At 62.8% G+C, this 111,815-nt stretch carries 107 protein-coding genes, 1 other RNA gene, 2 pseudogenes and 1 riboswitch (1 of these 111 running past the window's edge); of the genes and pseudogenes, 50 read left to right on the top strand and 60 right to left on the bottom strand.

Annotated features, from left to right (window positions below):
• The 3 genes in view from ACCO56_RS17805 to ACCO56_RS17795 are tightly spaced (at most 13 nt apart) and all read left to right on the top strand, a layout consistent with a single transcriptional unit that may run on beyond the window.
• Positions 1-1,045: the 3' portion of a CpaF family protein gene (locus ACCO56_RS17805; RefSeq protein ID WP_433642138.1), read on the top strand. The gene continues 425 nt to the left of window position 1, outside the view; the window shows 1,045 of its 1,470 coding nt (coding positions 426-1,470); its start codon lies beyond the left edge, outside the window; its stop codon occupies positions 1,043-1,045.
• A gap of 8 nt (positions 1,046-1,053) precedes the next feature.
• Positions 1,054-2,067 carry a type II secretion system F family protein gene (locus ACCO56_RS17800; RefSeq protein WP_433642137.1) on the top strand — a complete coding sequence of 338 codons (1,014 nt, stop codon included), beginning with the start codon at positions 1,054-1,056 and terminating at the stop codon, positions 2,065-2,067.
• A gap of 13 nt (positions 2,068-2,080) precedes the next feature.
• Positions 2,081-3,070: a type II secretion system F family protein gene (locus ACCO56_RS17795; protein ID WP_433642136.1), complete on the top strand. Its 990-nt coding sequence runs from the start codon at positions 2,081-2,083 to the stop codon at positions 3,068-3,070.
• 45 nt (positions 3,071-3,115) lie between these two features.
• On the opposite strand, the gene ACCO56_RS17790 is transcribed toward ACCO56_RS17795, so the two are convergent.
• From ACCO56_RS17790 to ACCO56_RS17780, 3 genes are all read right to left on the bottom strand, one after another.
• On the bottom strand, positions 3,116-3,553 hold the full coding sequence (locus ACCO56_RS17790) for a TA system VapC family ribonuclease toxin (RefSeq protein WP_433642135.1): 438 nt from the start codon (positions 3,551-3,553) through the stop codon (positions 3,116-3,118).
• The gene (locus ACCO56_RS17785; protein ID WP_433642134.1) at positions 3,550-3,777 is read right to left on the bottom strand and encodes a CopG family transcriptional regulator; all 228 of its coding nucleotides are present in this window, start codon (positions 3,775-3,777) and stop codon (positions 3,550-3,552) included. Before ACCO56_RS17785 ends, ACCO56_RS17790 begins: the two co-directional genes overlap by 4 nt.
• Before the next feature lie 95 nt (positions 3,778-3,872).
• Entirely contained in the window at positions 3,873-4,688 is an 816-nt protein-coding gene (locus ACCO56_RS17780) for a tetratricopeptide repeat protein (RefSeq protein ID WP_433642133.1), read from the bottom strand.
• A gap of 184 nt (positions 4,689-4,872) precedes the next feature.
• On the opposite strand from ACCO56_RS17780, the gene ACCO56_RS17775 reads away from it, so the two are divergent.
• The 4 genes from ACCO56_RS17775 (at position 4,873) to ACCO56_RS17760 (ending at position 7,785) form a co-directional block, all read left to right on the top strand.
• On the top strand, positions 4,873-5,052 hold the full coding sequence (locus tag ACCO56_RS17775) for a hypothetical protein (protein WP_433642132.1): 180 nt from the start codon (positions 4,873-4,875) through the stop codon (positions 5,050-5,052).
• Positions 5,053-5,119: 67 nt separating this feature from the next.
• On the top strand, positions 5,120-6,496 hold the full coding sequence (locus tag ACCO56_RS17770; RefSeq protein WP_433642131.1) for a leucyl aminopeptidase family protein: 1,377 nt from the start codon (positions 5,120-5,122) through the stop codon (positions 6,494-6,496).
• An 81-nt stretch (positions 6,497-6,577) separates the two neighbouring features.
• The gene (locus tag ACCO56_RS17765; RefSeq protein WP_433642130.1) at positions 6,578-6,928 is read left to right on the top strand and encodes a MarR family transcriptional regulator; all 351 of its coding nucleotides are present in this window, start codon (positions 6,578-6,580) and stop codon (positions 6,926-6,928) included.
• Positions 6,925-7,785, top strand: coding sequence for an NlpC/P60 family protein (locus ACCO56_RS17760; protein WP_433642129.1), 861 nt, complete (start codon positions 6,925-6,927; stop codon positions 7,783-7,785). The genes ACCO56_RS17765 and ACCO56_RS17760 overlap by 4 nt, the downstream gene beginning before the upstream one ends.
• Positions 7,786-7,808: 23 nt before the next feature.
• Here the strand turns inward: ACCO56_RS17760 and lepA are convergent, their stop codons facing one another.
• Complete coding sequence (lepA, locus tag ACCO56_RS17755; protein WP_433642128.1) at positions 7,809-9,614, bottom strand: translation elongation factor 4; 1,806 nt, start codon at positions 9,612-9,614, stop codon at positions 7,809-7,811.
• Positions 9,615-10,224: 610 nt separating this feature from the next.
• Here lepA and ACCO56_RS17750 point away from each other — a divergent pair.
• The 3 genes from ACCO56_RS17750 (at position 10,225) to ACCO56_RS17740 (ending at position 12,947) form a co-directional block, all read left to right on the top strand.
• Positions 10,225-10,560 carry a hypothetical protein gene (locus tag ACCO56_RS17750; protein ID WP_433642127.1) on the top strand — a complete coding sequence of 112 codons (336 nt, stop codon included), beginning with the start codon at positions 10,225-10,227 and terminating at the stop codon, positions 10,558-10,560.
• A 210-nt stretch (positions 10,561-10,770) separates the two neighbouring features.
• Positions 10,771-11,052: a helix-turn-helix domain-containing protein gene (locus tag ACCO56_RS17745; protein WP_433642392.1), complete on the top strand. Its 282-nt coding sequence runs from the start codon at positions 10,771-10,773 to the stop codon at positions 11,050-11,052.
• Positions 11,053-11,225: 173 nt separating this feature from the next.
• Positions 11,226-12,947 (top strand): SulP family inorganic anion transporter, encoded by a 1,722-nt coding sequence (locus ACCO56_RS17740; protein WP_433642126.1) that lies wholly within the window; start codon positions 11,226-11,228, stop codon positions 12,945-12,947.
• Between the two features lie 92 nt (positions 12,948-13,039).
• Here ACCO56_RS17740 and ACCO56_RS17735 read toward each other — a convergent pair whose 3' ends face one another.
• The 5 genes from ACCO56_RS17735 to ACCO56_RS17715 all read right to left on the bottom strand — a co-directional run bounded on the left by ACCO56_RS17735 (position 13,040) and on the right by ACCO56_RS17715 (position 18,743).
• Positions 13,040-14,089 (bottom strand): ABC transporter ATP-binding protein, encoded by a 1,050-nt coding sequence (locus ACCO56_RS17735; protein WP_433642125.1) that lies wholly within the window; start codon positions 14,087-14,089, stop codon positions 13,040-13,042.
• Positions 14,086-15,138 carry an ABC transporter ATP-binding protein gene (locus ACCO56_RS17730; RefSeq protein WP_433642124.1) on the bottom strand — a complete coding sequence of 351 codons (1,053 nt, stop codon included), beginning with the start codon at positions 15,136-15,138 and terminating at the stop codon, positions 14,086-14,088. The genes ACCO56_RS17735 and ACCO56_RS17730 overlap by 4 nt, the downstream gene beginning before the upstream one ends.
• Positions 15,135-16,079 carry an ABC transporter permease gene (locus ACCO56_RS17725; protein WP_433642123.1) on the bottom strand — a complete coding sequence of 315 codons (945 nt, stop codon included), beginning with the start codon at positions 16,077-16,079 and terminating at the stop codon, positions 15,135-15,137. Before ACCO56_RS17725 ends, ACCO56_RS17730 begins: the two co-directional genes overlap by 4 nt.
• Positions 16,076-17,056, bottom strand: coding sequence for an ABC transporter permease (locus ACCO56_RS17720; protein ID WP_433642122.1), 981 nt, complete (start codon positions 17,054-17,056; stop codon positions 16,076-16,078). The genes ACCO56_RS17725 and ACCO56_RS17720 overlap by 4 nt, the downstream gene beginning before the upstream one ends.
• A 61-nt stretch (positions 17,057-17,117) precedes the next feature.
• The gene (locus ACCO56_RS17715; RefSeq protein WP_433642121.1) at positions 17,118-18,743 is read right to left on the bottom strand and encodes an ABC transporter substrate-binding protein; all 1,626 of its coding nucleotides are present in this window, start codon (positions 18,741-18,743) and stop codon (positions 17,118-17,120) included.
• 517 nt (positions 18,744-19,260) lie between these two features.
• On the opposite strand from ACCO56_RS17715, the gene ACCO56_RS17710 reads away from it, so the two are divergent.
• The gene (locus tag ACCO56_RS17710) at positions 19,261-21,246 is read left to right on the top strand and encodes a PhoX family protein (protein ID WP_433642120.1); all 1,986 of its coding nucleotides are present in this window, start codon (positions 19,261-19,263) and stop codon (positions 21,244-21,246) included.
• Between the two features lie 153 nt (positions 21,247-21,399).
• Here ACCO56_RS17710 and ACCO56_RS17705 read toward each other — a convergent pair whose 3' ends face one another.
• The 4 genes from ACCO56_RS17705 to ACCO56_RS17690 form a co-directional block, all read right to left on the bottom strand.
• Positions 21,400-22,056: a MarC family NAAT transporter gene (locus ACCO56_RS17705; RefSeq protein WP_433642119.1), complete on the bottom strand. Its 657-nt coding sequence runs from the start codon at positions 22,054-22,056 to the stop codon at positions 21,400-21,402.
• Positions 22,057-22,068: 12 nt separating this feature from the next.
• On the bottom strand, positions 22,069-22,269 hold the full coding sequence (locus tag ACCO56_RS17700; protein ID WP_433642118.1) for a hypothetical protein: 201 nt from the start codon (positions 22,267-22,269) through the stop codon (positions 22,069-22,071).
• A gap of 139 nt (positions 22,270-22,408) precedes the next feature.
• A complete protein-coding gene (locus ACCO56_RS17695) occupies positions 22,409-23,335 on the bottom strand; it encodes a CHAD domain-containing protein (RefSeq protein WP_433642117.1) in 927 nt (308 codons plus the stop codon).
• On the bottom strand, positions 23,332-23,802 hold the full coding sequence (locus ACCO56_RS17690; protein WP_433642391.1) for a CYTH domain-containing protein: 471 nt from the start codon (positions 23,800-23,802) through the stop codon (positions 23,332-23,334). The genes ACCO56_RS17695 and ACCO56_RS17690 overlap by 4 nt, the downstream gene beginning before the upstream one ends.
• Before the next feature lie 102 nt (positions 23,803-23,904).
• On the opposite strand from ACCO56_RS17690, the gene ACCO56_RS17685 reads away from it, so the two are divergent.
• The 5 genes from ACCO56_RS17685 to ACCO56_RS17665 are packed head-to-tail and all read left to right on the top strand — an operon-like array spanning position 23,905 to position 28,417.
• On the top strand, positions 23,905-24,564 hold the full coding sequence (locus tag ACCO56_RS17685) for a CerR family C-terminal domain-containing protein (RefSeq protein ID WP_433642116.1): 660 nt from the start codon (positions 23,905-23,907) through the stop codon (positions 24,562-24,564).
• Entirely contained in the window at positions 24,561-25,526 is a 966-nt protein-coding gene (locus tag ACCO56_RS17680; protein ID WP_433642115.1) for an HlyD family secretion protein, read from the top strand. The genes ACCO56_RS17685 and ACCO56_RS17680 overlap by 4 nt, the downstream gene beginning before the upstream one ends.
• A complete protein-coding gene (locus ACCO56_RS17675; RefSeq protein WP_433642114.1) occupies positions 25,523-26,440 on the top strand; it encodes an ABC transporter ATP-binding protein in 918 nt (305 codons plus the stop codon). The genes ACCO56_RS17680 and ACCO56_RS17675 overlap by 4 nt, the downstream gene beginning before the upstream one ends.
• Entirely contained in the window at positions 26,437-27,573 is a 1,137-nt protein-coding gene (locus tag ACCO56_RS17670; RefSeq protein ID WP_433642113.1) for an ABC transporter permease, read from the top strand. Before ACCO56_RS17675 ends, ACCO56_RS17670 begins: the two co-directional genes overlap by 4 nt.
• Positions 27,574-27,616: 43 nt before the next feature.
• Positions 27,617-28,417 (top strand): DUF2066 domain-containing protein, encoded by an 801-nt coding sequence (locus ACCO56_RS17665; RefSeq protein WP_433642112.1) that lies wholly within the window; start codon positions 27,617-27,619, stop codon positions 28,415-28,417.
• A 7-nt stretch (positions 28,418-28,424) separates the two neighbouring features.
• On the opposite strand, the gene ligD is transcribed toward ACCO56_RS17665, so the two are convergent.
• Positions 28,425-30,929 carry a DNA ligase D gene (gene ligD, locus ACCO56_RS17660; protein WP_433642111.1) on the bottom strand — a complete coding sequence of 835 codons (2,505 nt, stop codon included), beginning with the start codon at positions 30,927-30,929 and terminating at the stop codon, positions 28,425-28,427.
• A gap of 160 nt (positions 30,930-31,089) precedes the next feature.
• Between ligD and mbfA the strand changes: the two genes are divergently transcribed.
• Together mbfA and ACCO56_RS17650 are read left to right on the top strand one after the other, a co-directional pair.
• The gene (gene mbfA / locus ACCO56_RS17655; protein ID WP_433642110.1) at positions 31,090-32,073 is read left to right on the top strand and encodes an iron exporter MbfA; all 984 of its coding nucleotides are present in this window, start codon (positions 31,090-31,092) and stop codon (positions 32,071-32,073) included.
• A gap of 200 nt (positions 32,074-32,273) precedes the next feature.
• Positions 32,274-32,418, top strand: a riboswitch (FMN riboswitch).
• Between the two features lie 76 nt (positions 32,419-32,494).
• Positions 32,495-32,929, top strand: a complete 435-nt coding sequence (locus ACCO56_RS17650) for a 6,7-dimethyl-8-ribityllumazine synthase (RefSeq protein ID WP_433642109.1) — start codon at positions 32,495-32,497, stop codon at positions 32,927-32,929.
• Between the two features lie 146 nt (positions 32,930-33,075).
• Here the strand turns inward: ACCO56_RS17650 and ACCO56_RS17645 are convergent, their stop codons facing one another.
• From ACCO56_RS17645 to ACCO56_RS17635, 3 genes are read right to left on the bottom strand one after another with little or no spacing between them, the layout of a single operon-like run.
• Entirely contained in the window at positions 33,076-33,420 is a 345-nt protein-coding gene (locus tag ACCO56_RS17645; RefSeq protein ID WP_433642108.1) for an antibiotic biosynthesis monooxygenase family protein, read from the bottom strand.
• Positions 33,417-33,749: an NIPSNAP family protein gene (locus ACCO56_RS17640; RefSeq protein ID WP_433642107.1), complete on the bottom strand. Its 333-nt coding sequence runs from the start codon at positions 33,747-33,749 to the stop codon at positions 33,417-33,419. Before ACCO56_RS17640 ends, ACCO56_RS17645 begins: the two co-directional genes overlap by 4 nt.
• Positions 33,750-33,799: 50 nt before the next feature.
• On the bottom strand, positions 33,800-34,039 hold the full coding sequence (locus ACCO56_RS17635; RefSeq protein ID WP_433642106.1) for a DUF1127 domain-containing protein: 240 nt from the start codon (positions 34,037-34,039) through the stop codon (positions 33,800-33,802).
• 67 nt (positions 34,040-34,106) lie between these two features.
• Between ACCO56_RS17635 and ACCO56_RS17630 the strand changes: the two genes are divergently transcribed.
• Positions 34,107-34,787, top strand: coding sequence for an ArsR/SmtB family transcription factor (locus ACCO56_RS17630; RefSeq protein WP_433642390.1), 681 nt, complete (start codon positions 34,107-34,109; stop codon positions 34,785-34,787).
• 118 nt (positions 34,788-34,905) lie between these two features.
• Here ACCO56_RS17630 and ACCO56_RS17625 read toward each other — a convergent pair whose 3' ends face one another.
• Positions 34,906-35,412 (bottom strand): ferritin-like domain-containing protein, encoded by a 507-nt coding sequence (locus ACCO56_RS17625; protein ID WP_433642105.1) that lies wholly within the window; start codon positions 35,410-35,412, stop codon positions 34,906-34,908.
• A 329-nt stretch (positions 35,413-35,741) separates the two neighbouring features.
• Between ACCO56_RS17625 and ACCO56_RS17620 the strand changes: the two genes are divergently transcribed.
• Entirely contained in the window at positions 35,742-35,897 is a 156-nt protein-coding gene (locus tag ACCO56_RS17620; protein ID WP_433642104.1) for a hypothetical protein, read from the top strand.
• Here the strand turns inward: ACCO56_RS17620 and ACCO56_RS17615 are convergent.
• The 3 genes from ACCO56_RS17615 to ACCO56_RS17605 all read right to left on the bottom strand — a co-directional run bounded on the left by ACCO56_RS17615 (position 35,891) and on the right by ACCO56_RS17605 (position 39,678).
• On the bottom strand, positions 35,891-36,265 hold the full coding sequence (locus tag ACCO56_RS17615; RefSeq protein ID WP_433642103.1) for a DUF1850 domain-containing protein: 375 nt from the start codon (positions 36,263-36,265) through the stop codon (positions 35,891-35,893). The genes ACCO56_RS17620 and ACCO56_RS17615 overlap by 7 nt on opposite strands.
• A 208-nt stretch (positions 36,266-36,473) precedes the next feature.
• Positions 36,474-38,567 (bottom strand): TRAP transporter permease, encoded by a 2,094-nt coding sequence (locus ACCO56_RS17610; protein WP_433642102.1) that lies wholly within the window; start codon positions 38,565-38,567, stop codon positions 36,474-36,476.
• Between the two features lie 151 nt (positions 38,568-38,718).
• Positions 38,719-39,678: a TAXI family TRAP transporter solute-binding subunit gene (locus tag ACCO56_RS17605; RefSeq protein WP_433642101.1), complete on the bottom strand. Its 960-nt coding sequence runs from the start codon at positions 39,676-39,678 to the stop codon at positions 38,719-38,721.
• Between the two features lie 354 nt (positions 39,679-40,032).
• On the opposite strand from ACCO56_RS17605, the gene ACCO56_RS17600 reads away from it, so the two are divergent.
• Genes ACCO56_RS17600 through ACCO56_RS17585 form a run of 4 tightly spaced genes read left to right on the top strand, consistent with a single transcriptional unit; the run spans position 40,033 to position 43,973 of the window.
• Complete coding sequence (locus tag ACCO56_RS17600) at positions 40,033-41,541, top strand: lipopolysaccharide biosynthesis protein (RefSeq protein WP_433642100.1); 1,509 nt, start codon at positions 40,033-40,035, stop codon at positions 41,539-41,541.
• 14 nt (positions 41,542-41,555) lie between these two features.
• The gene (locus ACCO56_RS17595; RefSeq protein ID WP_433642099.1) at positions 41,556-42,317 is read left to right on the top strand and encodes an FkbM family methyltransferase; all 762 of its coding nucleotides are present in this window, start codon (positions 41,556-41,558) and stop codon (positions 42,315-42,317) included.
• 13 nt (positions 42,318-42,330) lie between these two features.
• Entirely contained in the window at positions 42,331-43,407 is a 1,077-nt protein-coding gene (locus ACCO56_RS17590; protein ID WP_433642098.1) for a glycosyltransferase family 2 protein, read from the top strand.
• A 5-nt stretch (positions 43,408-43,412) separates the two neighbouring features.
• Positions 43,413-43,973: an acyltransferase gene (locus tag ACCO56_RS17585; protein ID WP_433642097.1), complete on the top strand. Its 561-nt coding sequence runs from the start codon at positions 43,413-43,415 to the stop codon at positions 43,971-43,973.
• A gap of 221 nt (positions 43,974-44,194) precedes the next feature.
• Here the strand turns inward: ACCO56_RS17585 and ACCO56_RS17580 are convergent, their stop codons facing one another.
• The 5 genes from ACCO56_RS17580 to ACCO56_RS17560 all read right to left on the bottom strand — a co-directional run bounded on the left by ACCO56_RS17580 (position 44,195) and on the right by ACCO56_RS17560 (position 51,953).
• Positions 44,195-45,841 carry an ABC transporter substrate-binding protein gene (locus ACCO56_RS17580; RefSeq protein ID WP_433642096.1) on the bottom strand — a complete coding sequence of 549 codons (1,647 nt, stop codon included), beginning with the start codon at positions 45,839-45,841 and terminating at the stop codon, positions 44,195-44,197.
• Between the two features lie 64 nt (positions 45,842-45,905).
• Entirely contained in the window at positions 45,906-47,954 is a 2,049-nt protein-coding gene (locus ACCO56_RS17575) for an FAD-dependent oxidoreductase (RefSeq protein WP_433642095.1), read from the bottom strand.
• Positions 47,955-48,021: 67 nt separating this feature from the next.
• Positions 48,022-49,575 carry a trimethylamine methyltransferase family protein gene (locus tag ACCO56_RS17570; protein WP_433642094.1) on the bottom strand — a complete coding sequence of 518 codons (1,554 nt, stop codon included), beginning with the start codon at positions 49,573-49,575 and terminating at the stop codon, positions 48,022-48,024.
• A 90-nt stretch (positions 49,576-49,665) separates the two neighbouring features.
• A complete protein-coding gene (locus ACCO56_RS17565; RefSeq protein ID WP_433642093.1) occupies positions 49,666-50,610 on the bottom strand; it encodes a LysR substrate-binding domain-containing protein in 945 nt (314 codons plus the stop codon).
• Between the two features lie 650 nt (positions 50,611-51,260).
• Entirely contained in the window at positions 51,261-51,953 is a 693-nt protein-coding gene (locus ACCO56_RS17560; protein WP_433642092.1) for a GntR family transcriptional regulator, read from the bottom strand.
• A gap of 221 nt (positions 51,954-52,174) precedes the next feature.
• On the opposite strand from ACCO56_RS17560, the gene ACCO56_RS17555 reads away from it, so the two are divergent.
• From ACCO56_RS17555 to tcuA, 9 genes are all read left to right on the top strand, one after another.
• Complete coding sequence (locus ACCO56_RS17555) at positions 52,175-53,230, top strand: ABC transporter ATP-binding protein (RefSeq protein ID WP_433642091.1); 1,056 nt, start codon at positions 52,175-52,177, stop codon at positions 53,228-53,230.
• Positions 53,231-53,237: 7 nt separating this feature from the next.
• Entirely contained in the window at positions 53,238-54,827 is a 1,590-nt protein-coding gene (locus tag ACCO56_RS17550) for a class I adenylate-forming enzyme family protein (protein ID WP_433642090.1), read from the top strand.
• Positions 54,828-54,857: 30 nt separating this feature from the next.
• On the top strand, positions 54,858-55,937 hold the full coding sequence (locus tag ACCO56_RS17545) for an ABC transporter substrate-binding protein (protein WP_433642089.1): 1,080 nt from the start codon (positions 54,858-54,860) through the stop codon (positions 55,935-55,937).
• Between the two features lie 21 nt (positions 55,938-55,958).
• Positions 55,959-57,668 (top strand): ABC transporter permease, encoded by a 1,710-nt coding sequence (locus ACCO56_RS17540; protein WP_433642088.1) that lies wholly within the window; start codon positions 55,959-55,961, stop codon positions 57,666-57,668.
• Between the two features lie 4 nt (positions 57,669-57,672).
• On the top strand, positions 57,673-58,818 hold the full coding sequence (locus ACCO56_RS17535) for a thiolase family protein (protein WP_433642087.1): 1,146 nt from the start codon (positions 57,673-57,675) through the stop codon (positions 58,816-58,818).
• The gene (locus ACCO56_RS17530; RefSeq protein ID WP_433642086.1) at positions 58,818-59,243 is read left to right on the top strand and encodes a Zn-ribbon domain-containing OB-fold protein; all 426 of its coding nucleotides are present in this window, start codon (positions 58,818-58,820) and stop codon (positions 59,241-59,243) included. The genes ACCO56_RS17535 and ACCO56_RS17530 overlap by 1 nt, the downstream gene beginning before the upstream one ends.
• Entirely contained in the window at positions 59,243-60,178 is a 936-nt protein-coding gene (locus ACCO56_RS17525) for an SMP-30/gluconolactonase/LRE family protein (RefSeq protein ID WP_433642085.1), read from the top strand. Before ACCO56_RS17530 ends, ACCO56_RS17525 begins: the two co-directional genes overlap by 1 nt.
• 10 nt (positions 60,179-60,188) lie before the next feature.
• Entirely contained in the window at positions 60,189-60,656 is a 468-nt protein-coding gene (locus ACCO56_RS17520) for a PaaI family thioesterase (RefSeq protein WP_433642084.1), read from the top strand.
• Positions 60,657-60,742: 86 nt separating this feature from the next.
• A complete protein-coding gene (gene tcuA, locus ACCO56_RS17515) occupies positions 60,743-62,239 on the top strand; it encodes an FAD-dependent tricarballylate dehydrogenase TcuA (RefSeq protein WP_433642083.1) in 1,497 nt (498 codons plus the stop codon).
• 113 nt (positions 62,240-62,352) lie between these two features.
• On the opposite strand, the gene ACCO56_RS17510 is transcribed toward tcuA, so the two are convergent.
• Positions 62,353-62,676 carry a hypothetical protein gene (locus tag ACCO56_RS17510; protein WP_433642082.1) on the bottom strand — a complete coding sequence of 108 codons (324 nt, stop codon included), beginning with the start codon at positions 62,674-62,676 and terminating at the stop codon, positions 62,353-62,355.
• A gap of 217 nt (positions 62,677-62,893) precedes the next feature.
• Between ACCO56_RS17510 and ACCO56_RS17505 the strand changes: the two are divergent.
• Positions 62,894-63,142 (top strand): annotated as a pseudogene (locus ACCO56_RS17505) (M20/M25/M40 family metallo-hydrolase); the annotation flags it as partial.
• Positions 63,143-63,270: 128 nt separating this feature from the next.
• Here ACCO56_RS17505 and cysK read toward each other — a convergent pair.
• The 7 genes from cysK to ACCO56_RS17470 all read right to left on the bottom strand — a co-directional run bounded on the left by cysK (position 63,271) and on the right by ACCO56_RS17470 (position 68,739).
• Positions 63,271-64,245, bottom strand: coding sequence for a cysteine synthase A (gene cysK, locus ACCO56_RS17500; RefSeq protein WP_433642081.1), 975 nt, complete (start codon positions 64,243-64,245; stop codon positions 63,271-63,273).
• 51 nt (positions 64,246-64,296) lie between these two features.
• Complete coding sequence (locus ACCO56_RS17495; protein WP_433642080.1) at positions 64,297-64,911, bottom strand: LysE family translocator; 615 nt, start codon at positions 64,909-64,911, stop codon at positions 64,297-64,299.
• 275 nt (positions 64,912-65,186) lie between these two features.
• The gene (locus ACCO56_RS17490; protein WP_433642079.1) at positions 65,187-66,185 is read right to left on the bottom strand and encodes a proline racemase family protein; all 999 of its coding nucleotides are present in this window, start codon (positions 66,183-66,185) and stop codon (positions 65,187-65,189) included.
• Between the two features lie 2 nt (positions 66,186-66,187).
• A complete protein-coding gene (locus ACCO56_RS17485; RefSeq protein WP_433642078.1) occupies positions 66,188-67,009 on the bottom strand; it encodes an isocitrate lyase/PEP mutase family protein in 822 nt (273 codons plus the stop codon).
• Positions 67,010-67,089: 80 nt separating this feature from the next.
• Positions 67,090-67,746: an HAD family hydrolase gene (locus ACCO56_RS17480; RefSeq protein ID WP_433642077.1), complete on the bottom strand. Its 657-nt coding sequence runs from the start codon at positions 67,744-67,746 to the stop codon at positions 67,090-67,092.
• Entirely contained in the window at positions 67,743-68,213 is a 471-nt protein-coding gene (dut, locus tag ACCO56_RS17475) for a dUTP diphosphatase (RefSeq protein ID WP_433642076.1), read from the bottom strand. The genes ACCO56_RS17480 and dut overlap by 4 nt, the downstream gene beginning before the upstream one ends.
• A gap of 55 nt (positions 68,214-68,268) precedes the next feature.
• A complete protein-coding gene (locus ACCO56_RS17470; protein ID WP_433642075.1) occupies positions 68,269-68,739 on the bottom strand; it encodes an Lrp/AsnC family transcriptional regulator in 471 nt (156 codons plus the stop codon).
• 113 nt (positions 68,740-68,852) lie between these two features.
• Between ACCO56_RS17470 and ACCO56_RS17465 the strand changes: the two genes are divergently transcribed.
• Both ACCO56_RS17465 and ACCO56_RS17460 read left to right on the top strand, forming a co-directional pair.
• Positions 68,853-69,092, top strand: coding sequence for a DUF6356 family protein (locus ACCO56_RS17465; protein WP_433642074.1), 240 nt, complete (start codon positions 68,853-68,855; stop codon positions 69,090-69,092).
• Positions 69,093-69,250: 158 nt separating this feature from the next.
• A complete protein-coding gene (locus tag ACCO56_RS17460; protein ID WP_433642072.1) occupies positions 69,251-70,840 on the top strand; it encodes a peptide chain release factor 3 in 1,590 nt (529 codons plus the stop codon).
• A 202-nt stretch (positions 70,841-71,042) separates the two neighbouring features.
• Here the strand turns inward: ACCO56_RS17460 and ACCO56_RS17455 are convergent, their stop codons facing one another.
• The 7 genes from ACCO56_RS17455 to ACCO56_RS17425 form a co-directional block, all read right to left on the bottom strand.
• A complete protein-coding gene (locus ACCO56_RS17455) occupies positions 71,043-71,993 on the bottom strand; it encodes a 2-hydroxyacid dehydrogenase (protein ID WP_433642071.1) in 951 nt (316 codons plus the stop codon).
• A 20-nt stretch (positions 71,994-72,013) separates the two neighbouring features.
• Positions 72,014-73,651: an ABC transporter ATP-binding protein gene (locus tag ACCO56_RS17450; protein WP_433642070.1), complete on the bottom strand. Its 1,638-nt coding sequence runs from the start codon at positions 73,649-73,651 to the stop codon at positions 72,014-72,016.
• Positions 73,648-74,799, bottom strand: a complete 1,152-nt coding sequence (locus ACCO56_RS17445) for an ABC transporter permease (RefSeq protein ID WP_433642069.1) — start codon at positions 74,797-74,799, stop codon at positions 73,648-73,650. Before ACCO56_RS17445 ends, ACCO56_RS17450 begins: the two co-directional genes overlap by 4 nt.
• Complete coding sequence (locus ACCO56_RS17440) at positions 74,799-75,905, bottom strand: microcin C ABC transporter permease YejB (RefSeq protein ID WP_433642068.1); 1,107 nt, start codon at positions 75,903-75,905, stop codon at positions 74,799-74,801. Before ACCO56_RS17440 ends, ACCO56_RS17445 begins: the two co-directional genes overlap by 1 nt.
• Positions 75,906-75,959: 54 nt before the next feature.
• Positions 75,960-77,837 (bottom strand): extracellular solute-binding protein, encoded by a 1,878-nt coding sequence (locus ACCO56_RS17435; protein ID WP_433642067.1) that lies wholly within the window; start codon positions 77,835-77,837, stop codon positions 75,960-75,962.
• 354 nt (positions 77,838-78,191) lie between these two features.
• The gene (locus ACCO56_RS17430; RefSeq protein WP_433642066.1) at positions 78,192-80,072 is read right to left on the bottom strand and encodes an extracellular solute-binding protein; all 1,881 of its coding nucleotides are present in this window, start codon (positions 80,070-80,072) and stop codon (positions 78,192-78,194) included.
• 158 nt (positions 80,073-80,230) lie between these two features.
• Complete coding sequence (locus tag ACCO56_RS17425) at positions 80,231-80,917, bottom strand: c-type cytochrome (protein ID WP_433642065.1); 687 nt, start codon at positions 80,915-80,917, stop codon at positions 80,231-80,233.
• Between the two features lie 184 nt (positions 80,918-81,101).
• Between ACCO56_RS17425 and ACCO56_RS17420 the strand changes: the two genes are divergently transcribed.
• Together ACCO56_RS17420 and ACCO56_RS17415 are read left to right on the top strand one after the other, a co-directional pair.
• Positions 81,102-81,839, top strand: coding sequence for a 3-deoxy-manno-octulosonate cytidylyltransferase (locus ACCO56_RS17420; RefSeq protein ID WP_433642064.1), 738 nt, complete (start codon positions 81,102-81,104; stop codon positions 81,837-81,839).
• A 2-nt stretch (positions 81,840-81,841) separates the two neighbouring features.
• The gene (locus ACCO56_RS17415; protein ID WP_433642063.1) at positions 81,842-82,708 is read left to right on the top strand and encodes a prephenate dehydratase; all 867 of its coding nucleotides are present in this window, start codon (positions 81,842-81,844) and stop codon (positions 82,706-82,708) included.
• A gap of 18 nt (positions 82,709-82,726) precedes the next feature.
• Here ACCO56_RS17415 and nudC read toward each other — a convergent pair whose 3' ends face one another.
• Positions 82,727-83,668, bottom strand: coding sequence for an NAD(+) diphosphatase (gene nudC, locus ACCO56_RS17410; protein ID WP_433642062.1), 942 nt, complete (start codon positions 83,666-83,668; stop codon positions 82,727-82,729).
• A 19-nt stretch (positions 83,669-83,687) separates the two neighbouring features.
• On the bottom strand, positions 83,688-84,107 hold the full coding sequence (locus ACCO56_RS17405; RefSeq protein ID WP_433642061.1) for an HIT domain-containing protein: 420 nt from the start codon (positions 84,105-84,107) through the stop codon (positions 83,688-83,690).
• A 265-nt stretch (positions 84,108-84,372) separates the two neighbouring features.
• On the opposite strand from ACCO56_RS17405, the gene ffs reads away from it, so the two are divergent.
• From ffs to ACCO56_RS17375, 6 genes and pseudogenes are all read left to right on the top strand, one after another.
• Positions 84,373-84,469: signal recognition particle sRNA small type (gene ffs, locus ACCO56_RS17400), an RNA gene on the top strand.
• Between the two features lie 116 nt (positions 84,470-84,585).
• Entirely contained in the window at positions 84,586-86,400 is a 1,815-nt protein-coding gene (locus tag ACCO56_RS17395; protein ID WP_433642060.1) for a DNA polymerase III subunit gamma/tau, read from the top strand.
• Positions 86,401-86,460: 60 nt separating this feature from the next.
• Positions 86,461-86,784, top strand: coding sequence for a YbaB/EbfC family nucleoid-associated protein (locus ACCO56_RS17390; RefSeq protein ID WP_433642059.1), 324 nt, complete (start codon positions 86,461-86,463; stop codon positions 86,782-86,784).
• Positions 86,785-86,889: 105 nt separating this feature from the next.
• Positions 86,890-87,391, top strand: a pseudogene (locus ACCO56_RS17385) (cell wall hydrolase); the annotation flags it as partial.
• Between the two features lie 308 nt (positions 87,392-87,699).
• Positions 87,700-88,305 carry a recombination mediator RecR gene (recR, locus tag ACCO56_RS17380; RefSeq protein WP_433642058.1) on the top strand — a complete coding sequence of 202 codons (606 nt, stop codon included), beginning with the start codon at positions 87,700-87,702 and terminating at the stop codon, positions 88,303-88,305.
• Positions 88,306-88,426: 121 nt separating this feature from the next.
• A complete protein-coding gene (locus tag ACCO56_RS17375; protein WP_433642389.1) occupies positions 88,427-89,626 on the top strand; it encodes a lytic murein transglycosylase in 1,200 nt (399 codons plus the stop codon).
• On the opposite strand, the gene ACCO56_RS17370 is transcribed toward ACCO56_RS17375, so the two are convergent.
• The 3 genes from ACCO56_RS17370 to ACCO56_RS17360 form a co-directional block, all read right to left on the bottom strand.
• Positions 89,619-90,617: an LLM class flavin-dependent oxidoreductase gene (locus ACCO56_RS17370; protein ID WP_433642057.1), complete on the bottom strand. Its 999-nt coding sequence runs from the start codon at positions 90,615-90,617 to the stop codon at positions 89,619-89,621. The two genes, ACCO56_RS17375 and ACCO56_RS17370, sit on opposite strands and share 8 nt — an antisense overlap.
• Positions 90,614-91,441, bottom strand: a complete 828-nt coding sequence (locus tag ACCO56_RS17365) for an arylamine N-acetyltransferase family protein (protein ID WP_433642056.1) — start codon at positions 91,439-91,441, stop codon at positions 90,614-90,616. Before ACCO56_RS17365 ends, ACCO56_RS17370 begins: the two co-directional genes overlap by 4 nt.
• Positions 91,442-91,512: 71 nt before the next feature.
• The gene (locus ACCO56_RS17360) at positions 91,513-92,583 is read right to left on the bottom strand and encodes an LLM class flavin-dependent oxidoreductase (RefSeq protein WP_433642055.1); all 1,071 of its coding nucleotides are present in this window, start codon (positions 92,581-92,583) and stop codon (positions 91,513-91,515) included.
• A 216-nt stretch (positions 92,584-92,799) separates the two neighbouring features.
• Here ACCO56_RS17360 and ACCO56_RS17355 point away from each other — a divergent pair, with 216 nt between their 5' ends.
• On the top strand, positions 92,800-93,225 hold the full coding sequence (locus ACCO56_RS17355) for a DUF6481 family protein (RefSeq protein ID WP_433642054.1): 426 nt from the start codon (positions 92,800-92,802) through the stop codon (positions 93,223-93,225).
• Positions 93,226-93,286: 61 nt separating this feature from the next.
• On the opposite strand, the gene sugE is transcribed toward ACCO56_RS17355, so the two are convergent.
• Together sugE and ACCO56_RS17345 are read right to left on the bottom strand one after the other, a co-directional pair.
• Complete coding sequence (gene sugE / locus ACCO56_RS17350; protein ID WP_433642053.1) at positions 93,287-93,601, bottom strand: quaternary ammonium compound efflux SMR transporter SugE; 315 nt, start codon at positions 93,599-93,601, stop codon at positions 93,287-93,289.
• 154 nt (positions 93,602-93,755) lie between these two features.
• A complete protein-coding gene (locus ACCO56_RS17345) occupies positions 93,756-93,881 on the bottom strand; it encodes a hypothetical protein (protein ID WP_433642052.1) in 126 nt (41 codons plus the stop codon).
• Positions 93,882-93,999: 118 nt separating this feature from the next.
• On the opposite strand from ACCO56_RS17345, the gene ACCO56_RS17340 reads away from it, so the two are divergent.
• Positions 94,000-94,962, top strand: coding sequence for a cation diffusion facilitator family transporter (locus ACCO56_RS17340; RefSeq protein WP_433642051.1), 963 nt, complete (start codon positions 94,000-94,002; stop codon positions 94,960-94,962).
• Positions 94,963-94,973: 11 nt separating this feature from the next.
• Here the strand turns inward: ACCO56_RS17340 and ACCO56_RS17335 are convergent, their stop codons facing one another.
• Positions 94,974-96,224: a DNA recombination protein RmuC gene (locus ACCO56_RS17335; protein ID WP_433642050.1), complete on the bottom strand. Its 1,251-nt coding sequence runs from the start codon at positions 96,222-96,224 to the stop codon at positions 94,974-94,976.
• A gap of 103 nt (positions 96,225-96,327) precedes the next feature.
• Here ACCO56_RS17335 and def point away from each other — a divergent pair, with 103 nt between their 5' ends.
• Positions 96,328-96,858: a peptide deformylase gene (def, locus tag ACCO56_RS17330; RefSeq protein ID WP_433642049.1), complete on the top strand. Its 531-nt coding sequence runs from the start codon at positions 96,328-96,330 to the stop codon at positions 96,856-96,858.
• A gap of 319 nt (positions 96,859-97,177) precedes the next feature.
• Here the strand turns inward: def and ACCO56_RS17325 are convergent, their stop codons facing one another.
• The 9 genes from ACCO56_RS17325 to ACCO56_RS17285 form a co-directional block, all read right to left on the bottom strand.
• Positions 97,178-98,359 carry an acetyl-CoA C-acyltransferase family protein gene (locus tag ACCO56_RS17325; protein WP_433642048.1) on the bottom strand — a complete coding sequence of 394 codons (1,182 nt, stop codon included), beginning with the start codon at positions 98,357-98,359 and terminating at the stop codon, positions 97,178-97,180.
• A 29-nt stretch (positions 98,360-98,388) separates the two neighbouring features.
• Complete coding sequence (locus ACCO56_RS17320; protein WP_433642047.1) at positions 98,389-99,024, bottom strand: transglutaminase domain-containing protein; 636 nt, start codon at positions 99,022-99,024, stop codon at positions 98,389-98,391.
• A gap of 154 nt (positions 99,025-99,178) precedes the next feature.
• The gene (locus ACCO56_RS17315; protein ID WP_433642045.1) at positions 99,179-99,949 is read right to left on the bottom strand and encodes an enoyl-CoA hydratase-related protein; all 771 of its coding nucleotides are present in this window, start codon (positions 99,947-99,949) and stop codon (positions 99,179-99,181) included.
• Positions 99,946-100,548: a 2-hydroxychromene-2-carboxylate isomerase gene (locus ACCO56_RS17310; protein ID WP_433642044.1), complete on the bottom strand. Its 603-nt coding sequence runs from the start codon at positions 100,546-100,548 to the stop codon at positions 99,946-99,948. Before ACCO56_RS17310 ends, ACCO56_RS17315 begins: the two co-directional genes overlap by 4 nt.
• Positions 100,549-100,550: 2 nt before the next feature.
• Complete coding sequence (locus ACCO56_RS17305) at positions 100,551-102,158, bottom strand: acyl-CoA carboxylase subunit beta (RefSeq protein WP_433642043.1); 1,608 nt, start codon at positions 102,156-102,158, stop codon at positions 100,551-100,553.
• A 4-nt stretch (positions 102,159-102,162) separates the two neighbouring features.
• Positions 102,163-102,666, bottom strand: a complete 504-nt coding sequence (locus tag ACCO56_RS17300; RefSeq protein WP_433642042.1) for a biotin/lipoyl-containing protein — start codon at positions 102,664-102,666, stop codon at positions 102,163-102,165.
• A gap of 2 nt (positions 102,667-102,668) precedes the next feature.
• Positions 102,669-104,153 carry an acetyl-CoA carboxylase biotin carboxylase subunit gene (locus tag ACCO56_RS17295; RefSeq protein WP_433642041.1) on the bottom strand — a complete coding sequence of 495 codons (1,485 nt, stop codon included), beginning with the start codon at positions 104,151-104,153 and terminating at the stop codon, positions 102,669-102,671.
• Entirely contained in the window at positions 104,150-105,967 is a 1,818-nt protein-coding gene (locus tag ACCO56_RS17290) for an acyclic terpene utilization AtuA family protein (RefSeq protein WP_433642040.1), read from the bottom strand. The genes ACCO56_RS17295 and ACCO56_RS17290 overlap by 4 nt, the downstream gene beginning before the upstream one ends.
• Positions 105,968-105,972: 5 nt before the next feature.
• Entirely contained in the window at positions 105,973-106,755 is a 783-nt protein-coding gene (locus ACCO56_RS17285; protein ID WP_433642039.1) for an enoyl-CoA hydratase-related protein, read from the bottom strand.
• Between the two features lie 224 nt (positions 106,756-106,979).
• On the opposite strand from ACCO56_RS17285, the gene ACCO56_RS17280 reads away from it, so the two are divergent.
• Positions 106,980-108,188: an acyl-CoA dehydrogenase family protein gene (locus ACCO56_RS17280; protein WP_433642038.1), complete on the top strand. Its 1,209-nt coding sequence runs from the start codon at positions 106,980-106,982 to the stop codon at positions 108,186-108,188.
• Positions 108,185-109,066 (top strand): SDR family oxidoreductase, encoded by an 882-nt coding sequence (locus ACCO56_RS17275; protein ID WP_433642037.1) that lies wholly within the window; start codon positions 108,185-108,187, stop codon positions 109,064-109,066. Before ACCO56_RS17280 ends, ACCO56_RS17275 begins: the two co-directional genes overlap by 4 nt.
• A gap of 220 nt (positions 109,067-109,286) precedes the next feature.
• On the opposite strand, the gene ACCO56_RS17270 is transcribed toward ACCO56_RS17275, so the two are convergent.
• Both ACCO56_RS17270 and ACCO56_RS17265 read right to left on the bottom strand, forming a co-directional pair.
• A complete protein-coding gene (locus ACCO56_RS17270; protein ID WP_433642036.1) occupies positions 109,287-109,808 on the bottom strand; it encodes a VOC family protein in 522 nt (173 codons plus the stop codon).
• On the bottom strand, positions 109,805-110,461 hold the full coding sequence (locus ACCO56_RS17265) for a TetR/AcrR family transcriptional regulator (protein ID WP_433642035.1): 657 nt from the start codon (positions 110,459-110,461) through the stop codon (positions 109,805-109,807). The genes ACCO56_RS17270 and ACCO56_RS17265 overlap by 4 nt, the downstream gene beginning before the upstream one ends.
• Positions 110,462-110,713: 252 nt before the next feature.
• On the opposite strand from ACCO56_RS17265, the gene ACCO56_RS17260 reads away from it, so the two are divergent.
• Positions 110,714-111,811: a hypothetical protein gene (locus tag ACCO56_RS17260; protein ID WP_433642033.1), complete on the top strand. Its 1,098-nt coding sequence runs from the start codon at positions 110,714-110,716 to the stop codon at positions 111,809-111,811.
• Positions 111,812-111,815 lie beyond the last annotated feature (4 nt).

Below are 111,815 nucleotides of genomic sequence, written 5' to 3'. Positions count from 1 at the left end.
CGACATCGCCGATATCATGGTCAACGGTGCCAAGCAGGTCTATATCGAGGTCAACGGCAAGGTCGAGCAGACCAGCATCCGTTTTCGCGACAACCACCAGCTGCTGAACATCTGTCAGCGCATTGTGAGCCAGGTCGGCCGCCGTGTGGACGAATCCTCGCCCATCTGCGACGCGCGCCTTCCGGATGGCTCGCGCGTCAACGTCATCGCGCCGCCGCTCGCTATCGACGGAGCCGCGCTCACCATCCGCAAGTTCAAGAAGGACAAGCTTACCCTCGACCAGCTCGTCAGGTTCGGCGCCATCTCTCCGGAAGGCGCCGAGGTGCTGAAGATCATTGGCCGCGTGCGCTGCAACGTGGTCATTTCCGGCGGCACGGGCTCGGGCAAGACCACGCTCCTCAACTGCCTCACCAACTATGTCGACCGCGACGAGCGCGTGATCACCTGCGAGGATTCGGCGGAGCTTCAATTGCAGCAGCCGCACGTCGTGCGGCTGGAGACCCGCCCGCCCAATCTCGAAGGCGAAGGCGAGATCACGATGCGCGACCTCGTCAAGAACTGCCTTCGCATGCGCCCCGAGCGGATCATCGTCGGCGAGGTGCGCGGCCCCGAGGTTTTCGACCTCTTGCAGGCGATGAACACTGGTCATGACGGTTCCATGGGAACGATCCATGCGAACTCGCCGCGCGAATGCCTCAACCGTATCGAATCGATGATCGCAATGGGTGGCTTCTCGTTGCCGCCCAAGACAGTCCGCGAGATCATTGTCGGCTCGGTCGACGTGATCGTGCAGGCGGCACGCCTTCGCGACGGTTCACGCCGGATCACGCACATCACCGAGGTCATCGGGATGGAAGGCGACGTCATCATCACCCAGGATCTGGTTTGCTACGACATCAAGGGCGAGGACCACAACGGCCGGATTGTCGGCCGCCATGTCTCGACCGGCGTCGGGCGCCCCGGTTTCTGGGATCGGGCGCGCTACTACGGCGAGGAACAGCGCCTCGCTGCCGCGCTCGAGGCGATGGAAAAACAGAGCGGCTGAGAAGGATCATGTTCGGCATCGACGGCGCAACACTGGGCTTTGCAGCGCTGGCCGCACTGGCAGCGGGCGCGGTCGCCTATGCCTTCCTGTTCAACAGGATGGCCGCCGAAAAGAAAGTCGAAAAGCGGCTCGAAACGGTGAGGCGCGCCGAAACCGACCGCGCCGGCATCAAGGCTTCGCGGGACCGGCTTGCCGAAGCGGCCAAGCGGCGCAAGTCCGTCCAGGACACGTTGAAGGACCTTGAGGAAAAACAGAAGCTGAGGGACCGCAGCAGCAAGAAGGCGCCGCTGAAGGTCCAGCTCAGGCAGGCCGGCCTGCAGGTGAGTCTCGAGCGCTTCTATGTCTACTCCGTCGGCTGCGGGATGGCCGTTGCCCTTCTCGTGTTCCTTGCCGGGGCGCCTCTCATTGCCGTGCCGGGAGCGCTGGCGGCCGGTGGCCTCGGCCTGCCGCGCTGGTTCGTCGCCTTCAAACGGTCTCGACGGGTCACGGCCTTTCTGGAGGAATTTCCCAATGCGCTCGACATCATCGTGCGCGCTGTTCGCTCCGGCCTGCCGTTGAACGACGGCATCCGGCTGATTGCGAGCGAATCGCCAGAGCCGGTCCGCAGCGAGTTCCGGCGTATCGTCGAGGCCCAGCAACTCGGCCTGTCCATTCCCGACGCCACGATGCGCATGAGCGAAACCATGCCTTGCCCGGAGGCCGGCTTCTTCGGCATCGTCATCCAGATCCAGCAACAGGCAGGCGGCAACCTGTCGGAAGCGCTGGGCAATCTGTCGCGCGTGCTGCGCGACCGTAAGAAGATGAAGGCCAAGGTCCAGGCCCTCTCGATGGAAGCCAAGGCTTCTGCGGCGATCATCGGATCCTTGCCGATCATCGTGGCCGTGCTCGTCTATCTTTCCAGCCCGAGCTACATCATGCCGCTATTCACGACGAGCACCGGTCATCTGATCCTTGGCGTCTCGGCTGTCTGGATGACGATCGGGATCTTCGTGATGCGCGGCATGATGAACTTCGAAGTCTGAGCGGGGTGGAATCGTGTCCAATACCGTCGTCAAGACAGTCACCGACCCTTCCTTCCTGGTCGCCATGCTGGTGGCGGTCGCCGTCTTCGCCACGCTCTTGACCCTGCTCCCCGCATTCGGCGGCAATTCGATCAAGTCCCGGATGAAGGCAGTTGCGATCGAGCGCGAGGAACTGCGCGCCAAGCAGCGGGTTCGCCTCGCCAATGAAGGAGAACGCCGGCGCAGGGGGTTGCGCGAGGAGCACTCCGTCGGCATGCGCAACATCGTCGAACGCCTCGACCTCAGGCGCGCGCTGGCCGACGAAAAAACACTGGCGTCGCTGCGGATGGCCGGCTTTCGCGGCCAGAATCCGCTCACTCGATTCCTGTTCCTCCGCCTCGTTCTTCCCTTCGTCACCTTCGGACTCGGCCTCGCCTACGTCTTCGGCCTCGGCGGCCTTCCCGAACAGCCTTTCTTCATCAGGCTGTTCGTCTGCATCCTGTCCGCCTATGCCGGATTCTATGCGCCGGTCCTCTATGTCTCGAACCGGGCGGCACAGCGTAAGGCTTCCATCCAGAAGGCCTGGCCGGACGCGCTCGACCTGATGTTGATCTGCGTGGAATCGGGCATGTCGGTCGAGGCAGCCTTTCGCCGGGTGGCCGAGGAGATCGGCGCGCAATCGGTCGACCTCGCCGAGGAGCTGGTGCTGACCAACGCGGAATTGTCGTTCCTGCAGGAGCGCAAGCAAGCCTACGACAATCTGGCGAGCAGAACCGGGCTCGAATCGGTGAAGTCGGTGGCACAGGCCCTGGTTCAGGCCGAGCGCTACGGCACGCCAGTCGGACAGGCGCTGCGCGTGCTGGCCAATGAAAGCCGCGAGATGCGCATGAATGCCGCCGAGAAGAAGGCTGCCGCTCTTCCGCCGAAACTGACCGTGCCGATGATCCTGTTCTTCCTGCCGGTCCTCTTCGCCATCATTCTGGGGCCGGCCGGCATCCAGATCAGCGGACAGGGTATTTTCTAAGCGAGCCGTCCTGTTGAAGTGCGATTCCCAGATTGGGACCAGAGGCTATTTGCCGATGATCACGTGCAGAGTGGATTTCCCGCCTTTTACCGCTTCCGTCGACAATCTCCGGTCGAAAGTCGCCAGCCGGCCGCCACGTGCCTTGGCGAGCGCAAGTAGGTAGGTATCCGTGACCTGAGCGGAGGTTAGAACCTTCGCGGGATCAACGTTGTCCGCATCGACAAGGCTGACATCGTCCGACCAGAAATTGTGGCTGGGAAGATTACGCAATTTGCCGACCATCTCTGCCACGACAGACGGCGAGCCCGGAGAGTTGGGATATCTTGGGCTGCCAACGATTCGGATGACGCCATTTTCGGTTATGGGACAGGTGGCCCATGACCGGCGCCCAGTCGAAGCGAACCAATCATGCGCGTCGTCGTGCGCGACGTGACCAGGGTCGATCAGAGCAATCAGAACGTTGACGTCCAGCAGGAAGGTCAAGGGAGTTCATCGCGTAAGGCGTTGACGATTTCCAGCGTGACCGGGGGTGCGTCCGGCCGCGGCGACAGCAGGGGAATTCCATTGCGCTCGCCGCCACCCACCGGACGCCGGAGGGAACGCCGCGCCAGATCGGAAATAACCTCGCCGACGCTACGGCGCTGTTGCGCAGCCATTGCCTTGGCTGCGACCAGAACGTCATCATCAATCGCGAGTGTCGTTCTCATGGCCCCTTTCCCTCCGCGCATCAATCATCACGCATCATGTATGGCGCGACGAGTTGCATATCAAGAGAATGGCTTCCGAGCATTCGCGGCTCGAGCTAGGTCGAGCCGGCACCCTTCTTCTCGTCCTTCTTCAATTGGCTCCAGGAATTCTGCTGGGCGAGCATCGAGCGAAGATAGGCGATGTTGGCCTGGGCCTGTTCCGGGGAAAGCTCCTGCCGGGCGATCTGTTCCGCCTCGTCGAAGCGGCCCTGCAGCCCGACCACCAAGGCAAGGTTCTGTCTCACCCTGCTGTCGGCGCCGGCTTGCTCCGTGGCCGAGCGCAGGTAGGTCTCGGCGGTCCTGAGGTCGCCTTCCAGCACATAGGACATGCCGAGATTGGAAAGCACGGAAGGCTCGTTCGGCTTCAGATCGAGGGCGCGGCGATAGAGCGCCCGGGCCTCCTTGGCTTGGCCGAGCTGATCGAGGATCGCGCCTTCCGCCGAAGCGAGCTTCCAGTCTGGGTATTCCGGTGTCTGGGCCCTGCGAACGGCATCGAGCGCCTGCTCGAATTGGCCGGCGCCGGCCAGCGCCTTGCCGTATGCAGCCAGGACGTCACGATCGCTGGGATAGCCGATCGCCAGCTTGCGCATGACGGCGAGAGCCTGTTCGGACTTGCCGTTCATCTGAAGCACGGCGGCGTAGCGCATCGCCGTCGTCTTGTCCTTGGGATTGGCGGCGAAGGCTTTACCGAGCGAGGCGGCGGCGCCATGCAGCTCGCCGGCCGACATCTGCTCCAGGGGCTTTCCTGAAGGGCGGGCGATCGATCCGGTAGTCATGCTCCGGTCGGCACAACCAGCAGCGCTCAAAGCAAGAACGACCGTCAACGTCGCCGCGAAACACCTCGCAGAAGACGCAATCCGCCGATGGACCATCCGCGCTCCCCTTCCTGCGGCCTCGGCCGCGTCGCCCCTGTCGGATCAATATTCCGTTAACCCTAACGAGGCGTTAACGGTGCAACCTGCGTTCGAACCGGCGCGCATGCGCCATTGCCTTTCGAAGCCGGGCAGGGCAGATGTTGTCCTCCAAACCGCCGCCCATTGCGCGGCTGCTGGAGAAATGATGATGAGAATTCTGCTTGCCGCCGTGTTGCTCGTCCTCGCCGGTTGCGGCGGGTCGCCCATGTCGGTGGAATCGCGCGACCCTGACTGGCAGTCGCCGACATCCGCACTCGAGAAGGCGCAGTCCGAGGCCCTCCGGCAGCAGCGTCGTGGGGGAGAACCCGGCGGCGGGTTCTAGGTCCGGTTGTCGAGCCTCTGTCGGACGGGTTAGCGCCCTCGCGATCGAAAAATCAAAGGATGAATTGATGCCGCTTGAACTGGTCGAGAAGAAATCGCGCGCGAGCCTGCCGGTCCATCTCGTTGCCAAGAATGCCCTTGGCGACGCGGGATTGGAGCCTGCTGCAGCGGCCTGGGCCAAGGCCAACGGCTTCACGGGGGAAGCCGGCAAGGTCCTGATCCTGCCCGGCGAAAGCGGCAAGCTGGGTGGGGCGCTGCTTGGCACCGGCAATGGCGAGGATGCTTTCGGGGCGCTGACGGTGGGAACGCTGGCCCGAACGCTGCCGGAGGGCGATTGGCACTTCGCGGCCAAGCCCGCCACGCCGGAGATCGCAGCATTGGGACTCCTGCTTGGCGGCTACAGCTTCACGCACTACGGCAAGAAGCCGGGCAAGGCCATCCGCTTCGCCCTGCCGGCCGGCACCGACCTGGAGCGCGTGCGCTGGATCGCCGATGGTGTGTTCCTGGCGCGTGATCTCGTGAACACGCCGAGCAACGACATGGGGCCGGAGGCGCTGGAGAATGCGGTTCGCGCGCTTGCCAAGCCGCACGAGGCTTCGGTCAGCGTCATCAAGGGTGACGCGCTGCTCGCGAAGAATTTTCCGATGATCCATGCGGTTGGCCGCGCCTCGGATCAGGCGCCGCGCCTCATCGACTTGAACTGGGGCCCAGAATCCGCTCCGAAGGTGACGCTTGTCGGCAAGGGCGTCTGCTTCGATACGGGCGGCCTGGACATCAAACCCGCCAGCGGCATGCTGCTCATGAAAAAGGATATGGGCGGGGCTGCCAATGTGCTCGGGCTTGCCTCGATGATCATGTCCGCCGGGCTCAAGGTAAGACTCCGCGTCCTCATCCCCGCGGTCGAGAACGCCATCTCCGGCAATGCCTTCCGGCCGGGCGACATCCTGCGGAGCCGCAAGGGACTGACGGTCGAGATCGGCAACACCGATGCGGAAGGGCGCCTGATCCTCGCCGACGCGCTGGCGCTGGCCGACGAGGAGGAACCGCAACTGCTGATCGACATGGCCACGCTGACGGGTGCCGCCCGTGTGGCGCTCGGACCGGATCTGCCGCCCTTCTACACACCGGATGACGGGCTTGCCGGCGAGATTTCACGGGCCGCCGAGGCGGCCGCCGATCCGCTCTGGCGCATGCCGTTGTGGAAACCTTACGACTCCAAGCTTTCCTCGAAAATCGCGGACCTGAACAACGTCACCACTGACGGCTTCGCGGGATCGGTCACTGCGGCACTGTTCCTCAAGCGCTTTGTCGAGAAGACCGGCAGCTGGGCGCATTTCGACATTTTTGGCTGGAGTCCGAGCGACCGCCCGCATTGCCCAGCCGGAGCCGAAGCCCAGGGCATTCGTGCCCTGGAACGGGTCCTGACCGCACGCTTCGGGCGTTGAGGACGCTAAAGGCTTGCATCGGTCGCCAAATCGGGATTGGGTGAAACGGAACCGAAACAATTTTCCGAGGATGCTTGCATCATGGTGGTTGTTTTGCGTCCCACTCAGGCCTTGCGGCTATGGCAGCAGGTGAGCCTTTCGCAAGTGCGCGCGGGCACGGCGGACCTTACCATGCGGCAATGGGCGATCCTGCTGACGATCTATCTCGATCCCCCGCCCCATACCGTGCGCGGATTGGCGGCGCGGCTCGGGGTCACCAAGCCGGTGATCACCCGCGCCCTTGACACGATGGGAGCGTTGAGGCTGGTGTCGCGACACCGTGACGAGCACGACAGGCGCAACGTTCTGGTGAGAAGGACAGTCGACGGTGCCTTGTTCGTCGAGCGTTTCGGGGATGACATCATTGCACGCGCCGGAGAACTTCCCCTGTGAGCATTCTCGATAAGCGGCTTCATGCTTTCCGCGCAGATCTCGCCGACACAAGGCTTGAGGAACAGGTCGAATCGGAACGTTTCGTCGTCGGGAGGCCGGCACGCATCGCCGTGCCCGTGGCCGACATGCGCGGGGAGCCCCGGCCCGATGCCGGCCTCAGCACGCAGCTTCTCCTTGGCGAGGATGTGATCGTTTTCGAGGAACGGGAAGGCTGGGCCTGGATACAGTCCGAGCGCGATTCCTATGTCGGTTATGTCGCCGCGACCGCCTTGAAGGCTCGCGACGGTCCCCCCACGCATATGGTCTGCGTTCCCAGGACCTTTCTGTACCCGGGACCCGACATGAAGCTGCCGCGGAGCGGCGAGCTGTCGATGGGCACCGATCTGGTGGTGGTCGGCATGGCCGAGAATCGAGGCACTTCCTACGCGCTGCTGCAGTCCGGCGAAGCCGTCATTGCGTGCCATCTCATGCCGGCGAGCGACCATGCCGCCGATTACGTGGCGGTCGCCGAGACGCTGATCGATACCCCTTATCTATGGGGCGGCGTTTCGGCCTTCGGCCTCGATTGCTCCGGCCTGGTGCAATTGGCGATGCGCATGGCGGGCAGGCCGGCGCCGCGCGATTCCGACATGCAGGCATCCGGACTTGGCGAAGCCTTCCAGCCGGAGCCGGGCTATTCCAACCTGCAGCGGGGCGATCTCGTCTTCTGGAAGGGCCACGTCGCGATCATGACGGACGCCGACAACATGATCCATGCCAATGGCCACACGATGCTGGTGTCGCGCGAGCCGCTGCGGGAGGCGATCGACCGCATCGGCTATCTCTACGGCGGGCCGACCCTTTTCAGGCGGCCGTAAGGAGCGGCAACGAGAGAGCTCTCTCAATCCCCCATCTTGAGCGCCTGGATGAACGCCTCCTGCGGGATGTCCACCTTTCCGAACGAGCGCATCCGCTTCTTGCCTTCCTTCTGTTTCTCCAGAAGCTTGCGCTTGCGGGTGACGTCGCCGCCGTAGCACTTGGCCGTGACGTCCTTGCGCAGTGCCGAGATCGTCTCGCGCGCGATGATCCGGCCGCCGATCGCCGCCTGGATCGGGATCTTGAACATGTGCTGGGGGATCAGCTCCTTGAGCTTCTCGCACATGACACGACCCCGCTTTTCCGCGGCCGAGCGGTGCACCAGCATGGAGAGCGCGTCGACGGGCTCCTCGTTGACCAGGATCGACATCTTCACGAGATCGCCCTCGCGATAATCGGTGAGGTGATAGTCGAAGGAGGCGTAGCCCTTGGAGATGGATTTCAGCCGGTCGTAGAAATCGAACACGACTTCGTTGAGTGGCAGGTCGTAGACCAGCATGGCGCGCTTGCCGACATAGGAAAGGTCGATCTGGATGCCGCGCCGGTCCTGGCAGAGCTTCAGGATGCCGCCGAGATAGTCGTCGGGGGTCAGGATCGTGGCGCGGATCCACGGCTCCTCGATATGATCGATCCTCACCACGTCGGGCATGTCGGCCGGGTTGTGCAGTTCCTTGGTGGTGCCGTCGGTCAGGACGAGACGGTAAACCACGCTCGGTGCGGTCGCGATGAGGTCGAGATTGAATTCGCGTTCCAGACGCTCCTGGATGATCTCCAGGTGCAGCAGGCCGAGAAAGCCGCAGCGGAAGCCGAAGCCGAGCGCGGCCGAGGTCTCCATCTCGAAGGAGAAGCTGGCATCGTTGAGGCGCAGCTTGCCCATGGCGGCGCGCAGGTCCTCGAAATCGGCCGCGTCGACAGGAAAGAGGCCGCAGAACACCACGGGTTGCGCCGGCTTGAAGCCTGGCAATGGCTTTTCGGTCGGCCGCCGATCCTCGGTGATGGTGTCGCCGACGCGGGTATCGGCCACTTCCTTGATCGAGGCGGTGATGAACCCGAACTCGCCCGGACCAATCTCGTCGGTGTTGATCATCTTGGGCGTGAAGTAGCCGGTGCGCTCGACCGGATACTTGGCGCCGGTGCCCAGCATGCGAATGGTCTGTCCCTTCTTGAGCACGCCGTCGATCACGCGCACCAGCACGATGACGCCGAGATAGGCGTCGTACCAGCTGTCGACCAGCATGGCCTTCAGCGGCGCCGACCGGTCGCCCTCGCGGGGCGGCGGCAATTGCTGGACGATCGCCTCGAGCACGTCCTCGATGCCGAGGCCGGTCTTGGCCGAGATCAGCACGGCCTGGCTGGCGTCGATGCCGATCACTTCCTCGACCTGCTCGCGTACGCGGTCGGGCTCGGCGGCCGGCAGGTCGACCTTGTTCAGCACCACCACGATCTCGTGATCGTTGTCGATCGCCTGGTAGACATTGGCGAGGGTCTGGGCCTCCACGCCCTGCGAGGCGTCGACGACGAGCAGCGAGCCTTCGCAGGCCGCGAGCGAGCGTGAGACCTCATAGGCGAAGTCGACATGGCCCGGCGTGTCGATGAGGTTGAGGACATAGTCCTCGCCATTTTTGGCGCGATAGCGCAGGCGCACGGTCTGCGCCTTGATCGTGATGCCGCGTTCGCGCTCGATATCCATGTTGTCGAGCACCTGTTCCTTCATCTCGCGGGCATCGAGCCCGCCCGTCATCTGGATCAGGCGGTCGGCGAGGGTGGATTTGCCATGGTCGATGTGGGCGACGATGGAGAAGTTGCGGATATGGGAGATCGGCGTGCTCATGGAGCGAGCGCTATAAAGCATTCGCAGGAAAAGTGGAAACCGGTTTTCCGTCCGCGAATGCACGAAGACAAAGATTCATTCGCAGGAAAAGTGGAAACCGGTTTTCCGTCCGCGAATGCGCGAAGACAAAGATTCATTCGCAGGAAAAGTGGAAAGTGATGGCGCCAAAGCGCCCAGCGAGGAGGTGGTCGGCGAATAGCGATCCAGGAGCGATAGCGGATGCTTGGATTTCGCTAAGAATCCTCAAAGGGAAGAAACGGCGCGCCTGTGTTGCAACTGGCGTGGGAAGTGCCTGCGCAGATTGAAGAATCATCGTTTCCAGGCATCGAAGCCTATTTGGGAGTAGACTTGGAGGCGGGTCGGCGTCATAGCATTGGGGCTGTAGCTGGCCCCAACCGGCGATATTGCCGGCGGAAGTATCCAGAGGTGCTTCCGCCGGCCTTTTTGTCCGGCGCGGAAAAGATGGCACTGCGCCGGACACAATGCTGGTCTTTCCAGACGCGTAAGGCTGGCCCACCGTCGCGGCGGATCGGGATATTGACGCCGGGGCGGCTTCTCCCCGAGAACTTCTCCTGGGCACGTTGGATGGCCCTCGTTTCGGGAGAACCTCTTGACCATTTCCGGTTTGTTCCAGCTCGGCGTCACGACCGTGGTTTTCCTGCTGGCCGCGACGGTGGCGAAATCGTGGGCATTGCAGCCCACCTTCGGTAAGCTGATCCTGACTCTTGCGCTTTACTCTGCCGGCAATTTGATCATGCTCCGCCTCGTGCGTGAATTCGGCATGGCTTCTGCCTTCAGCCTGTCGGCGGTGATCCAATTGGTCGCGGTCAACGCCATTGCGCTTTTCTATTTCGGCGAACGATTGAGCATGGTCCAGTCGAGCGGCATCGTGCTCGCCATCTTCGCTGTCGGCCTGATCACTCTCGGTCCCAACCTGGGGAAGTAATCCTCCGTCCCTCCGCGATGCCGCGTCACCCGACAAGATCGGAGCGCTCGGCGGAATGGTCTCGGAAAGCAGGATGGCTTGCGCAGCTTGGGAGCGGCAGGAAATCGTGCTTTCCCCGCGGTCGGGCCAGCGCCCATCAGGATTGACGCTTGAAACATCATAATAAGGGGTGTAAGCATCTATCTTGTGGTTTGAAGTAGGAGTTTTTCTATAATCACCTCCGCTCAGATGCGCGCCGCGCGGGCCTTGGCCGGCATCGACCAGAAAACGCTGGCGGAGCGGGCGGGCGTCTCTTTGCCCACGATCCAGCGCATGGAGGCGAGTGACGGGGTGGTGCGCGGCGTGGTCGATACGCTGATGAAGGTCGTTCAGGCGCTCGAAGCATCGGGCGTCGAACTCATTGGCGATAATCAGGCAAGCGGCGGTGGCGGGCGCGGCGTGCGTCTGAAGGAACCGGCTCCGCAGCGCGATCGAACCGGTCAAGGCCCCTGACCCAAGGATGGAGCATTTAGCAGCCAGGTGGAACACTTGGCGTTCACAAATGCGGCCGAAACAAAGACATAGGCGTTACCGGCTCGATAGACCGGCGGCGCTCTGACTAGCAGTTGCGACGGCGACGCCGCTTCTACGACGATCCCGCCGCCTTGACCGAGGGTAGGCAACAGGTGAGCACCGATACCGAGCGCGCGGCCGCCCAGCCGACATTTGCCCAGCTCTTCACTCCGAAGCTGGTGACGGTCCTGCGCGAGGGCTATGGCCTGAGCGAATTCCAGCGGGACCTTTTTGCCGGGCTGACGGTCGCGGTGGTCGCGCTGCCGCTTTCCATGGCAATCGCCATTGCCTCCGGTGTTTCGCCCGACCGTGGCTTGTTCACGGCCATTATCGGCGGCTTCATCGTGTCCGCGCTGGGCGGCAGCAGGTTCCAGATCGGCGGTCCGGCCGGCGCCTTCATCGTTCTGGTGGCCGCAACCGTCGACCGGCATGGCGTTGATGGGCTGCTGCTGGCCACGATGATCGCTGGAGTCGTGCTCATCACGATCGGCTATCTGCGCCTCGGTACCTATATCAAGTTCATTCCTTATCCCGTAACGGTCGGCTTCACCGCCGGGATCGGCGTCATCATCTTCTCAAGCCAGCTCAAGGATCTGTTCGGGCTGACGCTGCAGGGCAAGGAACCCGGCGAGTTCGTGCCGAAGCTGCTTGCGCTCGCCGAGGCGGCATCAAGCGTCAATCCGGCGGCCACCGGCATCGCCTTGCTCACTGTGCTGACGATCCTGGGGCTGAAGCGCTGGCGGCCGGGCTTGCCTGGAATGCTGCTTGCCGTAGCTGCCGCGGCAGTGGTGACCGCCGCCATGAACTTGCCGGTGGAGACGATCGGCACGCGCTTCGGCGGCATTCCCAGCGGTCTGCCTGCCCCCGGGCTTCCGCCCTTCAGCCTTGCCAAGGTGCAGGCCGTGCTTCCCGATGCCGTCGCCTTCGCGCTGCTCGGCGCCATCGAGTCGCTGTTGTCGGCGGTGGTGGCCGATGGAATGTCGGGAAGGCGCCATCGTTCGAATTGCGAGCTCGTCGCTCAGGGCGTCGCCAACATCGGATCGGCGCTGTTCGGCGGCATTTGCGTCACCGGCACGATCGCCCGCACCGCGACCAACATTCGCGCCGGCGCCCATGGCCCGGTCTCCGGCATGCTGCACTCGATCTTCCTGCTCGGCTTCATGCTCGTTGCGGCGCCGCTGGCGAGCTACATACCGCTCGCGGCGCTGGCCGGGGTACTCGCCGTGGTGGCCTGGAACATGGTGGAGAAGAATGCATTCGCCGCGCTCATCCGTTCGTCCCGGGGCGATGCTGCCGTGCTTCTCGCTACCTTCGCGCTGGTGGTCTTCCGCGACCTTACGGAAGGCATCGTGGTGGGCTTCCTGCTGGGCTCCGTCCTGTTCATCGACCGAATGGCGAAATCGATCGAGGTCTCGACCCACACCACGCTGGTTGTCGACGACAAGGCCGATGCCAGCAATGGCGGCCGTGCCGCCTATGATCCAGATATCGCGGCGGATCCCGACACGGTGATCTATCGGATCAGCGGCGCCTTTTTCTTCGGCGCCGCCGCGGCAGTCGGCACCGTGCTCGACCGCATAGCGGACCATCGCCGCAATTTCATCCTCGATTGCTCCGCCGTGCCGTTTCTCGACTCCACGGCCGCCAATGTCATCGAGGGCGCGGCACATAAGGCACGCAGGGCAGGGGTTCAGATGTTCATCACCGGCGCGTCGCCCGAACTCAGGCGCATGCTCATGACGCACGGAGTGCGCCCGCCGCTGGTTCGCTACAAGGCAACGATCGAAAGCGCGCTGCTGCAGTTGAAAGGGAAAAGTGCAGCCGCGACCGTCTAAAGCGTGTCACTGGCAATCGGATTCGGATGACACGCTTTTTGCCGCATTCTCGCGACGCCGACCGAATCCGGTCGGCTGCGGAATGCTCTAAGTTACTGGAGCATGGCCCCCGCATCGGGCCCATAGAGATGGCAGCGGACCATCGCGCCATCGACGTGGTAGGCAGGTGGCGTCTCCCTCTTGCAGAGCGCCGTGGCGTGCGGGCAGCGCGGATGGAAATGGCAACCTGAAGGCGGATTGATCGGATTGGGAATTTCGCCGGCGATCGGCTCTCTTTCGATCGTCTCCATGCTGATATCGGGCACGGCATCGAGCAGCATGCGCGTGTAGGGATGCTTGGGCTCGGCAAACAAGGTGCCGGCCGGGGCCTCCTCGACGAGCCGGCCGAGATAGAGCACGCCGACCCGGTTCGCCATATGCCTGACGACGGCCAGGTTGTGGCTAATGAAAAGATAGGTCAGCCCGAGACGCTGCTGCAGGTCGCGCAGCAGATTCAGCACCTGTGCCTGGACCGAGACGTCGAGCGCGGATGTCGGCTCGTCGCAGACGATGAAGTCTGGCTCCGATGCCAGCGCTCGGGCAATCGCGATGCGCTGTCGCTGTCCGCCCGAGAATTCGTGCGGGAACTTCCGGGCATCGTGGGGGTCGAGACCGACGAGCGACAGCAACTCGCCGACGCGTTGCTCACGCTCGCGCGCCCCGGATTTGAGACCGAAAGCCTTGATAGGCTCGGCGACGATCGAGCCGACCCGCCAGCGAGGGTTGAGGCTGGCATAGGGGTCCTGGAAAATCATCTGGATCTTTCGGCGGATGTCACGCTGCCGGGCAGGCCCGCGCTCGGCCCATATGTCGGCGTCGCCGATGCGCACGCTGCCGGAACTCGGCGGCAGCAAGCCGACCGTCATCCGCGCGATGGTCGACTTGCCGGAGCCGGATTCTCCCACAAGCGCATAGGTCTCGCCGCGAGCGATCGACAGTCCGACGCTGTCCACCGCCGTCAGATGCACCTTGCCGCTGCCGTCGAGCAGGCGATTGAGCCATCGCCTGGAAAGGTCGAACACGCGGCCGAGCCCTTCGATCTCGACGAGCGGCGAACCCGTGTCGCGTTGGCGCTTGGTCGTCGTTTCGAGAACCGCGCTCACCGGGTAACCTCCGCCGCATGTTCGCGGGCCTTGATGCCGGCGGCAAGCGCCGCCTCGACGGTCGCCGCCGGTGCGCCCGGTCCGGATGAATCGAGCAGGAAGCAGGAGGCCCTGCTGGTGCCCGTGTCATACATCCCTGGCCGCTCGGTCGGGCAACGATCGAAGCGGAACGAGCAGCGCGGATTGAAGGCACAGCCGGCCGGAACGGCGGCGAGGCGTGGCATGGCGCCGGGAATCTGTTCGAGACGGTCGTCGGGATTGCCGACGATCGTGGGAATAGCCGCCATCAGCCCGTGCGTATAGGGGTGCTGCGGCTGTCGGATTACGTTCCTGACACCGCCGATCTCCGCGAGCCGGCCGGCATAAAGCACGCAGACCCTGTCGGCCGTCTCCGCGATCACCCCCATGTCGTGAGTGATCAGCATGACGGAGGTTCCGCGTTCTTTGCAGAGCCGCTTCAGGAGCGCGATGATCTGCGCCTGGACGGAGACGTCGAGCGCGGTAGTGGGTTCGTCGGCGATCACCAGTTCGGGATCGGCGGCGAGCGCGAGCGCGATCACGACGCGCTGGCGCATGCCGCCCGAGAATTGGTGGGGATAGGACGAGAGCCGCGTCCTGGCCGCCGGGATGCCGACCTCGACGAGCAGGCGTTCCGCCTTTTCCGCAGCGGCCTTGGGCGAGAGCCTCTGATGGGTGAGGATGGTCTCGATCAGTTGCTCGCCGATCCGGTAGAGCGGATTGAGGCTCGTGAGCGGATCCTGGAAGATCATGCCCACGCGCTTCCCGCGAATGTGGCGCATCGCCGACCGAGGGAGATTGTCGATTCGTTCGCCGCCCAGCCGGATCTCGCCTCCGGCGACGCGGGCCGGAGGATCGAGCAGCCCGATGATCGCCTGGCCGGTGATCGACTTGCCGGCGCCGGATTCGCCCACCATACCGAGCACCTCGCCGGGAGCGATATCGAAGGAAAGGTCGTCGATCGCCACCAGCACCCCATGGCGCGTGGGGATCTCGACGCGAAGGTTCCTGACGGAAAGGGTCGGGGTCATCTGAGCTTCGGGTTGAGGGCGTCGCGCAGCCAGTCGCCGAGAAGATTGACGGCAAGCGCGAGGATGGCGAGCGTGATGCCCGGGAAGATGGTGATCCACCATTCGCCGGAAAACAGGAAGTCGTTGCCGATGCGGATCAGCGTGCCGAGCGAAGGCTGTGTGGGCGGAACTCCGACGCCGAGGAACGAAAGCGTGGCCTCCGTGATGATGGCGAGGGCGAGATTGATCGTGGCGATGACCAGCACGGGGCCCAGCACGTTGGGAAGGATATGGCGGAACAGGATGGTGATCGGCCTGAGCCCGATCAACCGGGCGGCAAGCACATATTCCTTGTTGGCCTCGACGAGCACCGAGCCGCGCACGGTGCGGGCGTACTGCACCCAGAAGCTGAGGCCGATCGACAGGACGAGCACGCCGAAGACGATGTTTCCGTAGGCTTGCGGCCCCGCGAGCGCTCGCGCGACGCCGTCGATCAGCAGCGCCGTCAGGATCGCCGGGAAAGTCAGTTGCACGTCGGCGATGCGCATGATGATCGTGTCGGTCAGCCCGCCGGCATATCCGGCGATGAGGCCGAGGCTGACCCCCAGAATCATTGCGAAGATCACGCTGGCGAAGCCGACCGCGAGGGAGATGCGCATACCGTAGAGGATGGTCGAGAGAACGTCGCGACCCTGGTCGTCCGTGCCGAGCAGGAAACCGGGCTGGCCGTCGGCGGACCAGGCCGGCGGGTAGAAACTGTCCATCACCGACAATGAGGCGGGGTCGAACGGATTCTGGGGTGCGATCAGCGGCGCGAAGATCGCGGCGAGCACGAGCAGCAGGCTGACCAGGGCCGAAGCGACGACCAGGGGAGAGCGTCGGAAGGAGTAGAACATGTCGCTGTCGAGGACACGTCGGAAGGCTCCCGATTGCCGTTCGGGACGCATGATCGTCTCGCTCATGCCTTCGCCCCTCCGATGCGGATGCGCGGGTCGACCATGACATAGAGCAGGTCGACGACGAAATTGATCAGGGTGAAGAGAAAGGCGATCAGCAGCAGATACGCCGCCATGATCGGTATGTCGACATTCTGCACCGCCTGCAGGAAGAGCAGCCCCATTCCCGGCCACTGGAACACGGTTTCGGTGATGATCGAAAACGCGATGATCGAGCCGAGTTGCAGACCGGTGATCGTGATCACGGGCACGAGCGTGTTCTTCAGCGCGTGCCCGAAATTGATGGCCCGGCTGGAGAGACCGCGCGCGCGGGCGAACTTGATGTAGTCCGTGCGCAACACTTCCAGCATCTCGCTGCGCACCAGGCGCATGATGAGCGTCATCTGGAAGAGGCCGAGCGTGACGGCGGGCAGGATGAGCGAGACGAGGCCGGAGCGCGTGAGCAGGCCAGTGGTCCAGAAACCGCCGAGCGAGACGGTCTCCCCGCGCCCGAACGAAGGCAGCCAGCCGAGATTGACCGAGAAGACCAGGATGAACAGGATGCCGACGAGGAACGTCGGAAGCGACACACCGACAAGGCTGATTGCCATGAAAGCCCGCGACAGCATGCTGTTCGGGTAGAGGCCGGTATAGACGCCCATGGGCAACCCGACCAGCAGAGCGAATGCGGCAGAAACCAGGGAGAGCTCCAGCGTTGCCGGAAGGCGCGAAGCGATCAATCCCGCCACCGGCTGCTTGATCTGATAGGAGATGCCGAAATCGAAACGGGCGGCACTGCCGACGAAGCGCGCGAATTGGACAAGCACGGGATCGTTCAGGCCGAGTTGCTCGCGCAGCTCGGCACGTTGCTCGGGCGTGGTGTCGACGCCGACCAGCTGATTGACGGGGTCTCCGACGAAACGGAACAGCAGGAAAGAGATCAACGCGACGACCAGCATCACGCCGATCATCTGCATCAGGCGCCGTACGGCGAATGCAAGCATGCCAGCCCCTCGCGGCTTGTCCTGCCCGGGCCTCCAAGCCCGGGCAGGGAGTTCGCTAGGCTCAGTTCAGCCTTGCCCAATAGAACAGAACCTGATCGTCGGCGCGCTGCGTGATGTCGAGGTTCTTGCGCTTGCCCCAGGCCAGCGACGGCTGGTGAAGGGGGATATGCGAGGTCTCGTCGATCAGGATCTGATAAGCCTGATGGATCAGGTCGTTGCGCTTGGCGAGATCGGTCTCGACCAGGATCTGGGCGGCCAGCTCGTCGACCTTCTTGTTGCAATAGCCTCCGAGGTTGAAGGGGCCTCCCTTGCCCTTCTCGTCACGGCAGGTCGCGAGGCTGGTGAGTACGTTCCAGGAATCCAGCGAGCTGGGTGTCCAACCGAGCAGGAAGAAATCGGTGTCGTAGCCGCCCGGCGCGAGCACCTTGGCGAAGTACTGCGCCTTCGGCACCGCGTTTAGATTGACCTTCACCCCGATCTTCGCGAGCATCGAGACGACCGCCTGGCAGATGGCCTCGTCATTGACATAGCGGTCGTTCGGGCAATCCATGCCGATCGTGAAGCCGTCGGGATAGCCGGCGTCGGTCAGGAGCTTCTTCGCGGCCTCGGCGTCGTATGGCGCGCGCTTGAAGTCGCCCGACCTTTCATAGAGCTGTTCCGCTATGAGCAGGGCCGAAGGCGTGGACATGCCGCGCATGACACGCTTCTTGATCGCCTCGATATCGATCGCCTGGAAGAACGCCTTGCGGACGTTGGGGTCCCGGAACGGATTCTTGCCCTTGACGTCCGAGGTCGGCAACTCGTCGCGGATCTGGTTGAAGCCGAGATGCATGACGCGCAACTCCGGCCCAACGAGGGCGTCCGTGTTGGGATCGGATTTGACGCGCTCGACGTCCTGGACGGGAACCGGCTCGATCAGGTCCACATCCCCTGAAAGCAGCGCGGCGACACGGGTGCCGTCAGCGGCGATCGGCGTAAAGACGACGCCGGCGAGATTATGTTCCGGCTTGTCCCACCAGCCCTCGTTCACCTTGAAAATTGTCTTCACGCCGGGCTCATGGCTTTCGATGGTGAAGGGGCCGGTTCCGTTGGACCTGTAGGCCGAAGGCGAGGGGTTGGCGTCCTTAGCCGAGACCGGCTTGAGCGCACCCTCCTTCTCCGCCCATTCCTTGTCCATGATGTAGAACGTGTCCCACTCGGCAAAGAGGATGGGATTGGGCGTCTTGAGCTTCACGTCGACCGTGTGGTCGTCGACCTTGATCCATTCCGAATCGGCAGGAATGCGGGTCTTGAGGTCGGATCCGTCGGCGCGGATGCGGTCGGCCGAGAAGAGCACGTCGTCGGCGGTGAAGGCGTTGCCGTTGGCGAACTTCACATCCTTGCGCAGATGGAAGCGCCAGTGCAAGGGGTCGAGCATCTCCCAGCGCTCGGCGAGGCCGGGAATGATCTTGAGGTCCTTGTCGCGCTTCGTCAGACCTTCATAGACGTTGCCGAGCATACCGAGCGTGAAGGTCTCGTTGAGAGTATAGGGATCGAGCGCGTTCAGCGTGCCCTGGAAGGCGAAACGCAGCGTCTTTCCCTCCTGCGCGGATGCCGTCGCGGTTGCGGCTCCCATGAGCGTTGCGACGGCGATGGCGACATGCCCTGCTCGTCGGGTCGCCTGATAAGCGGCCGATCGTAAGTTCATTCCCAGGTCCTCCCACCTTTGAGTTGAATATTAACAGGTTGCATAATTCGCGCCTGCAGGGAACCAGGAATTCCTCCCTGCATCAGCCCGTACGAACCGGTGGCGCGCTACTGGAATCTGTTGCAACCCTCCTTCTGCCGAAAGCGCCGGAACCGTTCCCCTTTTTGCGTCCCGCCGTGAGCTATTCTACATTGCGCCAGTCGCGCCAGGATTGAAATAGACTTGTTGAAGTTTAAAGCATCTGTTTGTGCGGCAAATCCTGAACTTTCAGGAAATAGCGTTTCGGATCATAGGGTTGGCCTTTGCCAGGCAAGGCGTGGAAAACTGCAATCGGAAGCACAATGCTCAGGCCGGCGGGCAGCCGGTACGCCCGGTAGCCAGCTAAGGCAGGCCGGAAGGCGCGCGCCATCGAAAGAACGTCATCAAACTGTTATTCTGGCTGGCTATGCCCGCTTCGAACGCCATCAGGCGCGTCCACCCAGGCACTTCCGTCTAGATGTTCGAAGGTCGAGGCACAATGAACCAGCATCCGAACGAATTCCGCACCAGCCTCCTGGAGGAAAATGACGGGCCGGGTCATAACCCCTCGTCCAATCCGACCATGGGCGAGATCATCGCGACTCGCTTCTCGCGGCGCGCGCTGCTGAAGGGTTCTCTTGCGGTTTCCGCTATCGCTGCCACCGTGTCGCCGATTGCGCTCATCACTGCCGACAACGCCCGGGCGGGAGCGGCGGCTTCCGCTTTCGATTTCAACGAGGTCGAGGCCGGCATCGACGAAAATCACCACGTCGCCGAAGGTTATGATGCCGACGTGCTTCTGCGCTGGGGCGACCCGCTGTTTCCGGACTCGCCGGAATTCGACCCGAAGAACCAGACCGCCGAAGCCCAGGCCAGGCAGTTCGGCTATAACAACGACTATGTCGGCTTCATTCCGATCGACGGTTCACCGAGCCACGGCCTTCTGGTCGTCAACCATGAATACACCAATGAGCACCTGATGTTTCCCGGCATCGTCACCGTGACCGAGGGCAAGATCACGATCGCCGACGCCGATCGCAAGCGCGTCGATATCGAAATGGCGGCGCATGGCGGCACCATCGTGGAGATCAGGAAGGCAGACGGCAAGTGGCAGGTGGTCCGAGACGGCAAGCTCAATCGCCGCATAACCGCCGCCACCGAGATGGAGCTGTCCGGGCCGGTCGCCGGACATGATCGCGTCAAGACCAATGCCGATCCTGCCGGGACCAAGGTCATCGGCACGATCAATAACTGTGCCGGCGGCGTTACGCCCTGGGGCACCTACATCATGGCCGAGGAGAACTTCCACGGCTACTTCATGGGCGACTTGCCGGAAGGCCATGCCGAGGCCGCCAATTACAAGCGTCTCGGCATTCCAGAAGGCGTCTATGCCTGGGGCAAGTTCTACGATCGCTACGACCTTTCCAAGGAGCCCAACGAACCCAACCGTTTCGGTTGGATCGTCGAGGTCGACGTGAGCGATCCGAATTCGGTGCCGAAGAAGCGCACGGCGCTCGGCCGGTTCAAGCATGAGGGCGCGGAATCGATCGTGGCCAAGGATGGCCGTGTCGTCTTCTACCTCGGTGACGACGAGCGTTTCGACTACGTCTACAAATTCGTGACCGCCGGGGCCTTCAACCCATCCGATCGCGCCGCCAATCTGGACCTGCTCGACGAAGGAACGCTCTACGTCGCCAGATTCTCGGACGACGGCAGCATCGGGTGGTTGCCGCTCGTCCAGGGCGAAGGGCCGCTGACCGCCGAGAACGGTTTTGCCAGCCAGGCCGACGTGCTGATCGAGACCCGCCGCGCCGCCGACCTCGTCGGCGCGACCAAGATGGACCGGCCGGAGGACGTCCAACCCAATGCCGTCAACGGCAAGGTCTATGTGATGCTGACCAACAACACCAAGCGCGCGGACGACCAGGTCGACGCCGCCAACCCGCGCGCGAAGAACGCCTTCGGCCATATCATCGAAATCGCCGAAGACGGCGGCGACTTCGCCGCGACCAAGGGCAAATGGGAAGTGCTGCTGAAATGCGGCGATCCCTCCGTTGCCGAGGTCGGGGCGACCTTCTCGACGGGCACGTCGCCGAATGGCTGGTTCGGTATGCCGGACAATTGCGCGGTGGATTCGGCCGGCCGGTTGTGGGTCTCGACCGACGGCAACAGCCCAAAGGCCACCGGCCGTACCGACGGTCTCTGGGCGGTCGATACTGAAGGCGAGGCGCGCGCCACATCGAAACTGTTCTACCGTGTGCCGGTGGGGGCGGAACTCTGCGGTCCGCTTTTCACGCCGGATGACGAGACCGCCTTTGTTGCCGTCCAGCATCCCGGCGACGGCGGCGAGGACTGGGAGAAGTTCGGTCGGCCGTCCTACTACGAGGATCTCTCCACCCGCTGGCCCGACTTCAAGGACGACATGCCGGTGCGGCCGGCAGTGGTCGCCATCACCAAGAAGGGCGGCGGCAAGATCGCGCTCTAAGCAGGTCCAGAAGCGCCCGCACCTTTACGACAACCTGCGACAAGGGAAAGAGCTAGGCAGGCTATGCGTAAGCGATACCCACGCAGGCCTGTTTGGCGAATTTTGCAGCCAAACGGAGATCACCTGGCGTTGGTCCATGTGAAATCGTTACAACTACATCTGTGAAAAATCGACGTAAAAATCCCTTATGCCGGAAGCCAGAAATTGTACGGCCACACAGGTAAGCAGGAAGCCCATGATTTTGGTCACGGCTTGCATTCCATGATCACCAAGGGCCTTCTCGATCCATGGCGCGGCGGAAAGCGCTAAATATGCAAATCCTACCGTAATCGCGATACCCACGATCACGACCATATGCCCTGCAATAAGATGGCTGGGCGGGATTTCAGAACCAAAGCTCATAGTAACCGCTATAGATCCTGGGCCGGCAAGACTTGGTATAGCTAATGGTGAAAACGAATAGTCAAGGTTGGCTTTCTTGATTTCCGAGGGTTCGGCATCAACTGCGGATGAAGTATCGTCGCCGGAAAAGATCATCCGGAGTGCCAAAATCATGATGATAATGCCACCAGCAATACGGATGCCGGGCAGCGATATACCAAAAAGCGAAATGATCCCATTCCCGAGGAGAAGAAAGGCCGTGAGTATGGAGAATGCATAAATGCAAGCCTTCCTGGCTTGAAGCCGGCGGGTATCCTGGCTCATGTGCTTGGTAAGAGCCATAAACAGCGGAATAGTTGTCAGCGGGTTCATGATCGGAAGGAGACCGACCACGACAATGGCTACATTCTTCAAAATTTCTGCTATCATCTTTGTATCTGTTTAAGGCTTCATTTTAACATCGGCCGTCGCGTCAAATAGGACTCCCGCAACAGCATCGCCTGCGGTGGGATCGGTGGCCCCCGTCGGCGGATAGAGCGCCGCAAACTCCTGCTCCAGAGCCATCAGTGTCTCGTCCACCATCTCGTGGACAGCCGGCACGACATGCTCGCGCCCGCCAGTTCGGTGGTCGTCGCCGCGCATATGGCGCCTCCCTATTTCTTCCGAGCCACTGAAACACGCTCAGAGCTTGGAGGCGAGCGGCTTCTGTCGCAGCCCGCCCACAGCGCGTCGCCTGAAAGGATTCACGCGACGCGCTGTCGGTTCTTTCGGGAGACATGTTTCAGTGGATTTGCGGCGTTTCGCCGGCATCGTCGCGGTAGCGTTCGGCGAGCCTGCGGCCGACCTTGGCCGGCCGCAGGGCAAAGAGCCGCTCGGCTTCCCGGAGGCAGTGCTTGCGCAGCTTTTTCTCGCTGCGCTTCAGCAACCGCTGAAGAAGCCTGATGTCGCCGTTCACGCCGAGGCTTTCGTCCTGCCGGTCGATCAATTCCCGCAGGACGAAGAGGTCGTTGAGCTCGCCAAGAAGATCGCCGAGTTCGCCGACCTGCTTGCGCCGTGATCTTACGGGCTTCGGCCAGAACGACGCGAGCACCGCGAGATGCGCCGAATGGTCCTTGACCGCCTTGCGCAGCTCGTGGAAGTCGTCCTCGCGTCCATGCTCGCGTGCCAGGTCCAGCGATCGCAACGCCCGCCGGATGGCCGCTGCGGCGCCGTCGGCTAGGATGTCGGCGGCGGCCTGCATGTCTTCGGGCAATACGCAGCCCTCGACCGCGCGCCGCCCCTCGGCAATGGCCTGAATGGCCTCGCCGACGAGGCCGTCCAGGCCAGTCCTGTCCTCGGCAATCCTGTCGTGGCGCCGGACGAGCGCCGCCCTGATCGAGGCCAACCGGCCGTCCGAAGCCTCTTTGGGATAGGCCTTGGCAAGACGATCGACTGTCTCCACCAGTGCGGCTGCTTCGCGTGCGCCGGCAAGATTGCGGGCAATATCGCGCAGGCGGACATTTTCGGCGCGCCAGAAAGGCTCGTCGGCCGAACGCACCAGCCGGAACAGCGCCCGCAGTTTCTTCAGCCTTTTGCGGGCTTGATGGAAGCCGCTTTCTGGCTTGATACGCGCCGTCTCGAGGTCGGCTGTGGCCTCGGCGATCTCATCGCCGACGATCCGCCGGACTTCGGCGGCGAGCGTGGCGTGCGGGTCGATCCGGTCCCTCATGCTGCCGTCGGCAAGCCATGGAGGGCAAGCGAAGCGTTGTAGTAGGCGGCGTCATCCGTGACCTCCTGGCCGAGCCAAGGCGGAAGCTCGCCGACCGGCACTTCGTCCGGTGTTTCCAGTTCAGCCAATATCAGCCCCGCGAGACCGCCGGCAAAGACGTCCACCTCGTAGAGCCGGCCTCCGTAGCGCACATGATGGCGCGTCTTCTCGATGACGTGCCCGAGCGCGAAACGCAACATCTCCTCGGCCTCCTCCAGGGGGACCGCATATTCGTATTCGTCGCGTTCCCGGCCATGGCTTCCGAATTTCAGCGTCAATGTCGCGGTGCCGTCGTCGCGGATACGGATCCGCACACTCCGTCCTGCCATGCCGGCAAGATAGAATTGGCGAATGCCGACCGCGGCCATGACGTGCTTCCGCCAGGCATCGTCCTTCACCAGGAACTTCCGTTCGACTTCCTTGGCCACGAAGCGGAATAAAGCGCGCATCCTGGAAACAAGCAACAGTCTTGACTTTAATCAATCGATTGATTAATTATGCTGCCGTGCAAGAGCCTCGGAGGCAGACCAATGGATCCGGTTCCCGCAACTTCGTCGGAGCAGACGCGCAAGGCGCTTCTCGGCGCGGCATTGCGATTGTTCGGCGAAAAGGGATTCGATGGAACCTCCACCCGAGACATCGCGGCAGCGGCGAACGCGAATATCGGCTCGATCGCCTATCATTTCGGGGGCAAGGAAGGGCTGCGCGCCGCATGCGCCGCCTTTATCGTCGAGACCATTCAGACGGTCGCAGCCCAAGCGCTTGCCGCGGAGGGCGGCGCGGGAAGCGAGGCCGGCGCCGCAGATCGATTGGAGACGGCGGTCCGGCGCATGGTTGGTTTCATCATAGCCCGGCCCGAGGCGGGGGCTATCGTCCAGTTCATCCTGCGCGAACTCGCCCATCCGACGGCCGCGCTCGACACGATCTACAATGGTGTCTTCGAGCCCACTCACCGGCGATTGTGCGAATTCTGGGCGGAGGCGACCGGCGAGGATGCCGAGAGCGAGCGCACCAAGATCATCGTCTTCACCATGATCGGACAGGTGATCTATTTCCGCATCGGCCGCGAGGCCGTGATGCGCCGCATGGGCTGGTCCGAGATCGGACCCAGGGAAGCCGACGCGGTTGCCTCGGTCGCGGTGGACAATCTCGCTGCCGTCCTTGCTGCCCATAAGGGGGCCCAGTCATGAGCTTCCTCTGCTGGATCCCCTTCGCGGCTTTCCTGTTCTCGGCTTGCGGTCCCGGCGCGCCGCTGGCGGTAGGCTATGTGGAAGGCGACTTCGTTCTGCTCGCGCCCATAGATATCGCACAGGTTCGCACGGTGAGCGTTAGGCGCGGCGAACGGGTGGAGGCCGGCGCCCCGATTGCGACCCTCGAAATGACCGACGCCACTATCGCCGTGGCGCAGGCCGAGGCGGCGCTGGCGCAGGCTCGTGCGCAACTCGCCGATCTCAAGGTCGGCAAACGGCCGGAAGAGATTGCGGTCCTCGAGGCGACCTACCGGTCTGCGGTGGCGCAGGCGGAGGAGGCCAATCGCGACCTGGACAGGATGACGGATCTGCTCAAGAGGGCGATCGCGTCGCAGTCGCAATTCGACGAGGCCCAGACGCGGGCAAGGGTAGCCGAGGCGGCAATCGGAGAAGCCAAGGCAAATCTGGCCGTAGCCGAGTTGCCGGCGCGCGAAGAAGCGATCAAAGCGGCCGAAAGCCAGGTCAAACAGTCAAGCGCGGCGCTGGAGACTGCGCGCTGGCAGCTTGCCCAGAGGGAGATCGTCGCGCCTGCGGCCGGCCGCATCAACGACGTGATCCGCAACCCCGGCGACATGGCCGGTCCGACGGCACCCGTTGTTTCGATGCTGCCGGATGGCGCGGTCAAGCTGCGCGTCTTCATTCCGGAAGCCCAGTTCTCGCGTGTGTCGGTGGGGACCTTGCTGAGCGTAAGATGTGACGGCTGTCCATCGGGAATGACCGCGCGAGTGAGCTATGTCTCCTCCGATCCGGAATTCACGCCGCCGGTGATCTACTCGCTCGAGACGCGGCAAAAGCTGGTTTATCTCGTCGAGGCGCGGCCGGAAGGCGATGCCCGAAGCCTGCAGCCGGGCCAGATCGTCGATGTCGACCTGGCGGATACGAGACAGGACGGCGCGACATGAACGCCATCGACGTCCATGGCCTCGTCAAGCGCTTCGGCGACAAGACCGTCGTGGATCATGTGTCGATGACCGTCTCGGAGGGGGAGATCGTAGGCTTCCTCGGTCCCAACGGCTCGGGAAAGACGACGACGATCCGCATCATGTGCGGCCTGCTGACGCCGGACGAGGGCCACGGAAAGGTGCTCGGCTACGATCTGAGAACCGAGCCGCTCAGGATCAAGCGGGAAGTCGGCTACATGACCCAGAGGTTCTCCTTCTACGAGGACCTCACGATCGCCGAGAACCTGGAGTTCGTCGCCCGGCTCTACCAGCTCAGGCCGGTGGCGGAGCATGTCGGCCGCACGCTCGACGATCTCGGGCTGACCTCGCGGCGCAACCAGCTCGCCGGCACGCTTTCCGGCGGCTGGAAGCAGCGGCTGGCGCTAGCGGCCTGCATCATGCACCAGCCGAAACTGCTCCTGCTCGACGAACCGACGGCGGGCGTCGACCCCAAGGCGCGGCGGGAGTTCTGGGATGAGATCCATCGCCTGGCGGCCGGCGGGCTCACCGTTCTGGTCTCCACCCACTACATGGACGAGGCGGAGCGCTGTCATCGCATCAGCTATATCTCGTACGGCAAGATGCTCGCGACCGGCACGGTCGAGGAAGTGGTGCGTAATTCCGGGCTCGTCACATTCGTGGTCGCCGGCCCGCGGCTGGAAGAGGTTCAGGCCGCGCTGCAGGGCAAGCCCGGGGTCGAGCAGGTGGCGCCCTTCGGCGCGACCCTCCATGTCGTGGGAGCGGATCGCAGTGCGCTCGAGGCGGCGCTCGAGCCCTTTGCCAGGCGCCGGGGCACCACCGTCCAGCCTGGCGAAACCAGCCTGGAAGATGTCTTCATCCAATTCATGGGCAACTCCCGGGACAATATGGCATGAGCACGATCTTCTCCTTCGCCCGGCTCGGCGCGTTGCTGATGAAGGAGTTCATCCAGATGCGGCGCGACCGCATTACCTTCGCGATGATGCTCGGCGTGCCGCTCATGCAGCTCGTCCTGTTCGGCTATGCGATCAATAACGATCCGAAGAGCCTGCCGGCGGCTTTGGTCGCGACCAGCAACGACCGCTTCACCCGGGCCATGGTGTCCGCGCTCCAGACGACGGGTTACTACCGGTTCGACCATGTGGTTGGAAGCGCTGCCGAGGCCGAACTGCTGATCGCGCGGGGCGACGTCGCTTTCGTTGTCACCATACCGGCCGATTTCGACCGCCGTGTCGAGCGGCAGGATCATCCGCAGATACTGATCGAGGCCGACGCAACCGACCCCGCCGTCGCCAGCGGTGCGATCTCGACGCTGGGCACCGTCGCCGCCCAGGCGCTGCTCCGCGAGCAGGGGATGGAGGCGGTCACGGCGCAGGACACGGCGAATGCGCTCGAGGTCGTGGTTCATCGCCGGTATAATCCGGAAGCGATCTCGCAATACAACATCGTGCCGGGCCTGCTCGGGGTTATCCTGCAGATGACGATGGTGATGATGACTTCGATGGCGCTGACCCGGGAAACCGAGCGAGGCACGATGGAAAATCTGCTCGCCATGCCGGCGAGCCCGGTCGAGATCATGCTCGGCAAGATCCTTCCCTATCTCGTTGTGGGCGCCGTGCAGGTGGGCGTGGTCCTGGTCGCCTCGAAGCTCTTATTCGGCGTGCCTTTCATCGGGTCGTTGCCCTTGCTGCTGACAACCGTGCTGATCTTCGTCCTGTCGCTGGTGCTGCTCGGCTATACGATCTCGACCTTTGCGCGCACGCAGATGCAGGCGATGCAGCTCACTTTCTTCTTCTTCCTGCCGTCGATCATGCTGTCCGGCTTCATGTTCCCCTATCGCGGCATGCCCGACTGGGCGCAGACGCTCGGCGAGGTGTTCCCGCTCACGCATTTCCTGCGCATCATCCGTGGCGTCATGCTGAAAGGCGCCGATTTCGCGGCCGTCGCGCCCCAGGTCTGGGCGCTCCTCATCTTCATCGCCCTGTTCGCCGCGATGGCGTTGGCCCGGTTCCGGCGGACGCTGGATTGACGCTTTCCATTCCCTTGATAATTTTGGACTTGGGGAACGGAACATGCCTCGTCGCGTGAAGCTCTTGTGTCTGGCGTTGGCGCTGGTTCTGCCCGGCGGGCCCTTGCTCGCGTCCGACAGCTCTGCCCTCTACGGCGCGACGACGGTGACCAGCGGCACCGGCGAGAAGAACAGGGCACGCGCCCTGGCGCTTTGCCTGGTCGATGTGCTTGTCAAAGTATCGGGTGATCCGACCCTTGCCGACGATCCCCGCATCGCGGAGATGGCCGGCAAGGCGACCACGCTTGTGGCCGCCTACGACTACCGCGACCTCCTCAACGACCGGCCGCCGAACCATGAGCAAGGCACCTATGATCGCCCGCAATATCTCACGGCGAAATTCGAGCCCGCCGCGATCGACGCAGCATTGGCAGCGCTCGGTCGGAAACCCTGGCTCTCGCGGCCGCGCGTGGCTGCCTTCATCTCCGTGGAGACGATGAAGGGGGAGACCTTCGCCCTCGATGGGGAAGGCAAGGGCATGGAGGCGGATATGCGCGGCTCCGTGATGGCCGCTGCCGACCGCACCGGCATTCCCCTGGTCCTGCCGGTCGAGATGGACTTCGCCGGGGTTCCGCAAAACGGCGTCGCGTTGAAGGAGGCTGCGACGGCGAATGGCGGCGATGTCGGCCTGAGCGGAACGATGATCTGGCGCGCGGAAGCTCTCGGCTGGATCGCGGACTGGACCCTCGTCTCCTCCGGCAAGGAGTATCGCTGGCAGGAGAAGGGCGTCGGTTTCGACGATGCCTTCCGCAACGCCATGCGCGCGACCGCGCGAATCCTTTCGAACCACGGCCAGCCGGAGTGACAGGGCTTCAACGCCGCTCCAACGTCCTGCCGCGCTCGAAGAAATCCTTCCAGGGATCGGCTGCTTTCAGCCGAGCTGACGTTTCTACGCCATCGATCGTAAAGGCGGCCGGGCCGACCCCATCGGCGACCATCTTCCATGTGATTGGCAGGGATACCGTGGCGCCCTTCTTCGCCCGTGACGAGTAGGGCGCGACGGTCGTCGAGCCGCGGCCGTTGCGCAGATAGTCGATGAAGATGCGGCCCTTGCGGGCCTTCTTCGAAAGCGTTGCCGTGTATCTGTCGGGCGCCGCTTCAGCCATCGCACGGGCGAAATCATGGGCGAAACCTTTCACCGCCGCCCAATCGGCCTTGGGTTTCAGAGGCACCATGGCATGGAAGCCTTTGCCGCCCGATGTCTTGACGAAATTCGGCAGGCCGAGGTCGTCCAGCTTCTCCTTGACTTCGAGGGCGGCGCGACGGACGTCATCGACATCCAGCCCCTCGTCGGGATCGAGATCGAAAACGATCTGGTCCGGGTGCTCGATCTTGTCGATGGTTGCGCCCCAGATATGGATCTCGACCACCCCGAGCTGGACGAGGCCCGCCAATCCGTCGAAGTCCCGGATGAACAGCAGCTCTTCTCCATCTTCCGGGTCCTTCATCGTGCCGATGGCATCGTGCATGCCGGCCGAGGCATGCTTCTGGAAGAAGCGTTGCTTTCCTACGCCGTCCGGCGCACGCACCAACGCAAGCGGACGGTTGACGACATACCTCTCCATGCGGGGCCAGACCATGGTGTAGTAGGCAAGCAGGTCTTGCTTGCTCACCCCTTCCTCCGGCCAGAGCTTCTTGTCGGGATTGGAGAGCGCCACCTTGGTTACGGCGCGGGCTCGCCGGCCGCCCGTCTTGCCGCGCGACGGCGGGCTGTCTTCGCCGGCCTTGGTCTCGCTGTCGGGCCTCTCCATCACCACCTCCGACGCGGGCTTGTCTTCCCTTAGCCCCTGGAACGAGGCGTGCCGGATATTACCGCCGCGCGTCCACGAACGGAACTCGATTTCGGCGACGAGCTCCGGCTTCACCCAGACCACCCGGCGCTCACGTCCGGCGGCTCCTTCATAGGCCGACTTGTCAGTGCGCAAGGTGTCGAGTTTCTTCTTGAGCCCCTTGGCGTTGCGTTGGGAAAAACCCGTTCCGACGTGGCCGGCAGGCTTCAAGCGGTCGTTCTCGCGATAGCCGACGACGAGCGAGCGCAGATCGCGGCCCGATTTGTCGGAAGGCACGTAGCCCGTGACGATGAATTCCTGCCTGAGGGTACATTTCGACTTGATCCAGTCGAAGCCGCGGCCGCTGCGGTAGCGGGCATCCGCGCGTTTTGACACGACGCCTTCCAGGCCCATGCGGCAGGCGTGCTCGAGCACGACCTTTCCCGGCTCGTCGAAATGCTCGCTGTAGCGCACCGGACCGAGTTCCTCGCCGGACAGGAGGTCGCGCAGCTTCTCCTTGCGATGAAGCAGGGGCTCCCCGGTCATATCCTCTCCATCGAGATGGAGCAGGTCGAATACGTAATAGATCATCCGGCTGGTGCGCCGTTCGGACAGATCAAGTTGTAGCGCCGAGAAGGACGAGCCGCCCTTCTCGTCGGGAACCACGATCTCGCCGTCGATAAGCGCCGTTTCACAGTCGAGCTCGGCGAGAGCCTTCGAAATGTCCGGGCCGAAGCGGTCCGTCCAGTCGAGACCGGTGCGGGTCTTGAGCGTGACCTTGCCGTCCTCGATCCTCGCCTGCATGCGGTAGCCGTCGAACTTCACCTCGTGTAGCCAATGGTCTCCGACCGGCGGCGCGCTTTCCAGACGGGCGAGGCAGGGTGAAACGAAATCCGGCAAGCCTTCCCCGCGGGATTTCGTCTTGGCGGCCGTCTGTCGCGTCGCGGTCTTAGCCTTCGCCTTGCCATTTCCCTTTTTGCCCTTGGCGACGTCCTCGATCGTCAATCCCGATTTCACCGAGCGGGGTTCGTCTTCGAGGATATCCCCCTTGGTCGTGGCGAACTCGTCCTTGGACTTGATCAGCAGCCAGTTGTCGCGTTTTTCCCCTCCACGAGGGCGCAGGCGCACGAGATGCCAGGCCCCGTGCAGCTTTTCGCCCCGAAGCTCGAAGCGCAGATGCCCTTTCTTAAGGTCGGCGGCCGGGTCGCCTTCGGGCTCCCATGTGCCCCTGTCCCAGACGATCACCGGGCCGGCGCCATATTGCTTCGCGGGAATGACGCCCTCGAATGAGGCGTAGTCGAGCGGATGGTCCTCGACATGGACGGCCAGGCGCTTTTCGGACGGGTCGAGGCTCGGCCCGCGCGTGACGGCCCAGCTCCAAAGCACGCCGCCATGTTCAAGCCGAAGGTCGTAATGCAGCCGTGTCGCGTCGTGCTTGTGGATGACGAAGGCAAGGTCCGGCGTCGTGTCTTTGCGGCGCCGTTTTCCAGCCGGCTCGCTGGTGATTCTGAAGTTCCGCTTTGCCCTGTATTGTTCGAGATTGGCCATGTGGTTCCCACGCAGATGGTTGCATCGGCGCCAGGCGCCGGCTTGTCGCGGGCCAACGTGCCCATGCGGCGAAAGTTCCTTGCCGGGCAGGGTCGCGTCGGGTTGACGGGTTAAAGCCTGATCCATAGTTTAGAATCATTCTAAATTATGGTGCTCCTCAATGCTTTCTCGTGTCTTCGGCTTTGGCCGCCGCTCCTTCGAGTCCTTGTCCGAGCAGGAGATTCTCGCGCTGGCTATCTCCTCCGAGGAGGATGATGGCCGCATCTATCGGGCCTATGCCGACGGGCTCAGAGACGAGTTTCCGCAATCGGCCAAGGTGTTCGACGAGATGGCGGACGAGGAGGAGTCGCACCGAGCCGCGCTGATCGAGCTCCACCGTACGCGCTTCGGCGAGCGCATTCCCCTGATCCGCCGCGAGCATGTGCGCGGCTACTACGACCGCAAGCCGGACTGGCTCGTGCGCCCGCTCGGCATCGAACGGGTGCGGTCACAGGCGGAAGAAATGGAGAGGCAGGCGGAACGGTTCTATGTGGAGGCGGCGAAGAGGGCTGGGGACGCTGCGACACGAAAACTGCTCGGCGATCTCGCCGCGGCCGAACGCAGCCATGAATCTCTGGCGCGCCGGCTCGGCGAGAAGCTGGTCCCCGAGGATGTGCGGGCTGAGGAGGCGACCACCGAAAGGCGCCAGTTCATTCTGACCTATGTCCAGCCGGGCCTTGCCGGCTTGATGGACGGATCGGTCTCGACGCTGGCCCCGATCTTCGCGGCCGCTTTCGCGACCCAGGATACGTGGCAGACCTTCCTCGTCGGCCTCTCCGCCTCGGTCGGCGCCGGCATCTCGATGGGCTTCACCGAAGCGGCACATGACGACGGCAAGCTTTCCGGCCGCGGCTCGCCGCTGAAGCGCGGCCTGTCCTCCGGCATCATGACAGCCATCGGCGGGCTCGGCCATGCTCTACCCTATCTCATCCCGCATTTCTGGACCGCGACGACGGTGGCGGCCGCGGTCGTCTTCGTGGAACTTTGGGCGATCGCCTTCATCCAGAACCGCTACATGGAAACCCCTTTCCTGCGCGCGGCCTTCCAGGTGGTTCTCGGCGGCGCCCTCGTCTTCGGGGCGGGCGTCCTGATCGGCAACGCGTGATGTGGCTTGCTGCAGCGGAATTCGTGCGGAAAGAAGCCGAGCCCTTGCGATGCCGGGTCCGTCGCGGCGGCATGACCGCGCGGAGCTGCTTTCTTGGTCCCGCTGTCCACAGTCGATCGAACGGTTGGTCGGCAGCGCGAACGAGCGCTCGGGAAGGCTGTTCCATAGCTTGCCTGCCTAAGGATTTCCTCATACTGTTCCGGCGTTCTCAGGGCGGGGTGGAAGTCCCCACCGGCGGTATGCGACGTTAGTTGCGAGCCCGCGAGCGCCTTCCTACGGAAGGGTCAAGCAGATCAGGTGAGATGCCTGGGCCGACGGTTATAGTCCGGATGAAAGAGAACGGGTGATTTCTGCTGTCCTTCGGACAACCAGAAACGCGCGTGATCGCCTTGGGTGACGTGTCGCTACAGAGGAGATCACCATGACACCCACCCGCTATGCCTTCGTCAAAGCTAACTGGCACGCTGAAATCGTAGACCGGGCGCTCGAAGGTTTTTGTGAGCTTATCCCTTCCGAACATGTCGATGTGTTTGACGTTCCAGGCGCTTTCGAACTGCCCTTGCTCGCCCGAGATCTTGCCGCAACGGGGCGGTATGCCGCTGTCATCGCCGCTGCGTTCGTCGTCGATGGAGGGATCTACCGTCACGAGTTTGTCGCTCAAGCCGTAGTGGACGGGCTGATGCGCGCCGGACTGGACACGGGCGTCCCTGTCCTGTCCGTGTCGTTGACGCCTCATCAGTATCAGGAGACCGAACACCACCTGCAGATTTATCGCACTCACTTCGTGCAAAAGGGACGTGAAGCTGCACGAGCGGCAATCATGGTTGGAAAAGCCCGCAAGTTGGCTGCAGCGTAAATATCGCCGGAGGATGGTGCTCCTACACCATCCTCCGGTTCCACTGACTTATGCGACGATCAAAGTCGCATAGGGAGGCGTTGACAGCGCCACGGTCTAAGCATGTCGCCCAAAAGCGTGCAGCGGTTTTGCTCAAATGACATGCTTTAATCGTGCACGGCCCTGCTGTCTGCAGGTGCTTCGCGACGATCCGTGAGCCCGTAGTCGCGCACCACCCGGGCGATGCGGAGCCGATACCCGGCAAAGATGCCGCCGCGACCGGCCTGCTGCGCCCGTCGGTGCTGTTCTGTGTTGCGCCAGGCCTCGACCGCCTCGTCGTCACGCCAGAACGACAGCGACAGCACCCGGTCAGGATCAGTGAGGCTCTGGAACCGCTCGACGGAAATGAAGCCATCGATACCCTCGAGCAGGGGGCGCAGGTCGGCGGCGATGCCGAGATATGCGTCGCGTCGGCCCGGCGCCGGCTGGACTTCGAAGATAACGGCGATCATGGGATGATCCTTTGCGCGTGAGGCTCGGAGGCCAGTTTCAGGAAGATGCGGTCCTCACGGCGGATGAACTGTTCGCGCCGCGCGAATTCGTAATTCTCTCTGCCCAGCGGGTCCGCGGCAAGACGCGCGCGATAGGCTTCGTAGGCACCAAGGCTTTCGATGTTGTAGACGCCATAGGCCGTGGTCGACGACCCCTCATGCGGCGCGAAATAGCCGATCAGGTCGGCGCCGCAGCGCGGGATCGCCTGGCCCCAGTTGCGGGCATAATCGATGAAGGCGTCCTTTCGGAACGGATCGATCTCGTAACGGATGAAGCAGGTGATGGTCATTGGGGTCTTCCTTTTGGGGGATCAATCATCATTAGACCGGCGCCGAAGCTTCAGGTCCGAAACCGTGTTAGCTTCGGCCGCCAAAAGGGTTGCGCGCGTTCGCGACGGGCTTCCTCGGGTGAGACGCCGATATCGGCGAGCAGTCGCTCGTCGAGTTCCGCCAGCGCCAGGCGCTGGAGATATAGATCATGCCAGCGGACGAGCAGCGAAGCGGCGTTGATCGGCAAGCGCCGCATCCATGCGCGGTGGGGTTGGACGAAACGTGGATTTGACTGATCGATGAGCGTCATGGCCGGCTCCTTTCACGCTCCCAGGATACGCCTTGCCGAGCAGCGATGCTTCGATTACAGTCGAACTATGCGTGAAGGTCCCGACATTGCCCGTATTGCCAGCCTGGTGGGAGATCCCGCCCGCGCCAACATGCTGAGCGCGCTGATGGATGGCGGCGCGCTCACCGCTTCCGAACTGGCCGTCGAGGCCGGAGTGAGCTTGCCGACGGCGAGTTCGCATCTCTCCAAGTTGATGGAAGGCGGCCTGCTGAGGCTGACAGCCCAAGGCCGTCATCGCTATTACGGCCTGGCCGGCCGTGAGGTAGCCGCGATGCTGGAAGCGATCATGGGCGTCGCCGCGTCGGTCGGCCCGAAGCGGGCCCGCCCTGGCCCCCGCGACGTGACGATGCGGGAAGCGCGCGTCTGCTACGACCATCTGGCCGGCGAACACGCCGTCGCCATGCTCGACAGTTTCCTGGAGCGCGGCATCATTGTCCGCGAGGGAGACAGGCTCGGTCTCGCGGAAGCCGGCGCTGGCTTCTTCGAAGCGGTCGGTATCGACAGGGATTCCCTGGTCAAGCCGCGTCGGGCGGTCTGCAGGGCTTGCCTCGATTGGAGCGTGAGGCGCTCGCATCTCGCCGGCACTTTGGGCGCGGCGATCTTCGACAAGATCCTTTCGGAAAAATGGGCGCGCCGGGAAAAGGAAGGTCGCGCCGTGATCTTTTCTCCGACGGGCAAACGTGCCTTCGAGGCAGCCTTCTTGAGATAATACCCGGTGCGGGGAGGGGCGTGGGAAGCGATCGAGAGGATTGCACGGCCGCCGCCGCGCGGGCTCGCGTCCGAGGGAGACGAAGCGGCTCGTTCGCCGCTTCGTCTCCTATCGTCAGCTACTCGGCCGCCTGGAGGTTGACCTTGCTTTCGGCAAGTTCTGTCAGCTTCTTGTCGGTAGCCTTTTCCTCGTCGAGATTCTGCTTGAGCACCTCGGCGCAGTCGTCGCGTCCAAGCTGCTTGGCCCACTCGATCAGCGTGCCGTAGCGCGTGATTTCATAGTGCTCGACTGCCTGCGCGGCGGCGATCAGCGCGGCATCGAGCACCTGCTTGTCGTCGACTTCGCCAGCCACCTCGTTCGCTTCGGCGAGGATGCCGTCGATCGCCGGGCAGTTCACGGTCTTCGCCGTTTCGCCGTGCATCTCAAAAACCTGCTCGACCCTTGCGACGTGCCCCTTGCTTTCCTCGAGATGCTTCTGGAAACCTTCCCGGAGCATCGGGTTCGTCGCCTTTTCGACCATGTCGGGAAGTGATTTCACGATCTGCTTCTCAGCATAATAGATATCGCGCAGCGTGTGCACGAAGAGGTCATCGAGCGATTTGATGTCCTTCGAGAAGAAGCCCATGGCGTGTTCCTTTCCTCTTGCATTGGCGCCCCTTGCGAGCGCTTCTGCGACCCAACATCTGAGGGGTGGAACGGTTCCCGGATCTTGATCGGCGAATTCCTCTTCCGACGGGGGTATTCCCGTGCGCACCGGCTTCGCATGTGGCGAAAATACCACGCAGCGAAACTACAATAGTCCCGGCGCAACAATGCCCCGAAACATCCCCGTTTCAGCCATGATTCGTGGGCTTTTTCCGCAAAGATTAACGTTGCGTTCACCGACTATTCACGGCTGCCCGCTACGATCCATCCAAATTCGGACAGACATCCGAAGGGACAGGGACAAAGGCAATGGCAATCTGGAACCACCTCGCATATTACGCGTCCGCATTCCGCGAATTCATCGCGCCGACCTATCGGCCCGAGCGCCACTATATGCGCGGCCCCGGCCCTGCCTGCGCACGCCGCCGCAACGGCGCGCTCGGGCAGCGCGTGACCTTTCAGTGATCCGCCGGGCAGGCCCGTAGCGTAACGGGTTCGCCCGACCGCGCGCCGAGGTCGAGACAGGTCTCCCCGGCGCAGAGTTTCCACCCACCGCCAGTCGCTCCGGACGACGCCAGCAGCACCGACGGCTGCGTCGGCAGCTTCGGCGCATAAGCCCACCAGCCATCGCGCAGCACGGATCCTTCGGGCGGCTCCATGCCGGCACCGGACCCCTTGACGCGCGCCTCCACGATATTCAGCCCCGCCGGCATGACGCGCCAGTCTTCCTCCCATCGCGTCTTCTCGATCGAATGGGTCCAGGAGAGCGTGAAGAACGTGGCGGCAAGGACCGTGGTTTTGCCGCCTGCAAGGATGCAGAGGCCGAGAGTCATTAGGAAAAAGAATCCCGCCGAGGCGCTCCACGTTGCCCCCCTCTGTCCTGCCGGACATCTCCCCCACAAGGGGGGAGATTGGCTGTCAGCAGCGATGGCGCTCGTCCTGTTATGCCGGCGATTGGCAAAATCAGAAATGAAGGCGAATCTCCCCCCTTGTGGGGGAGATGTCCGGCAGGACAGAGGGGGGCAACGTGGAGCGCCATCGCTAGGCCGATAGCGCGGCGGCCGTCCGTGATCGCCACCAGTGCCAGCCGATCCAGATTGCGGCCAGGGCGAAGCCGGCTTCGTCGGTGAGAGGCAGGGCAAGCACGAGAAGCAGGCCGGTGGCCAGCGCCAGGATCCTTTCCCAGAGCGCCATGCGGGCGAACAGGAAGCCGGTCACTGCGGCTCCCCACAGTACGATGCCGAGACATGCCTTGAACACGACATAGGCGACCTCGACGGGGTAGCCGAAGCTGGCCGCCATGGGGCCGGCATCCTGCAACATGAGCGCCGGCGTATAGACCGCCATGAACGGTACCACGTAACCGGCGATCGCGAGCTTCGTCGCCTGGATGCCGATCTTCAAGCCGGACTCCTTGGCCATGGGCGCCGCGGCAAATGCGGCTAATGCAACCGGCGGCGTCAGGTCGGCCATGATGCCGAAGTAGAAGACGAACATGTGGCTGACGATGAGCGGCACGCCGAGTTCGAGAAGGGCCGGCCCGGCGAGCGACGAGGTGATGATGTAGTTCGGGATCGTCGGGATGCCCATGCCGAGCACAAGGCAGGTGAGCATCGTCAGCACCAGCGACAGGAACAGGTTGTTCTCGCCGATGGAAATGATGAAGCCGATGAAGGTCGAGGCGATGCCGGTGAGGGTGAGTGTGCCGATGACGATGCCGACGATGGCGCAGGCAATGCCGACCGGGAGCGCGTTCTTGGCGCCCTCCGCCAGCGAATCCCGGCAAATGATGAGCGTGTCGCGCCCGCCCTTGAAGGTCAGGCACGCAACGACGAGGGCGCCGATAACGAGCGCCAGGATGTTGACGCCAAAACGCATGAAGGCCGCCGCCGCGAGGCCGAGTGCGATCCAGAACACCACGCGGAAGGCGAAGGGGCCGATAAGTGCGGCGAGCGGCGTGCCGAGGATGAGCACGACGGTCAGCGCCAGCCCCATCGTGCCGGCGAAGATCGGCGTGTAGCCGGCAAACAGCAGATAGACGAGGGCGGCGAGCGGCAGAACCAAAGGCCAGTGCTGGCGCACGGCGGCCCAGGGATTTGGCAGGCTGGCCTTGTCCATGCCTGCCAAACCGGCTTTCCCCGCCTCGAGATGGACCTGCCAGAAGCAGGCGCCGAAATAGAGCAGTGCCGGAATGATTGCCGCCGTCACGACTTCGGCATAAGGCACGTTCAGCGTCTCGGCCATGATGAAGGCGACGGCACCCATGACGGGCGGCATGATCTGGCCGCCCATGGAGGATGTCGCCTCGACGCCGCCGGCAAAGGCGGAGCGAAAGCCGAAACGTTTCATGAGCGGGATGGTGAATTGGCCGCTTGCCACGACATTGGCGACCCCCGAGCCGGAGATCGTGCCCATCAGCGCCGAGGAGAGTACGCAGACCTGCGCCGGCCCGCCGCGCCAGGATCCCACGAACCCCAACGCGAAATCGTTGAACAGCGCGATCATGCCGGCCTTTTCCAGGAAGGCGGCGAAGACGACGAAGATGAAGATATAGGCCGCCGAGACATAGATCGGCGTGCCGTAGATGCCTTCCGTGCCGTAGGCGAAGTTCTCGATGATCTGGTCGAATCCGTATCCGCGATGGATGAAGGGGGGCGGCAGGTATTGGCCGAAGAAGCAATAGGCCAGAAAGATACCGGAGATGATCGCGAGCGCCGGACCCATCAAGCGTCGCGCCGCTTCGAAGACCAGGGCGATGAGCACCACGCCCACGACCAGATCGGCGGTAGTGAGGAAGCCTGTCCGGCGCAGCAGCGCTTCGTAGAACACCCAGTGGTAGATGCCGGTCAGGAAGCCGAGGACGCCGAAGCTCCAGAGCATGACCCTCGCCGCCCGGGAGCTCGTCTTCAGATTGGCGATGAGCGCGAAGCCGAGCAGCAGGAGGAAGCCGACATGCATGGCCCTCACGACCTGGCTGGGAAGCGTGCCATAGGCGGCCGTGTAAAGCTGGAAGGCCGAGAACAGCACCGCGATCGCGAAGGCGGCGCGCCCGGCAAAGCCGCGTCCCCAGCCTTCGGGCAGTCCTTCGGTGGGGATTTCCGACGGCTGGTCGCTCGGGAAGGCGTTTGTCGTCATAAGCCGGGCTTTTCCTGACAGGCTGGTATCTTGGTGCAGAAGAAACGACGGTCTATCCGTCGAGCTCGCGAACCCCTCATCCGACCTCGCGGAGCCCGAGGACAGGCTTCGCGAGGTCGGATGAGGGGTCCGGCAAGCGCCGCGCTGCGCCCTATTTCAGTACGCCAACTTCCCGGTAGTATCGCTCGGCACCCGGATGCAGCGGAACAGGCATGCCTTCCATCGCATTCTCGACCTTGATCGCCTTGGCAGCGGCATGGGCGGCGGCGAGCTTGTCCAGGTTCTCGAACAGCGCCTTCGTCATCTTGTAGGCCGTTTCTTCCGAAACGCCCTCATGCGAGACCAGGAAGTTGCCGACCGCGGCGGTCGCGACATCTGCGCTCTGGCCTTCATAGGTGCCGGCCGGGATGGTGACCGATATGTAGGGCGCCCCGATCTTGGCGACGATTTCTTCGGGTACGGCCACCACATTGATCGGAACCGAGGTGGCGAGGTCACGAATGGAGGCGACGCCCAGGCCCGCCGATTGCAGGGTGGCGTCGAGCTGACGATTTTTGATGAGCTCGACGGATTCGGCAAAGGGCAGATACTCGACCTTGCCGAGATCCTCGTATTTCATGCCGGCGGCCTCGAAGATCGCACGGGCGTTGAGCTCGGTGCCCGATGCGGGAGCGCCCACTGAAAGGCTCTTGCCCTTGAGGTCGGCCAGCGACTTCACGCCGGAATCCTGGGACGCGACGATCTGGATGTAGTTCGGATAGATGGCCGCGATGCCGCGCAGCTTGTCGAGCTTGCCGGGGAAGCCTGCCTCCGTGTCGCCTTCCCAGCCGAGCTTCAGGGAATCGCCGAGCGTGAAGCCGATTTCGCCCTTGCCCTGCTGCAAGAGATTGAGGTTTTCGACCGAAGCCTTGGTGGCCTGCACTTGCGTGCGGGCGCCCTCGATGCTCTGACCATAGATTTCCGAAAGAGCGACGCCGAGCGGGTAATAGACGCCGGACGTGCCGCCGGTCAGAACGTTGATGAATTCCTGAGCCTTGGCCGTTACGGTGCTAAGCCCGATTGTGAGTGCGACCGCGCCGGCGGCGACAAGCTTCGTCCCGAGTCTGAGCATACATTTCCTCCCTGAATCAGACAGAACCGCGCTGTCCTCTGCAGCGCGGTTTAGGGCATTGTCAGATATCAATGGGCGAATGCCAACCTCAAATTTCGGCGGCAGAGGAAAGGCTGACGGGCTTGCCAGCTTGCGCCAAGGCTCGCGGTCCCAGCCCATGACTTAGACGCTGAAAATGCTCGGCATTCCGGGCGACGCGGCCGACCAAGGTTTTGTTGCAGTGCAACAGGTTGACGTTCCCGATGCGGTTGGGCAAATTGCTGCCTAGCTGCGGCCAGAATTGACAAGTTGTATGCAAGCTGGTGCGGCTCGCTTCGAGAATTAGCGCCGAGAACTGGACGCTGGAATCTTAAGGTGCAAAATATTCGAGGCCAAATCCTCCGCGGCAGTGTGTGGATCAGCGGGGCCAGGATTGTAGCAAATGCTCTGAGCGCGCTAAGCACCATTGTTCTGGCGCGCCTGCTGCTGCCGTCAGATTTCGGGCTCGTGGCACTTGCAACCTCAATGCTGGCGGTACTCCAGGCGTCCACGGAGCTGTCACTGTCGCAGGCCCTGATCCATATCAAGGATCCCTCTCGCGACCACTACAACACGGCGTGGACCCTGAATCTGGGCCGGGGCTTGCTGATCGGGACCGGCTTCGCTGCAGCGGCGCCCATCTTGGCGGAACTGTATTCAGAGCCGCGGCTGGGGGCCGTCATAGTGGCACTCGGGGTGAGCGCGGCACTTGGGGGCATTCAAAACCCCAAGCTGATCATGTTTCAGAAGAAGCTCAAATTTCATCAGGACGCGATTCTTGGGGTCGTCGCCGCTTTGGTCAATGTGTGCGTCTCGATCGGCTCGGCCCTGGTTCTGCGGAGCTACTGGGCCCTTATCGCCGGCCTTCTCGCAGGGCAGGCCGTCTCCATCGTCCTCTCCTACATCATGTTTCCTTTCCGCCCTGCGCTGCGGGTGAAGCACTTCAGGGAGCTTTGGCATTTCTCCGCCTGGGTCTCGGTCAGCCAGATCGTCAATACGCTGAACTACCGCTTCGACTACCTTCTCGTAGGCACTTTTCTGGGCCGGAACGACCTCGGCCTCTATACCGTTGGCGGTCGCCTTGCAGTCGTGCCGGGGCAGGAACTCGTGCGGCCGCTGACATCCACTCTTTTTCCTGCCTTCAGCCTCGCCGGTTCCGACACGGAACGGCTCAGGCGCGCCTATCGACGGGTGCAACGCGTCGTGACGGCGGTGGCCCTGCCGACGAGCGTCGGATTCGGCCTGGTCGCAGAGCCCTTCGTGCGGCTCGCGCTCGGTCCCTCATGGCTTGGGGCCATCCCGATCATTCAACTCTTGGCGTTCACCTTTGCTTTGGACACGCTCGGCAGTCTCGTCTTCCCGCTTGCCATGGCGAAGGGCGAAACGAGAAGTTTATTCCTGCGGAATTCTCTGAAGCTGGCTATCCGGATGCCGTTGATCCTAATTGGGATGGCGGCCGGCGGCTTGGCCGGCCTGCTGGCCGGTCGCGCGATTGCCGGCTTCATCGGAGTGGCCATCGACATGTCGATGGTGGCTCGGCTCGTCGGCATAAGTGTCATGGCACAATTGCGCGCCAATATTCGATGCTTCCTGGCAACCGCCGTGATGATCGTCGCTTGCGTGAGTGTCCATCAGCCTGCGGCAGGCGATACAGTCGGCCTCGCGTTGCAACTCGCCGCCACGATTACGGTGGGCCTCGTCAGTTATATTTCGGCGACCTTGGCCTGCTGGCAGATCGCGGGACGGCCGGAGGGTCCGGAGAGCGAAGCCATCGATATCGGACGCAACCTAGTGAGACTTCTCGCGGGCCGCTGGAAGCGGCTGCGCGAGCGACAGGGAACCTGAGAAGGACCAACCTCATGGCCATGCGCCGCAACATCGATCTTGCAAGACAGCTCAGTCGGGCCGGGCGGCGGTATGACGGCATGCGCTGGCTTGCACTCACATCGCTTGGCCAGGAGTTGCGCATCCGCGTGAAGCCGGGACGGCGTGATCTGCTTATCCGCACGGCCTCTCCTGATATTCGCGTCGCGCTGAGCTGCTTGGGCGGGGAGTTCGATGAGCTGTTCGCGGCCATACCGACGATCAAGAACCCCTTCATCATCGATGCGGGCGGATATATCGGCACTGCGGCCATTGTTCTCGCGGAGGCCTATCCTGAGGCCACGGTGGTGACGCTCGAGCCAAGCAAGGCGAATTTTGCCCTGCTGAAGCAGAATGTGTCCAACTACAAGAACATCGTTCCGATGAACAAGGCTCTGGCGCCCGAACCTGGCGTGACAACGCTAAACAACCGCGGAACGGGCCAATGGGGCTTCACGATCGTGTCTCGTCCAGAGGACAACCCGGCGAGCGAGGCGATGGAGCAAGTCGAGTGCGTCACGATTGGGATGCTGATGGCGCAGTTCGGGGCGAGCGGAATTGGCGTCCTGAAGCTTGACATAGAAGGCGGCGAGCGCGCGCTCTTCAGTACCGATACCGGCTGGATTGCAAAAACAGAGGCGATCTGCATCGAGCTGCATGACCGCATCGTGCATGGCTGTTCGGATAAGTTCGTGGAGGTGACGCAGGGGCGGCGCAACGTCAAGATGCTGGGGGAGAAATATCTTTCATTGGCTTGAGGGGCCGGGATCGATGAGTATACCGGGTACGTCGAGGGTTTCTTCCGGCAGCCGGCAGCCGGTCATCATGCGCGCCTTTTGCAAGGTCCGCTACCATGCCCAGAATCTGCGCCACCGGATACGAGCCAGGACCTTTCCCTTCACTCTTGATTGGGTCAGTGGCCGGCGCACCATTGCGGCCTCGCGTGAGGATCTCGTGGTGGTGTGCCTGGTCCGCAACGGCGCCCCGTACCTGACCGAATTCCTACGGCACTACCGCGAACTCGGGGCCAAGCACATAGCCTTCCTGGATAATGGCTCGACCGACGGAACCGGGGATCTGGCGAGGGTTCACGACGACGTTACGGTAATCCGGACGGCCGCGCCGTACAAAATCTACAAAGACATCATGAAGCGTTGGCTCGTGGAGACGTTCGGCCGGAGCAACTGGGTTCTGTGCGTCGACATCGACGAGCTTTTCGACTACCCTTTCCGCGAGAATGTCAATCTCCGAGCCTTTCTGCGCTATCTGAACGGTGAAGGCTTCACCGCCGTTGTCGCGCAATTGCTCGATCTGTTTCCACAGGGCGTTATCGCTGAGTCGTCGGTTGAAGGATGGCGGCAAGAGCATCGCTTCTACAGCCTTCACCATCTCGAACGTGAGCCATATTCCTCCTTTTACGGAAACAGCAACGTCGCGCCGGCAGTCGCGATCGACGTGATGTATGGCGGGATTCGGGGCTCGGCTTTCGACGCGAGGGTCCTCCTGACGAAGCACCCCCTCCTGCTTCCGTCCGCGGGTGTCTCCTACCTTCACGCGCACCATGTCAGCGGCGCCCGCGTTGCAGATGTGTCGGCCGTTCTACTACATTATAAATATGTTGGAGACTTTTTGAGTTTGGTGAAAAATGTGGTGAAAGAGGAAAGTTACTCAGCAAATTCGCGAGAGTATAAAAAGTATTTAAAAGTATTGGAAATCCAGCCTGATCTGAAGTTGTACTCGGAAGAGGCTGCGGAATTTAGTTCAATCGAGAATCTTCTGGAGGAGAATTTTATTGTTGCCTCAAATAACTACAAATTTGTTGCGACTGAGCGGGCATCCGGAGCGTGACGGGTTTGGGTGATCTGCTTCGACGCATGCGCCGAATCGTCCAGTACCGTTCGTGGCGCAAGGAGCCAGGTATCATCGAGGTTCACGACAAAGCCCGCGTTGACTGGAAGGCGATTATCGAGACGGGTCAAGGCGGACGGGTCGCGATCGGGAGCGGTACCGCTCTCAGTGCTCATACCATGTTGCTGGCCTATGGCGGCGAAATTGTCCTCGGGGAAAATTGCTCGGTCAATCCCTTTTGTGTCCTCTATGGCCATGGCGGCCTGCATATCGGCAACTATGTGAGGATCGCCACGCATTGCGTGTTCGTGCCCGCGAACCATATCTTCGAAGATCCCGACAAGCCGATCGCCCGACAGGGTTTGACCACCAAAGGCATCCGCATCGGCGATGACGTGTGGTTCGGAGCCGGGTGTCGGGTACTGGACGGTGTCGCAATCGGGCGGGGGGCCGTTATTGCAGCAGGCTCGGTTGTCACCAAGGACGTTCCGCCCATGGCGATCGTGGCAGGTGTACCCGCCCGAACGATCGGAAGTCGCGCCGCCAAACCCGCCAAGGCCTCATAAGCGTGCTCGCCCGATAGGTCGGACGAAATCCGAGGTGTAGATTCCGAGTGAGGCGTCCTTCTAGCGCGTCGTCGTTGGAGACGGTGACGATCTCGTCATAGGCGACGTCGGGGGCATGGGCCGACAGGAGCTTGGCATGGACAGCGCGGCGGGTTTCTCATCCAGTGAAGCGAAATCGGCACGTCCGCTGGACGTGCCGAGCGCTATGCGTCGCGACGGCATCAGGCCTCTTCCAGCCATACTTTCTGGAGATCCATCTGAAAGGTCTGGTGAACGCCGTAGTTTTTCACCTTGGCGTTGGTGTGGCTGAACAGCTTCTGCCAGAACGGCTGGATGATGACACCGGAATCCTGCAGAATCGTCTCGAGATCCTTCATGACTTCCCGCCGCTTGTCCGGGTCGATGATCGACAGCGCCTCCTTCAGCTTGGCGTCGAACGCCGGGTCGGAAAAGGCGCTCTCGTTCCACGCCTCGCCGGTGCGGTAACCCAGCGCCAGGATTTGGACGCCGAGAGGACGCATGTACCAGATGGTCATGGAATAAGGATACTTCGTCCAGTCGTTCCAGAAGGTCGATCCCGGCAGCACCGTCCGTTTCACCTTGATGCCGGCTTCGCGCAATTGTGCGGCAATGGCATCGCCGGTGCTCTTCTGCCAATCGTCTTCGATCGTGATCAGCTCGTGCTCGAAATCGGCCTGGCCGGCCTCCTCCATGAGCTTCTTGGCGCCGGCCATGTCCCGCGTCTTCTTGGGTAGCGGGTAGTATTCCGGATGAATCGGGCTGACATGGTGGTTCTCGCCCACGTCGCCGCGTCCGTTATAGCCGAGCTGCAGCACCACATTGTTGTCGACCGCCATCTGCAAGGCGTTGCGCACCCGCTTGTCGTCATAGGGCTTGTGCGTGACGTTGGTGCGCGCCACGAGGGTCGTTGCCGTCGCCACCTCGGATTTGGTGAGGCCCAGATCGTCGAGTATGTCGATGAAATCGGCCGGGGTCTCGAAGTTGATGTCGATCTCTTCGGATTCGAAGGCGTTGACGGTCGCCGAGAAATCCGTCCCGTAGTCGATGAATTCGACGGAATCGAGCAGAGCCTCGCCAGCCCACCACTTGCCGTTCTCACGCCGTTTGACGACCGCCTTCGAGCCGACATCGTAGGAGACCAGCTCGAACGCGCCCGTCCCGATCGGCTTGCCGATCGGATCGTCGCCGGTGAAGCTGCGATGAACGATCAGCGCGGGATAATCGGTGAAATTCGGGATGAGAGAGATGTCCGGCTCGTTCAGCTTGAGCTTGACCGTATGATCATCGACCTTGGTGATAGCCCCGTCCTTGGCCTTCCCGGTCTGCTCGTCGATCAGGGCTCCGACGCGGGCAGCCATCGAATTTCCCGGAACGTCCTTTTCGCACCAACGGTTCAGATTGAAAGCCACGTCCTCCGCGGTGAAGGCGTCGCCGTTGGTCCACCTGACGTCCTTGCGCACGTGAAGTACATATTCCGTCGCATCGTCGTTGACTTCCCAGCTTTCCAGCAGCACCGGCTCGAAGGTGAACTCGCGCGTGTAGCTGACCAGCGGCTCGAGCCAGGTGCGCGAAATATTGGCAAGTTCCACCCAGTCGTAGGTGCGAGGGTCCTTTTGGCCCTTCACGGCCATGGCCACCCTCAAAGTGCCTCCCTTTTTGCCCTCTTGCGCCAAGGCTTTCGATGGAGCCGCAAGTCCGATCATGCTGTAGGCCAGCGCCGTCGAGGCGCCCATGGCACTGGCGATGGCAAGGAATTCGCGCCTGTCCACGTGCCCAGCCCTAGCTCCCGCGGCCATCTTTTCGATCGCGCCCGGTACCCGGTCACCATTGCTTCTGAAGAAACGCATTTACACCTCCCTGTTATCGCTGCGTTGTTCTTATCGATGTCCGATGTCCGGGCTCGATCGCTTCCTACAACCTCATCGCGTAGCGGATCCCATCGTAGATCGCGGCGTGGATGTTGCGCGAGGCGACGGCATCCCCGATGCGGAAAAGCGTGTAGCCGCCCGTCTGCTTGCGCGGAAACACCTCGCCGCCATTCACGAGCGCTTCGTAGTCGACGGCACCGAGATTCATCGAGGCGGGCCTCAGGGCGAGATACAGGTCCTCGAGCGGTGCGGTGCCGTGCTCGACCACCACCTGGTCGATGCGGCGCTCGTCGCGCCACCCCTTGGCAAAATCCGAGCTTAGTGTCGCGACGAGCGAATTGCCTTGCCGACGCACGGCACTCACGCGCGTGTTGATGGTGACGCGCACGCCTTTCTCGTGGAACGCCCGCATGTAGGGCGCGTGGTTCATGCCGCCCATTTCCGGGGCAAAGAACCGCTCGGGCGAAACCAACTCCAGCCTCGCGCCGGCATTGGCGATGAGCTCCGCCGCACCCATGGCCTGGTGTCCGCCATTGTCGTCATAGAGCAGCACGTTCTCTGCCGGCTTGACGGCACCCGAAAGAATGTCCCAGCTCGACACGACGAGATCGTCGCCGGCTTCGAGCGGAGGATTCTGCGGCAGTCCGCCCGTCGCGATCACCACGACATCCGGCGACAGCGCTTCGACATCCGATGCTTCGGCCCAGATATCGTACCGTATCTCCACGCCGAGCCTGTCAAGCTCGGCCAACCGCCAGTCTACGATTCCGATCAGTTCGCGCCGGCGCGGGTTCTGCACCGCCAGCCGGATCTGCCCTCCGGCCTGTCCGGACGCCTCCAATGCCGTGACCGAATGGCCGCGCTCGGCGGCGACGCGTGCCGCCTCGAGCCCGGCCGGGCCGGCGCCCACCACCACGACCTTCTTCAACGGCCCGTCTGTGCGCGTCACGACATGCGGGATCGTCGCCTCGCGGCCGGTAGCCGCATTGTGGATGCAGAGCGCCTCGCCGCCCTCGTAAATGCGGTCGAGGCAGTAGGTTGCTCCGACGCAGGGGCGGATGCGGTGTTCCTCGCCTCGGGTTACCTTCGCAACGATATGCGGGTCGGCGATGTGCGGCCGGGTCATGCCGACCATGTCCAGCTTTCCCTCTGCGATGGCATGGCGCGCGGTGGCGACATCGGCAATGCGCGCGGCATGAAAGACCGGGATTTTCGCCGCCGCGCGCACATCTCCGGCGAAATCGAGATGCGGAGCCGAACGCATGCCGGTGATCGGGATGACGCCGGTCAGCGCTGCGTCGGTGTGAATCATGCCGCGGATGATGTTGAGGAAGTCGAACTTGCCGGATGCGGCGAGCCGCCGGGCGATCTCGACGCCTTCGGCCTTCGAAAGTCCCTTCTCGACATCCTCGTCGGCCACCATGCGGATGCCCACCACGAAGTCGTTGCCGACGGCCGCACGGACCGCATCGATGACGCGGAAAGTGAAACGCAGGCGGTTGTCGAGCGAGCCGCCGAATTCGTCGTCGCGGAGGTTGGTCAGCGGCGACCAGAACCCGTCCATCAGATGTCCGTAGGATTCGAACTCGATGCCGTCGAGGCCGGCCGCCTGGCAACGTTGTGCAGCCGAGGCATAGTCCGCCACGATGCGATCGATGTCCCAGTCCTCCGCTGTCTTGGGGAAGGCCCGATGGGCGGGCTCGCGCACCGATGACGGTGCGAGGACCGGCAGCCAATCGGCCTTGTTCCAGCCGGTGCGGCGGCCAAGATGGGTGATCTGGATCATCACCTTGCAATCATGTTCGTGGCAGGCGTCCGCCAATTCGCGCAGCCAAGGCACGATCTCGTCGCGGTAGACGTGCAGGTTGCCGAATGCGGCCGGACTGTCTCGCGAGACGATCGCCGAGCCGGCGGTCATCGTAAGGGCGATGCCACCCCTTGCCTTTTCCGCGTGGTAGAGGCGGTAGCGTTCCTTCGGCAGCCCGTCTTCCGAATAGGCCGGCTCGTGGCTGGTCGACATGACCCGGTTCTTGAGCACGAGGTGCTTGAGCTGGAAAGGCTGAAGGAGCGGGTCGTTCGCGGCGGCAGTCATGATCGCTCCCCCTTGCCAACCCGCTCGAGTGTTTGTGAACCCTTGTCCATCATCGGTCGGCCGCTGCTCAATTCACCGTATCCGGCAACCGCTCCTCGCGCCGCGCGACGAAGTCGCCGAGACCCTCGGCAATGCCCTCGTCCAGTTTTGGTTCTTCGTAATCGCCGAGCATGGCGCGTGCTTTCTCGCGACCGCGCATGTCGTGGTCTTTCGCGCCTTCGGCATTCCATTGTTCAAAGGAATTGAAATCCATCAGGCTCGGCATGAAGAAGGCCGACTCGAAGTGGTCGAGCGTGTGCTGGGTGCCGAGGAAGTGGCCGGCGGGGCCGACCTCGCGGATCGCCGCCATGGCGTCCTTGAAATCGTCGAAGGAAAGTCCGCCGGCATATTTGTACCAGCCGACCAACTGCTCGCAATCGGTCGCGAACTTCGAGTAACCGCAGGTCAAGCCGGCCTCGAGCCATCCGGCCGAGTGCCAGATGTAGTTGGCGCCCGCCAGGATTGCGGCATGCATCAGCATGTTGGCCTCGTAGCCCGCCTGGGCGTCGTTCAGTTTCGACCCGACGTGGAAACCGGACGTGCGCCATGGCAGCTGGTATTTTCGCGCCAAGGCCCCCATCAGATACATCATCTGAGCGGCTTCCGGGGTGCCGCCCATGGGAGCGCCGGTTTTCATATCGACCGTGACCATGAACTGCCCATAGATCTGCGGCGAGCCCGGCCGCACGAGCTGGGTGAATGCCACGCCGGCCAGCGCCTCCGCATTGACCTGCGCCACCGCACCCACGGCCGAAGCCGACGTCGACGCGCCGCACAATGCGAAAGGCGCGAGGATCAGCGGCTGGTTGTGGCGCGCGTACACTTTCATCGCATCGAGCATGGTGGCGTCCCAGACCAGAGGCGAATTGCAGTTGGTGATAGAGACGAGGACGGGATTGTCCTTCACGAAATCCTTGCCGAAGACGATGCTGGCCATCTCCATCGTGTCTTCCGCACGGTCCTTGGACGTCACGATTCCCATGAAGGGCTTGTCGGAATGCTTCAAGGCCGAATGAACAATATGGAGATGACGCTTCGGCACCGGAATGTCCATCGGCTCACAGATGATCGAACTCGACGAATGCAGTGCCGGAGCCATGTAGGCGAGCTTATGGAAATTATGGAGGTCGGTGAGTGTCCCGTATCGACGGTTATTGTCGAGATCGCGCACATAGGGCGCGCCATACATCGGGACGAAAACAGAGTGAGTCCCGCCGACGCGGACCGTGCGCTCCGGGTTTCGAGCGGTGAGCGTAAACTCGGATGGGACCTTCGAAACGAGTTCCATCAGCAAGGCGCCGTCGATACGGACCCGTGTGCCGGTGATATCGGCTCCGGCGGCCTTCCAGATCGCGATCGCTTCGTCGTCGCGGAACTCGCATCCCACCTCTTCGAGAATGTTCAGCGATTCCTGATGGATCAATTCCACGGCTTCATCCGGGACCATCTGATAAACCGGAATCTTTCGAACCAGCGTCGGAAAGGCGACGATGGGGGCACTCCGCAGCGCCTTGCGCCCCAAGCGTCCCCCTCCGCGGCGGCCACCGACGCCCTGACCCGCTGCCGTACTCGCCTGCGACATGCTCATCCTCCAGCACTGGCCTGCCGAAAAATGAACGTTCCCCAACGACAGGTTCAAGCGAATAAGCAGCCCGTGTCGATTGAGCTGAGCTCAATCGACGGTCAGCAACCAGTCCTTCAGGATTTCTGCCTGCCGACTCAACGGGCGGTGTGCGCTCCAAGTCACGAAAAAGGACTGAGGTGCGACGATCTCCGCGTCGGTCAGCCGCTCCAAGTCGCCGGACCGGATCAGCGGCCCGACGAGGCTCGCCCACCCCAATGCGACGCCCTGACCGCTCCTCGCCGCTTGCAGCGCTATGACGTAACTATTGAAACGTCTGACGTTCAAGCGCCGGGGCGACGCGCCCGCCTCCCGAAAAAAACTCGCCCAGGTGGTCCAGGTCCAATCGACACCTTCGACCGAAAGGAGCTGCAGCTCGGCCAAATCGTCCAGTGAGCGAACAGGGTGCTCGCGAATGAAATCGGGGCTTGCTACCGGAAGGATCCGGTCGTCGTACAGCTTGGCTGCGATCTCGCCCGGCCACTCGCCGTCACCATACCGAATCCGAAGATCGACATCCGGGCGGTCGAGGCCATGAGGATGGTCGGAGATCAGGTGATCTATGACGATGTCCTGATGGCTGTTCCAGAACACGCTGAGCCTCGGCATAAGCCATAGCTGCGCAAGCGCCATGGTACTGCCGATGGTGACGTTCAGCGCGCCCCCCATCCGGACCTGCTTGAACGTTGTCGCCATCCGCTCGAATCCCTCGCGCAAGGCGACCGCCACCGTTTCGCCCTCGCGGGTGAGTTCGAGCGCCCGGTGCCGCCTGACGAAGAGCGGCCCACCGAGTTCTTCTTCCAGCATCTTTACCTGCTTGGACACAGCGCCGGGCGTGACGTTCAACTCCTCGGCGGCTTTGGTGAGGCTCAGGTGTCGCGCGGCTGCCTCGAAAGCTGCGAGCGCATTGAGCGAGGGGAGGCTGTAGTATCGGCGAACCATGGCACTATCGGTCAGGTTGCACTCGGCAGCTCGCAGTGAGCCACGGTCTTCCATGTCGATGGGATTCTCGGGTGGGTCGGATGCTGCCTGTCATCGGCTATGCTCGTTTCAGCCATTAGGCACAGATACTGACTCGTCGTGCAATACTCGCCCTGAGGACATCGAATTTTGAGCTGACGTCAGCCCAAACCGTGAATCGGCGGTCCAACGTCCGCACGCCGGTTGTCGGGCAGCGGCCACGGTCACCGGATCGCGCGGATCGCAGCCTCGAGGCTGCGATATTCACCCATCTTGGGGGACGCCTTGGATGATGAAATGCGCGCAATGCATGGAAAGCTCGAAGAGGGGCGGTGCTGGTACGGGTTCGGCCCCTTCGTCCTGCCCCGTTGGGTGGGTTGCCCACACGTCATGGAATGGATCCTCGGGTCACGTCGCCATCGCTTCGCTCGGCGCCGGCCCGAGGATGACGACTCCAGTAATGGCCTCGCCAATCGGCAACGTTGCCGGTTTGCGGGCAACGCCCCCACCTCGTCATCCTCGGACCCGAGCGCAGCGAGGTGATCCGAGGATCCATTCCATTCCGTGTCGGCAGCCCACTCAACGGTGCAGAGCGAAGTGGCCGAACGGCAGCCACAGCAGCCATCATTCGATCCACGCCGGTTTTCTCGTGGGATGCGGTCGCGCTCTGTCGCGCTACGTTAACGCTATGGCGCCGAGAACATCATTCTCATGCGGGTGAGGCCCGCCTTTTCGATATGTTGGCGTGCTGCTGCCTCCGCTGCGTCAGGGTCACGATTCTCGATGGCATTGAGGATCGAGCGATGTTCCCTCAACGCCTCCGCTGGCCTGCCAGGAGCTTCGAACGTCGTCCCTGGGAGCAGAGCTAGGTGCGTCCCGAGCTGGGATAGGGATTTCGTCAGATACCTGTTGTGAGCGCTTTCGTGTATCGACTGGTGGAACAGGCGATTGAGCCTTGCGTAGGAGTGTGGCACGTCTTCCGCTTCGGAAGCGTCCAGGATCTCCTTCATCACAGCGATCTCACCGGCTGAAGCATGCTGGGCCGCCAGCCGGGCGGCGGCGCCTTCAAGCGTCGCCCGGATCGAGTACAGCTCACGCACCTGCAACTTGTCGAGCTGCGCCACCATCATGCCGCGCGATGGCGCGATGACAACGAGGCCTTCGCTCGACAGCCGTCGCATCGCCTCACGAATCGGCGTGCGGCTGATATTCAGCATCTTGGCCAGCTCATTCTCCCGCATGCGCTGTCCCGGGCGCAACTCGCCGTTGCTGATCGCCTCCAGAAGCGTGCGGTATGCGAATTCGGCGCGCGACACCTCCTCGCTCAGTCGTTCGTCTTCATCATCGATCCATGGTTGCAAGGCCGCCTTCGTCGTCAAAGCCTGGATTCCTGTTCCCGCGTGGTTGTTCGGATTTATCTGACCGATAGCCGATTCTTTTGTCTCGCCCTGTCCAGCCCCAACGAAATGGACGCCTGTCATTTATCACACGATAGCCGACTTGACACTCGTGTGCAATTGTATACCAATGCACGCAATGACGGGATGGAGGAACCGGCGATGATAGCCTCTTGCAGCCAGACTGAGATGAAAGCTCGCACATGAGCAGCATCCGGCTCGAAGTCGTAACCAAGAGCTATGGCGGGGTGAGAGCCGTGTCAGATCTCAGCCTTTCCATCTCGCCGGGAGAGTTTGTGACGCTGCTCGGCCCTAGCGGATCGGGGAAGACGACGACCATGCGCATGGTGGCGGGGCTCGAGAAGCCGACGGAAGGGATCATTTCCATCGGAGGCCAGATCGTCAGCGACGGCCGGACTTTCATCCCCACCCATAAGCGCAAACTGGGCATGGTGTTTCAGAGCTATGCGGTCTGGCCGCACAAGACTGTCACCGAGAATGTTGCCTTTCCTCTGAAGATGCGTGGCCTGTCGCGGTCGGACCAGCTCCAGAAAGCAGCTCGAATGCTGAAGCGGGTAGGCCTTGGTGACTACGGCGAGCGTTACCCGTCCCAGCTGTCTGGTGGTCAGCAGCAACGCGTCTCTCTCGCCAGAGCGCTGGTGGCTGAACCCGAGGTGATTCTGTTCGATGAGCCGCTTTCGAATCTTGATGCGCAGCTGCGGGATTCGATGCGGGATCTCCTTTCCGAACTCCACAAGAGCATCGGCACGACGTCGATCTACGTCACGCATGACCAGTCCGAAGCCATGGTCCTATCCGATCGCGTCTACATTATGAGCGACGGCAAGTTGAAGCAGAGCGGCACGCCGGAAGATCTCTACGAGCGGCCGACGAGCCGCTTTGTCGCGGACTTCATCGGTGCGGCAAATACCATGGCCGTCGATATCGTCGATTCGGCGAAGAAAAGCGTCAGGCTGGGCAGCCAGGAACTGCTCGTCGCAAGCATCGAGCCAGCCACGTCCTCGCCCACGCTTGTGGTGCGGCCGCATCGGATAGGCTTCGCGACTGACGGCCATGGCCAGAACGTGCTGCCCGGAACGGTCCGCACCGCCAGCTATTTGGGCGATCGGATGCGCTATCAGGTCGACCTGGAGAGCGGCGACGGCATCACCGCCGAGACAACCGCAACGGCATGTCGGGCAAAAAGCGGCGAAAAGGTGCGCATTCATTTGCCGCCAGAACATTGCATCGTCATCTGAGGGCGCCATGACAGTTCAGGCCAGCCAGCTTGAAGACAATTCGCGCGTGATTGCTGCTGCCGAGAGGCCGCTCACGCCATCCATCGACGCGGTTCTTGCTCGCGCCGCCAGCACGTGCCCCGAGGTCCCCGCAGTACGGGAATGGGGGAGCGGACGCGCGCTGACTTATGCGCAGCTCGATGGGGCGGTGTCGTCGCTCGCCCGTTGGCTGAATGCCTCCGCCGACCTCGCTCCCGGCGCCACGATCGCCGTCCACCTGCCGAACTCACCCGAGTTCCTGATCGCCAAGTTCGCCGCTTTCAGGGCGGGAGGTGTCGCCGCCTATGTCAATTTTCGCCTTTCCGCGACCGAAGCCGCGCGCCAGTTCAAGCTGAGCGGTGCGCACGTGGTGGTCACGACGGCGGAAAAAGCGCGGATGTTCCGAGAGGATGCCGCGCTGAAGGACATGCGCTTTGTGCTGAGCGACGGAGGTGCGCCCCTGAGCGACAGTCTCGCCGAGATCATTGCATCGTCGTCGTCCCGTTTCTCAGCCCAGCCAGGTCACGAACGAGGCGACGCCCTCATCCGATTCACATCAGGTTCGACGGGTATGCCCAAGGGCGTGATCGTCACGCATCGCGCCTGGCTTCTGCGAGCTCTGTCTATCCTGTCGGAGGAGATCAGGATCGTCCCGCAATCGACGACGTTGGTTCTCGGTCCGCTCTCGCATCAGGCGGGGTTGTTCGTCCTACCGACTTTCCTGCGCTGCGGCACCTTGCTGCTGGTGGACAAGTTCGACGTCGATGTCGTCGCTACCATTCTGAGCCAGGAGAGGATTTCCTGCTCCCAGATGGTGCCGACAATGCTCGGCATGATGATGGAGGCTCCGAAATCGCGCGAGGCCCTGCGCCAAGCCGGACTTCATCAGCTTGTCTACGGAGGATCACCCATCAGAGCGTCGCTCGTGGACGAGTTGCTCGACCTCATGCCCGAAACGGAGCTGGTCCACGGCTACGGATCCCATGAGGGCGGCTCGATCACTTATCTCGATGGTGCCGGACATCGCGATCCTGCCGCCCGCCACAGCGCGGGGCGGCCATTCCTTGCGGCCCAGATCCGCCTCGCGCGGGCCAATGCAGATGGGGTGGGCGAGATCGAGGTGAATGCACCTTGGCTGCCGCATGCCAGGTTGACCGAAACCGGCCGGCATCCGATCGACACGCCTTGGGTCGCCACGGGAGACCTGGCGGAAATCCGCGACGGCTACGTCTTCCTGAGGGACAGGCTGAACGACGTGATCATCTCGGGCGGCTTCAACGTCTATCCCGCGGAGGTCGAACGAGCGATCGATGCCTCCTCGGCGGTTCGCGGATCGGTCGTCGTCTCGGCCCCGGACGACCGTTGGGGGGAACGAGTGGTCGCCTTCGTCGTCCCGCGCGATCCCCAAAGCTTCGATCCAGAGGCGCTGCGCCTGCACTGCCGCGGCCTGCTCGCCGGCTACAAGGTTCCAAAGGATATTTGCGTCGTCGCTGAGATCCCTCTGAATGCTAATGGCAAGCCAGACCGGCGAAGAATGAGCGATCCGCTCTGGGAAGGGCGCTCGCGCCGGATCAACTAGTTCGAACGACAACAACATCGGGAGGCCGTTATGATGAAATCCGTACTAGCTGTCACCGCGTTCGTCGCGATGACCCTCACTGCGCCGGTCCAGGCGCAGGAGAAGCTCACCATCACGCCTGAACTTGTGAGCGCGGCCGAGCAGGAAGGCGAACTGACCCTTCTCTACAGTTCGCCGCTCAACGCGATGCAGGCCTTCGTCGAGGATTTCAACAAAGCATATCCGAACATCACGGTTAATCTCGAGCGCAAGGCAGGCTCGGCCGGCGTTCAGATGCTGCTCGAGGAGAGCGCTGCCGGGGTGCACAGGATCGACGTGTTCCAGGGCACCGATACAGGCGCCAATGCCATGGTCGTCAAGGAGAAGCTGCTAGTCCCCGTGCAGCCGCAAGAGGTGGACCAGTTTCTGCCGAGCGCGCTCGTCATGGCGCCCGACCTCTACTATCCGGACCGGAATCGCTCCCTCATCATGTACAATCCCAATTACGTGACGGAGGAGGAGGCGTCCAAACTCCAAAGCTGGGAAGGTATCCTCGATCCGGCATTTCGCGACAAGATCAGCCTGGTCGAGCCGACCTTCGGAGTGACGCTCGCGCCGCTGCTCTACATCATGGAAACGCCGTCGCTGGGCGAGGACTTTCTGCGGAAGCTGAAGCAGCAGAATCCGACGATCTTCGTCAACACAGCCCAGGCGCGCGACGCCGTGATCTCCGGACAGAAGCCCATCTCATGGGGCGCACAATGGGAGAGCATTGCGTTCAGCGAATTTGAACGTGGCGCGCCGATTCGTTTCGTCTATCCGAAGCCGACTGTCGAATATGGCACCAATGGCTGGGGCGTGCTCGCCAATGCGCCACATCCGAATGCAGCCCGGCTGTTCTACGCGTGGAGCGTCGGCCGCGATGGCGCAGCCGCAATGCAGGGCCCTGCTTACAATAGCCTGCCGGCGCTGAAGAATGTCGAGGACGGGCGCGCGATCGTTTCGAAGCTCAAGGGCGAAAGCTGGTTCAAGTTTCCCGAGGAGGTCTGGAATCCGAACATCGAGAGCTGGGTCGCGAACGGCACTGCGTACCAGCAGACCTGGACCAAGATCATGAAGTCCGCGAACTGACGGTCGGAAGCGGCGGCAATCATGAAGTCACACACCTCTGCATCGAATGGTTCGGCTCGTTGGCTGCTGCTGATTGTGGTGGTCTGGCTGGCCGGCATGCCTGTCGCCGCGCTTCTCTTTGGCTCAGTCCGGACTCCCGATGGCGGCTTTTCCACGGTTTATCTGGAGCGGGTGTTTCTCAGCGGTTCATATACTCGCGCGCTGATTTCCACGCTCGAACTGGGCGCCTATGTCGGAATCGCTGCGACGGTTCTCGGCACGATGATCGCCTGGATCATGTCCCGGATGCGGCTGCCTGGTGGACAGGTGCTGGAGATCGGCATCATGGCGCCGATCTTTATCTCACCGTTCATCGGCGCCGTAGGCTGGATCACACTCGGCCAACCGAATGCGGGCATGCTGAATGCCGTGCTCCGCAGCGTCGGCCTGCCGGAGATCAACATCATCAGCTACGGCGGCGCCGTTTTCATAATGGCGCTCTTCTTCGTGCCCTATGCCTATGCGCTATTGCGGCACTCCATGGACCGGCTCAATCCGGAGCTGGAGGAGGCTGCCGCTATCAGTGGTGCCGGCACGCTGGCGACGCTGAGACACATCGTCTTCCCCCTGCTTTGGCCCTCGTTGCTGTCGGCGGTGATCATCATCTTCATCCTGGCGGCCGAGATGTTCTCCATCCCCGGGCTGCTGCTGGTGCCTTATGGCCACGAAGTCCTGTCGTATCTGATCTATGCCAAGACTGCTCACTGGCCGATCGACCGCTCCGAGGCATCCGCCATCGGGTTGATACTGCTGCTGGTGACGATCGTCGGGATGTTGCTCTACGGGCGTTCGGTCAAGCTCCAGGAGAGGTTTATCACCGTTGGACCGAAATCGCCCCGTCTGGGCGAAGTGGAGGGCTTCTCGGCGAAAAGGACGATCGGTTTCCTGATCGTGAGCCTCTTCATCCTGCTCAGCTGCGTTCTGCCTGTCGCGGCGATCGCCGTACGCGCCATGCTCCCTTACTTCTCCGGGACCTTCAATCTCTCGGATTTCACGCTGTCGAACATACAGATGACCTTCTCGGATCGGCTGGCGCTGGTATCGCTGCGCAACAGTCTCATCGTGACCGCGGTTTCGACCGTGCTGCTGCTCACGCTGGCCTTTCTGATCGCGCTCGGCCGCGTGCGTTACAAGGACAGGGTATCGACGCTGACCTGGCTTGTCGCCAGCATCCCGATCGCCGTTCCTGGCGTCCTTGTCGGTGTCGGACTGATCTGGCTCTACATCCGTACGCCCCTCTACGCGACAATCTATGTGATCATCCTGGTCATGCTGGCGCGGTTCCTTCCGGTGCTCGTCCGCCTGTTCGAGACTGGACTGCTTCAGCTCGGCAAGGAACTGGATGAGGCGGCCCGCGTCTGCGGGGCCTCGGAGACGACGATAACGCGCGAGATACGGTTGCCGCTGCTCGCCGGCACGCTGCGCTCGGCAATGACGATCGGCGGCACGCAGGTCTTCAATGAACTGACGGCGTCGGCGCTGCTCTATACCAGTGCATCCAGCGTCCTGCCGGTGGTCATTTTCAACTACATGTTCGACGGCGACTATTCGCGTGCCACGGCGCTCGCCCTGCTTCAGGTCGCCATCATCGCCGCCGCGCTCGCATCGTTGGCGTTGATCTCCTTGGCTTGGCGCCGGCTGCGCGCACCGCGTCTGGCCTCTTCCGCAATCCCAGTTCCGCAGATGAGTTGAGAAAATGTCCCTGACATCAAAACGCAAAGACAGCGTCGCCGTCGTTGGGGTCGGGATGACCGACTTCGGCAAGTTGCCGGACCACGACGCGACTTCACTCGGCATCTGGGCATTGCGCGAGGCGGCGGCGGATGCCGGTGTGACGCTTGCCGATATAGATGGGCTGGTGGTCCATCGCCTGACCGACTACCAGAAATTCGTCCAGATCACGAACATGGCCCCGCGTCTGCTGACGGCCAATCCAGGAGCGGGGCGCATGCTCGGGGGCTCCATGCAGATCGCGGTGCAAGCGATCCTGTCCGGCATGGTGGAGACCGTGGCCGTCGTCTACGGCAATGATGGAAGCACCGCTGGCGCACGCTACGGCGGCAAAGGCGACAAGTACGGTACCGGCGCGGAGCAGCTCTGGTTTCCGTATGGAATGACCTCGCCGGGCGCGATCCATGCGATGGCGTTTCAGAGGCATGCGGCGCTCTATGGCACGACCGACGAGCAGCTTGCCGAGATATCGATGACCTTTCGACGTCACGCCGCGCTCAATCCCAAGGCCGTGATGACGAAGCCGCTGTCGTTGGACGACTACATGGCGGCTCCCTTCATCTGCGAGCCCCTGCGCCGCCTCGATTATTGCCTGATCAATGATGGTGGCGTCGCGATGATCCTGACCAGCGGAGAGCGGGCCCGAGACATGCGGCAGAAGCCCGTCTACCTCCGCGGCATCGCTCAGCTTTCGCGGCTGGCGAAAGGCGAACTGCCAGACGATTTCGGCTACGAAACGATGCAGCAGGTCAGCGGCCGTGTGCACGCAATGGCCGAATTGTCCCGCGACGACGTCGATGCGCTGATGATCTACGACAATTTCACGCCGACCGTGATCTTCACCCTCGAAGGGTTCGGCTACTGCGAGCGTGGCCAGGGCGGGGAATATGTCCAAAGCGGGGTATTGAGGCTCGGCGAACGTTACCCCGCCAATACCAACGGTGGCCATCTCTCTGAAAGCTACATGCAGGGCTGGTCGTTGAACGTCGAAGCCGTCAGGCAGGTTCGCGGCGTGCTTGGAGAGCGCCAGGTGCCCGGTGCCCGGAACGCTCAATACCTCCAAGGCGGCCCGCTCAGCACATCGATCATCTATGCGAAGGAAGCCAACTGATGTCCTACGCCAAACCGCTGCCTCGTATCGACGATCACAGCCGCCCCTTCTGGGACGCGGCCAAGGCAGGCTATCTCATGCTGCCGCGCTGCGACGCGTGCGGTACGTTCCACACCTATTTCGAGCCCTGGTGCAGCAAATGCGGCCATGAGGGCGTGCATTGGGAGCGCCTGTCGGGCCGCGGCCGTATCTGGGCCAATTGCCGCTTTCACAAGGTCTACTTCCCGGGTTTCGAGACGGACGTCCCCTACAACGTGGCCATGGTCGAGCTCGAGGAGGGCTGCCGGCTTGTAACCAACATCGTCGGGCTGGAGCACGGCACGCTGGACGAGATGCCGATCGGCATGGAGGTCAAAGCGGTCTTCGACGCGGTGACGCCAGAGGTGACGTTGGTCAAGTTCGCCTCGGCCGAGGCTGCGCGCTGATGAACGCCTTCACTACGGTCGACGCGCCTGCTTGCGTCCTTGGCGAAGGCCCTATGTGGTCGGATCGCGACGAAGCGCTGTATTGGGTCGATATCGTCGCCAAGCGGATCTTCCGATTTCGTCCGTCCGATGGCGACGTTGCCATTCGCGAACTTCCATTCGCGCCGAGCGCGATCGTGCCGCGCAAGGCCGGGGGCCTCCTGCTGATCACCAAGAAAGGCATGGCCATTCTGGAGTCGTTCGAGGGCGCTTTGGAAAGCATTGCGGTTCCGATGATCGACTTCACCAGGGAAGTCTTCAACGACGCGGCCTGCGATCAGGCCGGGCGGCTTTGGATAGGCACACGCGACATCAACGCCAAGGAGGCGAAGGGGCGGCTGTATCGCATCGATGCCAATTTCGACGTGACCGCTCATGCGGACGGTCTGGTGATCTCCAACGGCATTGCCTTCAGTCCCGACGGCAGGACAATGTATCACGTCGACAGCCGACCAGGTCGCGTCGATGCCTATGACTACGATCCGGACCGAGGCACGATAGGCGGTAAACGCTTCTTCCTCGATTATGCTCAGCTTGGCACTGCCGGTCGGCCGGACGGATGCACAGTCGATGCCGAGGGCGGGCTCTGGGTGGCGGAGGTCGAGGGCGCGCGTCTTGCACGCTATACGCCGGACGGCCGTCTCGATCGTGAGGTGATCTTGCCCGTGTCCAAGCCGACCAGTGTCATGTTTGGCGGCCCCGGCCACCGCACGCTCTTCGCCACCTCGATGCAGTTCGGTCTGTCCCAGGCGGAGCTCGAGGAACAGCACCTGGCTGGATGCCTTTTTGCGCTCGACGTCGGCGTTGCCGGCCTGCCGGAGCCACTGTTCGCGGGGACCCGGCCGGCGGTTCCCGCCGCAGCTGGCGTGTCGGACGCGCCTCGGGCGGCATCCTGAGGAGGTGGCGGTGTTGGACTTGCAGACGGACTTCCAGAACTTTCTTTCCGACGGATGGAGCATTATCACCGATGACGGGTTCGTCGGACTTGTCGGCCCATTCTTCTATAGGGAAGGCGAAGACGGGCTTCGCTTTTGTTTCCCGACCCAGCAAAAGCACAGCAACCGCAATGGCTTCTGCCAGGGTGGCGCGCTGATTACCTTCGCCGATCGCGCTTTGGGCATTTCGACACGCGCTGCGACGGGCGCCTCCAGGACCGCAACCCTGCAACTCGACGTCCACTTCATCGATTCGGTGAAGCTCGGAGAGGTTGTGGAGCTGGTGCCCGAAGTCGTTCGCGCCACGAAGCAGATCGTCTTTCTCACCGCCCGTCTCACTGTCGGGGCTCGCACCGTAGCCCTGGCCAACGGGGTCTGGAAACGATTGGCGGATGCGGTACCGCCGCCGGACGAGGCGACACCGAACAATCTGGTCTGAGCCGTTCGGCCGTCGATTCGGGCCTTGTTCGCGAGTGCCGAAGACGTTGCCGATGATGTGTGCAACTCCATGCGAGGGAATGGAGCATGAAAATCGATGTTGTAGTGGTGGGGGCGGGCAATGCGGCGCTCTGTGCAGCGCTTGCCGCCGAAGAGCAGGGGGCAAGCGTGCTGGTCCTGGAGCGCGCGCCCCAGGAAGAAAGTGGTGGTAATAGCCGCTTCACCGCCGGAGCGATCCGCTTCGCCTATCGTGGCGTCGAGGACCTGCTGGAGGTCATGCCGGAACTGACTGACGAAGAAATCGCCCGAACCGATTTCGGGACCTATACCGAAGATCAGTTCTTCGACGACATGTTCCGTGTCACGCGGTATCGGTCCGATCCGACCTTGTGCGAGCTACTGGTGCGCCGAAGCTTCGAGACCATGAAATGGCTGCGCGGCAAAGGCATCCGCTTTCAGCCGATCTATGGGCGGCAGGCATTCAAGATCGACGGCAAGTTCAAATTCTGGGGCGGATTGACGGTGGAGGCCTGGGGCGGGGGCCCCGGCCTGGTCGATAGCGAGACGGAGATCGCTCGCTCCAAGGGGATCGAAATACGGTACGGCAGCCGGGTCACCAGCCTGCTATGTGATGGCGACAGGGTGACCGGCGTGCGGGTTAAGGCCGGCGGTCGGCTTTACGACGTGGAAGCCAGCGCCGTTGTTCTCGCGTCCGGCGGCTTCGAGTCCGATCCGGAAATGCGCACGCGGTATCTCGGCCCCGGCTGGGAGCTTGCCCGCGTCCGCGGCACTCGCTTCAACAGCGGCGACGGCATCAAGATGGCACTTTCCATCGGCGCCGCGCCTTTCGGCAACTGGTCGGGCTGCCATGCCGTGGGCTGGGACTTCAATGCGCCCGAATTCGGCGACCTCGCAGTCGGCGACGGTTTTCAGAAGCATTCCTATCCATTCGGGATCATGGTGAACGCCGAAGGGCGCCGCTTCGTCGATGAAGGCGCCGATTTCCGCAATTACACCTACGCCAAGTACGGCCGGGTCATTCTGGAGCAACCCGGCAATTTCGCCTGGCAGATATTCGACCAGAAGGTCGTCCATCTCCTGCGCGACGAATATCGCATCAAGCAGGTGACGAAGGTGAAGGCAGACACGTTGGAGGAACTGGCGGCCAAACTTGAGGGTGTCGACGCGAAGGCGGTGATCGAGGAAATCCGGCAATACAATGCCGCGGTCTCCCAGGACATCCCATTCAACCCGAACGTGAAGGACGGTCGTGCAACCATCGGCCTTGCGGTCAACAAGACCAACTGGGCGAACACGATCGAGGAGGGGCCTTTCGAAGCCTATCAGGTTGGCTGCGGCATCACCTTCACCTTTGGCGGCCTGCGCGTAACCGAGAACGCACAGGTGGTTGATGTGGACATGATGCCGATCGAAGGGCTCTACGCCGCGGGAGAACTGGTTGGCGGGCTATTCTACTTCAACTATCCGGGCGGCACGGGCCTCATGTCAGGCGCGGTGTTCGGGCGCATTGCCGGCACTGCCGCGGCGAGTTCGTTGGCGGGCCTGGCGGAAACGAGAGCATGATCCGATCAGGATCATGCTTACAGCAATTCCAGGAAAAGTGGGACGCGGTTTTCCGTCCGGAGTTGCGTAACGAGATAGCGCATTTCCGTGGTTCGAAGGCAAACGGAAATGCCTTAGGGACAGCGGCCCGCCCTGGCGGCTTTGAGCACGGCTTGTTCCTGTCTGAGGCGCTCGATCCTGGCAGTCTGCCTGTCCTGCAATCTTGTCTTGGCTCTGGCCCCGCCTGGGATCCAGAACGGAACATTAATGTTCTCGCGAGTGATCGCCGCTCGGCCGATGCCGTTGGCGGTATCGGCGATACCATTGTTGAGTTCGATGCAATTCATTGCCTGATAGTTGGCGGAGTGGGACCTGCTGGACCCCAGCGAGCCACAGCCGGTAAGCGCTACCGTCACGACGAGTGCAATCCACAAGGGGCCGCAGGATAGAGAACTCATATATGGCAGCGTAACAGGGCTCGCCTTCCTATCCAACCGTCTTCCGTCTTTACCGCACCACCTTGCCCGGACTGTCCATGGAACCGATAGCACCTTGGCTCTCCTGCATCGCCATGTAGATCATATGACGCCACTCGGCTGAGAGGCCTTCAGCGATTCGACCCTAAGGGAACTCGTCGAACAGACCGAGGCCAGGACCGGGTGCCGTGCGGAGGTCGAGCGCATTGTCACCGGACGGCCGTGGCGCATGGACGAGGTCTTTCAGGATGCGATAGAGGCGGCGGCCGAGCGCCACTCACCCGTTGCACACGTCAGAATGCCGAGCGGCGCGAGCCACGACGCACAGGTCGTGGCTCGCAAGCTGCGGGCCGGCATGCTCTTTGTGTCCAGCATTGGCGGCATCAGCCATCATTGGACCGAGAACACCAATGACGCGGACTTCGTGCTCGGCTGCCAAGTGCTGTCGGACGCGGCCGAGGCCATCCTGCACGGTCACGGCCGCCAGGGATCGTATACCAACGGCCAAAAGATTGACCGTCAAAGAGGTGAGGCAGGTATGGCCTGGCCTGCCCCTCCAGCCAGGCTGTTCCGTCGCTATGCCCCTAGCCCCTCGAACAGTGCAGTCGACAGATATCGCTCGGCGAAGGATGGGATGATCACGACCATGTTCTTCCCCGCATTTTCCGGCCGCGACCCGACGATCGCAGCGGCATGGAGGGCTGCCCCCGACGAAATCCCGACGGGTACGCCTTCGAGGCGGGCGACGAGCCTAGCGTTGGAGAAGGCGTCGTCGTTGGAGACGGTGACGATCTCGTCATAGACGGAGGTGTCGAGCACCTTCGGTGTGAAGCCGGCCCCGAGCCCCTGGATCTTGTGCGGGCCCGGGTTGCCGCCGGAGAGCACGGGCGAAGCCTCCGGTTCGACCGCAACGACATGCAGGCCGGGGCGACGCGGTTTCAGCACCTGGCCGACGCCGGTGATGGTGCCGCCGGTGCCTATACCCGAGATGAAGATGTCGATCTCGCCCTTTGTGTCGTTCCAGATCTCCTCGGCCGTGGTGGCGCGATGGATCTCGGGATTGGCCGGGTTCTCGAACTGCTGCGGCATCACCGCATCGGGCAGTGATTGCACGAGGTCCTCGGCCTTGGCGATGGCGCCCTTCATGCCTTTCGCGCCTTCCGTGAGCACGAGCTCGGCGCCGAGCAGCAACAGCATCTTGCGGCGCTCGACCGACATCGTTTCCGGCATGGTCAGGATGAGCTTGTAGCCCTTGGCGGCCGCGGCGAAGGCCAGCGCAATGCCGGTGTTTCCCGAGGTAGGCTCCACCAGAACCGTGCGGCCGGGCGTGATCCGGCCCGAAGCTTCGAGAGCCTCGATCATGGCGACGCCGATGCGGTCCTTCACGCTGGCGATCGGATTGAAGAATTCGAGCTTGGCGATGAGATTGGCCACGATGCCCTTTTCCTTGGCGTAATTGTCGAGCCGCACCATCGGCGTGTCGCCGATGGTCTGGGTGATGGAGTCATAGATCCGACCCCGGCCGGGAACATGAGTGACGGGTTTGTCCATGTGGGTCTCCAATGCTCGAAAGAATTGCGAAACGGGGCCGTGCTCTGGCTCTCAGCGAACGGCGATCGCCGCCGCGGCGCCGGCCATGAAACCGGCCGCGGTCCGATTGAGCGCCTTGAGGGCGCGTGGGGTCTGGAGGAACCAGCGCGCCTTCGCGGCAAGCGCCAGATAGGGCACCAGCACGATCAGCAGCACGGCGACGGTGCAAGCTGCCAATATACCGAAATCAGTCGCCGTGATGGTGCGGAGGTCGACCAGCGTCGGCGTCAGCGCCAAATAGAAGATCATCGTCTTCGGGTTGCCGAGCGTGACGGTCAGGCCGGCCAGCAGGCTCGCCAGCGCACCGCCCTTGCCCTTGCGCGCTTCGATGGTCTCCGGCGTGATGCCGCTTCTCCAGAAGCCCCAGGCGAGCCAGGCGAGATAGGCCACGCCAAGCCATTTGATGATCAGGAAGAAAGTGCCGAAAGTCTGGGCGATGAAGGCCAGGCCGAGCACGGCGGCCGTCAGATAGGTGAGGTCGCCGAGCACGAGGCCGAATGCCATGAACAGTGACGAGCGGAAGCCCGATCCGAGCGCTCTGGCGACCAGGGCGGTCACGCCGGGCCCCGGAATGGCCGCGGCGACCGCGAGGGCGCCCGAATAGGCAATGAAACCGGCAAGCGTCATGACGTCCGTCCCTGAAAGAACGGTCGTGCTTATTGCATGAAAGTCCTGGCAGGGACAGGCCTTGTTCGATTCGCCGCACTCCGGTCTTCGTGCGTCCTTCGAGGCTCGCTTCGCTCGCACCTCAGGATGAGGTGGGTCGGCGCCATGGCCCTCATCCTGAGGCGGCCGCGACGCTGCCTCGAAGTGGCCATTCTGGGGTCGTAGCGCCAACCATCCTCATCCTGAGGTGCGAGCGAAGCGAGCCTCGAAGGACGCACCCGCTGGTAAACTGACCTCTACCGGACCAGAAAACCGCGGCCCAGCTCGTCGTCGTCCTCGAGGATGTATTCCGCTTTGCCCGTGTAGTAGGCGCGTCCGCCGACGCGCGCGACAATCCCCGGCCGGCCGTCGGACAACGTCACCGTGCGCGCGACCGAGCCGGAAAATTGCGAGCCGACGATACTTTCGAAAAACCGTGTCTCGCCGGGTCCGATCGCACCCCTGGCGTGCATGGCCGCCAGCCGTGCGGTGACGCCCGAACCGGTCGGCGAGCGATCTACCTCCTCTTCGGCGAAGACGCAGACGTTCCGCGTCGCAACGCCATCCGCGCCATTGCCGCTATCCGTCAGGATCGTCCCGTAGAGAAAGGCGAGATCGGCGTGATCAGGGTGAGCGAGCGGGAACTCGGCTTTCAGCTTATTGGTCAAGGCGCTGGCGGCGTCCACGAAATCGCGCACTCGGCTGCTGCGGAATTCCACCCCGAACTGCCGGCAGTCGGCAAGAGCATAGAAGGCTCCGCCATAGGCGATGTCGAATCCTATCTCTCCGAAGCCCGGGAGCTCGACGCGCTGTTGTAGAGCGACGGCGAACGCCGGCACGCTTTCGAAGGAGACCGCGCCGGCCTTGCCGTTCTCGACCTCGACCGACGCGACCACCATGCCGCAAGGGCATTCGATATTGACCGTCGTGACCGGCTCCACGAGCCCTACGATGCCCTGGTCCACTGCATAGCGCCCCAGCGCGATGACGGCATGGCCGCACATGGTCGAATAGCCTTCATTGTGCATGAAGAGCACCGCGAGGTCCGCCCCTGGGAGGTCCGGCTCCACCGGCAGGACGCCATACATGTCGTAATGTCCGCGCGGTTCGAACATCAGCATCCTGCGCAGATGGTCGAGGTGATCGCGCACGAAGGCGCGCTTCTCGAGGATCGTGCCTTTCGGGATCGGCGGATAGCCGCCCGTCACGATGCGCACCGGCTCGCCGCCGGTGTGCATGTCGGTCACTGTGAGCATCGTCATTTGCCGGTGGCGAACAGGGTCTGGAGTTTTGGAAAGGGCATGGCCGCCCGGGCGAAATTGAATTTCCCTTCCTCCAGGATCTCGTGCGCCGCATTCTGCAGCATGCCGAAGCAGAAGGTCGTGAGCTTGGACCCTAGCGAGATGCGGCTCGCCCCGGCATCGGCCAGTTCGGCGACGGTGAAGCCCGGCATGGCAAGCACGTTGACCGGCTTGGAGACGGCCGAGCAGACCGTGCGGACGCTCTCGATGTCGGTGAGGCCTGGCGCGTAGAGAACATCCGCTCCCGCCTTCTCAAAAGCCTGGAGCCGCTTGATCGTGTCGTCGAGATCGGGCCGGCCCCAAAGGAAGTTCTCGGCCCGGGCCGTGAAGACGAAATCGTGCTTCAGCGCATGGGCGGCTTCCGCTGCGGCTGCGACGCGCTCGACTGCGTGGGAAAAACCATAAATTGGATTGGCGGGGTCGCCGGTATGGTCTTCGATCGAGCAGCCCGCGAGGCCCGCTGCATCCGCCGCGAAGATCGTCTCGCTTGCGCTCTCGGCGCTGTCGCCCTTGCCTTTTTCCAGATCCGCCGAGACCGGCAGTTCGGTCGCGCCGGCGATTTCGCGGCAGTGGTGGATCATCGCCTCGAAGCCGACGCCGCCATCCGGCAGGCCGCGCGAGAAGGCGAAGCCGGCGCTCGTGGTGGCCAGAGCCTTGAAGCCGAAGGAGGTGAGAAGCTTGGCGGTGCCGATGTCCCATGGATTGGGAATGACGAAGGCGCCCGGCGCTTCGTGTAGCTCCCGAAACACCCTGCCCTTGTCGACAGAACTCTTGTCCATGAGCCGCCCCTATCGCTGCAACGTCGGGGAGATTCTATACCCAGGAGACGGAGCTTTCCAAGCCGACTCCGCGGGCTTCGTCACTGGATCGGGATGAGACCTGCCAAGGCCCGCATGTCGTCGAACAGCACGCCGCCTGCCGCTGTCAGTCCATCGCGGTCGGCCATGGGATCGCCGCAATAGGAAAAGACGCGCATGCCGGCCGCAATGCCTGCCTGCGTGCCGGGCACGCTGTCTTCGATGACAACGCAGTCCGCCGGGGCGAAGCCGAGCGCCTCCGCCGCATGCAGGAACAGGTCCGGGGCGGGCTTTCCCTTGCCGACCATGGTGGCGCTGAACATGCGGCCCTCGAACAGGGGCAGGAGGCCCGTCGCTCCGAGCGTTATCTGCATCTTGGTGAGCCGTGCCGAGGTCGCGACGCAGAAGGCGAGCCCGGCTGCCTGAACATCTCCGATGAAATCGCGGACGTAAGGGACGGGCTCGACCCCGTTGGCGAAGAGGTCGGGAAGGGCCAGGTTCCAGCGCTCGACGAAATCGGCATCCAGCGGGACACCTTGTGCCTCCACCTCTGCCTTGATCGAAACCATGCTGCGGCCGGCGAAACGCCGCCGGCAATCCTCATAGGCGATCGGATAGCCGGCCTGCGTCAGCCAGTCGGCAAGGCGACGGTTCCCCAGCCCTTCGGTATCGACCAGGATACCGTCGCAGTCGAAGATGACGAGTCGCGGGACAGTCATGCCGTTCCGGTTGAGCCGAAGCCCCCGCTCCCCCGCGTCGTGCCCGCAGCGGCGCTGCGTTCCTCGACCGTTGCGCGGCTGACGGGCGCGATCACGAGCTGCGCGACGCGCATGCCGCGAGTCACCAGGAAATCCTCCTCGCCGAGATTGACGAGCAGCACCTTCACTTCGCCGCGATAGTCCGAATCGATCGTGCCCGGCGTGTTGAGGCACGTGATGCCGTGCTTGAAGGCGAGGCCGGAACGTGGCCGGACTTGGCCCTCGAAGCCCACCGGGATTTCAAGCACGAGACCTGTCGGCACCAAGGCGCGACGCCCCGGCAGGATGAGCACGGGGCGGTCGTCTGCGACGGCGGCGCGCAGGTCGAGGCCGGCGGCCCCGGCCGTCTCGTAGGCCGGCAGCGACAGCCCATCGGAGTGGGGCAGCCGAACGACGCCGAGAACAGGATCGATCGTGGGGATTGTCATGAGCGCAGCCCTATCGGAGCCTCCCGCCGCGAGGTCAACCGTCGAAGGTCTTTTATCAACGGATTTCGACCGGCACCACCGTCGTTTCCTTGATCTCTTCCATGACGAAAGAGGCTGATACGTCCGACAACGGGACCTTGGCGATGAGGCGCTGATAGAGCCGGTCGTAGGCTTTGACGTCGGCGACGCGGGCGCGCAACACGTAGTCGAGATCGCCGGACATCCGGTAGACACCGGTGATCTCCGGGAAGGATGTCGCGGCCTCGCGGAATCGGGCGAGCCATTCCGGGTCATGGTTCGATGTCCGGATCAGGATGAAGACGGAAAGGCCGAGTCCCAGTCTTTCCGCGTCGACCAGCGCGACCCGTCCGGTGATCACGCCTTGGTCTTCCAGCACGCGTACGCGTCGCCAGCAAGCATTGCGCGACAGGCCGACCCGGACCGAGAGCTGGTCGACGGAAAGCGTGCCGTCGCTTTGCAGCTCGGCAAGGATTCTTCGGTCAATCGCGTCGAGTTTGGTGTCCATGTTGGGACGTTTGTCCCACAATTGCCTGGATATCAAGGACAATTTGGGATCTGCGTTCCCGCACGTCATGGCAGGATGAGGTCGATGCTTCGAACAACAGAATAAAGGGAACGATGGGCATGCGACTGTTCAGGCTTTTCACCGATCACCCAGGCACGGTAGGTGAAACCTATTTCGGCCACATGGCTTTTGCCGGCTGGTTCGCCTCGCGGCTCTTCATGGCCGGCGCGGCGGCCCTCGTCCACGCTTTCCTGCCCTTCCTGTTCGAGACCACCGCGAGCACGATCGTGCGCGAGCTCTACGAGCGCACGCAGGGCAGGGGCAAACGGCCGGAACTGCCGGCCGCGAGCTGACCGCGCATTTCGCATTCGACTCCAGCGAATGCTCCTGTTAGAAGCCGCCAAACGACGGCGCGGGGAGCGACGTTTCCTGCCCTTGCGCGATGGCTTTGCGGTTTCCATCTTCGCGGGCGGAAATGCATCGTTCCCTGCCGCATGACAGGATTTCTCCATTGGCCGAAGACATCAAACAGGCGGTGGCGCGCCGCCGCACTTTCGCGATCATCGCGCACCCGGATGCCGGTAAGACTACCCTCACCGAAAAGCTGCTTCTTTTCGGCGGGGCGATCCAACTCGCCGGCGAGGTGAAGGCCAAGAAGGATCGCATCCAGACCCGCTCCGACTGGATGAAGATCGAGCGCGAGCGCGGCATTTCCGTCGTCACCTCGGTGATGACCTTCGAATATGGCGATCACGTCTTCAATCTGCTCGACACGCCGGGTCACGAGGATTTCGCGGACGATACCTACCGCACGCTGTCGGCGGTGGATTCGGCGGTCATGGTCATCGACGCGGCGAAGGGTATAGAGCCGCGTACGCTGAAGCTGTTCGAGGTCTGCCGGCTGCGCGACATCCCCATCATCACCTTTGTCAACAAGATGGACCGTGAAAGCCGCGATCCCTTCGAGATTCTCGACGAGATCGAGACAAAGCTGGCGCTCGACACCGCGCCGGTGACGTGGCCGATCGGCCGCGGCAAGACCTTTGCGGGAACCTATCATCTCGCCCAGAATGCCGTTCGCCAGAGCGACGATCAGGTCGAGCGCGTGTCCGTGCACGGTCCGGATTCCAACCGCGTGGCGGGGCTGCTTCCCGACAATGAGCGCGAGGCCTTCATCGAGGAGGCGGAGCTTGCCCGGGAGGCATGCAAGCCCTTCGATCTCGATTCCTTTCGCGAGGGGCATCTGACCCCGGTCTACTTCGGCTCGGCGCTCCGCAACTATGGCGTTCGCGACTTGATCGAGGCCCTTGGGGATTTCGGGCCGGCGCCGCGCGCGCAGGAAGCCGACGCCCGCATGGTGGAGGCGACGGAACCCGGCATGAGCGCCTTCGTCTTCAAGATCCAGGCGAACATGGATCCCAACCACCGCGACCGTATCGCCTTCGTCCGCGTCTGCTCGGGCAAGCTGCAGCGCGGCATGAAGGCGAAGCTCGTCCGCACGGGCAAGCCGATGAGCCTTTCGGCTCCGCAATTCTTCTTCGCGCGTTCGCGCATCACGGCGGACGAAGCCTATGCGGGCGATGTGGTGGGTATTCCCAATCACGGTACGCTGCGCATCGGCGACACGCTGACGGAAGGCGAGGGGATCCTGTTTCGAGGCGTTCCGAACTTCGCGCCGGAAATTCTGCGCCGCGTACGGCTTGGCGATGCCATGAAGGCCAAGAAGCTCAAGGAAGCCTTGCAGCAGATGGCGGAAGAAGGCGTCGTGCAGCTCTTCTCGCCCGAGGACGGCTCGCCGGCGATCGTCGGCGTTGTCGGTGCGCTGCAACTCGACGTGCTGAGGGAGCGCCTGTCGGTGGAATATGGTTTGCCCGTCGATTTCGAAATGGCGCGTTTCTCGATCTGCCGCTGGATCTCGGCGGCCGACAGGACCGAACTCAGCCGCTTCATAGAGGTCCACCGCGGCGACATTGCCCGCGACCTCGACGGCGACCCCGTCTTCCTGGCTCCGCATGAATTCGGTCTCAACTACGAGGCCGAGCGCTGGAAGGCGATCACCTTCGCCGCCGTGAAGGACTATCAGGTACGGGAAGCGGCGTAGGCTGCTTACCCTTCATCCGACCTCGCTTCGCGAGGCCACCTTCTCCCACAAGGGGAGAAGGAAGGAGCTTGGCACAGGCGCTTCTGCAAAGCCACAAACGGCGGCGCTTGGCGCAAAACCGGGTCCTGCCAGCATTCCCTTCTCCCCTTGTGGGAGAAGGTGGCCGCGCGAAGCGCGGTCGGATGAGGGGTCGCTCCCGCCCTCAATACCCCGCCTTCCGATCCACCAGGTCGCGCAGCGGCTCGCCACGATCGAAGGCGTCCATCTGGTCGAGCATCGGCCCCACCAGATGCTCGGGATAGGATGTCGCGGCCGCATGCGGCGTGACGAAGACCCTTGGATGTGTCCAGAGCGGGCTGGCTTCGGGCAGCGGCTCCGTCTCGAACACGTCGAGGCTCGCTTCCTTCAGCGTGCCGTCGTCGAGCGCGCGCAATATGTCGGCGTCGCGCTGGAGCTTGCCGCGCCCGGCATTGATCAGAACGGCACCACCCAGGCCATTGTCGCGGCGCAACTGCCGCAACAGCTCGTAGTCGACGATGCCCGCTGTCGCCGCCGTGAGCGGCAAGAGAACGACGAGGATGTCCGTGGCGTTGAGGAAAGGCGTGAGGCCGGCCTCGCCATAAAATGTCACAACGCCTTCCATCGGCCGTTCCGTCCGGCCCCAGCCGTTGACCGTAAACCCGAGGGAAAGCAGGGCGGAGGCAGCCGCGCGCCCGAGATTGCCAAGCCCCATGATGCCGACCTTGGTCTCGGAAGCTTGCTGCTGCGGCGGCTCCTGCCAAATCCTGCGTGCCTGCTGGCTGCGATAAAGCATGCCATGGCGGTGGTGGTCGAGGACCCGCCAGGCGACATATTCGGTCATATGCCGGGTCAGATTGTCGGCGACGACACGCACGATCGGCACGTCCGGCAGACCGGGATCGTTGAGGAGATGGTCGACGCCGGCCCCGGTCGAGAAGATCGCTTTGAGATTCGGCAGTTTGGAAAGCACGTTGGGACGCTGTTTCCACACGACGGCGTAACGGATCGACGGGTCGGTCTCGCCATCCGGCTCCAGCACCACGTCGCGCCGGGCCGATAGTAGGTCGCGCCAGCGCTGCCGATCGATACCCGTAACCGACAGAAGGACGCGGCTGTTGTTGTCGCCCGGCATGCTTTTCTCTCTTGTAATGCTTATTGACTGACCGCGCCTTCGGGCGCCGTTTCCATGCGGAACGCCGCCGAGATCAGGGCGCGCGTGTATTCGGATTGCGGCCGCTCGAAGATCTGCTCCGACGGGCCGTGCTCGATGACCCTGCCGTTGCGCATCACGATGACCTCGTTGGCGAGCGCGCGCACCACCTTCAGGTCGTGGCTGATGAACAGATAGGCCAGATTATGCTTGGCCTGGAGGTCGCGCAGGAGATCGACGACCTGCGCCTGCACGCTCATGTCCAGCGCCGATGTCGGCTCGTCCAGCATCACGAAGCGCGGGCTGAGCACCATCGCGCGGGCGATGGCGATACGCTGGCGCTGGCCGCCCGAAAACTCGTGTGGATAACGGTGACGCGTGTCCGGATCGAGACCGACTTCGCGGAGGACGTCGACGACGCGCTGCTCACGCTGCTCGGGCGCCAGTTTCGGCTCGTGGATCGCCAGTCCTTCCTGGATGATTTCGCTCACCGACATGCGCGGGCTGAGCGAGCCGAACGGATCCTGAAAGACGATCTGCAGCTCGTTCCTGAGCGGACGCATGGCGTTGAAGGAAAGCTTGTCTATGTCGCGGCCGTTGAAATGGATGCGGCCCTGCGAGGAGATCATGCGGCAGAGCGCCAGGCCGAGCGTCGTCTTGCCCGAGCCGGATTCTCCGACAACGCCGAGCGTCTGGCCGGCGCGGACCGTCACGTCGATACCGTCGACGGCCTTCACATGGTCGACGGTGCGGCGGAAGAAGCCCTGTTTGATGGGGAACCAGACCTTGATCTGGTCTCCCTCCATCACAGTTTTGGCCGAAACGTCGGCAACCGGTGGGCGGCCTTTAGGCTCGGCCGCCAGGAGATGCCGGGTGTAGTCGTGCTGTGGACGTTCGAAGATCTCCTTCGTCGGCCCGCTTTCCACGATCTTGCCGCGCGTCATCACGCAGACGCGGTCCGCGATCTTGCGCACGATACCGAGATCATGGGTGATGAACAGCATCGACATGCCCCTCTTCGCCTTGAGTTGGGCGAGGAGCTCCAGGATCTGGGCCTGCACGGTCACGTCGAGCGCGGTCGTCGGCTCATCGGCGATGAGCAGTTCGGGTTCATTGGCGAGCGACATGGCGATCATCACGCGCTGACGCTGACCGCCGGAGAGTTGATGGGGATAGGCGTCGAGCCGTTTCTCCGGATCGCGAATGCCGACCTGGTGAAGCAGGTCCAGCGTGCGTTCACGCGCACGGCGCTCGCCCATGCCCTGGTGGATTCTCAAGACCTCGCCGATCTGCTGGTCGATGGTGTGGAGCGGATTGAGCGAGGTCATCGGCTCCTGGAAGATCATCGTGATCTTGTTGCCGCGCACCCGGCGCAGTTCCTTCTCGTCCTTGGCGAGCAGGTCCTGGCCGTCGAAGAGGATCTCGCCGGAAGGGTGGCTCGCAGGCGGGTAGGGAAGGAGCTTCAGCACCGAGAGAGCGGACACCGATTTGCCCGATCCGGACTCGCCCACCAGGGCGACGGTCTCGCCGCGCCCGATCTCGAAGGAGATATGGTCGACGGCAGTGCTTGTCTCGCCTCCCTGGGTGAAGGCTACGGTGAGGTCGCGCACGGAAAGCAGGGGAGAGGCGCCGTTTCTCATTTGAACGTCCTGCGGGGATCGAAGGCGTCACGGGTCGCCTCGCCGATGAAAATCAGCAATGACAGCATCAGCGAAATCACGATGAAGCCGGAAAGGCCCAGCCATGGGGCGTTGAGATTGCGCTGTCCTTGCTTGAGCAACTCGCCCAGCGAGGGCGAGCCGGGAGGCAGGCCGAAGCCGAGGAAATCGAGCGAGGTGAGGGTGGTGATGGAGCCGTTCAGAATGAACGGAAGGAAAGTGAGCGTCGCCACCATCGCGTTGGGCAGGAGGTGTCGGTACATGATGGTGCGGTTGGGCACGCCGAGCGCGCGCGCCGCATTCACATACTCGAAATTGCGGGCACGCAGGAACTCGGCCCTGACCACCCCCACGAAGGCGGTCCAGGAGAAAAGCAGCATGATGCCCAGCAGAATGAAGAAGCCGGGCGGCAGCACGGCGGAGATGATCAGCAGCAGGTAGAGCACGGGGATTGCCGACCAGATCTCGATAAAGCGCTGGAAGAGCAGGTCGGTCCAACCGCCGAAATAGCCCTGCACGGCGCCGGCCGACACCCCGACGACCGCCGAGGCGATCGTCAGCACGAGGCCGAACAGGACTGAGATGCGGAAGCCGTAGATGACGCGGGCGAGAACGTCGCGGGCCTGATCGTCGGTGCCGAGCCAGTTCCAGTTGCCTATCGTGCAGTCCGGATCGGCAGCCCCTAGCGGGTAGCGCTGGCAGCGCTGTTCGATGGGGTACATCCAGGACGGCCTGGCCGGCGCCGCTTCCGGGATCTCGTTGTTGACGGTGCGATAGGAGTAGCGGATCGGCGGCCATATCAGCCAACCATTGGCCTCGATCTCATCCCGGATGACTGGATCGCGATAGTCCGTTACCGCGTAAAACCCGCCGAACTTCTCCTCGGGATAGTCGATGACAGTCGGAAACAGGATCTCGCCCTTGTAGGAGGCAAGGATCGGACGGTCGTTGGCGACGAATTCGGCGAAAAGCGACAGGATGAAAAGGACGAGGAAAATCCAGAGCGACCAGTAACCGCGGCGGTTGGCCTTGAAGTTGCGCCAGCGCCGCTGGTTGAGCGGCGACAGCCAGGGCTTCGCGGGCGTTTTGCCCTGACTGTCCGTTCCGGCCTTCTGAAGGGCATGCGCCATCAGACATCCCTCCGCTCGAAATCGATGCGCGGGTCGATCCAGGTATAGGTCAGATCCGAGATCAGGCTGACGATCAGGCCGATGAGCGCGAAAATGTAGAGATTGGCGAAGACCACGGGATAATCGCGATCGAGCACCGAACGGAAGCCGAGCAGGCCGAGCCCGTCGAGCGAGAAGATGTTCTCTATGAGCAGCGATCCGGTGAAGAAGGCCGAGATGAAGGCTCCGGGAAAACCCGCGATCACGATCAGCATCGCGTTGCGGAAGACATGCCCGTAGAGCACCTGCCGCTCGGAAAGCCCCTTAGCGCGGGCCGTGGTGACATATTGCTTGCGGATCTCGTCGAGGAACGAGTTCTTGGTGAGCAGCGTGGTCGTCGCGAAGGCCGAAAGCACCATTGCCGTCAGCGGCAGGGTGAGATGCCAGAAGTAATCGACGATCTTGCCCCACAATGAAAGCTGGTCCCAATTGTCGGACGTCAGGCCGCGCAGCGGGAACCAGTCCCAGAACGAACCTCCGGCGAACAGCACCATCAGAAGGATGGCGAAAAGGAAGCCGGGAATGGCGTAGCCGACGATGACCACCGCGCTTGTCCAGACGTCGAAGGCCGAGCCGTCGTGAACGGCCTTGCGAATCCCCAGGGGAATGGAGATCAGATAGGAGAGCAGCGTGATCCACAGGCCGATGGAAATCGACACCGGCATCTTCTCGATAATGAGATCGATCACCGAAATGTCGCGGAAGAAGCTCTCGCCGAAATCGAAGCGGGCATAATCCCAGACCATCTTGAAGAAGCGTTCGAGCGGCGGCCTGTCGAAGCCGAACTGCTTCTCGAGCTGCGCGATGAATTCGGGGTCCAAGCCCTGCGCGCCGCGATATTTCGAGGAGATTTCGCTGCCCGGCTCGAAGTTGCCGCCGGTGCCGCCGAGATCCGCCCCACCGCCTGTGAGCCGGCCGGCGGCATCGCCGCCCTGCCCGGTGATCTTGGCGATGACCTGCTCGACCGGGCCGCCCGGCGCGAACTGGATGACGGCGAAGGAGACCGCGAGAATACCGAGCAGTGTCGGGATCATCAGCAGGATGCGCCGGAGAATATAGGCGCCCATCAGAAGCTGTCTCCCCTGTCGAACGTCTTGATCGCCCTGATTGCGGGCCGCCCGTCAGCCTTTGCCAATTGCCTTCGCCTTCGCTTCATCGAACCACCAAAGCGCCTCCACCGGGAAGCCGAAATCCGGCTTGGGCTCCTTGAAGCCGAACATGTCCCAAAAGGCCGCCCGGTGATTCGGGGAATGGTAACTTGGAATCCAGTCCCATCGGGCGCGCAAGACGCGATCGAGCGCAAGCATCGCCGTCGTCAGCTCGGTCCTGTCCTGGGCGTTGCCGACCGCCTCGACGAGAGCGTCGACGGCCGGACTGGCCGTGCCCGGCAGATTCCTGGAGCCCGGCAGGGCGGCGGACCGTGAATGGAGAAGGTTCTCGAGCTCCTCTCGCGTCGGTGTCGGCGTAAAGGACAAGGCGATCGCAATCAGATCGAAATCGAAATCGTTCTGCCGGGCCTGGTATTGCGCGGCGTCCACCATGCGGATCGAGGCATCGATGCCGATCGCGCGCATGTTCTCCACCCAGGGGGTATCGACGCGGATGAAACCTTCGTCCTGCACGAGGATTTCAGCCGTGAGCCTTTCGCCCTTGCCGTTCTCGAGCATGCCGTTCTTGCGTTGCCAGCCGGCTTCGGAAAGGAGCTTGAGCGCCTTGCCGAGCAATTTGCGGTCGCGCCCAGAGCCGTCCGATTTGGGTTGCGTGACGGCTTCCCCGAAAGCCGCTTCCGGTATGTCCTCCCGGAAGGGCTCGAGCAAGGCGAGTTCCCCGGGCGATGGCGGCCCTTCGGCGCGATAGGGGGATCGTTCGAAGAGCGAATCCGAGCGCTTATAAGAATCATAAAACAGGTTGCGATTCGTCCATTCGAAGTCGAAGCAGAGCGCTATCGCCTGACGCACCCTCTGGTCGCGAAAACGCTCCCGGCGTTGGTTGACTGCATGGGCCTGCATGCTTGGACGCAGGTCGCCCGGGAACTCGCGCTTGATGACCTTGCCTTGCGCCAGAGCCGGGAAATCGTAGCCAGTCGCCCAGGTCCGCGAGGTGAATTCCTGCCGGAATGTCACGTCGCCCTTCTTGAAGGCTTCAAAGCCCGCTTGCCGGTCGCGGTAGAAGTCGATGCGGATCCGGTCGAAGTTATAGGACCCGCGATTGACCGGGAGGTCGCGTCCCCAATAATCCGCCACGCGTTCGTATTCTATGGTCTGACCGGCGCGCACGAGCCCGACCTTGTAGGGACCGGAGCCGAGCGGAGCGTTCAACTGGCTGCCGTCGAACGGGTTCGCCGAGAAGAACGCCTTGGAGACGACCGGGAACAGGGCGATGTCGAGAATGGTTCGCGCCGATTGCTTGCCCGAGAAGCCGAGGCGAAACGTGTGGTTGTCCTCGGCGGTCGCCTTCGTCATCTGACGCAAGGAAAGGAGCAGGCTCGGGTGCCCTTTCTCCTTGTAGAGGTTGAAGGAAAAGGCGACGTCCTCGGCGGTCAGCGGCGAGCCGTCATGGAAACGGGCCTCGGGCCGCAGCCGGAAGGTGAAGCTGTTGCTGTCTTCAGAGACGACGATGCTTTCGGCGAGCAGCCCGTAAATGGCGTCGGGCTCGTCGAGCGCGCGCACCATGAGAGAATCGAAGCACATCTCCATGCGCGGCGGCGCGTCGCCGCGCGGCACCAGGAAATTGAGCGTGTTGAAGGTGAGCGGGTTCTGGTTGAATACCCAGTTGGGGACCGAGAAATTGAACGTTCCGCCTTTCGGCGCATCGGGGTTCACATAGTCGAAATGCGTGAAATCCGGCGCGTATTTCAGGTCGCCAAAGGCCGATAGGCCGTGGAGCGGCGCCCCGGTCGAACTGGCGGTGAAACCCCTTTCGGGAAGCAGGGTGGCTGCCGCGGCGGCGCCGCCAAGAGCCAGCAACTCGCGGCGCGATATACTATTTCCTCGTCTCACCGGCCGTTCCTTCGTGCAGACTAACATATGCCCGCATGACCTGCTGGGGCGATAGCGATCGATCGGCGATGCCGCCCCTCATCGGCCTGCCGGCCACTTCTCCCCGTGAAAAACGGGGAGAAGGCTGCTGTCGTCTCCACTTTCGCCAATCGTCAACGTTTCCGATTTGCGAAACCCGTTCTGCCGGCGTCTCTCTCCCCGCAACTTTGCGGGGAGAGATGTCCGGCAGGACAGTGAGGGGCCGGCGAGAACGGTCGATCATTACGCACAGGCTGGCCCGGCGCGGGAATGGGGGGCGCGCCGGACACGGATGCTGCAAGGTTCTATCCGAGCTGGCGATTCGAGCCTCCGCGATCAATTGGTGCTCTTGTACTTGGCGGCGAGCGCCGCTTCCTTGTCCTTGTCGATCCACCAGGAATCGATATCCGCCCCGATATAACTCGGTTGCTTCTCCGGGACGCCGAACTTGTCCCAATAAGCGATCCACGCGACCGGGTTGTGATATTGCGGAACGACGTAGAAGTTCCAGAGGAGAACCCGATCCAGCGCGTGCGTGGCGGCGATCAGGTCGTCGCGATCCCTCGCGAAGACGACGCGGTCCACCAGGGCGTCGACGACCGGGTCCTTGATCCCGATCAGGTTTCGAGAGCCCTCGATATCGGCGGCGGCGCTGCTCCAGAAATCGCGCTGCTCGTTGCCGGGCGATTGGGACTGCATCATCACGTCGGTGACGCTGTCGAAGTCGAAGCTCCGCACCCGATTGATGTACTGGCTGGTGTCGACGATGCGCAGCGTCGCATTGATGCCGAGCTTGCGCAGATTATCCATGAACGGGCCGGTGATCCGCTCGTCGCTCGGATCGCGGCCGAGGAACTCGATCCGGAACTGCTCGCCCTTTTCGTTGACGAGCTTGCCGCCTTGGTTCGTCCAGCCGGCCTGCTTGAAGAGATCGAGCGCCTTGCGGAGATTGGCGCGGGTCGCCTGGGGGCTGTCGAAGACGGGCAGCTTGAATTCCTGCGTAAACAGTTCCGGCGGCAGCTTGTCCCTGTATTGTTCGAGGATTTCCAGCTCCTTGCCCTCCGGCAGGCCGCTGGAGGCCAGCGGACCACCTTGGAAATAGCTGTTGGTGCGAGTGTAAAGTCCGTAGAAGAGCGTCCGGTTCATGCTCTCGAAGTCGAAGGCATAGGTGAGCGCCTCGCGCACGCGCCGGTCCTGGAATTGCGGCCGGCGCAGGTTCAGCACGAAACCCTGCATTGGCTCGCCCGCGGTCTGCTCGAATTCGTGTTTCTTGACGTCGCCGGCCGTGAAGGCGGGGAAGTTGTATTCGGTCGCCCAGCGTCTCGCGCTGTTCTCCGCCCTGATGTCGTTGTAGCCGCCCTTGGTGAAAGCCTGCCAGTTTGCGTTGTCGTCCTGGAAATAGACGTAGCGGCGCCGATCGAAGTTCTGCCGGCCGACATTGACCGGCAGGTTTGCCGCCCAATAGTCGGGCACGCGGCTCCAGACGATTTCGGAACCGGGCTTGAAGCTCTCGACCTTGTAGGCGCCTGAGCCCAGCGGCGGCTCGAGCGTGGGCTGCGTGATGTCGCGTTTTTTGCCGGAGGCATCCGTGCCTTCCCACCAATGTTTCGGGAGCACGGCAAGGTCGCCCATGATATGGGGCAGCTCGCGGTTGCCCTTCTGGTCGAACTTGAACTGCACTTCCCGCTCCGACAGCGCCATCGCCTCGGTGACGTTGTGGAAATAACGATTGTACATCGGGCTGTTGGCTTTCAGCACCTGCAGCGACCAGACGACGTCTTCCGCCGTGATCGGCTTGCCGTCATGCCAGCGCGCTCTGGGGTCGATTCGATAAGTGGCCGAGGAATAGTCCTCGGGGTACTGGAATGCTTCGGCGATCAGCGGATGGCTTGTGCCCGGCTCGTCCAGCGCCTGGCTCATCAGCGTCTCATAAAGCAGGCCGCCCCCGAGCTCTGCAAATCCCGCCGCCGGCGTGCCGCGCGGTATGAAAGGGTTGAAACTGTCGAAGGTGCCCATCACTGTGGAATTGAGCGTGCCGCCCTTGGGGGCGTTTGGGTTCACATAGTCGTAGCGCTCGAACCCGTTCTCGTATTTGGACGAGCCGATCAGCGACGAGACGGTACGCCATTCATCCGCCGACGCGGCCACAAGCCCGAAGCCGAGCATTATCGTGGCGAGTCCCGTCCTGCGGAGAATTCGTCTCGCTCGTCCTCTCATTCCAAATCCTCCGCGCTGGTGGTTGGCTTCGCGCCTTCAGTTTAGACAATCCGCTTGCCATGGGAACATAAGGCATGGGAACCCGCAGCGAAGGGAATCTCTAACAAAAAAGCCGGGCAGAACCCGGCTTTTTCGTGATTTTCAGGATTACATTTTTGTCATTGTGCCGGTGCCGGCTGTGCGGGTGCTCCGTCTTCAGCCGGTGCAGCGCCTTCTGCAGGAGCCGCACCATTTTCAGCCGGGGCCCCGCCCTCGGCCGGGGCAGAGGCGTCGCTAGGAGCTGGAGCCGCGTCGGCCTCGGGAAGCGGCGCCGGGCTGTCGGCCGTTGTGCGCAGATAGGCGATGAGGTTGGCACGCTCGTCCGCCTTCTTGACGCCGGCGAAGCCCATCGCCGTTCCCTTGATGTAGCCCTTCGGCGAGGCGAGGAAATGGTTGAGGTGCTCATAATCCCAGACGACCGAACCGCCCTGGGCGAACTCCTTCATGGCCGCCGAGTAGGAGAAGCCTTCATGCGAGGCGATCGGGCGGTTCACGATGTTCCAGAGATTCGGGCCGACCTTGTTGGCGCCGCTCTTGTCGTCGGTATGGCAGGCGGCGCACTTCTTGAACACGGCCTGGCCGGCTGCCGGATCGGCTTTGGCGAGCAGCACCGCGATCGGCTCCTCGGCCGGCGCTTCGGCCGCGGCTCCGCCGCCGGCTTCTTCTTCCGCTGCCTCGATGGTGAAGCCCGGCTTTTCCGGATGCGGGGTTGCAAAGATCGAATCCGAAACGATGCTGACCGAGAAAACGACGAAAACGGTCGCCAGCAGCGCCCCGATCACCTTGTTGAATTCAAAAGAGTCCATTCGCCCTGAGGCTCCCTTTCCCCCGCCGCAGGCCGCGCCGCGCCGTACAGATTCCATTGCCGGCCGAAGCCGTTCAAATCGCGCGGGAAACTAGGTCTTTTGCTTCCCCCTTGCAACACATATAAGGGCCCATCCAGTGAGACCTTTTGCCACCACCAGCCAGCCTCTTTTGTCGAGCCGCCAAATGTCCGTTCTCATCCTCGTTCCGGCCCGGATGGCCTCGACCCGCCTGCCGGGCAAGCCGCTCGCCGACATTGCCGGCCGGCCGATGATCGTGCATGTCGCGACCCGCGCGGCCGAGAGCGGGCTCGGCAGGGTCGTGGTGGCGACCGACACGGAGGCAGTGGCCGAAGCGGTGCGCGCGGAAGGTTTCGAAGCCGTATTGACTCGCGCCGATCACCGGTCCGGCTCGGACCGCATTTTCGAGGCGCTGGGCAAGCTCGATCCCGAAGGCCGCGTCGACATCGTGGTCAATGTCCAAGGCGACCTGCCGACGATCGAACCTCGGACGATCCGTGCCGCGCTGGCGCCACTCGAAAACCCGGCCGTCGACATCGCGACGCTTGGTGTGGAGATCCTGCGCGAGGAGGAAAGAACCAACCCCAACGTCGTCAAGATCGTCGGCTCCCCGGTTTCGGATTCCCGGCTCCACGCGCTCTACTTCACGCGCGCGACAGCGCCCTGGGGAGAGGGGCCGCTCTATCACCATATCGGCCTTTATGCCTATCGGCGCGCAGCGCTGGAGCGCTTCGTGTCGCTCGAGCCCTCCGTGCTGGAGAAGCGCGAAAGCCTCGAACAGCTCAGGGCGTTGGAAGCAGGCATGCGCATCGACGCCGAAATCGTCCGGTCGATGCCGCTGGGCGTCGATACGCCTGACGATCTGGAACGCGCCCGGGAAATACTCTCACCTCGACAGGACTGAATATGCCGCCGAAAACAAACAGAATATCCTTCCAGGGCGAGCCCGGCGCCAATTCTGACACGGCTTGCCGCAATGTCTATCCAGACATGGAGCCTCTCCCCTGTCCGACCTTCGAGGATGCCTTCAACGCGGTGGAGACGGGCAAGGCCGATCTCGCCATGATCCCGATCGAGAACACGATCGCGGGCCGCGTGGCCGACATCCATCACCTCCTGCCTGAATCGCGCCTGCATATCGTCGGCGAGTATTTCCTGCCCATCCATTTCCAGTTGATGGTGCTGCCCGGACGCAAAATCGAGGACATAAAATCCGTCTACAGCCACATCCACGCGCTCGGCCAATGCCGCAAGGTCATCCGCAGGCACCGCTGGAAACCGATGGTTGCCGGCGACACGGCGGGCGCGGCACGTGTTGTGGCGGAAGAGGGCGACCCGCACAATGCGGCGCTCGCTCCCCGGCTTGCGGCTTCTCTCTACGGGCTGGACATCGTGGCGGAGAACGTCGAGGACACGGACAACAATGTCACACGTTTCGTCGTGCTGTCGAAGACCGAATCCTGGGCGCCGCGCATCGACACCCCCAAGCGGGTGATGACCACCTTCGTGTTCCGGGTGCACAACATCCCCGCCGCGCTTTACAAGGCCATGGGCGGGTTCGCCACCAACGGCGTCAACATGACCAAGCTGGAGAGCTATCAGCTCGGCGGCAAGTTCTTTTCGAGCCAGTTCTACGCCGATATCGAGGGCCATCCCGACGATGTCAATGTCGCCCAGGCGCTGAAGGAGTTGCGCTTCTTCTCGCGCGAGGTCCGCATCCTCGGGGTCTACGAGGCGCATCCGTTCCGGGATACCCAGACCGACGACGACTGAGAGACAGTCGGGTGCGGCTCAGCCGCTCTCGGCCCAGGCGCGAATCAGGTGATGGGCGATCGCGGCCCTGGGAGGGACGAAGATGCCGCTTGTCGAGGAGCCGGCAAGAATGTCGAGCACCTCGCGCCGGGTGAACCAGCGGCAATCCTCCAGTTCCCTGGAATCGTAGCGCAGATCTTCGTTCAGCGCCTCGCCGAAGCACCCGATCATCAGCGAGTAGGGAAACGGCCAGGGCTGGCTCGCATGATAGACGACACGGCCCAGCCGGATGCCCGATTCCTCATGGACCTCGCGGCGGACGGCGTTCTCGATCGTCTCTCCGGGCTCGATGAAACCGGCAAGCGCCGAATACATGCCCGGAGCGAAATGCGGGCTGCGGCCGAGAACGCAACGATCGGGCGTGACGGCGAGCATGATGGCGACGGGGTCGGTGCGCGGGAAATGCTCGCTGCCGCATCCCGAGCACACCCGTTTGTAGCCGCCGGCGCGCATTTCGGTCGGCGAGCCGCATTTGCCGCAAAAACGGTGGCTGGCGTGCCAGGCCATCAATGCGCCGGCCTGTGCCAGCGCGCCCAGCCCGTCCTGGTCGAGCAGTCCCTGCATGTTGACCGAGCGATAGTCGATCGCCTTGATCCCCTCCGGCAGGAGTTCGAGGTCGATGCCGGCGGGTGCGGCGAGCAATGGCCCGCTGGCCGACCAGCCGAGCAAAACGGCCTGATCGAGCCTCGCCGCGAGCGCCTCGCTTTCCGCTATGTCGTGATAGGGGTCGAAGCCGCCGCCATTGAGCTTCAGGCAGATGCGTCCGCCTGTAACCAGCAGGAGCCTGGCGGACGGGTCGGCAAGGGCCTTCTCCGCGGAATCGTCGCCGCGGGTTTCCGACTGGCGGTCGATCCTGTTGCCGGCAAAGCCGACGAACTGGCTGGGTTCGAGCGGCGGCGCGTCGAAAAGAGAAAATATCATTGGAAAATGCTCTGGAATTTCACAGTGCCTGCCGAAGTCGTTCGGAAAAAAGGTGGAGGTCTTCGCGGCGATAGGGCTTGCGAACGCCATGGCCCCATACCGGGCCCGGCCAGCCGGGGTCGCCTTCCGAACGGGCGACGACATGAACGTGAAGTTGGCGAACGATATTGCCAAGCGCGCCACTGTTGATCTTGGTGCAGCCGGTGACCCTCTTCAACGCCTGGGCCACCATGTTGGTCTCGAAGGTGAGCATGGCTTGATCGAGAGGCGTCAATTCGTGAATCTCCTCGGCGCCCGGCCGCTGCGGCACCAGGAGTACCCAAGGCCAGCGGCAATCGTTCATCAGCCGCAATTCACACAGGCCAAGCCACATGATGGGCTCGCTGTCGGCCTCGAGCCGCGCATCGAGCGCGAATCCGGTCGTCAGAACCGGCATCATCGGCGTTTCCTTCATGTCCCTGCGCCAGAGTTTGCCTGCTATTCATTCGTACCGGGAGACCGCCAATGCCGTTTCTGGAAGCAGGCAGGCGGGAAGCCGGCCCCCTCGACGGGTTGGACGCAATTCCGCATCCGGTCCTGGAATCTACGCTAGAGCGGCCATTACCTGCCCGCAAGTGGTTCCTTGGTACGTTTGTCGTCTTAAAATACCGTCGAGATTTCCGGCGGGGTTGCAATTCGAGCCTGGATTGCCGATATGGGGCCCGGGAGGTTGGTGGTGGACGATCCACTCGCCAACCGGGTCAGGTCCGGAAGGAAGCAGCCCTAACGAGCCCGGACCGGGTCATTGTTCCAGCCTCCCACCTCCCCGTCATTCGTTCCTGCTATAGCTTGTCCGGGTTGACGGCGCGTCGCGGCGCGGGCGAAATTCACTCGTGAGAGATGGCGCCGGGATGAGCGCAAGGGAGCGACAAAGGCGGATGAGCGAAGGCGGAAACGATCTGAAAGCCAAAGCCGGTGGCGCCTACCGCGTGCTCGCCCGCAAATACCGTCCGGCCGACTTCACCAGCCTCATCGGCCAGGAGCCGATGGTTCGTACCCTCACCAATGCTTTTTCTTCCGGACGCATCGCGCAGGCCTGGATGCTGACTGGCGTCCGCGGCGTCGGCAAGACGACCACGGCGCGCATTCTGGCTCGCGCCCTGAATTACAAGACGGCCGAGATCGATCAGCCTTCGGTCGACCTTTCCGTGCCCGGCGAGCATTGCCAGGCCATCATGGAAGGCCGCCACGTCGACGTGATCGAGATGGATGCCGCTTCCCATACGGGTATCGACGACATCCGCGAGATCATCGAGCAGGTGCGCTACGCACCGGTGTCGGCGCGGTACAAGGTGTACATCATCGACGAAGTGCACATGCTCTCCACCCAGGCCTTCAACGGCCTGCTGAAGACGCTCGAGGAGCCGCCGCCGCATGTGAAGTTCATCTTCGCCACGACGGAGATCCGCAAGGTTCCGATCACCATCCTGTCGCGCTGCCAACGCTTCGACTTGCGTCGCGTCGACGCCGGTGTCCTGACCGACCATCTGCGCAAGATCGCGGCGCTCGAGGATGTGGCGGTAGAGGACGAGGCGCTCGCCATGGTGGCGCGGGCGGCTGAAGGCTCTGTGCGCGATTCGCTGTCCATCTTCGACCAGGCGATCGCCCATGGTGGCGGCGGCGTGACGGCCGAGGCCGTGCGCATGATGCTTGGTCTCGGCGACCGCGGCCGCGTGATCGATCTTTTCGAGCATCTCATGAAGGGTGATGCGGCCGCTGCGCTCACCGAGTTCAGGGCGCAATACGACACCGGCGCCGATCCTGCCACCGTGCTTACCGATCTCGCCGAATTCAATCATCTGGTGACCCGGCTGAAATTCATACCCTCGGCGGCCAGCGATGCTTCCCTGACCGAGAGCGAGCGGCAGCGCGGCCTCGCCTTCTCGCAGTCGCTTTCGGTGCGCGTGCTGTCGCGTGCCTGGCAGATGCTGCTCAAGGGCATCCCCGAGGTCCAGGGTTCGAATCGGCCGGTCAGCGCCGGCGAGATGGTGTTGATCCGCATCGCCCATGCAGCCACGCTGCCGACGCTCGACGAGGCTCTGAAGACGCTCGACGGCATGACGCTCCAGCCCTCCGGCAATGGCGGCGGTCGTCCCTCGCTCGGCGGAGCCGCGCCCCAATCCGGCAATGGGACCAGTGCAGTCGCCCAGTCCCACATGCCACAGGGCCCCAGCGGAAGCCCGACCATGCGGCTTGTCCAGGGTGGAACGCAGGCCGTTCCGGCGGCAGTTCCTACCATGCCCGAGGTCGATACCGTTCCTATCAACTCTTTGGCCGACATTGCCGATCTGGCCGACAAGCATCGCGACATGACCTTGAAGGTCCTGGTCCGGCGCTGCGTCCGTCTCGTGAAGGTCGAGCCCGGCCGGCTGGATGTCAATCTCACCAGCGAGGCGCCCAAGACCCTGCTCGGCGACCTGACGGTGAAGCTCAAGGCATGGACAGGGCGGAACTGGCTGGTTTCGCTGTCCCGCGAGGAAGGCGGCCAGACGATTTCGGAGATCGAGGCCTCGAAGCGCGAGAATGCCATTCTCGACGCCAGGAGCGACCCGACGGTGGCCGCGATCCTGGCCAAATTCCCGGGTGCCAAGATCATCGACGTGCGCATTCCCGACGCGCCGGAAGTCGAGGCCGAGGGAACCGAGTTGCCGCCCGGCGCGGTGGGCGACGATGACGACGACGACCTATTCTAGTTGAATTGTTCAGCCCCGGTGTTCCCGTCGGACGCCGGCGCCCAAGACGGAGACGAGACGATGAAGGATCTTCTGGGCCTGATGGGCAAGGCCAAGGAAATGCAGGCGAAATTCCAGGCCATGCAGGAGGAAATCGCAGCGTTGGAAGCGACCGGCCAGTCCGGTGGCGGCCTGGTCAAGGTTACGCTGACGGGCAAGTTCGAGATGACCAAACTGGAAATCGACCCGTCCCTGCTCAAGAGCGACGAAGCCGAGATCCTCGAAGACCTCGTTCTGGCCGCGCACAACGATGCCAAGGGCAAGGTCGAAGCGGCCATGCAGGAAAAGACAAAGGAGCTCACGGCCGGTCTGCCGATTCCTCCCGGCATGAAGCTGCCTTTCTGATTTCGTCGGAGCGGCACGGCGACATAGCCATCTTTTTGCCGGATTGATCCTCATTCTCTGGCTGCAACGTGGGGACGTGGCGGCAGCAAGAGTGAGGGGACATTGTTGTTCGCCGACCAATGGTCGACGCCCGCAATGCTGGGCGTCGTGATTTCTTCGTTCCTCCTGAGTGCCTGCAGCCAGACCGGCGCCTTGACCAGTGCCGCGCACACGTCCAGCAAGCGTTCCTACGGCTATTCCATGAAAGATCGCGAATGCATGGCGCGAGCCATGTTTTTCGAGTCCAAGCGCTCCAGCCGTGATGGCTTGGTCGCGGTCGGTACGGTCGTGATGAACCGGTTGAGGTCGAAGCGCCACGGGGACACCGTCTGCAAGGTGGTCGGCGAAAAGGGGCAGTTCGCCCCCGGAGTGCTGAGCCGTCCCATGAATTCGAAAGCCCTGCCGGACGTCCAGGAAGCGGCCGACGCGGTTCTCAAGGGGGAGCGTCACCCCAAGGTGAAGAATGCCATGTTCTTCCACCAGGCCGGACTGAAGTTCCCCTACAAGAACATGCATTACGTCCTCGTCGCTGGCGGCAATGCCTTCTACGAGAAGCGGAGCAGGGGGAAGGTGGCCTTGCCGCCGGAGGAACCTTCGGTTGCCGTGGCGACGGCGAAGCCTGATTCAGACAAGGCAAAGCCCGACATTGACAAGACGGTGGTTGCTTCCGTTCGCCCGGACGGACCGCGCAAATCCATCGAGGTCGCCGAGGCCGAACAGCCCGTGATGTCCTTCGAGGCAAGTCAGGAGGATGCCGACGCCATCGGCGCGCTGATCGCCGGTCAGAGCCGTCCATAGTAAGGGGAAGCCGCACGTTTTCCTGCTGGAAACCGTGGGGCACTTTTCCGGCGCGTGCTTAGGCCTTAAATCCCTCGCATGTCTAAACGAATCGCCGGCCCCGAGATCGAACGCCTGATCCAGCTCCTGGCCAAGGTGCCTGGGCTGGGGCCGCGTTCGGCGCGGCGCGCCGCCCTCCATCTCATCAAGAAGAAGGAACAGCTCCTGGTGCCGCTTTCCGTGGCCATGAGGGAGGCGGTGGAAAAGGTCCGGGTCTGCTCGACCTGCGGCAATGTCGATACCATCGACCCCTGCACGATATGCTCCGATCCGCGTCGCGATCCTGCGACGATAATCGTGGTGGAGGATGTCGCCGACCTCTGGGCGCTGGAGCGGGCAGGGGCGATGAACGCCAGATACCACGTGCTCGGCGGCACTTTGTCGCCGCTGGACGGCATCGGGCCCGACGACCTCAACATCAAGGGTCTGGTGTCGCGCATCGCCGAGGGCGGGGTGAGGGAGGTGATCCTGGCCGTCAACGCCACTGTCGAAGGCCAGACCACGGCGCATTATCTCACCGACCAGCTCGATGGCTTCGACGTGAAGGTGACACGGCTTGCCCATGGCGTGCCTGTCGGCGGCGAGCTCGACTATCTCGACGAAGGCACGCTGGCGGCGGCGCTCAAGTCGCGAACCGCGTTTTGACGCAATTGGCCTCCAAGGGGGTGGAATGGACCAAATTCAGCGCAACGCCCCCGACCGTCGCCGCCATTTCATCCATTCGTTGGCAAGACTGAAAATCCTCCTGCCGGCGGTGGTCCTATGCATGACCCTGTTCACGCCAACCACTGCCGGTGCTGCCGACGTCGATGCGCTCTTTCGCGCCTGGCTTGCGCAGGATCTCTGGCCGGACGCCCAGAGACGCGGCATCTCGAAGGCGACGTTCGACTCGGCCTTCTCCGGTGTGAAGCCCAATCTCGACCTGCCCGACCTCGTCATGCCGGGCCAGAAACCCAAGACGCCGAGAAAGCAGCATCAGGCGGAATTCGGATCGCCCGGCAACTATTTCGCCGAAAAGACGATCGGGGCGGTTACCTCGGGAGGCCGGGCGCGTGCCGGGCAATATGCCAAGACGCTGGCCGCGATCGAGAAGCGCTACGGCGTGCCGGCGGGCGTGGTGCTGGCGATCTGGGGACGTGAATCCGGCTTTGGCACGGCCAAGATCCCCTACAATGCCTTTGAGGTCCTTGGCACCAAGGCGTTCCTGGCTACGCGCAAGGACATGTTTCGCAAGGAAGTGCTGGCGGCGTTGGAGATCGTCGAGCGTGGGCTCGCCCGCCGGAACATGATGAAATCGTCCTGGGCCGGCGCCCTCGGCCAGCCGCAGTTCCTGCCGACCTCCTTCCTGGAACATGCCGTCGATTTCGACGGCGACGGCGTTCGCGACATCTGGAATTCGGTGCCGGATTCGCTGGCCTCGATCGCCAACTATCTCGTGCATTACGGCTGGGTGAAGGGTCGCGACTGGGGCTTCGAGGTGGCCGTTCCCGAAAGCGTGAGCTGTGCCTTCGAAGGTCCGGATCAAGGTCGCAGGATTTCCGATTGGGCGGCGATGGGCATCGCACGTGTCAACGGCAAGGCGTTCCCGGCCAGGGAGGCACGGGCGGAAGGTTTCCTGCTCATGCCGGCGGGCCGCAACGGCCCGGCTTTCATCGTCACGCCGAATTTCTACGTGCTCAAGAAATACAACGAGAGCGATCTCTACGCGCTGTTCATCGGCCACGGCGCCGACCGCATCGCCAATGGCGACCGCAGCTTTGCCGGCCGCTGGGGCAAGGTCGGCGGCCTCTACCGTTCCGACATAGCCGGATTGCAGAAGGCTCTCGAAGCGAAGGGCTACGACGTCGGCGGCGCCGACGGCCTGCCCGGCTTCAAGACCCGCAGGTCCATCGGGGACTGGCAGGCCAGGAACGGAAGGGCGCCGACATGTTTCCCCGACCAGGAGATCGTCGGCGCGGTCAGGTAGTCGCCTGTTCCTGATGGACCTCCATGAGGATCTCGAAGGATTTCCGGCGCGCGTCATGATCGAATATCTGTGCGGTCACCATCAATTCGTCCGCGCCCGTGCGTCTGATGAAATCCTGAAGTCCACGCTTCACGGTCTCGGGCGAGCCGACGACGGCGGCTGAAAGGGCTTGGCCTAGCATGGCCCGTGCCATGGGATCGAGCTGTTCCTCATAGTTTTTCACGGGAGGCGGCAGCTTGCCCGGCCGCCCGGTGCGAAGATTAACGAAGGCCTGCTGCAGCGACGTAAAGAGCAACCGGGCCTCGTCGTCGGTTTCGGCGGCGAAGACGTTGAGCCCCAGCATCACGTGAGGCTTCGACAACCGCTCCGACGGTTGGAAACGCGAGCGGTAGATGTCGAGCGCTTGGTCCATCTCGGCGGGGGCGAAATGCGAGGCGAAGGCGTAAGGCAGCCCGAGAATCGCGGCGAGCTGGGCACCGTAGGTGCTCGATCCCAGAATCCACATTTCGACCTCCTGGCCTTCGCCCGGCACCGCGCGGATACGTTGATCGGCCGAGGCGGGAGCGAACCAGGCCATCAGTTCGGTCACGTCCTGAGGGAAACTGTCGACACCGGCTTCGAGATTGCGCCGCAGCGCGCGAGCCGTCGCCATGTCGGTGCCCGGCGCGCGTCCGAGGCCGAGATCGATACGGCCGGGATGAAGCGCGGCCAACGTGCCGAACTGCTCGGCGATCACCAGCGGCGCATGGTTGGGGAGCATGATACCACCGGCCCCGACGCGGATTGTGGACGTGCCCGCCGCGACATGGGCAATGACGACCGATGTCGCGGCACTGGCGATGCCAGGCATGTTGTGATGCTCCGCCAGCCAATAGCGTTTGTAGCCCAGGCTCTCGGCATGCCGGGCGAGATCGATCGTATTGCGCAACGATTGGGAGACGTCGCCGCCTTCGATGACCGGCGAGAGATCTAGGACGGACAGCTCTGTCATGGTTTGGGCTCCAGTATGCATTCGCGGCGCAGCGCGGCTTCGAAGGCGGCGGGATCGGAGACGGTCACCGCGAACAGCGTGTGCAGCACCTCGATGATCTCGGTGGCGGAAGTGAGCGCGCGCCTGACGCTCTCTTCGCCCAGGCGGTGCGTCGTCAGGCGGTTGTTGGCCAGCGTGTGGCGACCGTCAGCAAAGGGCCGCGCCGCGATCAGCCCCGTGCGGAAATGCGAGGTGGGACTTGTCGACAGAAAGTAGTTGGTGATCGCGTAGTCGACCTCGAACTGTTCCTGAAGGTCGAAACGATAAAGGGTTCGCCAATTGTTGCCTGTATTCGCCTGCATGCGGAAATACTGGCCGTTCGTTGCGATCCGGAACACTTCATGCGGCGTCCGTTGCTCGGTGCCTGGCTCGAAAAGCAGCGGTGCCGTCTGGGTCAGGGCGCCGAACCCGACATCGGCCAACCAGGTCTGTCTGTCGAGTTCGACTCTGAGCAGCATATGGCTGCGCGGTGTGATGCTGTCTTCCGGCCGCCCCCAGAGCACGCGACCGGCGAGCCCAGATACGCTGAAGCCGATCGCCCGCAGCACGTGCATGAACAGGAGATTTTGTTCGAAGCAATAGCCGCCACGATCTCCCCGCAGCAACTTGCGCTGCAAAGCGGCGAGTTCGAGTTCCACCGGGAGATGCAGGAAGGGATCGATATTCTCGAAGGCGATCGCCTGGGGATGGAGCCGATGCAGCGAGCGCAGCGTGTCGAGCGTCGCGGCTCGCGGGCCGTCATAGCCGATGCGATGGAAATAGGCAGCAAGATCGATATCCGACATCGGCGGCTCCGGGTGCCGCATCGATATAGGCTCGCGGGTCCCGCCATGCAAAGGCTGGACCAACCGGCGGGTCAGGCTGTCGTATCCGCGGTTTCCTCGTCGTCGATCGAGCTTTCTTTCGCCGTTTCCTTCCGCACCAGCGGCGCTACCTTGGCTCCATAGAGCTCGATCGCCTTCATGACCTTGTCGTGCGGCATCTCCCCGATAGCCATCTGAAGCAGGAAGCGGTCGTTGCCGAAGATCTTGTGGTGGGCGACGATCTTCTCGGCCACGGTCTCGGGGTTACCCACGAACAGCGCGCCGCGCGGGCTGCGCGCCTGATCGAAATGCGCCCGGTTCGTCGGTCCCCAGCCGCGTTCGCGACCGATGCGGTCCATGACTTCGGCTTGAGGCGCATAGAAGATGTCAGCCGCCTTTTCTGTCGTCTCGGCAACGAAGCCGTGGACATTGATGCTTGTGGCGAGCCTGGCCGGATCGTGGCCGCTGCGTCGCGCCGCCTCGCGATATAGCTCGAAGAGTGGGGCAAACCGTGCCGGTTCGCCGCCGATGATAGCCAGAGCCAGGGGCAGGCCGAGCTGGGCGGCGCGCACGACAGATTGTGGTGTGCCGCCGACCGCAATCCAGATCGGCAGCCGTCCTTGGCAGGGGCGCGGATAGACGCCGCGATTCTCGATCGGCGCCCGCAACGAACCCGACCAGGTGATTTTTTCAGAATCGCGGATCTTCAGGAGCAGATCGAGCTTTTCGGCAAAAAGCGTGTCGTAATCCTTCAAGTCGTAGCCGAAGAGCGGGAAGGATTCGATGAACGACCCGCGTCCGGCCATGATCTCGGCGCGCCCGCCCGAGAGAAGGTCGACAGTTGCGAATTGCTGGAAGACGCGCACCGGATCGTCAGACGAGAGCACGCTGACGGCGCTGGTGAGGCGGATTTTTTGGGTGTGCTCGGCGGCCGCGGCCAGAACGACGGCCGGCGCCGAGGCCGCATAGTCAGGCCGGTGGTGCTCGCCCAGGCCGAAGACGTCGAGGCCGACTTCGTCGGCGAGCTTGATCTCCTCGACGAGGTTGCGTAGCCGCTGGCGTGGACTGATTCCCTGTCCGGGAACCGGGCTGACATCGGCGAATGTGTAAAGGCCAAGTTCCATAGTATCGTCCAGTCGGGATGATGATGAGCCGCACACACGTAGTGGCAAGCCGGCTCTGCATCCAGAGGCTGAATGGTGAACGGTCTATTTCCGCTGGTGGCGTTTCCGAGACGCAACAGCGACGGTTTTTCGCGGCAGAAATGCTGTTTTGACGCTTGAACTCCGCAGCCTCGTCAGTATGTAAGCGGCGCAGACTGAAAGCAGGGCATATAAAAATTGGCAGTATATAGAGAAAAGGACTTCCACGAGCGCCGAAACGCAGCGAACGATGCCAAGAAGGCGCTTCTCGAAAAATTCAAGGCAAAGCCGGCGGATGACGATCCCCGTGTGCTGGCACGCCAGGCGGAGCGCAAGGCAATCCTCGAGGCGCGCGCCATCCGTGAAGCCGAGAAGGAGCGCCTGAAGCAGGAGCGGCTGGCGCGCGAGGCCAAGGAGCGTGCCGAACGCGAGGCGGCCGAGGCCGAGGCGCGGCGTATCGCCGAAGAGGCAGCGCGCGAGGACGCCAGGAAGCGCGAGGCCGAAGAGAACGAACGCATCGCTCGCGTTCTGGCCGATGAGGCCGAGCGCAAGGCCAAGCGCGACGCGCGTTATGCGGCTCGCAAGGCTCGCGTCGGCCGTCAGCCTCCCAAGCCTTACGCCTGAACGACGTCCTGCCGAATTGGATTAGATCAGGGGGAGCGAACCCGGTTCGCTCCGCCTGATTTCATGCGACCAGTTTCAGGCCGACAATTCCCGACACGATAAGCGCGATGCAGGCGAGGCGGATCGCTGTCGCCGGCTCGCCAAGCAGAAAGATGCCGAGCAACGCAGTGCCGACCGTGCCGATGCCGGTCCAGATCGCGTAGGCCGTGCCGACAGGCAGGGTCTTCAGCGCGAGGCCAAGCAGGCCCAGGCTGATGATCATGGAAACAACGGTCAAGGCTGTGGGCAACGGCTTCGAGAAGCCGTCGGTGTATTTGAGACCGATTGCCCAACCGATCTCGAAAAGGCCGGCGAAGAAAAGGTAAGTCCAAGCCATGGAACGCTCCGTTGGTGCGCGGGTCGTCCCGGCTGTTCCGACAAGGCAAGGTCGTCCTTGCCGGGCAGTGAAATAGGCAATCGCAAAACCAACTTCAATAGATACGCCGGGCTTTCAGCCGAGCGTTTTGCGGCTTTCCCGATGCCGGTTTTCCTCACTTCTCCTTGGATCTGATCGCGTGAACCGGTGGCGCCTTGATGGCAGGCGTCGCGGAAGGTTTCTTCGCATCCTTCTTGGGTTTGCGAGCTTCCTTGCCTGGCTTCATCTGACCCTTTGCCATGATTCGCTCCTCTCGACTGTGGCAAGAAAAGTGAAACGCGAAGATGCGCGAGGCGCAAGAGGTAGAATCCTCTTGAGGCTGGCGCGCGTCAGTCTAGTCTCCCTGAAGCGAGGAGACGATGGCGGCACATTCCGGTTCGACCAAGGTCATCTACGCCGCACTTGCGGGAAATCTGCTGATCGCCCTGACCAAATTCGCGGCAGCGTTCCTGACTGGAAGCTCGGCCATGCTTTCGGAGGGGGTGCACTCCCTTGTCGATACCGGCAATGGCCTGCTCCTGCTTCATGGATTGCGCCGGTCAGCCCGTCCTCCAGACCTGCTGCACCCGTTCGGCTATGGTCGGGAGCTCTATTTCTGGAGCTTCATCGTCGCGCTCCTGGTCTTCGCGCTGGGTGCGGGCGTCGCGTTCTATGAGGGGATCATGCATATGCTCGATCCCGTGGCGGTCGAGAATCCCATGGTCAACTATGTCGTGCTCGGCCTTTGCTTCCTATTCGAAGGCGCTTCCTGGTGGGTCGCACGGAAGGAATTCGCGCGTGGAAAAGGCAGGCTCGGCTATCTGGAAGCCGTCCGGCGCAGCAAGGATCCAAGCGTCTACACCGTGCTGTTCGAGGACAGCGCCGCTTTGCTGGGGCTTGCCTTTGCGTTTGCAGGCATATTAGCGGCAGAACTCACGGGTATTCACGAGCTTGACGGGGCAGCATCCATTGGCATCAGCCTTATCCTTGGCTTGACGGCGATCTTCCTCGCGCGGGAGAGCAAGGGCTTGTTGATGGGTGAACCAGCCTTGCCGGACGTTCAGGAGGCCATACTGGCGGCGGCTAGAGCCGATCCCGCTGTCGAGGCGGTGAACGGACTGCTCACCACCCACATCGGACCCGAGCAGATCGTGGCCAATCTCAGCATCGAGTTTGCCGATCATCTAACGGCGCCCGAGATCGAAGCCTGCGTGGAAAGGATAGAAGCCCGGCTCGCCCGGGAAGTCCCCCAAGTGAATGCGCTTTTCGTCAAGCCGCAGACGGCGGCACGCTGGCAGGAACGGCGCAAGGCGATCGGCGAAGCGTCGGGCGGCGCTCTCTGACCATTGCAAGCCTATCCATCGTCGCCGTCGACCACCCGCAGACGGAGCTGCCCGGTACGGGATTCCGCAGCCCGCTGCGCCTTGCCGTCGCTTTCCTTGCTCTCCTCGACAGGATCCGTGCCGGCGAATTCCAGTGCCTCGATCTTCTGTCCGCGCCGCGTGACCTTTGTCGAAGAGACCAGGATGTCCTCGATGTCCTTTGAGGCCTGGCCGAAATGTGCCTGCAGCTTGCGCACCCTCTCATCCAGGCGGGCGACATCCTCCATCATCTTGACCACCTCTGTTTGTATCCGATGGGCCTGTTCGCGCATGCGGGCATCCCTGAGCAGGGCCTGGATGACCTGGATGGAAAGCATCAGCAGGGAAGGCGAGACCATGACCACGCGGGCACGAAGCGCGCGTTGAACGATTGCTTCGAAATTCTCGTGCACCTCCGCGAAAACGGACTCGGAGGGCACGAACATGAAGGCCGTATCCTGGGTTTCCCCCGGAATCAGATATTTGTCTGCGATATCGCGTATATGGACTTCGATGTCCCGCCGGAACGCCTGCGCGGCGTGCTTGCGCGCTTCGAGGCCATCGGCGGCGCGGATCGCGTTCCAGGCCTCGAGCGGAAACTTGGCGTCTATGGCGAGGGAGGGCGCATCGTTGGGCATCCTGACCAGGCAGTCCGGGCGGCTGCCGTTGGAGAGCGTCGCCTGGAACTCGTAGGCGCCGAAAGGCAGGCCGTCGCCGATGATGGCCTCCATACGCGACTGCCCGAACGCGCCACGTGTCTGCTTGTTCGAAAGGATCGACTGAAGCTGAACGACCTGCCCGGCCAGAGACTGGATGTTGTTCTGCGCGGTGTCGATCACGGCCAGCCGTTCCTGGAGCTTCGCCAGGCTCTCGTGGGTCGATTTCGTTTGATCCGCCATCGTCTGGCCGATCCGGCCGGTCATGGCATCGAGTCGCTGGCCGATGGCCTGGGTGAGTTCCGCCTGGCGCGCGCCGAAGACTTCGGCGATAGCTCCCATGCGCCCCTGCATCTCGGCCTGAGCCTGGAGAATGTCGACCATGCGCGCCTCGGTGTCCCGGGCGTGCTCCGCGGCTTCGGCCGCAGCGACCGCGCGTGCCTTGGCCGATCGCAGGAGAGCGGTGAAAAGCGTGAAGAGCAGCAGGAAAATCAGAAGTGCGGTGCCGCCCATCACTTGGCCGAGTGTGATCGTCGTCGCCCCGAGGCGGGCAACGGGCTCCGACAGGATGGCCATGAGCGTGCTCATCGTCGCACCATAACCGATTCGGATGTCGTAGTAGAGATCAAAACGTGAACGGATGCGGAGCCGGCCGGTTGACGCCCAAGCTGGGACATCCTAGGTGAGGCGCATGACCATCAAGCCTCTCATCATCCTCCCGGATCCGTTGCTGCGTCAGGTTTCAAAGCCGGTCGAGCATTTCGACAACCGCTTGCACAAATTCGCCGACGACATGCTGGACACGATGTATGACGCGCCTGGAATAGGTCTGGCGGCGATCCAGGTTGGCGAACCGATCCGGCTCCTGGTCATCGACCTCGCCAAAGAGGGCGAACCGCCGGCTCCGCACATCTTCATCAATCCGGAGATCGTCGAGCGCTCCGATGACCGTTCGGTCTATGAGGAAGGCTGCCTGTCGATCCCTGACTACTATGCCGAGGTCGAACGCCCCGCTTCGGTGCGGGTGAAGTATCTCGATCGTGACGGGAAAGCCCAGGAGATTGCGGCCGAAGGCCTTATGGCGACCTGCCTCCAGCACGAGATCGACCATCTCGACGGGGTGCTCTTCATCGACCACATCTCCAAGCTGAAACGTGACATGGTGGTGAAGAAGTTCAAGAAGCTCGCCCGCGACAGGGCGCCGAGCCGGATGGTAGGCTAGCCTCTACCGCCAGGCGCTTCGATTGAGCCGCCATTTACATGGCGGAAGCGCTGCTCCTGCTGCGACAGCCACTGTCTCATACCACGGGCGTTAGTCTTTGACCGGTCGCGAGGTGCCCCTCACTGTCCTGCCGGACATCTCTCCCCGCAAATTCGCGGGGAGAGAGACGACGGCCGCTTGGGCTTGGCCAGCCACCAACGTTGGTGATTTGGCGAGAGCAACGACGACATCGTCCTTCTCCCCGTTTCTTCACGGGGAGAAGGTGCCGGCAGGCGGATGAGGGGCTTGACCGAACGGTCAATCTTATCGGCCAGTGGTATCAGACCCGCTCTATTGCAAGAGCGATGCCTTGTCCGCCGCCGATGCACATGGTGACGAGGCCGTAGCGACCTCCCGTGCGCTGCAGATGGTAGATCGCCTTAACCGTCAATATCGCGCCCGTTGCGCCGACGGGATGGCCAAGCGCGATCGCGCCGCCGTCCGGATTGACCTTATCCGGGTCGAGCCCGAGCTCGCGGTTCACCGCCAGAGCCTGTGACGCGAAGGCTTCATTGGATTCGATCACGTCGAAGTCGGCGAGCTTGATGCCTGCCCGGTCTACCAGGGCACGGACGGCCGGGATGGGTCCGATGCCCATGATGGCGGGTTCGACCCCGGAATGCGCATAGGCCACGATCCGCGCGAGCGGCTTTGCGCCGCTCCGGTTCACATAGCTTTCCGAGGCAAGAACGACAGCGGCGGCGCCGTCATTGACGCCGGATGCGTTGCCGGCGGTCACCATGCCGTCCTTCTTGAAGACCGGTCTGAGCGAGGCCAGCGTCTCGAGAGTGGTGGTGGGTTTCGGATGTTCGTCCGTATCGAACGTCACCGTCTTTCGGCCGGCGGCGACCTCGAGAGGCATGATTTGCGATTTGAAATGCCCAGCCTCGATAGCAGCCGCTGCCCGGCGCTGGCTCTCCAGAGCGAAGGTGTCCTGGTCCTGTCGAGAGATCTGGTATTTCTCGGCGACATTTTCGGCGGTGACCCCCATGATGCCGTTTCCGAAAGGATCGGTCAGCACGCCCGTAAGGCCGTCCACCATCGCCACGTCGCCCATTTTCTGGCCGAAGCGGGCGGATTGAACATAATGCGGCGCGCGGCTCATCACCTCCGCCCCGCCTGCGAGCGCCATGTCCGTGTCGCCAAGCATGATGTTCTGGGCAGCCGACACGATAGCCTGCGCACCGCTGCCGCAGAGCCGGTTGAGCGTCATCGCCGGAACTTCCTTTGGAATGCCGGCGTCGATTGCCGCGACCCTCGCGAGATAGGCGTCCTTCGGACCGGTCGGGATCACGTTTCCGTAAACCACATGCCCGATTTCCCCCGCCTCCACGCCGGCGCGCTTCACCGCCTCGGATGCAACGGCGGCGCCCAACGACGCAGGCATCTCGTTCGACAAGGTGCCGCCGAAGGTGCCGATGGCGGTGCGGACTCCGGAAAGAATGTAGACTGCTTCTGTCATTTTCCCTGCCAATTTTCGATCGGAATTGTTCAGTTCTTCGATCGGGCTGCTCGTGCCCGGTCCTCGTCGAGCACCTTCAGCAGGCGAGGATAGGCAGCCCGCATCTCGGATGCGAAGTCGTCAAAGGGCATGTCGGCAAACTCGCCGATGAAATCGACATATTCCATGTGCTGGCGACCATCCCTGTCATACGGATGGAAGATGGAGTCCGTGCGCCCGTCGAATTCGAGCGGCAGCACACCGTGTCGCTCGCACAGCTTGATATCGAAGGCGGGGGTCGCCTTGACCCACGTACCATCCAGGAACAGCGACGTGTAGGCGTGCCATCGAAAAATGTCGTCGTCCATCAGAGCGGCGAGGCGCGGCGACGTGAGATGGTTCCGGACATTCGCGAAGCCGAGTTTCGCGGGAATACCGGCCGCGCGGGCCGCAGCTGCCAAGGCGATGGCCTTCGGCACGCAGAAGGCCGATCGGACGGTCAGGACATTCGAGGCTATGAACTGGTGTTCATCCAATCCGAAGGTGCGCATGTCATACGGGATCGAATCGCGCAACGCATAGTAGAGGTTCACCGCTTTCGAGCGTGCGTCGCCGGAGCCTGCGTGAGCGGCGGCAAAATCTTCCACGGTTCGGCTGTCGGCGTCGATGAATCGTGTCGATCTCAACGCTTCTTCCATCGCATTCCTCCGTAGTCGGTCGTCATGAAGAGGACGAGACTGCTATACCCACGATGCCGGCGCGATACGAAAAATGGTTGGAAGGTTGCGGAACTCGCACCTCTCCGCCCGCTGTCTGTCTAGTCTAGCCCCGCTCACCCGGCTAGCCCTTTCGTTTGGCGAAGAAGGCGGCGATCTTTGCTTTCATCGCCGGCGAGCGTCCGGCCTCTCCCTGAAGGTCGCGCTCGAGATCGAGCTGCTCTTCTGTCGCGAAGTCCGCCGCAGCGGCAATGAGGCGCTTAGTGCCGGCGAGCGCTTCGGGGTCGAGTTGTGCGAGCTTGGTGCAGACGGCCGTCGCTGCCGATTCGAGTTCCGCATCGTCGACCACCTCCCACAAAAGACCCCATTGGAGTGCTTTTTCCGCGGAGATGCGGTCCCCGAGCAGCATCATTCCGGAGGCACGAATTCTTCCGAGGATTCGCGACAGGAAAAGCGTGTTGCCGGCGTCCGGCACCAACGCAATGCCAACGAACGGCTCGTAGAAATAGCTCGACCGGTTGGCCAGCACGATATCCGCGGCCAGCGCAATACCGACGGCCGCACCGGCGCAGGGTCCGTTGACCGCAGCGACGATCGGCAGTCGGCACTGGCGCATGGCACGAACCAGGGGGTTGAAGTGCCGCTCCAACACATCGTCCAGAGCGGGAACCTCGTCCGGCCGGACAGTCGAGAGGTCGTAGCCCGAACCGAAGGCTCGACCCTCGCCGGTCATCAGGACGGCGCGAGCGGTACCCTCCGCTTCGGCCAGGACAATCGCTTCACGCAGCTCGTCCGCAGTCTGGTTGCGGTAGGCATTCAGCCTGTCCGGGCGGTTCACGGCGATACGAACGATGCCGTCAGCCAGGTTGTAGGTGATGTCCTCGAATGTCGTCATCGTCCTCCTCCGCCCAGGAACCAGCGCAATTGCGGAAGCCTGTCAGCTCCGAAAAATCCTTCGCCGTCTACCAGGAAATATGGCGAGCCCACCACCTGGGCCGAGATCGCTTCCTGGACAGCAGTCTCGAGAAGCGAGCGCCCGAGTGCTCCCTTCATGCGATCGGCGGCGGCATCCGCGGGGATGCCCACTTCGGCGGCAAGACCGGCGAGTGTGACTTCATCGGAGATGTCCCTTTGCTCGGCGAAGAAGGCTGGGAGAAGACGGTGAGCCAGGGCGATTGCCAGTCGCGGGTCGTTTTTGGCTGTCGCATGGAATAGGCGTGCAGCCAGGTGAGAAGAGAGGGGCAGCTTGGCAGGATGCCGGTAGGCGAGGCCGAAAAAGGCGGCAGAACGCTGCATGTCCTTGAGGAAATAGGCTCGCTTGGCGGATACGTCCATTGGCGGCGCGATACCGTGCGCCTTGAGCACTGCCCACATGAGGATCGGACGCCATTCGACTGCTCGGCCGAATTCCTTGCCAATCCTCTCTATTTCGCCAGCCGCGCAATAGGCATAGGGCGATGCGAAGTCGAAGTAGAAGTGGATCGGTCCTGCCATGCTCAGAACCTGAAGACGCCGTAGCCGGCCTCGCCGAGCGGGGCATTCAGCGAGGCTGAGATTGCGATGCCGAGCGCATTGCGCGTGTCGACGGGGTCGATGATGCCGTCATCCCACATCTGCGAAGTGGAGTAGTAAGCCGAAAGCTGCTCCTGGTAGGCGGAGCGTGTTTGTTCCCAGAGGCGTTGGATCTCGCCCTCGTCGACCGTGCCGCCGTTCCGTTTCATCTGATTTATCTTCACCTCGGCCAGCGTATTCGCGGCTTGGTCGCCGCCCATGACGCCGATCTGATGGTTCGGCCAGGTGAACAGGAACCTGCCGTCGAACGCGCGCCCGCACATGCCGTAATTGCCCGCGCCGAAGGAGCCGTTGCACATCACGGTGAACTTCGGAACGCGCGAGCAGCTTTGCGCCATGATCATCTTGGCGCCGTCCTTGGTGATGCCGCGCCGCTCGTATTCGCGCCCGATCATGTAGCCGGTGATGTTCTGCAGGAAGAGCAGCGGCGTGTTGTTCTGATTGCACAGTTCGATGAAGTGCCCGCCCTTCAGCGACGAGTCGTTGAAGAGCACGCCATTGTTGGCAAGGATGCCGACCTTGTAGCCCCATATGTTGGCAAAGCCGCAGATCAGCGTCGTGCCGTAATTGGGCTGGTATTCGTGAAAGCGGCTGCCGTCGACGATGCGTGCGATGATCTCGCGCATGTCGAAGGACTTCTTGATGTCGTCGGGGACGATCCCATAGATCTCTTGAGGATCATAGGCGGGCTCTTCAGACGCCTCCCGCTGGCAGTCCCATTTCTTCGGCCGGTCCCATTGCGCGACGATCTCGCGCCCCATGTGGATCGCCTCTTCTTCGTTCGCGGCGGGATAATCGCAAGTTCCCGAGACGCTGGTGTGCATGTCGGCTCCGCCGAGCTCCTCCACCGTGACTTCCTCACCGGTCGCCGCCTTGACCAGCGGAGGGCCGCCAAGGAAGACAGCGCCTGTGCCGCGCACGATCACGCTGTAGTCCGAAAGCCCGGGAATATACGCACCGCCGGCGGTGCAGTGACCGAAGACGAGCGCCAGCTGCTTCACACCCATTTTCGATAGGATCGACTGGTTTCTGAAGATCCGGCCAGCCATGTATTTGTCGGGGAACACCTCGGACTGGAGCTGCAGGAACCCGCCTGCGGAATCGCACAAGTGGATCACCGGCAACCGGTTCTCCATCGCGATGTCCAGCGCCCGCACGATTTTCTTGGCGGTCAGCGGGTACCAGGCTCCGCCCTTTACCGTCGGGTCATCCGCACGAATGATCACCTCCCGCCCGGAGACCACGCCGATGCCGACGATGGAACTGGCAGACGGGGAGTCGCCATCATACTCCATGTTGGCCGCAAGCGACGAAAGCTCGAGGAAAGGCGTACCGGGATCGAGTAGTTTCTGGATGCGCTCGCGCGGCCGCATCTTACCCTGCTTCTCCAAGCGATCCAGGTCGCGGGCAGGGCGCTCGTGGCGGGCCGCCTCCTGCTTGGCGCGAAACTCGGCCACGATACGCCGATTATGCGCGTCGAACTTGCGAAAGTCCGGTGAAGACGTGCTGATCATCGACTGGATTTTACGCATGTGATCAGGCCTTCTCGCTCTCGGATTCGAGCGTCACGATGATTTCGTCCTTTTCGAATGTCTGCCCCTCGAGGCGCAGAACATTCGCCACCACGCCGTCACGCGGCGCGGGGAGGGCTGTCTGTAGCTTCATGCTTTCGATGGTGACCACCGGTTCGCCACGCGTGACGGCATCGCCAGGCTGCTTGTGAACGAAAACGACCGCTCCCGGCATCGGCGCCTTGAGCACGTCCTGGCCACTGCCGGTAGCTGTGCTGTCGGAAAACGGGTCGACATAGTCGATCTCGAATGTGCGCCCGCCCAGCCGAACGGCCTGCCTTTGTCCGAGAACCGCGCGGGCAAAGTCGATACGATGGCCACCGATCGACATCGATTTGCGTCCGTCCCCCAGTCCCGGAAGTTCCGAGACCTCATGCTCCTCGCCATCGATCAGGAGAACAAGGTGAGGACGCCGTCGTGCGATGGTCACGTCGTGGATCTTGCCATCGAGGGCGAGCTTGATGCTCATTCTCAGTTCCTCCATCCGCCGATGGCCGCGTAGGGTTCGGGTGTCCCCACGGCGAGCTCCTGGAAGTCGCGGAAACCAAGCACGGCGGCGGCCAAAACCTGCGCAAGAACCGGCGCCGGGACCGGCGGGGTCTGAAGCTCGTGCCGGTGCTCGAGTACAAAACCGGTATGGAGATCGCCCCTTCGGAAGGCGTTGCTGTCGAGTACGCGGGCCAGATAGTCTATGTTCGTCTTCACGCCGAGCAGCGACAGGCCATCGAGCGCGGCAATCGAACGATCGATCGCTTCGCCGCGATCACTGCCGTGGGCGACGAGTTTGGCGAGCATCGGGTCGAAGTCGGCCGTGACCTTTTGCCCCTGGTCGAGCGCGTTTTCGAAACGCAGCCAATTCTCCTCGGGCACGCCGAGATATTGCACGGTGCCTGTTTCCGGCATGAAATCCCGGTCCGGATCTTCCGCACATACGCGGCATTCGATCGCGTGGCCGTGCGCTTTGACGTCGGCTTGGGTCAGCGGAAGGCCCTTGCCGGCCGCGATCTCGATCTGGGCGCGCACGAGGTCGAGCCCCGTGATCATCTCGGTCACAGGATGCTCCACCTGAAGCCTGGTATTCATTTCGAGGAAGAAGAAGCGGCCGTCGGCGCCCAGAATATACTCGACGGTGCCTGCGTTCTTGTATTTCGCGGCGGACGCCAGCCGCACGGCCGAGGCGCAGATTGCGTCGCGCAAATCCTGGCTCAAGGCAGCGGCCGGGGCTTCCTCGACGATTTTTTGGAAACGCCGCTGTACCGAGCATTCGCGCTCGAACAGGTGGATCGCGCCACCTTTCCCGTCGCCTAGAACCTGGACCTCGATGTGACGAGGCCGCTCGACATAGGTCTCGGCATAGACCCGGCCGTCGCCGAAATAACGTTGGGCTTCGCTGGAAGCGAGGCGGGCGGCCTCCCGCATATCTGCAGCGTTGCGGACAATGCTCATTCCCTTGCCGCCGCCGCCGGCGGCTGCCTTGATGAGCAGAGGAAATCCGATGGTTTCGGCCTGACTTGCGAATGCATCGATATCGCTGGTGGGCATGACCGACGGCGCCACCGCCACGCCATGCTCGGCGGCGAAGTTTCTCGCCGAGATCTTGTCGCCCATCAGCGAGATTGTTTCGGCATCCGGTCCAATGAAGACGATTGCTGCCGCGGCGACGGCCGAGGCGAAACCCGCATTCTCCGACAGGAATCCATAGCCGGGGTGGATTGCGTCGGCGCCGGTCGAACGCGCCGCAGCGACGATCTGGTCGATGTCGAGATGCGCCGCGACAGGGGTGTCGCCGTGGATTTCCACCGCCTCGTCGGCCATTCGTACATGCTTGGCATGTGCCTCGACACGGTGATGGATGGCGACGGATCGAATGCCCAACTCGCCGAGCGTTCGCATGACGCGGCAGGCGATTTCGCCTCGATTGGCGACCAGAACCTTCTTGAAGAGCGGGTCGATCATGCAGTCAGTTCCTTGCTCCAATTCTCGAGGGGCCCGCCCTTCTCGATCCAGGACGCGGGAACCTCGACGGGGAAGTCCATGAAGATCTGCGCCAGGGCCTTGCCTTGTGGATCATGGCGGAGCGAGGCTATGCCGCCGCCGCCAAGACCTTCGTGCAGAAGGAAATTCAATCCCCTGAGACCGGGCCACTCGAAGCGCTCTACCGGGCCTTTCACGAAATGGCTGAAGTAACGGCCGACCGCTTCGGGTGTTGCGCTGCGGCGTATCCATGGCAAGAACTCCGGGCGTCGTGCCAGTATGCCGATATTGCCGATGTCGCCCTTGTCTCCGCTGCGGCCGTGGGCCAGCGCGACGAGCGGGACGACGGCAATCGCGTCGGGAGCGGGCGGGAGCTCCGCGCTGACGCCTCCGGCAACGGTCTCGACCGAACCGTTCGGCAGATGGGGCGCGATCGTTTCCGTCTTCCCATCTAGCTCGAAGCTGGCATCCACATCCGTCTTCGGCACGAGAAACGAGAAGAGCCTCACCACAGGCTGCGGCTCGGGGCGCCCGCCCGCGAAACCGGTGATGCTCTGCGCCATCGCGGTTGCAGCCGGATAGATCTCCCGGGCAAAGATCTGGAGCGCGTCCCTGCTCGCGTGTCGCACCGCGATCTTGAGCACGATTTCACGGGTGGCGCCTGTTCTTGCGTGTGCTCCGTAGTTCGACTCGCTGCCGAGGATCTCGACGGATGTGTCCGCAAAGCCGTCGAAGCCCGCAGCGCGCATGATCCGTTCCGATCGCTTGATGATTGCGTCTGCAGTGGCTTGGGCTCTTGCCACCGCTTCATGACCTGCGATCATCATGGTCACTGAGGCGCGGTACCCGTCGGCGAAGGTGGCGCTCACCTTGTAGCTGTCAGTAGGAGCCGATCCGCGTGCGCCCGACACGCGGACCTTATCCGGTCCTGCCTGTTCGAGCACGACGTCGCTCCAGTCGGCTGTCACGTCGGGCAGGAGATAGCGGGTCGGGTCTCCGACCTCGTAGACGATCTGTTCGGCTACGGTAGGTGGTGCCACGAGGCCGCCGGTGCCGGAAGGCTTCGTGAGGACGAAGGTTCCGTCCGCAGCGCATTCGGCAATCGGGAAACCCATATCGTCCCAACCGGACACGTCGCGCCAATCGGTAAAGATGCCGCCGGTCGCCTGCGTGCCGCACTCGATGACGTGGCCGGCCAGGCTGCCCGCTGAAAGCAGGTCGTAGTCGCTCGGCTTCCACCCGAATTCGTGAATCAATGGGCCGAGTACGATGGCCGAGTCGACGACCCGCCCGGTTATGACGATATCCGCACCGGCGCCCAGCGCTGCGGCGATCGGGAAGGCGCCGAGATAGGCGTTGATGCTCGCCAGGCGTTCCGGCATTGGAGCACCGGAGAACATTTCGACTGCCCCAGCTCCGCGGTAGCGTTCCGAGGATGCCGACAGATCGTCGCCGCGGACCACCGCGACCTTGAGGTCGATGCCCAGCTCCCCGAAAACGGCAAGCAATGCCTCGCGGCAGGCATCCGGGTTGACACCGCCGGCATTCGTGACCACGCGAATTCGCTTGTCTGCAATCTCTCGGGCCAATGGCTTCATGACCATCGTCACGAAGTCCGTGGCGTAGCCCAGATCTCCACGTTTCGCCTTCATGCGGGCGAGGATCGACATGGTGATCTCGGCCAGATAGTCCATCACGAGATAGTCGATTTCGCCGGAACGGACGAGTTGTGCCGGGCCTTCCGGACTGTCTCCCCAGAAGCCGGCGCCGCAACCGATGCGAACGATCTTGTCCATGCCCTTCACTCCGCAGTCCACTTCGGGCTGCGCTTCTCGTTGAAGGCGGTGAAGCCCTCCTTGGCGTCCTTCGTGCGGGCCATATTGGCCAGCATGAACTGCGCGTACTCCAGCGCACTGTCCGTCGACATTTCGCGGATCTTGGCCAGGGCCTGCTTGCCCAAGCGAATGCCTGTCGGCGATTTGTCGGTGATCCGCGCAAGCAGCCAATCGAGCTTTTCGTCGAGCTCGGCTGCAGGCACGGCGTAATTGACGATGTTCTCCGCAACTGCTTCGCGCGCGGTGATCGTCTCGCCCGTGATGCAGAGCTCCATCAGGCGGCGATAAGAAACAGTCCTCAGCAGGAAGGGCAGGATCATCATCGGGAAAAGCCCGACCTTCACTTCCGTGACCCCCAGAAGCGCGTCTTCGCGTGCGACGACAAGGTCGCAGGCGCTTACCAGGCCCAACCCGCCAGCAAGCGCGTGGCCGTTCACCCTCGCGATCAGCGGAAGCCGGCAGGCATCCATGCGTCTCAGGAGGCGGGCCACATAGTGGCGCGGGTCTGCCACGTCGATGGTGAACGGGGTTCCGTCCGCCTGGAGCTGAAGATCTCCACCGGCGCAGAACGCCTTGTCACCGGCGCCGGTTATGACGACTGCTCGCACCTCGCGATCGACTTCGGCTTTGTCCAGCCCGGTCTGGATACCCTGCGCGACCTTTTCGTTGAGGGCATTGCGCCGTTCCTCGCGGTTGATTTTGACCCACAGGACGGAGTCTCGCGTCTCGATGATCACAGGTTCGGCCATTGTCTCCCCCACATCCTTTCCCGTTAGGATCCAGAACAAATGATTTCAGTTCATCAGCGTTGTCAACCAGGCCGCATGAGTTTTGCCTGAAAAATATCAAAAGCGCTTCAAGGTGGCTTTTCTGTTGAAGGCTAATTGACATTGCGTGGCGCTTCGTATGATGAAATGATCTCATTAACGAACACGGCGATGCTTGCCGGCATTATCATCGCGGGAGGATTTGAATGAACGATATCATAGGGCGAAACGACAAGCCGAACCTCTTCGACTTGGACGCCGATCACCGGATGATCCTCGAAAACGCGGACCGCTTCGCGCGCAACGAGCTCTATGGCCTCTCAGAACGTATGGACAACGAGGAGTGGTGGCCTGAAGAGGCTTTTGCGAAAATCGGTGAGAACGGGCTCTTCGGGATCACGATACCAGAGGAATATGGGGGAGCCGGCCTCGATCTCGTGGCTGCCGGCCTCGTGCTGCAGGGGCTGGCCCGCTGGAATCACGCGATGGCGCTCGCCTGGGTGGCTCACGACAATCTCTGTGCAAACAACATCTACCGTAATGGCACGGACGAACAGCGGCGGCGCTTCCTGCCCGATCTCTGTTCGGGCAGGAAGGTTGGGGCGCTAGGCCTGACCGAGCCCGGAGCAGGTTCGGATGCCATGGGATCCATGCGCACCACGGCACGGCGGGAGGGCGACCACTATGTGCTCAACGGCAGCAAGATATACATAACGAACGGACCCGTCGCCGACGTTCTGCTGGTCTACGCCAAGACCGATCGCGAGAAAGGCGCTCACGGTATTTCTGCCTTCATCGTGGAGAAGGGCATGCCCGGCTTCAAGGTCGCTCAGAAGCTGAACAAGATGGGCTATCGAGGCAGCCAGACCGGCGAGCTCCTGTTCGAGGATTGCCGCGTGCCGGCGCAGAATCTCGTCGGCGGGGAGAATCGCGGGGTTGCCGTGGTCATGAGCGGCCTCGACCTCGAGCGAGCCATGATCTCGCCCCTTTGTCTCGGCATTGCCGAGCGGGCGCTGGAGCTTTCGGTCGACTATGCAAAAACGCGCAAGCAGTTCGGCAAGCCGATCGGCTCCTTCCAGATGGTTCAATCGATGCTCGCCGACATGTATGTCCATGTCGAGACCATCCGAAGCTTCACCTATCGCGTCCTTGCGGCAGCGGCGCCTCTCGAGGTTGGCGGCGGCGGCCGAGGCGATATCCACACGCTTACGGCGGCCTCGGTGATGTATGCGGCCGAGGCGACGCACAAGGTGCTAGATCTCGCCGTGCAAGTTCATGGCGGTACAGGCTACATCTGGGAATCCGAGATCAACCGTCTGTTCCGCTCGACCAAGCTGATGGAGATCGGCGCCGGCACTACGGAGGTCCGAAAGATGATCATTTCAGGTGAACTGCTCAAGGGCATAGAACGATGAGCGCAGCGGCCGAGGAAAAGTTCGGGTTGAATGACGCCGACCTCGCTATCCGGCCAACGGTCTATGCGCCCGATTGCCTCAAGGGGCAGGTGGCCATCGTCTCCGGCGGGGCAGGCGGGATCGGCCGAGCCACGGCCTGGCTGTTTGCCCGGCTCGGTGCGCATGTGGTCGTGGCCGGCAGGAGCGAAGACAAGATCGCCGAATTGGTGCGTGCCATCGGTGCGCAAGGACTCGCATGCAACGGCCATGCTGTCGATATTCGCGAACCCGAAGCCGTCGGCGCGTTTTTCGATCGCGTCTGGAATGAGTACGGCGGTGCAGGAATCCTCGTCAACAGCGCGGGGGGGCAGTTCCCGCAGCCGGCGATCGACTTCAGCGTGAAGGGCTGGAACGCCGTCATCAATACGAACCTGAACGGCACCTGGCACATGATGCAAGCCGCGGCCCGCAAATGGCGAGACACCGGCCAGCCGGGCAGTATCGTCAACATCGTTGTCGTGACGACGCACGGACTTTACGGGGTCGCTCACACGATCGCTGCTCGTGCCGGCGTTATCGGCTTGAGCCGTAGCGTGGCGGTGGAATGGGCGCCGTTGGATATCCGGATCAACTGCATCGCGCCGGGCGCAATCGAAACGGAAGGCTGGAAGACCTATACGCCCGAAGCCCGTTCCGCCTACCCCCGGTCGAACCCGATGATGCGCGTGGGCAATGCCTGGGATATAGCAGAAGCCTGCGTATACCTTGGCGGGCCGTCCGGAAGGTTCATTACCGGCGAGCTTCTGACGGTCGACGGCGGTGGGCAGCTTTGGGGCGAAACCTGGACGACCGGAAAGCCGGATTATTTCAAGACGCCGGCTAATATCCAGGGGCGATAGATCGACCGCCAATCGCGCGGTCGCGCCATCGAGTTGCCCCTCACTGTCCTGCCGGACATCTCTCCCCGTGAAGAACGGGGAGAGAGACGCCGGCCGCTTGGGTTTCGCCAGTCGCCAACGGCGGGCGATTGGCGAAAGTGGAGACGACATCGGTCTTCTCCCCGTCCTGACGGGGAGAAGTGGCCGGCAGCCGATGAGGGGCTTGCCCGAAGGTCAATCCTCATTGCCGCGTCTGTTGCGGCGCTCGTCCCTTGAACTGCATGAACTCGATGACGACGCCGTCCGGATCCTCGGCGCAGAAGACCTCTATCCGCGAGCCGCCCAGCGTGATCAGCTTCGGCGCGCTGTAGCAGGTATGTCCCGCCTCGCTCAGTCGGGCGTGGACAGCCGCCGCGTCGAAGGTTCGCAAGCAGATCCGCCCAATGCCGGGCTGGGCAAGGCTGCGCCGCGGATGTGCCGGCTCATGCGGCGAGCGCCATTCTATCAGGTCGAGCCGCATGCCCCTTTGGTCGCCCTTCAGCATGAGCATGGCGGCTCTGCCGTCGCAGTCGTCCGGCAGTCTCAGCACGGGGCCCAGCCCGACTTCGCCGAAGCTGGCATCGCCGCAGGCAGTGAAATCAAGAACGATCTCGAAGCCGATCAACCGATAGAAGGCGAGCGAGCGCTCGAAATCGGTGCAGTTCACGTTGATGTGGAAGAAGCAAGGGACGTCACCTTGGATTGAGGCCGTGGTCTCGCTCACTTGAAGATCTGGCCCCTGAGCAGCTTGATATAGGTATCCGCTACAAAGTCCGACGGACGGACGAACTGGCCGTCGACATAGCAGAAGCGGCCGCTCAGATATTCGCGGGTGGACAGCAGCATCTGCGTCACGACGTCGATTTCATTCGGATCCTCGATTCTCAGATTGCCCCGCCTCCTCTCGTATTCGAGCGCGCGGCGGTAGCTTGCTGTCTGCATCTCCAGATGGCGGCGGAAGCCGGTCGGCGCCTGGACCATCCCCTCGCTCAGGATCTTGAAGAGATGAGGCGATTTTTCCAGGAATTCGAAGAAGCCGCATAGGCGGGCGCGCTCGCGCTCCAGCGGATCGTCCGGGGCCGTCATGACTTTTGCCCGGATCATCTCGTGAAGCTGCTCGCTGATCGCTGGGAGGAGCTGATCGAGCAGGTCCTGCCGTGATTCGAAGTAATTGTAGAAAGTTCCCTGTGCCACCTTTGCCCGCCCGGTGATCAGGGCCACGGAGGCGCCGGCATATCCCTGTTCACCCACGATCTGGATGGCGGCCTCGAACAACCGCACCCTCGTGGCTTCTGCCTTCTCGGCGCGCGTCAGGCGCGGCTTGGTTCCCGCGTCGCGGGCTATGCTTAGTGTGTCTGCCGGATTCGAGTCTGCCATGATCGCCGCGAGCCTACGGGCAGCATACGGTGCTGTCAAACCGAAATGAATTATGACTCATGATTCATTTTTGTTTACAAAACCGGAAATACGCGTAGCATGACCATTGCGAGCGCTCCTGGAGGAGTGATGCCCGGAGGCAATGTGAGAGGGGCGCCGCAAGACCGGTGGAGGCCGGTTTTTTCCAATGTCGAGCCGTTCGATCGAGCTTTGGTCTCGAAACGATCCCGGCTGTCCCAAGGGGAGAGGACAATGTTCGCATACGCACGCAGATTGCTTGCCGCGACGGCTGTTTTTGGCGCAGTGCTGACGGGCACCGCCGGAGCCGCGGAGTTCATCATATCGACGGGTCTCGGCAAGCCGCATCTTTGGGTCGGCAGCCACATGGACCCCTTCGCCGACGCCATCGAGCAGGGAAGCAATGGCGAGATCACGTTCACGCGGTTCTACGCAGGCGAACTGACCGCCGTCGGCCGGGAGTTGGACAGCTTGAACAGCGGCACCATCCATGTCGCCGCGCCGCTGCTGGCGCCCTATCACGAGGGCCGGTTCCCGCTGTCCGATGTCACCCAGCTGCCGACCTATGGCACGGATTCGCCGATGGTGACGCGGGCCTTCCAGAAGCTCCTCGACTCCGACGTGGAACTGAAGGACGGCAAGACCTTCTACCAATACGAGATCGCCGACAAGGGCATTCGCGCATGGGCCCTCGGCGCGACGGCGCCCTATTCGATCTCGACGGTGAAGAAGGTCCTGAAGGAGCCGGCGGATCTCCACGGTCTGCCGCTTCGCGCCGGCTCCGCCCTTCATACCATCGTGCTGGAAAAGCTGGGCGCGACGCCGGTGACCATGCCGGGTTCGCAGGCCTTCGAGGCGGCCTCGCGCGGCACGATCGAAGGGCTTATTATCGCCATCTCCGATTGGCCGTCCTATTCGCTCCAGCAACTGTTGCGGCACTCGATCGTCGATGTCTCCATCGGCCACTGGGAAAGCTACCTCGCGGTCAGCAACGAGATGTGGGACCAGCTGAGCGACGAACAAAAGAAGCTCTGGGACGAGACGGCGCGCGCCATCGGCACGAAGAACGCCGAACAATGGGAAGCGCGGGTCGGCACGGTCAAGGAGGAGTCGATCAGCAAGGATGGCGGGTCGTTCGTGTCGATCAACGATCTGTCGCCGGCCATGAAGGCCCACATAGACAAGGCGGCTGCCGACACATGGGTCGCCTGGATCGAAAAGACCGAGGCGAACGGGCATCCGGCGCGGGCGACGGCGAAGCTCTATGCCGAGCTCATCCAGGCCGAAGGGGGCAAGCTGCCGTCGGGCGTTGCCGAGTATCTGGCGAAGTGATCGT

The sequence above is a fragment of the Mesorhizobium sp. 1B3 genome, assembly GCF_050958605.1.
In the GTDB taxonomy this organism is placed as follows: domain Bacteria; phylum Pseudomonadota; class Alphaproteobacteria; order Rhizobiales; family Rhizobiaceae.
The sequence above is the reverse complement of the archived record's forward strand: the minus strand, read 5'-3'. Positions and strand labels throughout refer to the sequence as shown.

Excerpts from the sequence above, each read along its gene's own strand:
- ACCO56_RS17800 (WP_433642137.1), top strand. The coding sequence starts at position 1,054 with ATGTTCGGCATCGACGGCGCAACACTGGGCTTTGCAGCGCTGGCCGCA.
- ACCO56_RS17785 (WP_433642134.1), bottom strand. The coding sequence starts at position 3,777 with ATGAGAACGACACTCGCGATTGATGATGACGTTCTGGTCGCAGCCAAG.
- ACCO56_RS17780 (WP_433642133.1), bottom strand. The coding sequence starts at position 4,688 with ATGGTCCATCGGCGGATTGCGTCTTCTGCGAGGTGTTTCGCGGCGACG.
- ACCO56_RS17775 (WP_433642132.1), top strand. The coding sequence starts at position 4,873 with ATGATGATGAGAATTCTGCTTGCCGCCGTGTTGCTCGTCCTCGCCGGT.
- ACCO56_RS17770 (WP_433642131.1), top strand. The coding sequence starts at position 5,120 with ATGCCGCTTGAACTGGTCGAGAAGAAATCGCGCGCGAGCCTGCCGGTC.
- ACCO56_RS17765 (WP_433642130.1), top strand. The coding sequence starts at position 6,578 with ATGGTGGTTGTTTTGCGTCCCACTCAGGCCTTGCGGCTATGGCAGCAG.
- lepA (WP_433642128.1), bottom strand. The coding sequence starts at position 9,614 with ATGAGCACGCCGATCTCCCATATCCGCAACTTCTCCATCGTCGCCCAC.
- ACCO56_RS17730 (WP_433642124.1), bottom strand. The coding sequence starts at position 15,138 with ATGACCCCGACCCTTTCCGTCAGGAACCTTCGCGTCGAGATCCCCACG.
- ACCO56_RS17725 (WP_433642123.1), bottom strand. The coding sequence starts at position 16,079 with ATGAGCGAGACGATCATGCGTCCCGAACGGCAATCGGGAGCCTTCCGA.
- ACCO56_RS17720 (WP_433642122.1), bottom strand. The coding sequence starts at position 17,056 with ATGCTTGCATTCGCCGTACGGCGCCTGATGCAGATGATCGGCGTGATG.
- ACCO56_RS17715 (WP_433642121.1), bottom strand. The coding sequence starts at position 18,743 with ATGAACTTACGATCGGCCGCTTATCAGGCGACCCGACGAGCAGGGCAT.
- ACCO56_RS17710 (WP_433642120.1), top strand. The coding sequence starts at position 19,261 with ATGAACCAGCATCCGAACGAATTCCGCACCAGCCTCCTGGAGGAAAAT.
- ACCO56_RS17705 (WP_433642119.1), bottom strand. The coding sequence starts at position 22,056 with ATGATAGCAGAAATTTTGAAGAATGTAGCCATTGTCGTGGTCGGTCTC.
- ACCO56_RS17700 (WP_433642118.1), bottom strand. The coding sequence starts at position 22,269 with ATGCGCGGCGACGACCACCGAACTGGCGGGCGCGAGCATGTCGTGCCG.
- ACCO56_RS17695 (WP_433642117.1), bottom strand. The coding sequence starts at position 23,335 with ATGAGGGACCGGATCGACCCGCACGCCACGCTCGCCGCCGAAGTCCGG.
- ACCO56_RS17685 (WP_433642116.1), top strand. The coding sequence starts at position 23,905 with ATGGATCCGGTTCCCGCAACTTCGTCGGAGCAGACGCGCAAGGCGCTT.
- ACCO56_RS17680 (WP_433642115.1), top strand. The coding sequence starts at position 24,561 with ATGAGCTTCCTCTGCTGGATCCCCTTCGCGGCTTTCCTGTTCTCGGCT.
- ACCO56_RS17675 (WP_433642114.1), top strand. The coding sequence starts at position 25,523 with ATGAACGCCATCGACGTCCATGGCCTCGTCAAGCGCTTCGGCGACAAG.
- ACCO56_RS17670 (WP_433642113.1), top strand. The coding sequence starts at position 26,437 with ATGAGCACGATCTTCTCCTTCGCCCGGCTCGGCGCGTTGCTGATGAAG.
- ACCO56_RS17665 (WP_433642112.1), top strand. The coding sequence starts at position 27,617 with ATGCCTCGTCGCGTGAAGCTCTTGTGTCTGGCGTTGGCGCTGGTTCTG.
- ligD (WP_433642111.1), bottom strand. The coding sequence starts at position 30,929 with ATGGCCAATCTCGAACAATACAGGGCAAAGCGGAACTTCAGAATCACC.
- mbfA (WP_433642110.1), top strand. The coding sequence starts at position 31,090 with ATGCTTTCTCGTGTCTTCGGCTTTGGCCGCCGCTCCTTCGAGTCCTTG.
- ACCO56_RS17650 (WP_433642109.1), top strand. The coding sequence starts at position 32,495 with ATGACACCCACCCGCTATGCCTTCGTCAAAGCTAACTGGCACGCTGAA.
- ACCO56_RS17645 (WP_433642108.1), bottom strand. The coding sequence starts at position 33,420 with ATGATCGCCGTTATCTTCGAAGTCCAGCCGGCGCCGGGCCGACGCGAC.
- ACCO56_RS17640 (WP_433642107.1), bottom strand. The coding sequence starts at position 33,749 with ATGACCATCACCTGCTTCATCCGTTACGAGATCGATCCGTTCCGAAAG.
- ACCO56_RS17635 (WP_433642106.1), bottom strand. The coding sequence starts at position 34,039 with ATGACGCTCATCGATCAGTCAAATCCACGTTTCGTCCAACCCCACCGC.
- ACCO56_RS17630 (WP_433642390.1), top strand. The coding sequence starts at position 34,107 with ATGCGTGAAGGTCCCGACATTGCCCGTATTGCCAGCCTGGTGGGAGAT.
- ACCO56_RS17625 (WP_433642105.1), bottom strand. The coding sequence starts at position 35,412 with ATGGGCTTCTTCTCGAAGGACATCAAATCGCTCGATGACCTCTTCGTG.
- ACCO56_RS17620 (WP_433642104.1), top strand. The coding sequence starts at position 35,742 with ATGGCAATCTGGAACCACCTCGCATATTACGCGTCCGCATTCCGCGAA.
- ACCO56_RS17615 (WP_433642103.1), bottom strand. The coding sequence starts at position 36,265 with ATGACTCTCGGCCTCTGCATCCTTGCAGGCGGCAAAACCACGGTCCTT.
- ACCO56_RS17610 (WP_433642102.1), bottom strand. The coding sequence starts at position 38,567 with ATGACGACAAACGCCTTCCCGAGCGACCAGCCGTCGGAAATCCCCACC.
- ACCO56_RS17605 (WP_433642101.1), bottom strand. The coding sequence starts at position 39,678 with ATGCTCAGACTCGGGACGAAGCTTGTCGCCGCCGGCGCGGTCGCACTC.
- ACCO56_RS17595 (WP_433642099.1), top strand. The coding sequence starts at position 41,556 with ATGGCCATGCGCCGCAACATCGATCTTGCAAGACAGCTCAGTCGGGCC.
- ACCO56_RS17590 (WP_433642098.1), top strand. The coding sequence starts at position 42,331 with ATGAGTATACCGGGTACGTCGAGGGTTTCTTCCGGCAGCCGGCAGCCG.
- ACCO56_RS17580 (WP_433642096.1), bottom strand. The coding sequence starts at position 45,841 with ATGCGTTTCTTCAGAAGCAATGGTGACCGGGTACCGGGCGCGATCGAA.
- ACCO56_RS17575 (WP_433642095.1), bottom strand. The coding sequence starts at position 47,954 with ATGACTGCCGCCGCGAACGACCCGCTCCTTCAGCCTTTCCAGCTCAAG.
- ACCO56_RS17570 (WP_433642094.1), bottom strand. The coding sequence starts at position 49,575 with ATGTCGCAGGCGAGTACGGCAGCGGGTCAGGGCGTCGGTGGCCGCCGC.
- ACCO56_RS17565 (WP_433642093.1), bottom strand. The coding sequence starts at position 50,610 with ATGGAAGACCGTGGCTCACTGCGAGCTGCCGAGTGCAACCTGACCGAT.
- ACCO56_RS17555 (WP_433642091.1), top strand. The coding sequence starts at position 52,175 with ATGAGCAGCATCCGGCTCGAAGTCGTAACCAAGAGCTATGGCGGGGTG.
- ACCO56_RS17550 (WP_433642090.1), top strand. The coding sequence starts at position 53,238 with ATGACAGTTCAGGCCAGCCAGCTTGAAGACAATTCGCGCGTGATTGCT.
- ACCO56_RS17545 (WP_433642089.1), top strand. The coding sequence starts at position 54,858 with ATGATGAAATCCGTACTAGCTGTCACCGCGTTCGTCGCGATGACCCTC.
- ACCO56_RS17540 (WP_433642088.1), top strand. The coding sequence starts at position 55,959 with ATGAAGTCACACACCTCTGCATCGAATGGTTCGGCTCGTTGGCTGCTG.
- ACCO56_RS17535 (WP_433642087.1), top strand. The coding sequence starts at position 57,673 with ATGTCCCTGACATCAAAACGCAAAGACAGCGTCGCCGTCGTTGGGGTC.
- ACCO56_RS17530 (WP_433642086.1), top strand. The coding sequence starts at position 58,818 with ATGTCCTACGCCAAACCGCTGCCTCGTATCGACGATCACAGCCGCCCC.
- ACCO56_RS17525 (WP_433642085.1), top strand. The coding sequence starts at position 59,243 with ATGAACGCCTTCACTACGGTCGACGCGCCTGCTTGCGTCCTTGGCGAA.
- tcuA (WP_433642083.1), top strand. The coding sequence starts at position 60,743 with ATGAAAATCGATGTTGTAGTGGTGGGGGCGGGCAATGCGGCGCTCTGT.
- ACCO56_RS17510 (WP_433642082.1), bottom strand. The coding sequence starts at position 62,676 with ATGAGTTCTCTATCCTGCGGCCCCTTGTGGATTGCACTCGTCGTGACG.
- cysK (WP_433642081.1), bottom strand. The coding sequence starts at position 64,245 with ATGGACAAACCCGTCACTCATGTTCCCGGCCGGGGTCGGATCTATGAC.
- ACCO56_RS17495 (WP_433642080.1), bottom strand. The coding sequence starts at position 64,911 with ATGACGCTTGCCGGTTTCATTGCCTATTCGGGCGCCCTCGCGGTCGCC.
- ACCO56_RS17490 (WP_433642079.1), bottom strand. The coding sequence starts at position 66,185 with ATGCTCACAGTGACCGACATGCACACCGGCGGCGAGCCGGTGCGCATC.
- ACCO56_RS17485 (WP_433642078.1), bottom strand. The coding sequence starts at position 67,009 with ATGGACAAGAGTTCTGTCGACAAGGGCAGGGTGTTTCGGGAGCTACAC.
- ACCO56_RS17480 (WP_433642077.1), bottom strand. The coding sequence starts at position 67,746 with ATGACTGTCCCGCGACTCGTCATCTTCGACTGCGACGGTATCCTGGTC.
- dut (WP_433642076.1), bottom strand. The coding sequence starts at position 68,213 with ATGACAATCCCCACGATCGATCCTGTTCTCGGCGTCGTTCGGCTGCCC.
- ACCO56_RS17470 (WP_433642075.1), bottom strand. The coding sequence starts at position 68,739 with ATGGACACCAAACTCGACGCGATTGACCGAAGAATCCTTGCCGAGCTG.
- ACCO56_RS17465 (WP_433642074.1), top strand. The coding sequence starts at position 68,853 with ATGGGCATGCGACTGTTCAGGCTTTTCACCGATCACCCAGGCACGGTA.
- ACCO56_RS17455 (WP_433642071.1), bottom strand. The coding sequence starts at position 71,993 with ATGCCGGGCGACAACAACAGCCGCGTCCTTCTGTCGGTTACGGGTATC.
- ACCO56_RS17450 (WP_433642070.1), bottom strand. The coding sequence starts at position 73,651 with ATGAGAAACGGCGCCTCTCCCCTGCTTTCCGTGCGCGACCTCACCGTA.
- ACCO56_RS17445 (WP_433642069.1), bottom strand. The coding sequence starts at position 74,799 with ATGGCGCATGCCCTTCAGAAGGCCGGAACGGACAGTCAGGGCAAAACG.
- ACCO56_RS17440 (WP_433642068.1), bottom strand. The coding sequence starts at position 75,905 with ATGGGCGCCTATATTCTCCGGCGCATCCTGCTGATGATCCCGACACTG.
- ACCO56_RS17430 (WP_433642066.1), bottom strand. The coding sequence starts at position 80,072 with ATGAGAGGACGAGCGAGACGAATTCTCCGCAGGACGGGACTCGCCACG.
- ACCO56_RS17425 (WP_433642065.1), bottom strand. The coding sequence starts at position 80,917 with ATGGACTCTTTTGAATTCAACAAGGTGATCGGGGCGCTGCTGGCGACC.
- ACCO56_RS17420 (WP_433642064.1), top strand. The coding sequence starts at position 81,102 with ATGTCCGTTCTCATCCTCGTTCCGGCCCGGATGGCCTCGACCCGCCTG.
- ACCO56_RS17415 (WP_433642063.1), top strand. The coding sequence starts at position 81,842 with ATGCCGCCGAAAACAAACAGAATATCCTTCCAGGGCGAGCCCGGCGCC.
- nudC (WP_433642062.1), bottom strand. The coding sequence starts at position 83,668 with ATGATATTTTCTCTTTTCGACGCGCCGCCGCTCGAACCCAGCCAGTTC.
- ACCO56_RS17405 (WP_433642061.1), bottom strand. The coding sequence starts at position 84,107 with ATGATGCCGGTTCTGACGACCGGATTCGCGCTCGATGCGCGGCTCGAG.
- ACCO56_RS17395 (WP_433642060.1), top strand. The coding sequence starts at position 84,586 with ATGAGCGAAGGCGGAAACGATCTGAAAGCCAAAGCCGGTGGCGCCTAC.
- ACCO56_RS17390 (WP_433642059.1), top strand. The coding sequence starts at position 86,461 with ATGAAGGATCTTCTGGGCCTGATGGGCAAGGCCAAGGAAATGCAGGCG.
- recR (WP_433642058.1), top strand. The coding sequence starts at position 87,700 with ATGTCTAAACGAATCGCCGGCCCCGAGATCGAACGCCTGATCCAGCTC.
- ACCO56_RS17375 (WP_433642389.1), top strand. The coding sequence starts at position 88,427 with ATGACCCTGTTCACGCCAACCACTGCCGGTGCTGCCGACGTCGATGCG.
- ACCO56_RS17370 (WP_433642057.1), bottom strand. The coding sequence starts at position 90,617 with ATGACAGAGCTGTCCGTCCTAGATCTCTCGCCGGTCATCGAAGGCGGC.
- ACCO56_RS17365 (WP_433642056.1), bottom strand. The coding sequence starts at position 91,441 with ATGTCGGATATCGATCTTGCTGCCTATTTCCATCGCATCGGCTATGAC.
- ACCO56_RS17360 (WP_433642055.1), bottom strand. The coding sequence starts at position 92,583 with ATGGAACTTGGCCTTTACACATTCGCCGATGTCAGCCCGGTTCCCGGA.
- sugE (WP_433642053.1), bottom strand. The coding sequence starts at position 93,601 with ATGGCTTGGACTTACCTTTTCTTCGCCGGCCTTTTCGAGATCGGTTGG.
- ACCO56_RS17345 (WP_433642052.1), bottom strand. The coding sequence starts at position 93,881 with ATGGCAAAGGGTCAGATGAAGCCAGGCAAGGAAGCTCGCAAACCCAAG.
- ACCO56_RS17340 (WP_433642051.1), top strand. The coding sequence starts at position 94,000 with ATGGCGGCACATTCCGGTTCGACCAAGGTCATCTACGCCGCACTTGCG.
- ACCO56_RS17335 (WP_433642050.1), bottom strand. The coding sequence starts at position 96,224 with ATGAGCACGCTCATGGCCATCCTGTCGGAGCCCGTTGCCCGCCTCGGG.
- def (WP_433642049.1), top strand. The coding sequence starts at position 96,328 with ATGACCATCAAGCCTCTCATCATCCTCCCGGATCCGTTGCTGCGTCAG.
- ACCO56_RS17325 (WP_433642048.1), bottom strand. The coding sequence starts at position 98,359 with ATGACAGAAGCAGTCTACATTCTTTCCGGAGTCCGCACCGCCATCGGC.
- ACCO56_RS17315 (WP_433642045.1), bottom strand. The coding sequence starts at position 99,949 with ATGACGACATTCGAGGACATCACCTACAACCTGGCTGACGGCATCGTT.
- ACCO56_RS17310 (WP_433642044.1), bottom strand. The coding sequence starts at position 100,548 with ATGGCAGGACCGATCCACTTCTACTTCGACTTCGCATCGCCCTATGCC.
- ACCO56_RS17305 (WP_433642043.1), bottom strand. The coding sequence starts at position 102,158 with ATGCGTAAAATCCAGTCGATGATCAGCACGTCTTCACCGGACTTTCGC.
- ACCO56_RS17300 (WP_433642042.1), bottom strand. The coding sequence starts at position 102,666 with ATGAGCATCAAGCTCGCCCTCGATGGCAAGATCCACGACGTGACCATC.
- ACCO56_RS17295 (WP_433642041.1), bottom strand. The coding sequence starts at position 104,153 with ATGATCGACCCGCTCTTCAAGAAGGTTCTGGTCGCCAATCGAGGCGAA.
- ACCO56_RS17290 (WP_433642040.1), bottom strand. The coding sequence starts at position 105,967 with ATGGACAAGATCGTTCGCATCGGTTGCGGCGCCGGCTTCTGGGGAGAC.
- ACCO56_RS17285 (WP_433642039.1), bottom strand. The coding sequence starts at position 106,755 with ATGGCCGAACCTGTGATCATCGAGACGCGAGACTCCGTCCTGTGGGTC.
- ACCO56_RS17280 (WP_433642038.1), top strand. The coding sequence starts at position 106,980 with ATGAACGATATCATAGGGCGAAACGACAAGCCGAACCTCTTCGACTTG.
- ACCO56_RS17275 (WP_433642037.1), top strand. The coding sequence starts at position 108,185 with ATGAGCGCAGCGGCCGAGGAAAAGTTCGGGTTGAATGACGCCGACCTC.
- ACCO56_RS17265 (WP_433642035.1), bottom strand. The coding sequence starts at position 110,461 with ATGGCAGACTCGAATCCGGCAGACACACTAAGCATAGCCCGCGACGCG.
- ACCO56_RS17260 (WP_433642033.1), top strand. The coding sequence starts at position 110,714 with ATGTTCGCATACGCACGCAGATTGCTTGCCGCGACGGCTGTTTTTGGC.